Genomic DNA, 115,343 nt, shown 5'->3' with positions numbered 1-115,343 from the left:
CATCAAACGGCTTGCTGGTAAGCTATTATTTGCAGGATATATTCGTACTTTTGAGTTAAATGGTATTGGTTGATTGACTTGCTTTTTTGTTTGTACTGGTTTAGCTGTGACTGTCTGCACTAGCAATAAATTAGTGGTGTTAGCAAATAGAAAAGCAGATAATGAAGTTATTGTAAAAATATTAACTTTAGTGCAAATGCGCTTCATAATGCTCAGAATTTTAACAACTTCCTACCACTTTAGGCGATCGCCTCCGTGAGTGTTTGCATCATCGTGCCAGAAACTCTATTGTGTCAAAGTTTCAAGTTTAGCCAGTATTATTAAGCCTTCCTCTCGGTTGCCAGTTGCGGCCATTGGTTTAAATCTGATATATTCCCAGTCAAAAAACTCAAAAGCGATCGCTAGTAGATAAATATCTGCAATATCCAGCCAAAGAACCCAGGATAATGAATCATAATTAATCTCTATAGCTTTGAGTTATCAGCCATCAGCCACCAGTTACCAGCCGGAAGCTGAGATGCCGAATAATCAAGGCTTTTGATTCAACTTAACGAATTGACTATGAATTCTGAACAAATCAAAAATTCTCTAAATATTTCGCCAGCGATACGTGTAGGAGTACTGGGTTTTGGCGGACTCGGACAAGCAGCCGCTAAGGTAGTTGCTGGCAAACGAGAAATGATTTTAGTCGCAGCAGCAGATCAAAAAGGCTACGCTTATGCTGATGACGGTTTAAATACCCAAGAATCCATTGCAACCTATCAGTCCCAAGGTTCGGTGGGTTATTTAGAGCCAATTGGTACATTAACAAATCAAAGTATTCAGGATTTAATCGAAATAGCTGAAGTAGATGGGTATTTTCTGGCTTTACCCAACCTGCCAAATGACTTTATTCCCAATGTCGCCAAGGAATTTATCAAATCTGGTTGGCGTGGGGTACTAGTGGATGCAATCAAACGCACCACTGCTGTAGAACAACTCCTAGCGATGAAAGAGGAACTGCAAGCCGCCGGGATTACTTATATGACAGGATGCGGTGCTACCCCTGGACTATTAACAGCAGCAGCAGCTTTGGCCGCCCAAAGCTATGCCGAAATTCATCAAGTTGAAATTACCTTTGGGGTGGGAATTGCTAACTGGGAAGCTTACCGCGCCACTGTTCGGGAAGACATCGGCCACATGCCTGGTTACACAGTAGAAGCTGCTAGGGCGATGACTGATGCAGAAGTAGAAGCACTACTAGATAAAACTAATGGCGTGCTGACCTTGAAAAATATGGAACACGCTGATGATGTGATGTTAGAAGTAGCCGGGATAGTAGGGCGCGATCGCGTTACAGTTGGTGGTGTAGTCGATACCCGCAATCCCAAAAAGCCTCTCAGCACCAATGTAAAGGTAACAGGACGTACCTTTGAAGGAAAGATTTCTACCCATACATTTACTCTCGGAGATGAAACCAGCATGGCAGCCAATGTCTGCGGCCCTGCCTTCGGCTATCTCAAAGCGGGCAGACAATTGCACCAACGCGGCATCTATGGAATATTCACTGCTGCCGAAATTATGCCCCAATTTGTTAGATAAATAGGGAATGGGGCAGGGGAAAAGGTACAAACCTTGCCCCATCCATGTGGGCAAAAGCCCCCTCCTCTTTTTCTCCCTTGATTGAGAGCAACTCCCCTTGTGACGTGGTTTTTCTCCCATCCTCCCTGCTTTTTTACTTTCTAAGTTCGCTTGATATAATCAATGGAGGTAAAATTTTCAATAGTATACATATTCTTTAGAATTATTCATTTATCTTTTTCTACCATGATTAGTCAAACCTTTATACAACTTAGAATTTGAAGTGCATATCGCTTATTAAAAACAAATGCAGATAGTAAGTATCATGAACTTTATGAAAATTTTTCATAATGAATCTGATGAAAAATAATCCATTTAGGCTGATACCAGCCTCTCACTTAATTTTGATTAAGGATGATAAAATATTACTTATTAGACGTTTTAATACAGGATATCAAGATGGTAACTATAGTGTTGTTGCCGGTTTAGTAGATGGAAATGAAACTTTTGTGCAGGCTGTAGTCAGAGAAGCAAAAGAAGAAGTGGGAATAGATTTAAATATACAAGACTTGGAAGTAGTTCATATTATTCATCGCAAAGATTCTGGGGAAGAATGGATTGATGCTTTTATTTTGGCAAAGAAATGGAAATACGAACCTGAAAATATGGAACCTCAAAAATGTGACGATTTGGGTTGGTTTGAATTTGAAGCTCTTCCCAAGAATATAGTTCAATACGTAAAGCAAGCAATTGAAAATATAAAAAAAGGAATCTTTTATAGCGAGTATGGCTGGTAATTTACACTAGAGGTAGTCAAAATTAGTTGGTAGACTGCAAAATTTTGTATATATGACCACTACGGTACACTGGCAGGAACGAGTTGGTAATCAAAGAGATTGGATTTGGCGTGGCTGGCAAACCCGCTACACTTACATTCGCCCTAGCCAAAGTCACCACCATACAACACCGCTAATTCTGTTACATGGCTTTGGCGCTTCCATTGGTCATTGGCGACATAATTTAGAGGTGTTGAGTGAGCATCACACAGTTTACGCCATAGATATGTTGGGTTTTGGCGCTTCTGAAAAAGCCGCAGCTAATTACAGCATCGAACTCTGGGTTGAACAGGTTTACGATTTCTGGAAAACATTTATCCGTCAACCAGCAATATTAATAGGCAATTCCAACGGTTCACTGATTTCGATGGCCGCCGCCGCCGCCCACCCGGATATGGTGCTGGGTATGGTAATGATGAGTTTACCCGACCCGTCATTAGAACAAGAAGCAATTCCTCCTATGCTGCGCCCACTCGTCACAGCAATTAAAAATGTTGTTGCTTCGCCGTTGATTCTTAAACCTGTATTTAACTTCGTGCGCCGTCCTGGGGTGCTGCGTCGCTGGGCACGTCTCGCCTACGCTAACCCAGAGGCGATTACCGATGAACTGATCGAGATTTTAGCAGGGCCTCCCCAAGACCGGGGTTCTGCGAGGGCGTTTAGTGCTTTGTTCAAAGCTGCGATCGGAATTAATTTTAGTCCTAGTGTCAAGACAGTATTACCAACCTTAACAATTCCGATGCTTTTGATTTGGGGACAAAAAGACCGATTTGTGCCGCCAGCCCTAGCTAGCCAATTTGCCCAATATAACGAGAAGTTGGAACTGCTAAATCTGGAAGACGTAGGGCATTGTCCCCATGATGAATGTCCAGAACAAGTTAACCAAGCGATTTTAGATTGGATTGAGAGATGGGTTGGCGTAGCCTCTCGTAGAGAAGCCCGCCGCAGGCATCGCCATTAGTTGTTCCCTAAATATTTTATGCAATGGGGGTGCGATCGCATTAGCAGTAATTAGCCAATCGTCGCTTGGTTAGTGTCAACATCTGTAGCACCATTTACAGAACGCGCCACAGAAACCATTTTGTTGAGAATTTCTTGACTGGGGACTTTACCTTTCAACACTACAGTGCTACCTGTCTGAGCCACCCAAAGGGTATTAACATCGTCGAGTTGGGGGTCTTGATCGAATGCCAACGCCACCCGCTTTGCTAAACCACTTTGGTCATATTCTCCGCTCAAACCCAGCCGTTCTGGGGGTATCGGTTGCGTAGCAGTAGCAACATTAGCACTAGGCGCTTGCTGTACAGCCTGTGGAGCCGGATTTACTTCCGCATTTTCAGGTTTTTCCATTCCAAACAATCTTTTTAACCAACCCATAAAACTTTTCTCCTATTACCGACTTATCAAATCTGAGTATAAAAGTTTTACAAAAATGCCGCATCTGCCAATAAAAAGATATTCATTCAATGAAATTACTTCTTGCGGTATGATTTCTAGACAATTTCTCGATTGAGAATGCAACGAGTGCAACGCTTAAGTTTACAATAGGAGGTCGCACTGTAAATTTAGTGCGGTAGTAGGTCTAGCATTGCCCTTAGCTAGTATCTGCGTTACTCAATTCCTGCTCTAGCCTCTGTTGGCGAAGATGAAACATACCCTTTCAGTTCTCGTAGAAGATGAGGCGGGTGTTCTTTCCCGCATATCTAGTTTATTTGCGCGTCGCGGCTTTAATATTGAAAGCCTTGCTGTTGGTCCTGCTGAACAAGGAGGAGTCTCCCGAATTACAATGGTTGTCCCTGGTGACGATCGCGTGATCGAGCAACTCACCAAGCAACTATACAAGTTAGTCAATGTCCTGAAAGTCCAGGATATTACCGAAACTCCTTGTGTCGAGCGGGAATTGATGCTTTTGAAGGTGAATGCTAGTACCAGCAATCGCTCAGAAGTGATCGAACTGTCTCAGATTTTCCGGGCGCGAGTCGTGGATGTGGCGGAAGATTCTCTCACCTTAGAAGTTGTGGGAGATCCAGGTAAACTCGTAGCGATCGTGCAAGTATTACAAAAATTTGGTTTGAAAGAAATCGCCCGCACTGGCAAAATTGCCCTAACTCGTGAATCAGGCGTGAATACCGAGTTACTCAAATCTTTGGAAGCAAAGGTTTAGTTGCAAATTTAAATTAAGACTCAGAAATACTCAACCGCAGCAGAAGTCATAGTGGCAATTGTTACTATGACTTCTGCTTAGGGACTAGCTAGCAAAAAAACAAATATCCAACTAACCTTCAATTTTGGCGTTCCCGCTTCTCCTGTCGGAGACGCTACGCAAACGGGTTGCCGTAGGCATCGCTTCTTCTGGTGATGCGCTACCATAAATGACATACATTATCCCTGACAGATATTCATCTATCATCGTGACATTGGCGTAAATCAACCGTTGAATGGGAGGAAAACTGAGATTTTTTAAACAAAATTTGGCAAAATTGTAATAACATAAAATTAAATCTTAGTATATTGCTCGTCCATTTTTTACTCCTCAGAAGCACTTTTCGGATAGGTTATCCACCTTTAAAGTATTAAAAGTCTAGGAGTAAACGACTGAATTTACTGTTGTATTTTTTTAGTTAAAACTGCCGGAAATTAAATTCTATATACCTTATTTAATGCTGTATAAATCTAATGCATCCTCTTGGCACAGTACTCCGCAGTCGTTATAAAATTATTCATCCCTTGGGAAGCGGTGGATTTGGCGAGACATATTTAGCAGAAGATTTGGATATACCTACAACTCCCAAGCCTAAATGTGTTGTCAAACACCTGAAGCCGCAAAACCAGAATGAAGCACTTCTAAAGATTGCTAAAGGTTTATTTAACCGGGAAGCTGAAACTTTATATCGCTTAGACAACATTCACAACCAAGTTCCCAAACTATTCGCCCATTTTGAAGAAAACGGCGAATTTTACCTAGTACAAGAATTTATTGATGGGCATGACTTAAGCAAAGAAATAATAGCAGGTCAGCCTTGGGGTGAAGCAGAAGTAAAAAAACTGCTCACGGATGTTTTAGAAGTTTTAGTATTTATCCATCAACAAAGTATTATTCATCGTGATATTAAGCCACAGAATATCATGCGTCGTCATCAAGACGGAAAGATTGTGCTGATTGATTTTGGAGCAGTGAAAGAAATTAAATGCTTGGAGACGAATACTCAAGGTCTAGTCACATCAAGCATCCTGATTGGTACAAATGGCTATATGCCAAATGAACAAGCTAATGGCAAGCCGAAACTATCTAGCGATGTGTATGCAGTAGGTATGCTAGGAATTCAAGCACTGACAGGCGTACCGCCTCAAAAGTTACCCGAAGATCCCGCAACAGGTGAAATAATTTGGCGCGATCGGGTGAATGTCAGCGACAGATTTGCCGAGGTGTTAACAAATATGGTGCGTTCTCACTTTAGCCAGCGTTACCAAACAGCAGCAGAAGCGTTGCAAGCACTTACTCAATCACCACCATCACCAAAACCAAAGTCAGATCGTCGGCGATCGGCATCTAATCGGAAAGTTATGGTAATAGGCGGAGGAGTTTTATTTGGATCTATCATGTCTTTGTATGTGGTATCTAGATATTTTGCTCAATCACCAACTCCTCCAAATCCACAAACACTTACTCCACAACCGCAAGCAGTTACTCCGAAACCGCTTTCTACAATCAAAAAATTCTCTCAGCTACCTTGCGATAGCGATCAACAGCTATCCTCCCCCCCCGCAGCTACAGGCAAAGCAACCTGGGAAACTAACGTCTATAAATATTACGGGCAGATCGATCCAAAAACTAAAGAAGCCAACGGTAGAGGGTTGATGGCTTTTAAGCAGAATAATTTTCAATACTATGGAGACTTTAAGAATAATAAACGTAGTGGTTGTGGGAGATTATCATATCCGGCAGAAAGTAATATTAACTATTATTTAGGGCAGTTTAAAAATGATCAGTTGCAAGGACTGGGATATTTAAAATTGAGAAACGGAAACGAATATAGAGGAAACTTTGCTAATAATAAATGTCAAGGAGAAGGAGTATATATATTTACAGATAAAACTGAGAAAGATGGACTCTGGCGTGAAGATAAGTTAGAAGGAAGCGATAATTTGTCATGTAAGGAGCCTTCAGCATCTAAGATGCCAACTATCAGCTTTTTCAGCCTAAAACCCTCTTAACAGTTTTCAGCTTATTTACTTAGGTAACAGTCTTCTTATCAATTGGACTTTTATGCGTTAATGACGGATTTAAATTCCTTATATCGAATTGCCTTTAAATATAGTAAATTTAGTAGGCACTTTACTATTAATTTTCCACAAAAGTGGCAAAATATCTTAAAATATTAAGAAAAACTTAAGTTTGTTTTCATTTATGCTAATTAAATACATTTAGTGGTTTATACTTAGTTTATTAACAATATTTTGATAAATTAAATATTTATACTAAATATCCATAAACACGTACTTATGCGTATTTTGTAACTATAATGGCAAACTATAGGCTTAATACAATGGCAAACTATAGGCTTAATACCGTTATTTAGGAAGTATTAATTAAGTACGATTTTGCAGAAAATTAGGATTTATGAATGAATTTTAGGTTGTATACATTACACAAGAAAGGTGTTTTATGAAGATAAAACTTATACTTTATACTTGTTGTTTACTTATTTCTACAAGTTTAGGTGTTCTTCCAATACAACAAATACTAGGGCAAGAAGCATCGCCACCATCTCCTGAACCAAACACTGTACCAGCTTCTCCAACAGAACCATCTCCTACACCAACTGCTGTACCAGTTCCCACAACAACACCAGATACTATACCAACTTCTTCAAAATTCTCCCAACTACCTTGCGCTAAAGATCAACAGCTATCCTCGCCCCCCCCAGCCACTAGCAAACCAACTTGGGAAACTAACGTCTATAAATATTATGGGCAGATAAATCCAAAAACGAAAGAAGCCAACGGTAGAGGATTGATGCTTTTTAAGCAGAATGAATTTCAATACTATGGAGACTTTAAGAATAATAAACGTAGTGGTTGTGGGAGATTATCATATCCGGCAGAAAGTAATATTAACTATTATTTAGGGCAGTTTAAAAATGATCAGTTGCAAGGACTGGGATATTTAAAATTGAGAAACGGAAACGAATATAGAGGAAACTTTGCTAATAATAAATGTCAAGGAGAAGGAGTATATATATTTACAGATAAAACTGAGAAAGATGGACTCTGGCGTGAAGATAAGTTAGAAGGAAGCGATAATTTGTCCTGTAAAGAGTTCAATCGCAATTATCGATAGTCTGCACATCAATCTGATTAATTGAGCTTGGCATTCCAGTGGCGTGCATCTGAAGTAAATTTATAAAGCAAAGGTTATTAAAGAAGATGAAAATTAGACTTTCTGCTACTGCTTTAGTTGTGTTCACAAGTTTGAGTTGTTTTCCAGCGCAACGATTACTGGCCCAAGAAGCACTTCCTGTTGCAGGGCCGGCAATAGCATCAAACAATAATAATAGTAATAATAATATTATTGTTGATGGATTACCTGCTGCGGGACCTGCGATACAACCAGAAAGCAGACGCTCTTCATCACGCTCAACAGTCATTAGTAGAGCAGAATCGAGAAGGTCATTAAGGCGTTCAACAGTTATTAGTAGAGAGCAACCTAGAAGGTCATCAAGGCGTTCAACAGCCATTAGTAGAGAGGAGTCTAGAAGGTCATCGAGGCGTTCAACAGCCATTAGTAGACCAGAATCTAGACCACGAGTTAGACCAGTAACGGACACACCACAGAGACAAACTCCTTCAAGAAGGAGAATAAAACAACCGACTACACCAGTTCAAAAAGCACCTTCAGTCTCTCCCAATTTCCCAATAAGACTATGGTAAAAGTATAGATTTATAAAGGGCAAAATGGAAAGCCAAAAATTAGAATTTAGGAATTAAGCCTGCTGATTCTTTAATTTTGGCTTGTTGAGGGAAAGCATGTTTTAAGGTAGTAATGAACTCAGGTAGCCTTATATGCCGCATTTTTTTTTGAAATTGGTATAATTTATTAAAGTTGATTAAAAAAGTGATTATTTTAACTTAAATTGCTAGCTTCGCTCCAAGCTGAATAGTTTATGCAAAACAAGATAATCAAGAATAACCCGGAACTTTGTACTGGTTTAAGTATTGGTTTTGGTGCAATTGCGTTGTTGTTCTGGCTGCAATCACAGCATACTGCTAGGGTGAGTATTGAGAAACGCACAGATTCCCAAAAAACAATTGAGAAGCCAGCATCTCCTATAGTCAAGCCAACTGTTCCCCCAGTTTCTAAACAACACATCCATCTAGTACTTAAACGAAGTATGCGGAAGCTGTATATGTACAAAGGAGACAGTTTACAAGCTAGCTACCCAGTCGCGGTCGGTAAACCAGGGTGGGAAACGCCAATAGGAAAGTTCAAAGTTATTGAGATGTTGAAAAATCCAGATTGGACACATCCTAAAACTGGAAAATTAGTTCTTCCAGGTGCAAATAATCCCTTGGGAGAACGCTGGATTGCATTTTGGAATGTTGGCAGAGAATACATCGGATTTCATGGTACTCCTGATAAAACATCTGTCGGGAAAGCAGCTTCTCATGGTTGCGTTCGGATGTATAACGAGAATGTCCGCGAATTGTATGAAATGGTCAAACTTGGTACACCTGTTTTAGTAGAACCTTAATCTGGGTTTACTCTATACAAATGTACTAAAAATCTCCAATGCTGAATAATTGGCTTACCTTTCAACGTGGGCGTAGAAGCTTAACGGCTTGTCGTTAGACATCGCTCTTTTGTCAAGATTTAGGTAACAGCAATGGAGGAACGAACCGCATAGTTTATAATTTATGTACAACTTTATGTACATAAACTAATGTTGCCTTACAAAATCACATCCCCAACCGATGCGAGAAATGACTTTTTTAAGTTATTAGAACTGGTGGTAGAAAATCATCAGGTGTATATGATCAACCGTCGTGATGGTGAAAATGTAGCCTTGATTGCTGAATCAGATTTAGTGAGTTTACTTGAGACGGTTTATCTTTTGCGATCGCCTGCTAATGCGCGTCGTTTATTGGATGCAATAGAAGAGTCAAAAACAGGAAAAATCCAATCTCAAACGCTAGCAGAACTTCAGCAGGAGTTGGGGATTGAGCAAGAAGAAAAAGAAAGCTGAACCTATTGAAATTAAACCAGTTATTGTTAATCGTAGTCCTGGTTTTAGTTCTCAATTTAAAGAAGATTTAGCTTGGTGGTTTAAGCAAGATTCTCAGAAAGCATCGAAAATATTAGATTTGGTTACAGCTGTAATGCAAGACCCGTTTGAGGGGATTGGTAAACCAGAACCATTAAAATATATGGATGCAGATATTTGGTCGCGGCGAATTGATTTAGAACATCGGCTTGTATATCGGGTGGGAAAAACTCAGATTGATTTTCTCGCTTGTCGGTATCACTACGAATAATTGACTTACTTTTCAACCTGAGCGATCGCTTCTTCTGGCGAGAGATTACCATAGATTACAGACAAAATTCCTGGCAAGTATTCATCCATCATCGTGATGTTAGGCGTAAACCACTCGTTGAATGAGTGCTGAACTGAGGCGATCGCCTTCTATCTTAATACTTGTTTTGTATTTCAAAGAACTGGTTAAAGTTTTTTCGTTTCAATCCCTCTTTGAGTTTTTTATCTCCTGTCCACAATAAGCCCTTTAATTCCAATGTTAGTGCTACGTGGGGAGTATCACTTTCATCAATATCCTGACATAAAGCGTAGGCTGTTACCCGATTGTTGGGGGAAATTAAATCTTCTTTATAGAGAGTAATTCATTTTAGCAGTATTTGGTAAATTCGCACTATTTCATCTTCTGATAGTTGGCTGAGTTTAACTAACTTCTCTTTGCGCTTAAATAGTTCTACCAAAACTTGCTCGCACACGAGGAAACGGTAATCTGAGCCGAGGAGTATCTCAGCAAAACTAGATTGGCTATTGAGCAATCCTGAGAACAATATATTGGTATCAACAATAATCGGCTGTTGTATGAACACTACCGACTACCCTACAAATTTATGCTTAATTTTTAACCACGCATCTCGGTCTATTTCATCAGCTAGGGCCGTGGCTTGCTCTTCTGTTAGATGACTGCGCCTTCTAATTGTCTCTGACTCCAAATATTCTAAAAATTTGCTTAGGCTTTCTTAATCAAGAATGTTTTTATTAAATTTGATGATAATGTCTTGACCATCAAGCGTAATGTTATATATTGCCTTTTCCAGCATGATATTCTCCTATCTAAGCTTGCTCGCACTTTTGAAAGGTACTGGAATTATTATGACAGACTTAATTGTTGAATATTGCTCGTGATTTACTGGCTATCTACTTAAATAACTTACCTTTCAACGTCGGCGATCGCTTCTTCTGGCGAAAAATTACCATAAATTACAGACAAAATTCCTGGTAAGTATTCATCCATCATCGTGACGTTAGCGTAAACCACCCGTTGAATGAGTGCTGAACTGAGCCTGTCGCCTTCTACATCAATACTAGTTTTGTAGCTAATCTCCCCATCAGCAAAATCTAGCTCAAAATTGCCGATAATCATACCTGAATTAGCTTTAGTTATGAACTCTGCTACAGCCAGCCGCTTCTCTTCTGGTGCATTGACTGGACAAATTGAGTAAAAAACGAATTGATTTTGTTCACTTCTTGCTCTAGCGTAACAATTCCATTTGCCATTTTCACCCTGAAAAGCTATCTGTAAAGCTAGCTGTCCTGGAAGTTGTACAAACAGCCAATTATCAGCTTGGAAGAAATTAATTATTGCTTCAAAAATATTACTATCTGTAGGAGATGGCAGAAAATTTGCCTCTATTTTTGGTGTTATGTCATCTAAGTTAATCTCAGCTAACTCTGTCAAAAATTTATCGATCCCTTCCAACATTTTGGCAGATGCTTTCTGAGTTTTTACAGATAAATTAGCCTCAGTCCAATCTTTAAAAAAACTGACAATACCTTCAGCAATTCCTTCACTGGAAACGTTTGTTTGAGCAATATTTTCTGGGCTAATATAAGACCAAAGAGTACGATAGCCGATTTCGCCAGATTCTTGTTGCTGTTTAACAGATAAACTCAACCAACTTTCGGTGAAGAGGATTTGGTTATCGGGTTCTTCTTGACTTAAATTCAGGATATATTTTGCCGTTTCATCAATGTTGACAGCGTGTTCTGCTAGTAGTGATAATAAATCGGGTTTCAGGCTGGTTTCGATAGTAATGTCTGGTTCGCTGAGGAATTTACCAGATGATAGGGGGTTACGCGCATCTGCTTTGAGATTGAATAAAGCAGCAGTATCGATGCGTTGGTAGAGTTGTGGGTTGACTTGGAACGTGAGGCGACACTCGATGAGTTCGTTGTCTTGTGTGGTGAGAGTGAGTGCGATCGCGCGAACGGTTAAAGGAGATTGGGAGGAGTCGTGTAGGGTTAGTTCAGTGTTTATTTGATGATTTTCTGTTTTGGCAGTCATGCAGAGTTAGTCATTTAATAATTTTATTCCTTATTCAACCTTTGAAAATCCGATCCATCAAAGTCTGCAAAAAGCTGAGGCATAATTTTTCTAAAGTTTCTTTCTTCAGTTGTAATCGGAGTATCAGGGTTAACATCCTTAGGCCCAGCAATAGCTAGATGCCAATACCAAAAACCACGTGATTTTAGTAACAGTTCCAAATATCCCTCAAAATCTACACCTAGCGGCCTCATTTTTTCGCCACGATAATAATAATAGACTTCAGGGTTATCTGAGCCATTTAAATAAAGCGCTGCACAAGCGTTGCCAATGAAAAAATCTATAGGATGTAAAGGCTTACACGGATCATCTTCACCAAAATAAATAATATTTTTCCAATCCTTAAATACTTCCTGAACAGGCAACAAATCAATATATCCAGCCGCTAATCCTCCTCCAGAAATTTCTGGTTGCTCCGCTCTTTCCCAGAAAATGTTAATACCATTTGCCTTGCTATAAAAATCAATCATCGCTGGAGTAAGCTTGAACTTGATTTGGGCTGCATTTAGTTCTTCTTCTGTTGCCGGAGGATTAAATTCGCAACTATCAATGTCGATATTAATAGCTTGGTTATTTTTCAGATCATCTACCATTAAATGAAATTTCTGTACGATATTTTGGTTTTTCATTTTATTTCTATTTTTTACCTGACAGTTCTAGTTCTTTTTCAATCTCACTAAGTTTTTGTTTCTTAGTAGATGAAAATTCTAATTTTTTACTATCAGTAGAGGATGATGGTTCTACTTCTTCCATCTCACCACGTTTTCGTTTCTTAGTAGATGAAACTTCTACTTTTGTCGGATCAAATAATGGGTCTTTTATTGTGTCTTTTTCACTAAATTCATCCTTATTAATCTCATTTTTTGTATCCTTTCTCTTCTCTCCTAATTCCGAATGAATAGTTGTTTTGATAGCACCTTTAAAAGATTTTTTCCCATCAACATCAAGTTGAGCTGCTTCACAAACAAAATCAGCATTAATCACTCCATTTGCCAGATCAACCTTCTCATTAGCAACTTCAACTTTGTAATAAACCCAATACCCCTGACTATTAACCCAATCCTTAACTTTATTTTCAACTTGTCGTACGTGTTTACTGTTTGCATCAGCAGTTATAGGATAAAGATTTTGTGCACTTCCTGGGCCACCAAGGTTATCGTTTAACAAGTGTCCTTTTATATACTTTTCGTGATTACCTGAACGAGGATTAGTTTGTAACTTCTTCATTAGCAGATTCAGTGCGCCCCCTGGAGGACTTCCTTGTGGATGATTTGGGCCTAACTTGGTAGCTTCCATTTTTTTACCAACCAAGTATTTGCTATCAATATAACCTGTTTCAAAAGTAACCTCTTGCTTAAATTTATTACTATGTGTTGTATCTCCTGCGTTAAGTATTAAATCGGAGCCAGAAAGATCAATAATTGCTCTGGGATTAACTTCCATGATTACACTAGCCGAGGGCGTGCCTAGTTTTTCCCACTCAAGCTTATTAAGTCCAAAATCTTTTTTAATAGCAGGAAAATGTTGTTCGACTTGTTTTGTACTTTCAGATTTGGAAATAATTCCCTGTAATTTTCTCCGAGCTGCTTTTAAATCCTTCTTTTTCACCTCATGAGTTCGTTTATCTTGTGATGTATTCTCCTTACTGTTCTGAGTTTCCTTTCCTTTCTCCTTATCCTTGCCAAACTCAAACTTATCATTGACTTTATCGTTTGCCTTCCCATACTTATCTTTTCCTGCTCCCTCCTTATCTTTAAACCTGTTTCGTTCAGCTGCGTCCTTGTTTGTGTTCTCTTGTTTTGTACCTTCCCGCTTTTGATTGGTCGAATCCTTATCAGCTTTATTCTTCTTGTGTTTATCTTTCTTATCGAACTTTTTCTCAATACCCGCGACAAGCTTAACTTCCTTCTCAATCACCCAGAGAAGTGCTTTCTCAAAAGGTCTACGCACCTTGGCGATAATGGCTTGAACCTTCTGGCTGATGCCACCCAAGCCCAAGAGACTGGCTAAAAAGCTGATTACCACTGGTAGCGCCTTGGCTAAAGCATCTTCTATCCCCTTCGCCGCCGCTTCTATGGAACCGTTAGCGATCGCAACTATTGCATCAATAATGGCATTAATCAACTCTGCAATTTGGCTAGCACGTTCAATAAAGAACATGACTATCTCGTAAATCGCCTGGCACGCTTTGATGAATGCTGAAGCTGGATTAAACAGGCTGAGAATCCACGTCACCCCTGCCTCAATCACATTCTGGATCACAAAGTCCTTGAGAGGGTCTAGCACCAGCGCCCTCAGATCACCAATCTGATCCTGGACGAACTGCCACAGACCAGCCACACCTTCGGCGGCTATAATTTGGTATATCTCGGAGCGTTCTTCCAAAAGCTCGGCTTTGCGCCTGCCAAATTTTTTCACTGCCTGTTTTCGGATACCTTCATACCCCAGCCCCAGCACTTCCATTACCAAGCCAAAGATGCCTTTCATGTCAAAGCTCTCTGGCATCGTCACACCAGCTTCTGCCAAAGTACCTGTCAGCCAGCCTATCAGTCCTTGCTGGAGATGCTTGCCGATATTTTTCACAAAGTTCTGAAAACCTTGTTTGATTCCCTGAACTACATTCTTTAAGAAACCAATCGGATCTTGGAGAATTTTCGGGATGATGCTAGCGGCTTTTGCTAAAACCTGTAGCAGCAGTTTTCCTAGTTCAATAATCGTCTTAACTACTCCCACAACGAAGTCGATCGCCTTCTGCACCAATCCCTTATTTTCTTCCTTCATTTGATTGATGCGATCGTCAACAGCTTTGAGGTTGTCCTGATACTTTTGTGCCAGGGTATCAATTAGCTCATTTTCTTTATCGCTGACGCTCTGCTGCAACTCTTCAAATTTGCCCTGAATCTCTGTTGCTGCCTGTTGACCGACCCCTTTGAGGTCTTCAGGTAATTGGTTGACATATTTCTCAATCTTCTGTTTACCCTTGGCAATTTCTGCTTTTGCCTGTGTCAACCCTTTACTAATAACCGTAACAACCTTATCGATGACAGCATCCATTTTATTGATGTACAGCTGTCGTCCTTCTTCATAGAAGGCGTTGACCTCTGAGGGCATACCGAACAATTTATCTATTAACCATTTTCCAGGCCCCCAAAAGCCGCTATATCGATCATCTTTATATTTCTTCATCCGCTGGTCAACGTAATCCTCAAAGGCTTTCTTAGCCTCAGCCGCACCAGCATCGAACTCTTGCTGAACTTTAGAGTCTAGGTCGCCAAGAGTTTTCTCAACTTGGACTTTGGTATCTTCGTAAATCTTATTAATATCACTAGCGACCTTAACCCGTGCCTGCTCGTCTTTACTCTTGGCTCCTACCTGCTGCTCTCCAACCTGACCTAGCTGTTGGGTGCGTACACCATGCATATCCTGGAGATTCTGTTGTGCCGTGCCTAGAGCAGCAGCTTGAGCATTTTTTACCAGGTCTTGCTCTTGCTGGCGATACTTTGGAGGGGCTTGTGCTGCATTAGTTTGAGCTTCTTCCTTAGCTTTGAGCGCCCCTTGGAATTCTGGTTCGTTAGAGTTCGCTAACTGCTCTTCGGTGACATTTGCCTCACTCATTTGCTGGTCAAGCTTTTTGCTGTCTTCTTGCAGTGGAGCTTCAACTTCACTTTGCCCCTTCGGCTTTGGTGCTGCTTTTTCGGCACCGATATCTGATGCAGGCGCTCCAGGGTCATTTACTGACAGTGGTGTCACTTTTTTCGACTCAATTCCACTGGTGTCAGGCGTTTCTTTTGCTTTTTCTTCCAGAGGTTCTTGAGAAGCTTTCTGCTCTTCATCAACTTTGCCGCTCAAATCGCCCTTAACTGAGTCAAGTTTGTTGTTATTTTTAAAGTTGTCCGCCTCTTCCAAGTTCTTGGGAGCTACATCGGCAATTCGCTCCATGAGTTTGGCTTTGAAACCGGCTGCATCAAATTGTGGAGTTTCAGTCTGCTCCATTTCACCAACTTGATTGGCTTGCGCTTTGCTGTCTACTTCGTTGCCAGGAGGTACAGCAGCAGATTGGGCTTCTTGAGCTTTGTTTTTAGCTGGTTCGTGTTTCTTCTGCTTTGCTGCGACCTCTTTCGTTGTGCCGACTACTGCTTGGAAGCCTGGGTCATCGTTTGCAGAAGCAGGAGCCTTTTCTCCACCTGCTTCTGCTCCAGGTAAGCCTGCTGCCACTGAGCCTTTTCCGTCTGGAGTCTGTTGCCCTTGTTGAGGATTAGCCTTCGGATCTGCTTGCTTTAACTGTCCTTGCTTATCTGCCTCACCTTGTTGCTGAGGATTATTTTTGTTCTGGTTTGCTGATGGATTTCCAGAAGTGCCTGCCGCCCCACCACCCCCGTCTGCTGGAGGTGAAGCTGCTGCCACGCCCTTATTTACCGGAGTCTGACGTTGCCCTTCTCGGTTTTGCACATCAGCTTTCAGGGTGGCTTGCTCTACCTGTCCCTGATTATCTCGCTCAGGTTGCTGTTGCGGATTCTCTCGGCGCTGAATTGGCTGCTCGATAGAAGGAGAAGTTAAGAAGGCTTTAGCCTGTATCTTATTGTTTTTTACCCCTTGGTCAGGAATAGATTTACGTTGAACTGCACCACCATTTTGTTGGACAACGTGAGTCAACTCATGGGCAAGCAATTCCTTTCCTCCATGACTTCCTGGAGAATATTCTCCTTGACGGAAGAAAATATCCTGTCCGGTGGTGAAAGCACGAGCTTGAACGGATTGGTTTAGCTGATCAGAGCGGCTATCTGTGTGGATTTTCACACCACCAAAATCAGCCCCAAATGCTTGCTCCATTGGTTGCTTGATATCATCTGCAAGCGGCTGCCCATTTCCACGTGCTTGTTGGATAGAAGTTTCTAACTCAGATGTTGCTGCTGTTCTCCCTTTGCCCTGACGCTGCACCAAAGGCGTAATGGAACCCGCCAGGGATTTCATTTGTAATTGGTCTTCTTCCTCTGGTAATGCCTCCCGACCTACGCTCATCCTCTGCATCACCAAATTGGCGACACTATCAGCCTCCTGCTCATAAATGTCTCCAGGCTGATTAACTGTCAGTTTTGTTTGTGGACGCCGCAGTGATATTCGACTAATGTCATGTCCAAGCGGTTTGGTCGGGGATTTTACCTCAGTCACTGTTTGGGATGAAGTACCAAGCGACTTCATTTGCAATTCTTCTTCCTCTGGTAGTTCCTCCCGTTGCAGCGACGGAGTTTCTCCCAAAGATTTCATTTGTACTTCTTTTTCTTCTTCTAGCAGTTCCTCGCGCTGAATACTACCCTCTGGTTTCATTTGCAATTCATCTTCATCAGGTAATTCTTCTCGCTGAAGTTGCTCACTCTGTGGCTGATGAATTCTTTGCATCACCTGACGCGCCGTTTGGTCAGCTTCTTGCTCGTACTTATCTCCAGACTCCCCAATCGTCAGTTTTGCCTGAATTGCTGTTGGTGTATCTGGTCTTCTGACTGGAATATTGGCAAAGTTATGACCAAATCGAGTTGCTTTTTCCAGCCGAGAATTCAACGATCGCTCCATCTTGGCTTGCAATACAGTCAGCCGTTCTTGTCCCTCTGGCGTAATCGTCCGATGCTTGGCTTGTAATTCCAATTCAGTTACTTCCATCTTTTCTTCTGCAAAAGCTTCATTCTCTACGTCCGTTTGTGCCACGGGCGTAAAAGATGCTTTTTGAGTTTGGCCACCAAACGGTCTATAGGCCAATTGAGAAGTTTGTTCTGGTGCTTGGGAATTAGAAAAGCTGGATGAGGGACTTTTGAGGGATTTCATCGGTTTTGATTGCAACTATATGATTAGTTTTGATTATCATTTACCCAAAATTGCAATTATCAAGATAATTTTAGAACGTTAATCAATTAGAAAGAATTAAGATGTGTTGCTCCTGAAGATAAGTACTGGCTTGTAAAAAGTCTCATATCGGATAAAGGAGAACACGCAGCCGTGTTCCCCTAGCCAAGAGGAAAAGTATCCTTGAATCTGGCTTCTGATATTAGTACTTTCTTAAGTTGACAATGTTTTTATGCAAAACTGACTCCTAGTGTATAAGAAAAATCAGGATTAGAACTGCTACCAGAGAAAGTTCCGCCATCTTCAGGCAAGATAACCCTTCAGGGCTGACGAATGTATTGTTTGTAATTTATCCAGTATTTTTCCGCTCATAGAAAAGTGAAGCTGTCACTATCAAGCGCGAGACCCACTACCCCCTGCACAATACCGATGATCTCATCTTGCTCTGCTCCAGGTTTGTCTAAAAATATTCGTGTGTTGCTTCCAACAACTTGCAAGCGGTAATCTTGTGAAAATCCGTTGAGTTCAATTCGGTCTTGGCTAGAGTTGAAGTCAGTAATAAAAGCCAAGTCTCCAAAACCAGGATTCGTAGTATTGTTATCGTCGTAGAAAACATTTACAGCGTCCCCCAGGATAAATCTATCTACCCCAGCCCCGCCAGTCAAGTTATCAATTTCCTCTAATCCGGGTGGAAGCGGACTACCAGGAAAAGTACCGATGAGGATATCATTTCCAGATCCCCCATTGAGTATTTCATTGCCCGGCCCGCCTTGTAGGCTATCATTGCCGTCCTCACCATTGAGGATATCATCGCCATTACTACCGTCTAACGTATCATCGCCTACTCTTGCATTTAAAGTGTTATTAGAAGTATTACCAAAAAGTAAATTGTTAAGACTGTTACCTATCGCGATCAGGTTGCCACCTTCCCTCAGCCTTAGGTTCTCCAGATTGGCTCCTAGTGTGTAATTGACAGAAGACCGGACGGTATCTATGCCTGAATTCGCAGCCTCTGTAATGGTATCAAGATTAATGTCAACAAAGTAACTATCGTCACCGACTCCTCCATTCAAAGTGTCAATACCTAAACCGCCGTCAAGTGTATCATTGCCATTATTACCGGATAATCGGTTATTTTGGTTATCGCCAACAATGCTGTCATTTGCATTTGTGCCGATGACATTATCAAAGTTGACTGCGTTAAATGACAATCTTCCTAAACCAGGAACGTTATTGGCAGCTAAACTTTGGGTTTGCAGATTAGCGGTGACAGATACCCCAGGTAAAGATTGGGATGCATCGATGGTGTTGTTGGCAACATTAGGATTAGCAATAACCTTTTCCACTTTAAATAGTAGGTCTTTTCCCAATCCTCCAGCTTTTTGGATGGTTCCAATACCTGATAAGGTAATGGTTTGATCTATTTGACTGTAGTCTGCGGTATCAATGCCATCTCCACCATCCATGTTGTCGTTACCCTGACTGCCTTCGAAGGTGTCACTGCCTGCACCACCTTTTAAAGTGTTGTTTCCTGTACCCCCATCAAGTGTATCATTGCCATCTCCACCGCTGAGACTGTCGTTTGCAGTCCCACCTGCGAGGGAATCGTTACCAGCCAAGCCATTCAATATATCGTTACCGGAGGTACTATTGGCGTTACCACCACTAGCCCAACCAACTATAGTGTCATTTCCCGAACTCCCATTTATCGTGTCAGGATTTGTAGTACCGAAAGCCATATTATCTCTCCTAAATTTCTCACTAAATATGTAAGTTCAGCATCAATCAAAGAACTATTTCTCAGTTCAATGTAGATTACTTGTAATTTGCGTAATTTCATGTTAAAAAACATTAACTATTTAAGAAAATGCTTCGCTACCGTAACCAAACAATATTGATTATTATTTCTGTACTCATTGTTGTACCGATGGGATTTTTGTTTAAGTATTATTATGGGCCTGCCCATCACTGGTTTAATGACTACGGAGCAGCGGTATTTTACGAAATATTTTGGTGCCTGTTCGCATTTTTATTTTTCAGAAGTCGCGCAGCAGTAATCCAAATTCCTATATGGGTTTTTGTCATCACCTGTATACTAGAATTCTTGCAACTTTGGCATCCGCCGCTATTAGAGCAAATTCGCGCCACCTTGATAGGTAAATTGTTACTTGGTACGACCTTTGTGTGGTGGGATTTTCCTCATTATGTATTGGGTTCTGTTTTAGGCTGGTTGTGGCTGCGACAATTACACAAAATAGGTTATGCAAAAAAAAGTCAAGGTTAAACCTAATTCAAAACACCAAAAAATTGAAGAAAAACCTGATGGTAGTCTGACTGTTTATTTAAAATCGCCTCCAGTTGATGGTAAGGCTAATGAAGAGTTAATTAAACTACTAGCAGATAAATTTGATGTACCCAAGTCTCATATCAGAATTAAGTTAGGTTTGTCCTCTCGGCAAAAGCTAATGGAAATTGATAAGGATACCTAACTGCTGCTTAATAATACCTTTTTTGAATACTTTGCTGCCTTCTGAATATGAGCTATACTCCACCCAGTACATTCTCTACTAGAGACAATAAACGAGAGATAAATACTTGCAAAATCTAATTTTTATGCTTGTGTAATACTGATATACCTTGGTTGAGTTTTTACTCTTTCTATCCAACCTTGGATAGCAGGATATTGTGTTAAATCAAACCCACCTTCATCAGCTACATGGGTATAAGCGAACAATGCGATATCAGCAATCGTGTAACGCTCTCCTACAAAAAAATCTTGAGAAGTTAAGTGTTTATCCATCAAGCTAAGTGCTGCATAGCCTGGTTCACGTTTTTGTTTGATAGCTTCACTATATTCTTCAGTTTTACCTAAAATAGAAATCCACAATCTTGATGTAGCAATAAAAGGCTCATGGCTATATTGTTCAAAACATAACCATTGCAGTACCTGCGCTCGTAAAAAGCGGTCATAAGGTAAAAACTCTGTACCTTCACTCAGATAAACCAATATGGCATTTGATTCTGCCAAATATTTCCCTGGCTCGATTTCTAGAACAGGTATCTTACCGTTAGGATTTTTACTTAAAAATTCTGGTGTTCGAGTCTCGCCTTTCAAGATGTTAAGCTCTATCCTCTCAAAAGGTATACCTAGCTGTGTCAATAAAAGACGTATCTTATAACCATGACCAGAAGGTAAAAAATCGTACAGATGCAGTAGTTCCATGTTAAAATACAGTTAGGAATATGTTGAGAAGTGAAGGTTCAAAATACAATATTTTACCAAAAGATTTTCCCAAAACCGGATATTTTTTTTGTATTTAGTATCTGAACGTACTACAGGAAATTATTCGAGAAAATAAAAAAAAATATTAATTTATTTCTAGATTGAGATGTTTAATTTAGTTAATGGTCGAAAATAAAACTATGTGTGGAAGATTTACTCTAAACCAGTCGGCAGAAGGATTGTCTGAAATTTTCCATGTCGAGTCAGTTCCCGATTTGGCAGCGGAATATAACATTGCGCCTACGCAAATGGTGGCGACAGTGTTGCAAAATCCCGAAAGCGAAAAGCGGGAATTTAAGCAGTTGCATTGGGGATTAATTCCGTCATGGGCGAAAGATGCAGGAATGGGGGCAAAGCTGATTAATGCTAGGGCAGAAACTGTTGCCGAAAAACCCGCTTTTCGTTCGGCTTTTAAGCACAGGCGCTGTTTAGTGTTAGCTGATGGCTTTTATGAGTGGCAACGCCAACAAGGTAAGAAGCAGCCATTTTATTTTCGTCTCCAAGATGGGCAGCCCTTCGGTTTTGCAGGTTTGTGGGAGAGATGGCGTTCGCCTGATAACGAAGAAATAATTTCTTGTACAATTTTGACAACGGCAGCTAACGAATTACTCCAACCCATCCATGAGCGGATGCCATTAATTTTGGAGCCACAAGATTACGATTTATGGCTAGATTCCCAAGTGCAAACAGCCCAAACCCTACAGCAGCTATTGCGTCCTTATCCAGCGCCAGCAATGATTGCATATCCAGTTAGCACCTTGGTAAACAACTCTCGACATAATAGTTCAGAATGTATCGTACCCCTCAGTGAGAAGAACGCCCCCGCAAATCAGTTAAATTAACTATTGAGTGAACTAGGAAATTGGGGAGATGAGGGAGCAGGGGAGCAGGGGAGCAGGGAGGAAGTTGCAGTAGGTCTTTCCCCTGTGCCTGTGTGCCACTCTGCCACTCTGCCTCTTGTGCCCCCATGCCCAATGCCCAATACCCAGAGAGAAATATGCCAAGAACACAAAAAAACGATAATTTTATTGACAAATCCTTTACTGTAATGGCGGATATCATTCTGAAGATTCTGCCAACCAACAAAAAAGCTAAAGAAGCGTTTGTTTATTATCGAGATGGTATGTCAGCCCAAGCGGAAGGGGAATATGCTGAGGCATTGGAATACTATGAAGAAGCTCTAACACTAGAGGAAGATACCAACGATCGCGGCTATATTTTCTACAATATGGGGCTAATCTATGCCAGCAATGGCGACCACAACAAAGCTTTAGAACTGTATCACAAGGGAATTGAGTTAAATCCACGTATGCCCCAGGCCTTGAACAACATCGCGGTGATTTATCACTATCAAGGCGAAAAAGAAAAAGAAGCTGGAAATAACGAGGCTGGCGAAGCACTTTTTGACCAAGCAGCAGACTATTGGATTCGAGCTATTCGCATGGCCCCTAATAACTATGTCGAAGCTCAAAACTGGTTGAAAACCACTGGGCGATCGCAAATTGACGTATTCTTTTAGTCATTAGTCATTAGTTCTTTGTCATTTGCTAAGGACTAATGACCAATGACCAATGACCAATACTTCAACTACGCTTAGTACAAGTGACAAATGACAATTAATTTATGATTGACCAAGAACAAGTTCACAAAGTAGCTAATCTTGCTCGTTTAGAATTGACTCCAGAAGAAGAGAAACAATTTACTACCCAGTTGGGAAGTATTCTGGACTATATTGAACAATTAAATGAACTTGATGTCAGTAATGTGCTGCCAACAACACGCGCAATTGATGTCAGTAACATCACACGAGAGGATGAATTACAACCCTATCCCGACCGGGAAAGTATTCTCAACAGTGCGCCTGAACAGGAAGGCGAATTTTTTAAAGTACCAAAAATCCTCAATGCTGAATAGTCAAACAATTTGGAATTTTAGATTTGCAATTTTAGATTGACAATAGCGCAGCGTAAAGCCTTCTCTTTTCCCAAAGGGAGAAGCTACGCGTAGCTTGTTTCCATAAAGGTTACGAGAGGCTTGTCTGCGACACTTGCAGGAGTACGCCAAGGTATGGCAAGTTTTAGAGATGCTATCGCGTAGCTTGCTTCTCCGTAGGAGTAAGCTTAGAGGATGTTTGAAAAGTGTTTGACTATGATTTTAATTGCGTTGTTACCCCCCTTAATCCCCCCTTATAAAGGGGGGAAACCGGAAAATCTAGTTCCCTCCCCTTTATAAGGGGAGGGTTAGGGTGGGGTAAAATCTTGGGTTTTTCTGCTATTTCAGACTTGTGTGTACACCATAGCCTTTATAAGGGGAGGGTTAGGGTGGGGTAAAAAATATTTGATACACCAATCACGACTTTTCAAACATCCTCTTAGAGCAAGCCCTAACAACGTATACTCAGATTTGTTTTACAAGGGGCGGGGAAGCAAAACATACATAAGTTATGTTGAACATTTGTTTAAATTATTGGCAACTATTAAAACACTTGCTTGTACCGCCAAAGTATGTTTTATGTCTAAATCTGTAATCACCGTTACCGTCAAATTGTTCGCTGCTTATCAAGAAGCCTTTAAAGTTTCGGAATTAGTACTGGAATTTCCTAATAGTATGCCAGTCAAAGCAGTATGCGATCGCCTCATAGCTGAACACCCTGAACTCTCACAATGGCGCGATATAACCCGTTTTGGGATTAATTTGATATTTGTCGAACCAGATACCTTACTACAAGATGGGGATGAGGTTGTGTTGATTCCACCAGTCAGCGGTGGCTAGGAAAATAGTTAGGAGTTAGGAGTGAGAAATTAAAGATTCAAAACTCCTAACTTATAACTATTCAAAGAGAATTGGTCTTAGCAGTTAGCTTTATTAAGTTATCTAACTCTTGCTGCATCTGACTAACAACTAATTCATAACATTCATCGACATAATGGCGATCGCTAGCTGCTTCACGGCCGTAGCGTTCAAATATAATTGGTAGACAAACCCGCGTATATATGGGCACTGGCAATGGAATATTGGGTAATGGCCCAATTGCTAATCCCCAAGGCAGTCCGAGATAGATTGGAAAAACTTCTGGGTCGATACCTAATAGCCAAGGCATTCCCCATTCGTGGAGTTGCCGCGCAACTTTGTAGCAGTCAGCGATAACGATGAGTGTATCGTGAGCGCCCCAAGAAATCACAGGCACAATCGGCACATTTTCCCGTAACGCTAACTTGATAAATCCTTGTCGCCCCGCCAAGCAGATTTTGTTACGTAAATAATGCGGTCGGAAGACATCTTCGGCTCCACCGGGATAAACTAGCACACTTGCTCCAGAGCGTAAGGCAGTGTAAGCCATTTTTGGATGGGCGATGATTGCTCCAGCCTTGGCAACCAGTTGCGCTAGTGGCGGGCTAGCTTGCCAAACCTTGGGATGCATCAAACCATAAATGGGTTTCTCTACACCAAATCTTCGGAACCAGTCGTACATCATCATTGTCATATCCGGGGCTGCGAGTCCCCCATTGTGCGAACCGACAAATAGGACTTTTTGTTGGGGTGGAATATTATCCCAGCCACTAGTTTGAACTCGGAAATAGTAGTGATACAAAAAGCCAAACAGGGGCATCAGAGATTCTATGAACTTTGGATCTCGCTCATCCAAAGACCAACCGAGTTTTTTGTTTAATAAATGTTGCTTTTTTGACATCGAGGCATTCTAACAGCATTGGCAAAGTTCAAACAATCCCTGGTCTAGATATAACTCAATACGGTTGGGTTAAAGCTAAAACTCTGTATTAAAGTCAACGTAGATGCGTAGTAGTAAATAGACCACGCGTTAGGGGCGCAAGGCCTTGCGCCCTTACGACAGGTGTGGTTCAAATACATGAAAACTGCTGTAATTGCGCTACTAAGTCTCTAAATTACTTTCCACTCACATTTCTATTGCCACATCGCAGCGATTAATTTGGTGATGTTTATGGAGTAGTTGCTGATTTTGAACGCTGCTGTTGGTAAAAACCGACAACTTTTTGAAGATATGTAGCAGTAAATCCGCTGTTGCAGCCTGTATAGCTGCCAGTCATCCACCAGCAACCGACGCCACGCACAGCAGCAGTTTCATTATTATTAGTGGCGATAAATTGCTTGTTAAACTCACGGCGCGTGATGCAGGATACAACTTGGCGTGCCGTTGCGGGGCTATTTTCAAACTGTGTTGGTGTTAGTTCTTTTTTAAGACAATGTTTCGACCAGCCTTTGAGGGTTTCTGGTTTAACTTGCCATTCCATATAGTTTCCCAGCGAGTGGGAACCCCTAGATTGTAATACTGAGTGGCAATTAAAGATAGTAATATCATGCCCTCTTAGCGTCCATAAGTGAAAATTCTACATAATCTACAAACGACTTGGCATAGACTAGCATTTCTTGGGCGTTCTAGTAGAACAGACTAAACAGGAAATTTACAATATCTTGTTAGAGAAATAAGTGGGGTAGTCCATGAAAAAATTCCTACAGCGTATTAAAGCATTACTCAAACGTATCCTCAAGAGGCCTGCATCCAATTCTCAGCAACCATTGCCTCTAATAAATACTCGATCAGAAACTTCTATTCCAACTGTTTCTCCCCGATGGGAATCTGGTTTGGTGCTTGTGTGTTCGCAATGTGCAAACGAGCAGTTAAGCTCAACCGCTTCCGAAGATTTAGAGAATTGGTTAAAATCTCGTTTAAAGTTTGAGGGATTATGGGGTGATTTTCGGGTAGTTAGCACCAGTTGTTTAGGAGTTTGTCCCCAGATGAGCATTACCGTAGTTATTGTAAGTCATGGAAGTCACGGAAATAGCCCATGCTTAATTGTAAATCCTCGAAGCGATCGCGAACTTCTGTATTCATATATCAAACAGCATAAAAGCTAACTGCAAAGGGTTGCTAAAGTTTAAAGTTATTGGATTCAGAACTATATTTTATCTCGCACTATATTTTGAACGAGTGCCAACCAAAAAAAAGGATGAATATTTTTCACCCCTTTTTCCAGGTCATCAGGGAGGTAAAGAATACTTATCCAACCCGTATTATTATCATTCCGATCTAAATAATTATTCTTTTAAACGAGGTATATTTGGTCTTACAAAAGTAGGTGAGGAATTAGCATTTCGAGCATTAGTGCTTGAAGACGTAGTTGGGGAGCTAAGATTCAGGAAATCGATGAGTTTAAGGGTACGATTACGAATTTTCCAGCGTCCATTTCTGTTGACAACTTTATCTTCATAAGTGCCATTAGCGACATCAATGCTGGTTTCCGAGCGTTTGTGAGTCGCATGGAGGTAAGAAGTCATCCTTGCTTGATTATTTTGAACTGAGATGTTTATTGTACCCATCAAGTGTTGAGTAGCTGTATAACCATTTCCTTGAAATACTGAATAGACAAAATCTGCCCAAGAATCTGTCCCATAATTTGTTTGAGTTGCACCATCAGGAAAAATGGCAGTGAGAACTGCATCTTGAGTAAAACAATCTCGATAAATATTCTTTCCTTCTTGGATATCTCCTCTACCAATAGCGTCAGTTCCCAAAGCGTAACAGGATGTTAATTTTTGAATTTCTAGTTCCGCACTAGGTTGAGCTGCACTTGCTAGTTCAAACTTACCTCCAACAAACAGCACAAGAGTGACTGCAAGCACAATCAAAGTTATACGATTTAACAGGAACGAAATAGTTTTTGAGACTATTCCCCTATTTTCTCTTCTTTTTTCCACAAGATGACTCCCTTAATTATTTACAACTTTTGCATCTTGTACTTTACTACAAACTAAAGTTTGGGCTAAAATTATTAGCCCATCAAAACTGTCTAATATGCTTGTAGATTTCACTAGTAATTGACTTTTATATCTGCTAGAAAATCTTTTTTCTAGTAAATGATAAACCTAGTACATACAAGAGTTGATGTATATAATTAGTTATAACAGTTAATTATTAAGTTACAAGTGCTAATTTTGACTAATTTTGTGTTGATTTGATTAAGTAATCAAGTCACTACTTACATACAAAACTTACGCAACCATCAACATTGAGGAACAGTAAATTTCTCGAAAATTCACTTTATCAAAATTGCCAATGCAGATATAAACTAATTTAACCAAGAATACCGCAAACCGCCCGCACCCATGCCGAAAAACCCAACACATACCTCTATTAACACTAATTGCATTGATAATCGAATGTGAGGTGCTCTTTTGGGCACCTCACAACCTATACTTAGAGTGATAGTAGAGCGCTAATCACAATTAAACGACCACAAAGTTGTTTTCGGTTAGTGTCACATTGCCCAAAAGTTGTGCAAACTTTACCTGAGTAAATTCACCCACACTGCCATCTGCATCAAAGTACAATGCACCTGTAATATTGTCATAGATAAATCGTTGATTACTTGTCGTTGCAGATGTTCCGATTGTAAACTGATTAGCTGAGGATAACCCGCCATTAAAACCAGCAGCCGATACCTGAATTAGGTCATTGGTGGCGTTGAAGTCATAAATAGTATCAACACTTCCATTGTAACTATTGAAAACAAAGGTATCAGTACCAATTCCTCCATAGAGACTATCATTACCCTCGCCACCTGTGAGGATATCATTGCCATCATCCCCAGAGAGTAGGTTATTGCCTGAATAGACAGCAGCACTCAAGCTATCATTACCTGCACCGCCAATAATCGTATCATTGCCACCATTGCCAGAGAGCGTATCGTTGCCATTGCTCCCCACAATATTGTCATCGTACTCTGTACCTGAGATATATAATCGTTCGATATTCTTGTAGCTAACGCTATTCGTGCCCGCCGTCATTAAGCCAATGTTAGTACTGGCATTGAATGCCGTTGTGATTCCCTTTGTAGCATAAAAATAGACGGACAATAAATCGTCACCCTTACCCCCATCTATCGTATCATTGCCACTGTTACTATAATTGGAATTATCATTGTTCCCGGAGAGCGTATCGTTGCCATCGTTCCCCACAATGTTGTCATCGTACTCTGTACCTGAGATATATAATCGTTCGATATTCTTGTAGCTAACGCTATTCGTGCCCGCCGTAATTGAGCCAATGTTAGTAGTGGCATTGAATGTGGTTCTGATTCCTCCACTAGCAAACCTGTAATTGGCGGACAACAAATCGTCACCGTTACCGCCATCTATCGTATCTTTGCCACCATTGCCCGTGGAGAGCGTATCGTTGCCATCGTTCCCCACAATAAAATCATCGTACTGTGTACCTGAGATATTTAATCGTTCGATATTCTTGTAACTAATGCTATTCGTGCCTGCCGTAATTGAGCCAATGTTAGTAGTGGCATTGAATGTTGTTGCGATCGCCCCTGTAGCATAATAGGTGTAATCGACGGACAACAAATCGTCACCCTTACCCCCATCCATCGTATCTTTACCACCATCCCCCGTGGAGAGCGTATCGTTGCCATCGTTCCCCACAATAAAATCACCGTACTTTGTACCTGAGATATTTAATTGTTCGATATTCTTGTAGCTAACGCTATTCGTGCCCGCCGTAATTGAGCCAATGTTAGTAGTGGCATTGAATGTCGTTGTGATTCCTCCGGTAGCATAATAGTTAAAAATGACGGACAACACATCGTTACCCTTACCCCCATCTACCGTTTGTGTAATTAAATCAGAGGCGGCAGAAGGTTCGGATAAGAAGTTTAGATAGAAGGAATCATTACCATCGCCCCCAGAGAGTAGGTTATCGCCTGTCGAACCGCTAGCATCCAAGGTATCATTACCAGCGCCTCCGTTAAGGGTGTTATTGCCTAAGGAGCGATAGTCGTAGTAGAAGTCGCTAGCTCGATTCTCATAGCCAGAGATGTCAAGAAAATCATTGCCATCGCCCCCAGAGAGCAGGTTATCGCCTCTTGAACCGCCAGCACGCAAGGTATCGTCACCAGCGCCACCGTTGAGGGTGTTATTACCAGATGAGACAGAGTTGGTGGAAGAGGAGAAGTACGGGTTGCTACCTCCATACAGATAGCCAGAGATGTCAAGAGAATCATTGCCATCGCCCCCAGAGAGCAGGTTATCGCCTTTTGAACCACTAGCACTCAAGGTATCGTTCCCTGCACCACCATTGAGGGTATTATTACCTAAAAAGAGAAGGTCATCTTTTTGTGGGCCGTAGAACGAGCCGGACTCATACTGGTAGCCAGAGGCAAAGAGAAAATCATTGCCATCGCCCCCAGAGAGCAAATTATCGCCTAGTAAAGAGTCAACGTTCAAGGTATCATTACCAGCACCACCGTTGAGAGTATTATTGCCCGCACTACCCCTCAAAAGGTCGTTGCCACTCTTGCCATCAATAATGTCATCACCCCCCTGACCATTGATGACATCATCTGAGTTGTCAAAGCCGTTAACATTATTGTCGAGGTCATTAAGAAAAGTAACAGTGTTCTTGTTGAAGATAGTGCTTTGAGTGGAGTTGGCATTGAAGACATCAAAGCTGTCTGTGATGGTAGTTTGCCCATTAAACAAAATATTGCCTAAGTCTACAGCGGCTCCTGTAGATTTGCTCAAGTTTTGCAGGTTTTCCAGGGCAAAGTTTTCCAGGATGAGTTTGTTAGGACTAAACACCCCAGAAAAGCTGATTTCCAGATTGTTGCCATTCTGGATCAACAGTAGATTTTTGGCAGTTAAGCCTGCACCTTGAAATGTTAGGGTGTCCACTTTGGCAATGACTGCTGCTGTCGGGTTTGTTCCTTTTCCTACGCCACCGAAATCAGTGATATTATTATTGTTGTAGGAAAAGGAGGTGTAAACAAATTTATCCTTGCCACCGCCACCTATGAAGATATCCTTGCCATCGCCATCTGTGAGGATATCATCGCCATTACCACCCTTAAGGGTATTATTACCAAAAGCGCCAGAGGCAACAAGAGAATCATTGCCATCGCCCCCAGAAAGCAGGTTATCAGCTGATGAATTGCTAGCATTCAAAGTATCGTCACCTACACCACCGTTGAGGGTGTTTTTGTCACGTTGTTCCTGGAAGTAGTCGGGAGAGGATTTAGAGACAGAGAGAGAATCATTGCCATCGCCCCCATTCAGTAACTTATTGCCTGATGAATCGCTAGCACTCAAGGTATCGTCACCAGCACCACCAATAAGAGTATCATTTCCTGCACCACTTCTCAAAAGGTCGTTACCTGCTTTACCATTGATCGTGTCCGCGCTGTCGCTGCCCATTAGAGTATCATTACCGTTGGTTCCAATGATATTTGCCATAATTTTTACCTACCTAAATCGATTTGTTCAGTAACTTAACTTCAGTTATCAAGTTGATATTTATGCAGTTTTCAGGCACAATAAATTACCAAAAATTGATGTTTTCGGCATCCTTTATATGTTATATTTGAGCAAAAGTAATATTTCTTGAAGAGTTACACCCACTATTGCAATACTTCTGAGTATCACTTATTTGAATTTCTCAAACTATCTAAGTCTTAAGCACTGTACAAATTAATTAGAGTGTAAATTAATGAAAATTAATTGTTTCAGGCTTTTTTAATCATCCTTATTCAGTAAAAATCACTCTTCAAAGTATCAAAAATGTCGGATTAAATGCCTAAAATACATCCATCATATTTATTTTTTGCCAGTGCCTAAATCCTATTAGAAGAAAAATAGTCAGCAGTTGACTCTTGATTGGTAAAAAGATTTTGATGCCCTCCTAGTGGGCTATTATCCGTGGGTGTCTAACTTGAAAATAGAATATCTCAAAAACCTAAAATAACTACATAGTCAATATCTTACTTAGATGTCTATGCTTAAATACTCATCTTTGCATAATCTTTACATTATTGGTTGAGAAATGTATACACAAGTACTTCTTCTTGTGTTTAGGCAATCAGGATTTACGCAACTAGCACAGTCAAGGAAAAATAGAACAAAAATACTACTATGGATAAGTAAGCTTCTTTGAAAAGTGATGAATCTGAGGCTATAACTATCAAAAGTTACTTATTTTCCCAAAATGGGAATAGAAATTATAAATTGTGTCCCTTCTCCCAAAACTGATTCACAAGTCAAATTTCCGCCATGATTTTCAACTATAATTTGCCGACTAATAGATAGTCCTAATCCCGTACCTTTTCCTACGCATTTAGTAGTAAATAAATTTTCAAAAATGCGTTTTTTAACTGCTTCAAGCATTCCTTGAGCATTATCTTGAATCTTAATTACTACCTTTTCATTATCTACTTGTAGATGAGTTTCAATAGTAATAACATTAGGGTACTTTTCTTGAATTTCTAAAAAATCACGACCGATATTTGCTTCTTCTAAAGCATCAATTGCATTTGCAATAATATTCATAAACACTTGATTCAATTGTCCCAAATAGCATTTTACTGATGGTATATCTGCATAATTCTTAATAATTCTAATTGCTGGACGATTATGATCGGCTTTCAAACGATGTTGTAAAATCATCAAAGTACTATCAATACCTTCATGGATATTAGCTAACACCTTAGAGGTAGTATCAGCTCGGGAAAAAGTACGAAGAGATGTACTAATATTACGAATGCGCTGTGTCCCTACTGTCATCCCATCAATCATTTTTGGTAAATCTTTTAGCAGAAAATCTATATCTATCTCTTCGGCTTTTTCTTCAATTTCAGTGCCAGGATTGGGGAATTTTTCTCGGTACAGTTGCAGATAGTCTATTAAATCTTTAACAATATCTTTTGCTTGGGCAATACTACCTGTGATAAAACCAATAGGGTTATTTATTTCGTGTGCTACACCTGCGACTAAATTACCCAGAGAAGACATTTTTTCACTTTGGATAAGTTGTAGTTGCGCCTCTTGTAAATCTTTTATCGATTGTTCTAATTCTTTAGATTTTTCTTGTGCCCTTGTATACAAGCTAGCATTTTCTATTGCAATAGCCATTTGAGAAACTAAAACTTTTAATACCTCTACCCTTTCTAGAACAAAAGCCCCTGATGATAACTGGTTTTCTAAATAAATAATACCAGTTAGCTGTGATTGATACATAATGGGCAAACAAAAGATTGATTTTGTTTGAGATTTTTGGATATAAATATCAAAATTAAAAGGCTCTGTAGCCATTGCATCATTTAATACAATATATTGCTGGGTCCGGAGAACGTAATTAATCACAGATAGCGGTAAATCTTGATAGGTTTCAACAGGAATAGAACGTAAAATCGTCACCACATCGTCTGTAGCATTCCCAGAAGCTTCAATATACAGGTGATTATCTTTAAGTAGAAGTAGTGCTGCTTTTTGGGCGGCAGCATTTTCTAGTAAAATTTGGATCAGCTTACCCAATAAATTTTCTAAAACAATTTCATTAGTAATCGCTTGTGAAAACTTGATGAATGCATTAAAATCTAGAAAATCGCTCAAGCTGCTATTGGTAGTAGTGTTAGTAATAATATGAGTTGTATCAATTTTTGAACTAGTGTTTTCTATGGTAGTAGTTTGTCCTACTAGAAAAACATACTTTGATTCTAAGTGTTTAACTTTAGCGATCGCACCCCAACGAATATAGGCATAATAGGCTTTAGTTATATAAGTTTGATGAATTAATTCTTTACCTAAAGATTGATAGAATTTTCCAGCTAACTCATAGGCTAAAGCTTCTTCTTGGAGAAAACCGTTTGCTTGAGATTTGGCAATCGAGTTTTCATAATAGTCCATTGCTTCTAGCTTTTGACCCAAAACTTGATACCGTTCTGCCTCGACGAGATAAAATCTGTGTAAGTGATTTGTGGGAGCATGAGTAGCCCAAAGTTCCATCTTTTGCTGATTAGCTTGGACTTTTTCTAGAATAGCTTGCTTCTCAGAGTCTTTAGCAGTATGATATATTGCCAAGTGAGCTAAAGAATCGTAGAAATAAAACACTGGGACAACAAACAACCCTGTAACACCACCTAAAGAGTTTTCTGCGATCGCAGCATTTTCTACAGCTTTAAAATACTCCCCAAATATATAAGAGAGCATTAGTTTATTCACAAATAAATGGTTAATTGTGTAAAGGTCATTTACTTGCTGATGAATTGGCAGCATACTTTCCTCGTCGTAGGCTTCTCCAATTAAACAATCCACATTTTCAAAACTTCTTTTCAAGTTCAGCACTGTTTGCAAATACACTGAGTTCCAAGTGAAAGCTACTTGTTGGTTGATTTTTTTCAGCGAATCACAATAAGCTATCAGTTCTTTTTCTAGAACCCAAAGTTCCTTACCTAGCCAAAATGAATGATAGGGATAAATATAACCACAATAACCAGCATATTCTAAATCTCCAGTTTCCAGACCACTAGAATATCCTGACATTGATGATGTTAATGTCTCTCTAATATGGTCTTTCCAATGCATAACATGGGCACTAACAACCGTCAAAATCTTAGCCTTAAGCTCTTCAGCATTAAATTGTGACACCAGACGTGAAGCTAATTTCCCAAATTCATAGCCAGAATCAATTTCTCCTTGAATTCCACAAAGAAGTAATGCATAAAGACTATAACCGTAGGCAGATACAGCCGTATTGCCGTACATTAGAGACAAATTGACCATTTTACAGGCAATAATTGGCATCATTACAGGAGCAGTTTGAAAAGCCGCGGGGAGAACTCCCATTAAGATCCTCATGGCTGCAATCTTGTTAGGATCGGTCATTAATGGTAAATTAATTAAATTCGCAATGGCTTTCCCTTTTAAAGAAACAGCAATTTCATCCATCCCCTGTTGAATATCAGTTGATGTTGGTTCATCTGGAAAACTTATTCCTAATAATTGCAGAATTGATACTGCTATTTGAATGGCTTCCAGTTGTTTGCTTTGAATTATAGAAGCGATAATCTGTACTTCATAAACTTTCACTTTATCTAAAAGAATTTTTGCTTCTTGCTGCACCACCTCAGCCCATTTTTGCATTTGCTCAAAATCACCACCCAGATAGGCTACCTCTGCGGCTCCTTCATATAAACCGATGGTTAAGGTATATTCAGTTTGCCAAGCGTCTATATTTAAAAGTTCTATTCCATTTGTGAAATATTTAAGAGCAGCTTCGTAAGCTGTAGAAGCTTTAGCTTTTCGCCCAGCAATTAAATTTAATCGTGCCAATTCAGTTTTTTCAGATTGATCTATCAGGTTAACAATACCTACATTCAACTGATTGACAATATCAAAAATATTAGCTTCTATTTCCTCTTTAGGTATATTTTGGAGAAGCAATTGCCCAATTTTCAGGTGAGTAGATTTCTTCAGTTCTTCTGGAATCAACGAATATGCTGCTTGTTGTACTCTGTCATGTAAGAACTTGTAACCCACCCGTGAAGTGTCGAAATTTAAATTAACTGCTTCTTCTTGATTAAAAACTAAAGGGATGCGGTAAGCTTCACTTAAAGGTAGAATTAATCCTGCTTGCAAAGCTGAGTGTAAATCATTTGCTGTCAAAGAAGGTGATTTTTCATTGACTATTGATAAAATATCCAGACTAAATCTGTCGCCTACACAAGCTGCTAATTTTAAAACATCTTGGGTAAACTTTGGTAGTTTTTTAACTCGGCTGGCAACTAACTCAACTACATTCTTATCTGTAATTCCAATTGCTTGAATATCCTCTAGGCTCCATTGCCATTCAGCATTAACAAAATCAAATTTTAACAGTTTTTCTTGATGAAGTACCTGAATTAGTTGTGTTATGAAAAATGGGTTTCCACCTGTTTTGTTAAAAATTAGTTCAGCTAGTTTAATAATTTCTTTGTGAAAAGCTCCTGTTTCTTCATCCTGCTTAATATCTATTTTTTGAAGAGTTTCGGCAACTAGCTGAGTTACATTATCTAAATTTAAAGGTTGCAATATAATATTATTAACAACGGTGACACTATTTTTAATCTCTTCTATTTTTTGGATTAAAGGATGTGCTGAACTAACTTCATTATCTCTATATGCCCCAATAAATAAAAAGTATTTGCTATCAGTGTCAGTTATGAGTAGTTGAATTAGATTTAAAGTGGCTGAATCTGCCCATTGTAAATCATCTAAAAAGATGACTAATGGGTGTTCTTTTTGAGTAAAAACTTGAATAAATTCTTTAAAAATATGATTGAAGCGATTTTGTGATTCTGTTGCACCGATTTGGACAACTTCTGGCTGTGTACCGATGATTAATTCTACTTCTGGAATTACATCAGTAATAACTTTTCCATTTGTTCCTAAAGCTGATAAGATTTTATTACGCCATACTTCTATTTTTTCATTATTCTCGGTCAGCAAATACCGCATTAAATATGCAAAAGCTTGAATTAAAGAAGCATAAGGTATATTCCGTTTTAACTGGTCAAACTTACCAGAGATAAAGTACCCTTGTTTGCGAGTAATGGGTTTATTAACTTCGTTGACTAGAACTGATTTGCCAATTCCAGAATAACCAGAAACTAGCATCATTTCACTAGTTCCAGATGTAACTCTCTCAAATGCAGCTAAAATTTGATTAACTTGTTCTTCACGACCATATAATTTTTGAGGAATTAATAACTGGCTCAATATATCCAAACGACCTGGAACAAAATCAGTAATGATTCCCTTAGTTTCTAACTGCTTGAGACAAGATTTTAAATCTGCTAATAATCCTGTAGCACTTTGATATCTATCTTCCGCATTTTTTGCCATCAGCTTCATCACAATTTCAGAGATAGCTGTAGGAATTTGTGAATTTAGTGATTGCGGGTTTCTCGCTTGAACTGCAATGTGACTATAAACTACTTCTAGGGGGTCTTGGCTAACAAATGGTGTTTTATCAGTAAGCATTTCATATAAAGTTACACCAAGGGAATAAAAGTCAGTACGATAATCAAGAATACGATTCATTCTCCCAGTTTGTTCAGGAGACATATAGGCAAGTGTGCCTTCAACGCAGTTAGGGTTATTAAATTGGGGATTTTCGTTATTGAGACGGGAGGCTATACCAAAGTCAGCGAGTTTAACAATACCTGTCTGGGAGTTAATTATAATATTATTGGGTTTGATATCTTTATGAATAATCTGGTTATTATGCAAATAATCTAAAGCTTTAGTCAGTTGAATAGCAATTTTTAAATGGTTAACTAAGTCAAGTTTTTTTGTTTGTAAAAGTTGAGTTAAAGACTGACCACCAAAGTCTTCTAACAACAGCCCTACACGGTTTTCAAAAGTTTCTAGACTGAGAGCTTTAACTATATTGGGATGGTCTAAACCTTGCTGAATTTGATACTCATTTTTAAGGCGAGTAAAGGCTTCAAGAGTCGGATATTCATTTTTAAGCAGCTTGAGGATAACTCGCTGTTGCGTCTTTGGCATTTGTGCTTGATAAATAATTGTTTGGATTCCTTCGTAGAGAGTCGAGTTGATTTGGTATCCAGTGCGATTTGGCATTGATTTTTGCCTATAAAGTTATAAAATTAGCATCATCCCTGTTCTATCGTGAAAGGGGTTCTAGTTTAATTATTCCCAATACGTAGAAAATTATTAACATTGCGCTTCGGTATCCAAGAGTTGTAAATTAAAAAGTGATTATTTCCTGGTAACGGCAACTAGTGGCTAAAATCTGACTGTAACTTTTACGCCAACTGCAGATAAGGACACTTCTGTAAAAATCCAGATGCCTTATTATGTGCGTCTAAATTATAAGTATGCGTTGGCGTAGGTCGAATAATGCCACCAAATAAGTCATCCAACCCGTAGGGTGTGAAAAATTGCCATTGTCCTTGGGTATTTAGTCTAACTCCCACAGCGGTAGCGGTGTGCAGCCAATCTGCGATGCCATCCTCTGTACTAGTATAAGGTCTGCTGCCAAGACGCCAACGAGCAAAACTGGCTTGATTTTTTACATCAAACTCGTCATGAGGAAATTGTTCTGTGAGAGTTGCCTTTGCTGCTAGTTCTTGAGAACGGTTCCCCTCTATATCAAAGAATGCAATATCAAAATCTTTAATACCTAATCCACAGTCATTGCCAAAAATTGAAGACCAAATGGTGTTTCGGACTGCACCCCCTGCTAACCACCAGTTAGGTAGATTTAGTTGAGCGATCGCAGGTAATACTGTATTAATACGTGTATCAGCTAAAATCATTTGTAGGCGAGTGTTACTATTCATATCAAATTCTTGGGATTGTCAAGTAGAAGGTGAAAATATTATTATTTATACTTCATTAAACTTACGGTATTGATAGTCCTGTTGTGACACTTTGCAGGTCAATGTTTATCAGGATAACTTCTGTATTCATAGTATAAAGAAAACAGGTTACACAGAAGGTTAAATTGTGAATTTAGAATTTAGAATTTTTATTTATGGAAGATTTATTTGCGCGACTAGAACGCACACTTAATCCTGAACTGCCTTCCCTAACAGAGTCACAACAACAACTTCTACAAGAACTCAGTATTGATGAGAATCAACCCGGTACAATTCTGCATGACTTTCAAAGTCTGATAGATTTCTTACAACCAAATGGAGTAGAAGTTAGTAGTGTTAATAACCTTCTACCGCTAAAAGTCCTATCAGAAGTTAACTCTCAGTTAAGTCATCCAATTGAAACCAAACTCAAACGCCCCGTACAGAAATCGTACCCCTACATTAATGGACTATATCTGTTATTACGCAGTTCTGGAATAGCCCAAATTAGATCCCAAGGGAAGAAGCAGGTTTTAGTTTTAGACGCAGCAACTTTGCAATCATGGTCAAGCCTCAATTTAACAGAACGTTATTTCAACCTATTAGAAGCCTGGTTAATTTGGGGAAATAACGAAGTTTTGGGTGAACATCAAGATTCATTAGGGAATTTATTTAGATGTATTCAACTTTGGCCCCGCGTTCCAGATAAAGGGTTAAAATTTCCTAAATATGAAGATCAAAACAATATTAGTTATTACCCCGCTCTGCATAATGTTGCCCTGTTAGAGTTATTTGGCTTGTTATCTATCAAACATGGAAAACCACAAGAAGGCAAAGGGTGGCGAATTACTAGTTTACAACGCTTACCCTTTGGTGATGCTCTGTTGCAATTCCTCTTTCCATTAGGTATACGAGGAGAATTACAGGATGATGTGAATGTGAGTTTTGGAAAATTGCAGTTACATTTTCAACCATTCTTTCCCGAATGGGAGCATAATTTAATTGTTCCCAAGCAAGGCTTCACTGATGGTATTTATATTTTTAAAGTATCCCTTTTTAAGGCTTGGCGACGCATTGCCATATCAGCGAAAAAACCATTAAGCTGGTTAGCAGAGATAATTCTTGATGCTTTTGACTTCGATTACGATCACCTGTACGAGTTTAGTTATAAAGACCATTTTGGCCGCATTATAAAAATCGGTCATGCCTATATGGAAACACCCCCATTTGCAGACCAAGTGCAGATTGGTGATTTGTCTTTAGAACCAGGTGGTAAAATGACCTATCTTTATGATTTTGGTGACAACTGGAAATTTGATGTGCAGTTAGAAGCAATTAATCCACCTGATAACAAAATTAAGAAACCGAAAATTTTAGAAATTCACGGAAATGCACCTCAACAGTATTGGAGTGAGGATGATGAATTGGATGAAGATGAAGGATGAGGAGAATTTAGGAAAGTGTAGAGAATGAAAATTTCTCGTGATCTCATGTCTTGTGTTTATGTTTATTAAAACCCACTTTAAGTTTGAAATAGTTTTAGATACAATAAAACAATACAAATTATCAGGAGATAAAATCTATGAATCTTCCATATAGTGGAGGTTGTCAATGTGGACAGATTCGTTATGAAATTCATGCCCAACCGTTAACACTTTACTTATGTCACTGTAAAGAATGTCAAAAACAATCGTCTAGTGCCTTTGGCATGTCTCTTACAATATTACGAGACGCTGTTGTGATTGTTCAGGGAAAACCGAAAGCTTGGACTCGAAAAAGTGATAGTGGGCGTGAAGTAAATAACCTGTTCTGTGGCGACTGCGGAACGCGATTGTTCCATGAAAGGACTTACAATCCAAATACTATCAATGTCAAAGCTGGAACCTTAGATGATACAAGTTGGTTACGTCCAGTGGGTAACATTTGGACACGCAGTGCCCAGTCATGGGTGATAATTTCAGACCAATTGCTCAACTATGATGGTCAACCAGAGGATACGCAGGCTTTATGGGAAAAATGGAAACAACAACATCCATAAATTTATAACTCCTAATATTAGACATCATACGCCTGACACTTAAATTATCGAACTCATAACTGTGCCAAAAGATATAATGATAAATTTTCCCTGCTAAAGTGCTTTAATGAACATATTAAATTAGTTAAAACAGTAATAGTAAACTCAAATTATAAGTTCAGTTTGTGTATCATATATATTTTCACTTGTCTGCAAATCATTAATAAGGCTAACAGATTATTAATATTTCACATAAAAACTTACTGGACATTTGCAATCAAGTAATTTAAGTAAATTGGATAAGTAAGACGATTTTGGTTCACTTTTAACAGTTATTTCTAGACAAGCTTGATGAAAAACCATACACCGCAAGAATTGAACCCAGACCAAGAAATTGGGCGCTTAATTGATGAGGTCATGTCTTCATCTCTGACTGATGAACAGTACCGCAAAAAGATGCAGCGACGCAAAGAAGTGCAAGACAAGCGCATAGCAGAAGCTGTACCAGAAAAAGGGTTAATTATTGTAAATACTGGTAACGGTAAGGGTAAAACCACTGCGGCTTTGGGGATGGTATTACGATCGCTCGGTCATGGGTATAAAGTAGCGATCGTTCAATTCATCAAAGGTAGCTGGGAACCTTCCGAAAAAAGGGTTTTCAGCTATTGGGAAGACCAGATAGAATTTCACGCAATGGGCGAAGGCTTTACCTGGGAAACTCAAGACCGCGATCGCGATCTTGACAAAGCTAGCGCTGCATGGGAAAAATCATTAGAATACATCCGCAACCCAGACTTTCATCTAGTGTTGTTAGACGAAATCAATATCGCCCTCAAAATGTCTTACTTACCAATAGAAGACGTTTTAGCAGGTTTGGCACAAAAACCTGCTAACAAACACGTTATTCTCACAGGTAGAGGAGCGCCACCTGCTTTAATTGAGCGTGCTGATTTAGTAACTGAAATGACCCTAGTTAAGCACCCTTTCCGCGATCAAGGTGTGAAAGCACAACCGGGAATTGAGTATTAGATGAGAATTTAGAATTCAGAACTCAGAATTCAGAATTGTTAAAAAACCAGGTTTCCTACTCATCAGAGATCAGAAACCTGGTTTTTAATTCTCGGATATCATACCAATTTGAAAAAAGAATGCAACACATAGATAATACATCTCCCCAACCCTGGTCTTACTAAGGGGTGCGCGTCAGCGTGGTTGGGTTTATCTGTCGTAAACATTTTTTCAATTGGTATCAGATGTGGAAAAGCAGATTTCAAGTTGATGAGGTACAAAATTTTAGTTCTGAATTCTGAATTCTGCTGTAAGTTCCATTTGTTACTTCTTATTCCAAAGACTTAAAAATGCTTGAGAGATAGCTGGGGTAATCTGACTTTGTAAGTGATTTAATGCATCACGATGGTTTGCATTATTGTCATCATAATAAGTAAACAGATTTGTCAGCTTGACAATTTCTGGATTTTGATCGTTTGTCCCCCTCCATTTGTTAGTAACTTTGTGTAAAACGTCCTTGGGGAGATTTTGTTGTAAGTTATTTAACGCTGCGATGTAAGAAGGATTTTGAGGATTCTTTTTGAATTGTAAGCACAAATCTGTCAGCTTTACTTGTGTCTGAGGTTTAGGCTTATCTGTCAGACTAGATTGCTGTAGAATTTGACGCTGTTCAATAGTAGCAATACCATTTTCAGTTAAACCTTGAGATTTCTGAAATTTTTTGACTGCTGTATAAGTAGCTGGCCCATAAAAAGGTTTGTCTGGAGGAATTTCAGCATTGCTTGCAAAACCATGAAACTTCAATCTATTCTGAAGCCCTTTGACTGTATCTTCCATGACAGTTCGAGTCTCTGCATCAGCATTACCATTAACCGTAAGTTTTTGTGAATACTGTTTCTGAAACTTTTTAATCGCTTCTTCAGTAGGATCGTCTGTCAAAGAGTTGTTATTCCGCTTCCAAGGAGCAAATTTAGTCAGATCCGGCTTAGGATCAATCTCAGGAGCTAAATATCCCAATCCGATCAATATATGACGGATCACTTCAGGGCTACTAACGGCCATACTTTTTGGTTCCTTTGCGATTAAACTACCATTTAATGTATCTTGGTTTACAAAAATTAGGTAAGTAGAAATAAATAAATCTAACATTTCTTGTTTGCAAGGCGTTCCGAAAGTTAAGCGATGTATGACGACAAGCTGCAACTCGTTGAGACGTTCGACGTATGCGACTACACACAAGGAAAAAGAAAGGGGGGCGATCGCTTATTCTCAACTATTAATGATACTACGTGTTAATAGCACACACATGTGCGCCCCTACCGCTCTAGCCACTGCAAATTTATCAAAATTAACGTGGTGGAGTACTAGCTAACTGACTCTCTGGCATTGACAATATATAAAAACTACCAACAATTTCCGCAAAACTTCTGATTTATCTCTGGCAGTTCTGCAAAACATACATCGTCAGTAACATCAGTAACAATAGATATCTGGTGAAATTAAATCTGCGTTACCGAGAACTCTTGTAGAAACATAGCACTGCTACGTTTCTACATTTATATTCATAATATTTAACAAACCTGATTTCAGGAAAAGCATATCTCATCTTTGTAGCACCCTGTTAAGTGAAGTAGATATTTTGCCGGCATATTACAGGCGCTAACTACTGACTATTACTTATAGGAGTGTATGTACAAAACTTAAGAGACAGTCATGAATCCACTAAAACGCAGGCGCAAACGGGGTGTTATTCTTACACCTCAAGGGTTTGAGAAACTTCAAACAGCAAAATGTCAGGCACAAAGTTGGGAAAACCTAGATAAACGCTATACTTTAGAAGATTTAAGCGATCGCACTGGCTTAGATCCAGATACAGTGATGAAGGTATTTCATTGCCAAGTAGGAGTTGACAAACAAACTCTAAACACCTGTTTTAGGGCTTTTAATTTATTACTTGAACCAAGTGATTATCAACTACCTCGGACTGATGAAGTAATCAGTAATCAGCATTCAATCCAAAATTTAACTGATTGGGGCGAAGCACCCGATATCTCTGTATTCTTAGGACGCACAGCAGAACTAGCAACACTAAAAGACTGGATTCTCGAAGAACACTGCCGACTAGTGACTTTGTTAGGTATGGATGGTATGGGCAAAACCAGCTTAACAGTAAAGCTAGCAGAGCAAATTCAAGATAAGTTTGAGTTTGTAATTTGGCGCAGTCTCCGCAATGCTCCACCAGTTAAAGATATGCTAGCCGATTTAATTAAACTTTTATCTAAAGGGCAGGAAACTAATTTATCAAAAACTTTAGACGGCAGAATTTCACAGTTGATTAATTGTTTAAAAAATGCTCGCTGTTTATTGATCTTAGATAATCTAGAGGCAATTTTACAAAAGGCTTCAGGTAAATATGATATTGGATATTATCGTCAAGGTTATGAAGGTTATAGTGAACTTATCAGACGAGTGGCACAAACAGTTCATCAAAGCTCATTACTGCTTACAAGTCAGGAAACGCCGAGAGAAATTAGGCAACTGATAAAAGAAAAATTACCCGTTAAGTCATTGCAACTAAAAGGCTTGCAAATCCCAGAAATAGAAGAAATCTTTAAAAGCAAAGGTGCTTTTTGTGGTTCAAATGGTGATTTGCATCAACTCATTGAGAGCTATGCCGGTAATCCATTGGCATTAAATATAGCCTTTAACAAAATTGATAAGTTATTTGACGGTAATATTTCGGAGTTTTTAAACCAAAAAACATTAGTTTTTGGTGAGATTAGCCAGCTTTTAAAAGAGTATTTTAAACGCGTGTCAGATACAGAGAACATGATTATCGGGCGGTTAGCAAGTAATTCTCAGCCAGTTTCGCTTTCAGAACTGCGATCGCAAATATCACCTACTATAGCAACACCACAATTACTAAATGCTTTAGAATCTTTGCAAGAGCGGTCTTTAGTAGAAAAAAATACTTATCTTTTCTCTGTATCACCAATGATTAAAGAATATATAAATCATCAATTAATCCAAAACAAAATAAGCTCCAATATCAAACAGCGTCAGCATCCATCACAAAAACATCGCTCAATTACTACCAGAGAAAAAAGCAAACTCTCGTTTAATATTCCAGCGCTTCCCGTCGTGAAGCAGCAAGGTTAATTTATCAGCAGTAAACTCAAAATGTAACTGACGATTTTCAAATTCTGGCCAAGCAGCTTTAAAGTTCTGCTTTGTTAAATCCCGAAATGCAACCGTTAAATGGGGTGCAAAAGGGCGGGTTTTAGAAACCTTGTCAACAATTTGCAAGTTGCTTTCTGTATAAGCCATTAAATCAGCTTGCAAAGTTAAAAGCTCTTGACTTCTGACGACATTAATGTATATTACACGAGGTGCAAAGGCATCAAACCCTCTAAGTGTAATTGCTACTAGCTGTTGGCCACTGGCAAACTCCTTCAAGGATGCTTCTAACAGTGACAAGTTAGCATCTGCCCATTCAAAGGGCGGTTGCAGGGTAATATGAGGCGGAGACTTTAACGCGCCGCCACTAGCATAGCGATCGGCAAAATACTGCTTAATCTCGTTGGCGTAGTCTTGAATATCTTGCGGTGGTAGGAGGGCAACAAAAAAACGGCTCATTCAATTTGAGATTTTGGATTATGAAATCATTATTGCTGTTGAGTAGTGAACAGCAAACGCCCAAAAAATATTACAGATATATTACAGATATAGGGGTGCGTTAGGCTAAAGTCATAGCGCATTTCACTCAAGATTTATTGTATTCAGTACTCTGAATCAGCAGTGGGTACTTTACGTAGACTGTCGGTTGTAACTGGAGTTAAGAAGCCAATGCCGTGGTTTGTAAAAATTGAAGAGGGGAAAGTCGATAAACCTACCTTTGACCAATATGTACCTGCCCACAAAGCCTACATTCGGGAATTAATTACTAAAGGACACAAAGCGCGAACAGGCTATTGGGTGGATCAAAGAGGCGGGATGTTGCTGTTTGAGGCAGCCTCAAAGGAGGAAGCGGAAGCGATTGTAGCTGATGACCCCTTGGTGAAACACGGCTGCGTCAACCATCAGCTTTATGAATGGCGAATTGTTATGGAATAACACACACTTACTGAATTTTAATGTTATGCTTATGGAAGACCTGGATCTATGCGATCGCAACACCCAAATCTTGTCAGAACCGGAAGGTAGCAGCAACACGGGAGGCTTGTGGTAGGCGTAGTCTCCGGGTCGCCCTATTTTTAGGAGCGGTCAGAAACCATGCCTGGTTTTGGAGATATTGTTCAAAAAGCTTTTTACCTCGGTGTTGGATTAGCTTCTTACGCAGGTGAGAAAGCAGGGGGAAAATTAGCCGAAGTGCGATCGCAAGTCCAAAAACTGGCAGATGAAATGGTGGCAAAGGGCGAAATGAACACAGAAGAAGCTCGCCGCTTCGTTGAAGATATGATGAAGCAAGCCCAACAAGCCCAACCATCTGGTGAAACCTCACCAGAAGCGTCCCCTTCTCAACCTCGCCGCATTGAAATTTTAGAGGAAGATGAAGAGCCAACGGTCAAAGAGGCTTCAAATGATGAGAATGTAGATAAATTACGCCAAGAAGTGCTAAACCTGCAAGACGAGTTAAAACGATTGCAACGCGATCAATAAAAAGCATTCTTTAAGCGAAATATTCAGTAATAAGTGGCATTTTGACATGACACTTCGGATAAAAACTTGATAAGATACATTGCCTAGTGTGTATCTTAGTGCTTCAAGCTAGATAACACCAAGCGTCCTGTTTATAGCCTGCAAAGGTGTCAAGTTTATGGAACAGTGGCAAAAAGATTTAGTAGAAATTGTCGAAGCAGTGGCTGATGAAGTAGAGCGCTTCTTCCTGGGAATGAGTGAAGTGGTTGACGCATTTTTTGAACTAACGGAAGAAGTCACGGAGCAAGTACACAATAATATTGTTACTGAAGTCGATCATTATCTACAAGATTTAGCTGAACCGATATTTGAAGCTTACTGGGAACTGGAAGACATAGTAGCAGATGTCGATCAGGGTTTTCCTTATTCAGTTGAACCCACATCTGAAAAAAATGCTGCCTGTATCGGTTGTAGTCATTACCACGGTCAAGTTTATGGTGGTAATTTATTAGTTTGTGCTATGCATCCCCACGGTTGTGAAGATGAGAATTGTCCAGACTGGGAGAAGGAAGAGTATTGAGCGGGAGTTAGGAATTAGGAGTTAAGAGTTAACAAGCTACAAAATTACTAAAAGGACGTAAAGATAAGTAGAATAACTAATGAAAAATGACAAATGACAAATGACAAATGACAAACCAAGAAATGAAGTATGGCGAACGCGACATTGCAGAAGGTAAACTAATTACCTTTCCCAATCCGCGTGTGGGGAGGCGATATGACATTAACATTAGTTTGCCGGAATTTACTTGTAAATGTCCGTTTTCCGGTTATCCTGACTTTGCGACAATTTATGTTAGCTATGTGCCTGATGAACGGGTAGTGGAATTGAAGGCGCTCAAACTTTATATTAATAGTTACCGCGATCGCTATATTTCCCACGAAGAATCTGCCAATCAAATTTTAGATGATTTTGTGGCTGCTTGCGATCCGTTGGAAGTCACGGTGAAAGCAGATTTCACGCCTCGCGGTAATGTACATACTGTAGTTGAAGTGCGTCACCAAAAGTAACATTATTGCTGATGAGCGCAGATGGTATTAATCGGCTTCATTCAGCAATTTTCTTCACGGCAGATTGCACTTGAAGCACAACTTTTTTTGATAAAGGAATATACCCAAGTTCCAAACTAGATTTTTGTCCGTCAATCACAGCCCAATTCACAAAGTTTTTCAATGCTTGAGCTTTGAGTCGGTTTGGATATTGGTGATAAGTTAAAAGCCAGCTGTAAGTGACAATGGGATAAGACTCGGCACCTGTAGGATCAGTGATGAAAGCAATCAAGTTATCACCTGGTAATTTCACGGCTTCTAAAGTTTGTGCTACAGATGCTGGTGTCGGTGTAATATAATTACCAGATTTATTTTCTAAAGCAGCCACAGGAAGCTTATTTTGTTTGGCGTAAATGTATTCTACATAGCCAATAGCTCCTGGTATCTGTTGAATCAGGGCGGTAACACCTTCGTTACCCTTTCCACCAATTCCTACTCGCCATGCTACAGATTTACCAGCCCCAACTTTGCTTTTCCATTCTGGACTGATGGTGCTTAGGTGTTGCGTTAAGACGCTTGTAGTTCCACTACCATCAGTTCGGTGTACAAGCTGAATCGGTAAATCGGGCAAACTTACCTCTGGATTAGCTGTGGCTATTCTAGGATGATTCCAATTCGTAATTTTTCCCAGAAAGATATCTACGTAAACTTGGCGTGGTAGCCTGAGAGTTGGTGGCACATTCACTTGAGGCGACTGCTGTGAAACTGGTGTGAGGTTATAAGCCAGCACAATAGAACCGGCAGTTATTGGCAAAGCGATTACTCCCCGTTTTATCTTGGCTGCTTGTTCACTTGTAATTCCCACATCACTAGCTGCAAAATCTACAGTACCGTCGATGAGCTGTTGTACTCCAGCACTGCTTCCTATAGCTTGATAGTTAATTTCTATATTGGGATTTTGCTGGTTGTAATCTGAAAGCCAGCGCTCATACAAAGGTGCAGGAAAACTTGCCCCAGTACCAACAAGGGAAACACGCTTTATGTTTTTTTGCTCGGCAGCGCAAGAAGCAATACTCAACAAGATAGCGATTAAAGGTAGAAGGCAAACCCGCCGCTGAGATTGAAGTTTGGCAGACATAGAAATTTTTTGTTCCAATTTTTAATAAATACCTCTAGTAATTTCAATTTGTAGGCGTGTGAGCGTGATTAATTGTAAATAACTTTGAAACGCAGAGGGACGCGGAGGTGAACGCAAAGGTACGCAAAGTAATCCTCTGCGTACTTCTGCGAGTTGCTTTGCGCGACGGCAGTCGCTACAACGGGGGGAATCCCCGCAACGCGCTGCCTCCCTTGTGTGTTTAAACTTCAATCGCTGCCTCTTTTTCCTCACCTTTTGGCTGTGAACTTAGCCGATCTAAAATCTCTAAAACTTCTTGTTCAAAGGCAACTTGGGCGCGATTAGTTTTGCCACCGACATACAAGCGATCGCCTTTTTGCAATGCCCATATTTGCGAGTGGGAGAAGTAACTCATTACTACACCCAGCATGAGCAAGCCAAACCCTGTATAAACAATTGGGATGCCTGGATCGGCTTTAATTTGTAAGCCGGTGCTACCAATGACATCCAAAATTTTCAGCTTCACACCATTAACTTCGGTGAACATCCCCGCGCGAACTGTATCAACAAGTTTGCCAGTGGCATCATAAATTAATACCATCCCTTGCAAGTCTTTCGCCAAAAGGGAGACACCTTCACTCAAATCCGGTTTGGTAGGAACCCAGGTTCCCCAAATGCGTCCGTTACCGTTGGTGTTCAATTGTGCCATTGGTAGCTGAAAAATCGGGCTGTTGTTAAATTGGACGCGAACACCTGCAATTCCCCAATCAGTTTGATAGAAAGTTATGCCATGATACCGCAGAGGCTCGTTGACAAAAATCTTTTTATGGTCAATTTCCTCCCCCTGCTTATTCAAGACAGACATATCCGAATAAAATTGATCAATGCCGCCAGATGGTGTGTAGTCAATCCAAAAACGATTGACGCGCACAGACCAATCTTTCGGGATTTGGGCGGCTAAAGGGCCAGCATCGACAATATTTGTCACTTGAAATGTATCGCCACTAGCAACCATTTCCTGAGCCAAAAACCCAGTCATCGCCCCCCAAATTCCCCCTAGCAAAATACCGACGATGCCAATATGAACGATAATTGGGCCGATCCGTCCAACTATTCCTTTACGGGCATAAAGGAGATTTTCTTTTTCTCGATCTGGAAAAATTTTATAGCGGTGTTTTTGTAAGATTTCGCTGAGGGAATTTAGGGAACCAGTATCTAGTTCTGCACTTAAAGCTAATTTTTGAAATTGTCGTGGTTCTTCGTAATATTTCCAGCGCTGGGCAGCTTTTAAGGCAGGCAACTGACGGGTAAATGAACAAGCAGTTAAGCTAGTACCAAATAAAATGAGTAATGCCAAAAACCACCAAGTACGATATACATGGTCTAACCCAACTACCTGAATTACCTTCCAAGTTAAGAAACCAAATAAAGCTGGATGTTCTGGGTAGTTGGCTTGGTAAAATGCGGGTGACTGACCTTGCTCAATTACAGTACCAGTGGAGCTAAAGATCGCAATCAATAGCAGTAGTGCGATCGCTAGCCGTAAGTTAGTCAGTACGGGCAAAAGCTCTTGGCGTAAGAACTGCCCAGGTACTGCCCACCATTTTATTTCTTTGGACGCTGAATCTTCTGAAGTCATTAGGTGTAAAATCTAACAAAAGTATTGATATTAAAAACTGCCAAGGGGAATCCGAGAAATTAAGGAAAATACACCGAATCCTACCAATAGTGCCCCACTAACTGGGTTAATCCAACCAGACCAGCGACGCAATTCTAGTAACTTTTTAATTGAAGCTGTAAAAGTACCCGCCAAAATCAATGGTGCTACATAACCGGCTGTGTAAGAAAGTAGCAAAACAGCCCCTAAAATTAAGTCTTGTGTATTGGCAATCCAACCCAACAAACTAGCTAAAACAGGTGTGCTACAAGGGGATGCGACTAAGCCGAAAGTCAACCCTAGTAAATAAGAACGCAATCCTGCTGGCAAATCTGGCGATATCCAATTGGTTTCACCCAAGGATGGAAATTGCAGAGGTAGTGCTTCTAATAAGTTCAGCCCCATGAGAATGGCGATAATGCTGACGATAATCGGCAAACCAATTCCCACTTGACCGTAGACTTTTCCGACAAAACCTGCTATTATCCCCATCCCTGCCAATGTAGTTGCTAATCCTAAAGCAAACCAAGTTGATTGGGCAGCTGCTTGCAAGCGGCTTTTGGCTTCATAACCACCGATGTAACCAATAGTAATGGGTAGCATCGAAAGCATACAGGGTGTGAGACTGGTGAGCAAACCAGCGGCAAAGATAATACCAACGCTTATCACGCTAAGGTGTGTCAGTTGGTTAGAAACAAGGCTGTTGGCAAATTGTTCTAGTTGGTAAACTTGGGTTTGCAGGTTATCAAGCATGGGGAGTTTATGAGCGGGAAATGCTTACTCTGCTTGAATTTTAGCTTATTTTTCGTTTGGGAGTTAGCAGAACGTAAATTATCCAAACTGAATATCATCTAAATTTCATCTGCCCAAGGAAATGTATCTAAAATACAATTAGGCTCGAACTATAGAAGAAGCACGGCTGGAGTATTTGGCATGATGATTGCATTACCCGGATTTCAAATTGTCAGTTTGTTAAAAGCAGGGGTAAAAGCAGTCATATACCGTGGAATTAGGGTTAAAGATCAGCGTCCGGTAATTATCAAAGGGCTACGTCTAGAACAGTGTACACCCAATAATATTGAACAACTCAAACATGAGTATGCGATCGCTCAAAGGTTAAACACCCCAGCCGTAGTTAAAGCTTACGCCTTAGAGATGCATCAGGGAATCCCTTATTTAATTATGGAGGATTTTCAGGGGCGATCGCTTGACCAGTTACTAGGCCAATTTCAACAGCCTGTGCCGTTTCTGAAAATTGCCATTGAAATCACTAGTAAACTTGCACAAATTCATACTTATCATATTGTCCACAAGGATATTAAGCCGCAAAATATCTTAATTAACCTCGAAACTAATCAGGTCAAAATTGCCGATTTTGGAATTGCTACCTTCATTCCATACCAGCAGCAAATAGTTAGCAGTTTCAGTGAAATTGAAGGCAGTCTACCATATTTGTCACCTGAGCAAACTGCGCGGATGAATCGAGGAATTGACCATCGCAGCGATTTGTATTCTCTGGGAATCACCTTTTATGAGATGCTAACAGGTCAGCTACCATTTCAAGGTAAAGACCCCTTAGAGTGGGTGCATTGTCATATTGCCAAATCTCCACCATCCCCGAATAAGTTAAAGTCTGATATTCCTCAAATGCTCTGTGACATCATCATCAAATTGTTGTCGAAGGTTGCAGAACAGAGATATCAGAGCGCTTTAGGTTTGCAATTCGATCTGGAACAATGCTTAAAACAATTGGAGACAACTGGACAAATTCAATCCTTTGTTTTGGGTGAACAAGATATCTCAGAGCGTTTTCAAATTCCTCAAAAATTGTATGGGCGAGAAGCAGAGATTGCCAAGCTTTTACAAGCATTTGAACGAGTTGTTAGTCAAGGTAAACCAGAACTGGTTTTAATTTCTGGCTATGCTGGGGTTGGTAAATCTTCTTTGGTGAAAGAGATTCACAAACCCATTGTTAGAGAACGTGGGGTTTTTATCTTTGGTAAATTTGATCAGTACAAACGAGATATTCCTTATTCCACTATTGTTCAAGCTTTTCAAACACTCGCTCGACAAATTTTAACGCACCCTGAAGATCAACTTGCTACCTGGAAAAAGCGAATACAAGCAGCATTAGGAAACAATGGTAGATTGATCGCAGATGTAATTCCCGAAGTTGAATTAATTGTTGGAGAACAGCCTCCTATACCAGAGTTGGGGCCTGCCGAATCTCAAAACCGATTTAATTTGGTGTTTCAGAATTTTATCAGCGTCTTTGCTCAAAAAGAGCATCCTCTCACTGTTTTTTTAGATGATATGCAGTGGGCAGACAGCGCTACTTTAAATTTAATTCAAACCGTCATTACTGGGTCTAGTATCCAATATCTCTGCTTCATTTTGGTCTTTCGAGATAACGAAGTAGATGTTGTGCATCCCTTTAGTTTGATGATGGAGAAGGTTTGCCAGTATGGAGCAAGAATAACCGAAATTATCCTTACCCCATTGAGTATTGTTTATGTAAATCAGTTGATTGCTGATACCTTGCATAGTTCAGTAGAACAAGTAGAACCTCTTGCTCAATTGATTATCCAAAAAACTGACGGCAATCCTTTTTTTGTCAATGAATTTCTGAAAACACTGTATCAAGAAAATCTGCTGATTTTTGACCGCCAATATCGTATTTGGCGATGGAATTTAACTCAGATTGAAGCTCAAGGGATTACAGATAATATTGTTAGTCTGATGATTGAGCGGCTGCAAAAACTGCCAGCCGCAACTCAACAGGTGCTTAAGTTAGCTTCTTGTATTGGTAATCGTTTTGATTTAGAAATTTTAGCGATCGTTGGTGAACAATCTATTGAGAAAACAACGAATGCGCTTGTTGATGCAATTTTAAGAGGATTAATTATACCCATATCAGATGAAACTACTCAGAAAAACTATCGTTTCTATCATGACCGAGTTCAGCAAGCTGCATACTCCTTAATTGCTGATGAATCAAAGTCAGCAGTTCACCTGGCAATTGGACGACTTTTGCTGAAAAATGCTAATTTTGAACAAGTAAACGAGCAAATATTTGATTTAGTCAATCAACTCAATTTCGCTGTGGATCTAATTATTGAACAGACAGAAAAAGATGAATTGCTACGGTTGAATTTAATCGCTGCTAAGAAATCAAAAGCTTCTACAGCCTACGCTCCTGCTAAAAAATTTTTTAGCGTTGCCATGAATCTTTTAGCTGAAAATGCCTGGATTGAACAATATGAACAAACATTTACGCTATTCAGAGAATTAGCTGAGTGTGAATTTTTAACAGGTAATTTAGTACAAACAGAAAAATTATTTGAATTGCTATTTATAAAAGCAGCGTCTTCTATCGATAAATCTAATATTTATATGCTGCAAATCAGACTCTATCAAGTTGCAGGAAGGTATGAAGAGGCGCTGACATTGGGATTAGAAGCTTTAAAACTTTTCGGGGTGACATTCCCTGATACAAATGAGGAAGTGCAAGCTGCGATCGCAATTGAAACAAACCAGATATTAACCAATTTAGGTAATAGACAAGTCTCTGATTTAATTAATGCTATATTAATCCAAGATCCAAATATTAAAACAGTCATTAGTTTGTTGACCGCTTTGGGGCCACCTACTTATCTCGGTAGACCCGATGTTTTTCCCTTAGTCGTACTTAAAGCAGTTAACTACTCACTCAAGTTTGGTAATACAGAAGATTCATGTTTTGCCTACAGCATGTATGCCATGTTGTTGGTTTCTATCTTCAATGATATTCCTACAGGTTACGCATTCTCTGAGATGACAATTCAATTAAATGAAAAGTTACATGACTTGAAACTTAGAGGAGTTGTTCTGCACATTCATGGAAGTCATATTAACCTTTGGTGTAACCATATTTTGAACGATATTCCATTTTTAGAGCGGGGATTTATTGGCTGTGTAGAAGCTGGTGATGTGACGATGGCTAACTACAATGGTTATCAAAGCTCGTGGCAAATTATCCAGTTAGGTTTTCCACTTGCAGAAACATACAAATCTCTAGAAAAATATACTGCATTCGCCCGCCAGTCTAAACATGAGACTGTCTATCAGACAATCAAACTACAGCAGATGCTACTGATGAATCTGCGTGGACTGACTCATCACAATCTGACTCTAAGTAATGATGAATTTGATGAAGCATCAGCTTTGTCTATTATTACAGATGCAGGTTTTGTCAGTGGGATTATTTTTTATCATATTATTAAATTAATTATATTTTTTACTTATGGAAAATATACAGAGGCATTTAACTCTGCATTAAAATTGTCTAATTTCCCAGTTAAAACACTAGCATCACTAATTGAAACAGATTATATCTTATATTACTCACTGACTCTCACGGCTCTTTATCCAACAGTATCTGAGCAAGAGCAAAAACAGTTTTTGCAAACCTTAAAATTCCATCAGCAGCAATTGCAATACTGGGCTAACCACTGCCCTGCAAACTTCTTACACAAGTCTCAATTAGTAGCTGCTGAAATAGCTCGCATTGAAAATCGAGATTTAGATGCAATGCGCTTGTATGAGCAATCAATTGCTTCAGCCCGTGAGCAAGGATTTGTGCAATATGAAGCTTTGGCTAATGAGCTATGCGCTAAATTTTATGTAGAACGGAAGTTTGAATTAATTGCCAAAACCTACTTGCAAGAAGCTAAAAATGCTTATGTACGCTGGGAGGCATTTGCTAAAGTTAAACACCTTGAAGAATCCTATCCTCAGCTATTGCCACAACAACAGCTTATCTCTAATGGAACGTTTTTCAGCACAGGTGAACAGTTAGACTTTTTATCGGTCGTTAAAGCGTCTCAAACCATATCTAGTGAGATTGTGTTTTCGCGGTTGTTGAAGACTTTAATGCAGATTGTTGTTGAGCAAGCAGGAGCAGAAATTGGTTATTTATTGCTTGAAGATGAGCAAAACTTAATGATCGAAGTAGAAGCTAAATTTAATCTCCAAGCAGAAAAGCTCAATGTTTATAGACCTGTATTAGAGGGTGAAATTTCACAGGTTATTCCGCAATCAATACTGAATTATGTTCAGCGAACTCAAGAAACAGTGATTTTGCAGGATGCCACTGAGCAAAATCTGTTTTCCAAAGACGAGTATATAATCCGAAAACAACCTAAATCTGTACTTTGTTTACCGATCGCGCTTCAGTCAAAATTAATTGGTATTTTATATTTAGAAAATAATCTTTTTTCCAGCGCCTTTACAAAGGACAAGCTTTCTATATTGGAAATATTGACAGTTCAAATTGCTATTTCTTTAGAAAATGCTCGTCTTTATCAAGGTCTAGAAAATAGTCAAGAAAAACTCAATCTGGCGTTGAAAGCTGCCCAAATCGGTGTTTGGAGTTGGGATATTGCCAGCGATCGCTTTGAATTGGATGAGCAGATTTATCAATTATTTGGGTTGACACCTGAAACTTTTGCTGGCACTTCCGAAGCAATTTTAGCTCGTCTGCATCCAAACGATCAAGGATTGCTGGCTCAATCATTGAATCGAGCAATTAACGAAGGCGTGGAGCATGATTTAGAATATCGAATTATTCAAGATGACGGTAGTATTCGTTACGCAGCCTGTCGGGGAAAAGCCTTTTTCAATGAAGCAGGTAAAGCCACACACATGAGTGGTGTTGTGCTTGATGTCACCGATGTCTACGACGAGCTTCGCTTACGCAAACAATCTGAGGCTGAACGTATTCAACTGATTCAAGAGCAAACCGCGCGCCTGGAAGCAGAAGCCAATCAACAACGAGCCGGGTTTTTAGCTCAAGTCAGTGCAACACTCGCCTCCTCCCTCGATTACGAAAGTACGCTAGCAAGTGTAGCCAACCTGGTTGTGCCTTACTTTGCCGATTGGTGCGGCGTTGATCTGTTGCAAGACAACCAATCAATTAATCGGGTAGCAGTTGCTCACCGCGATCCACAGAAAGTGAGACTAGGCTGGGAACTTTATCAACGTTATCCCAGAAATTTGGATGCACAGGAAGGCGTGCCTAAAGTTTTGCGTACTGGACAAGCTGAAATGATAACTGAAATTTCAGATGCATTGCTAGCAAGAGCCATCCCAGATCCAGAACATCTGCGTATTATACGTGAGCTTGGTTTAAAATCTTGTATAATTTTGCCATTAATGGCACGTGGAAGAATTTTTGGTGCTATTTCCTTTGTAAATGCTGAATCAGAACGTCGTTACAGCATGGCTGACTTGTCACTGGCGGAGAATATTGCTCATCGGGCGGCGATCGCTATTGATAATGCTCGCCTTTACCAAGAAGCGCAGCAAGCACAAAAAACAGCAGAACGAGCATTAGAGCGCATTGCCCGTCTTCAATCCATCACAGCTGCTCTTTCAGAATCGCTGACACCAGCCCAAGTATCTGATGTGATTGTCGAGCAGAGTATGGCTGCCTTGGGAGCCAGTTCTGCTCTTGTCGCCTTGGTGAATGAAAGTAAAACTGAACTGGAAATTGTGCGGGCGGTTGGCTATAACCAAGATTCGGTAGACACTTGGCGGCATTTTTCCATTGATTTACCTTCTCCCTTAACAGAAGCTGTGCGGACTGGGCAACCTATTTGGGCTGAATCAACAAAAAATCGGATCGCTCGTTACCCTCATTTAGCTGAAGCTTACTCCAAATACGACTTTGAAGCCTGGATTTCTATTCCATTAATGGTAGAAGGTTCGGCAGTTGGAGGTATAACTTTAGGATTTGCCCAGCCTCAACAATTGAGTGGAGAAGATCAAGCGTTTATCTTGGCTGTTGCTCAACAATGCGCCCAAGCGATCGCTCGTGCCCATCTTTACGAAGCCGAACTAACCGCACGAAGCGCTGCTGAATCAGCAAACCGCATCAAAGATGAATTTCTTGCTGTCTTATCTCATGAACTGAGAACCCCACTCAACCCGATTCTCGGTTGGGCAAAACTGATGCGAAGCCGCAAGCTCGATCAAGCAACAAGCGATCGCGCCCTAGAAACCATTGAGCGTAATGCCAAGTTACAAACCCAATTAATTGAAGATTTGCTCGATGTTTCCCGCATCCTTCAGGGTAAACTTAACCTCGACTTTGACCGGATTAATTTGGTATCAGTCATTGAAGCTGCGATCGAGACAGTGCGTTTATCGGCGGAGGCTAAATCTATCCAAATTCAGACAAGTCTTAAATCTGGTGTCGGGGACGTTTTAGGCGATGCCAATCGATTGCAACAAGTCATTTGGAATATTCTTTCTAATGCCATTAAGTTTACTTCTACTGGGGGACAGGTAAAAATTAAATTAGAGCAAGTTAGCTCACAGGTACAAATTTGTGTAACTGACACAGGAAAAGGGATTGCACCTGAGTTTTTACCTTATGTCTTTGATTATTTCCGTCAAGCAGATGGGGCGACAACTCGAAAATTTGGCGGTTTAGGTTTAGGATTAGCGATCGTCCGCCATCTCGTAGAACTTCACGGGGGAACTGTGCAAGCAGAAAGTCTGGGCGAAGGACAAGGAGCAATTTTCACCGTCAGACTTCCATGCTTACAGGATGAAAACAAAGGAATTAAGGATGCAAAAGCTAACTTTTCACTGGTGGCGGCTCAGTCTTCACCATTGTCTGGCTTAGAGATTCTGATGGTGGATGATGATGCAGATATGCGAGAATTTTTGCCCTTCATGCTGGAGCAATATGGTGCAACTGTTACCGTTGTCGCTTCAGGCATTGAAGCTTTAACTGCATTGAGTCAATCCCAGCCAAATCTAATTATCAGCGATATCGGGATGCCCGAAATGGATGGCTATATGCTGATGCGACAGGTGAGGAGCCTGGAACCAGAGCAAGGAGGGACAATTCCTGCGATCGCTTTAACTGCTTACGCTAGTGAGATAGATCATCAGCAAGCGATCGCTGCCGGATTTCAACAGCATATTTCCAAACCCGTAGATCCAGAGGAATTAGTGAAAGCGATCGCATCATTAACGATATAGCCAAACACGCAACAGCGACAGCAATTGTTCGGTATCTACGGGTTTAGTAATGTAGTCTGATGCGCCGGCTTCAATACACTTCTCGCGATCGCCTTGCATGGCTTTAGCGGTCAGTGCAATAATCGGCAAAGATTTAAATTGCTCGTTTTGGCGGATCGTGCGTGTTGTTTCGTAACCATCCATTTCTGGCATCATTACGTCCATCAAAACAACATCAATATCTGGTGTATTTTCTAACATAGCAATTCCCTCTCTGCCATTCTCAGCATATAAAACCTGGATTTGATAACGCTCCAGCATACTGGTAAGGGCGAAGATATTCCGCATATCGTCGTCTACAATTAGCGCTTTTTTGCCAGTCAGTAAGTAGTCTTGTGAATGCAGTTGTTCGAGTATTTGTCGTTTTGGTGCAGGTAAATTTGCTTGGACTCGGTGTAAAAATAATGCTGTTTCATCAAGCAGACGTTCGGGCGATCGCACATCTTTAATGATGATTGTTTCGGCAATTCGTCTGAGTTCTGTTTCTTGAGCTTTGCTAATTTCTCTACCTGTGTAGACAATAATTGGTAAAGTTTTACCGTGAGGTAAAAGCTTTATCTGCTCGATCAGTTCAAACCCGGTCATGTCGGGTAGCCCTAAATCGAGGACAAGGCAATCAAAATGCTGGGTGCGAATAGCTTCTAGAGCAGATGCACCGTCAGCCACAGCAGTAGTTGAAACATCGCTGTTACCAATCAACTCAACAATACTCAGCCGTTGAGTGTCGTCGTCTTCGACTACCAATAAATTTTTCACTTGGCGCTCAACAAAACCTTTAATTTTGGTCAACGCCTCGGATATTGTCTCGCTGGTTAAGGGTTTTTGGAGATATGCGATCGCACCTAGTTGTAAACCGCGCTGTTTTCCTTCTTCAACAGTCATGATATGTACGGGAATGTGACGGGTATTTGGGTCATGTTTGAGACGATCCAATACCGTCCAACCATCCATTTCTGGCAATCGGATATCTAGCAAAATGGCTGAAGGTAGGAATTGCTGCGCTAGCATCAAACCTGTACTACCGGTTTGGGCTGCTATCACCTTAAATCCTTGTTGTTGCGCCATATCTAGAAGGATACGCGCAAAATTAACGTCATCTTCGACAATTAGTAACACGCGATCGCCTCTTTCTATAGTCGTGCGATCGTCATTTATGAGTGCTGAGTGCTGAGTGCTGAGTGCTGAGTGAGGACTTGTACTGAGCGAAGCCGAAGTAGTGGGGAGGAAGGAGTAGGGAGTGGGGAGTGTCGATCTAAACTCAGCACTCAGCACTCGTGACTCAGCACTCAACGCTCGTGACTCAGCACTCAATTGTGGTAAGTAGAATGTGAAGGTGCTACCTTCACCGGGTTGACTGATGAGTTTAATTTCGCCGCCGAATAGACGGGCAATTTCGCGGCTAATTGATAAGCCTAATCCGGTACCGCCGTATCTGCGACTGGTAGAGCCATCGGCTTGCTGGAATGCTTCAAAAATCACTTTCTGTTTTTCGGGGGCAATGCCAATGCCTGTATCGCTGACTGAGAAAGCAATCACCAGCTGGGCACGATTTAAGGTTTCGTTGTCGTTGCTCCACCCTAGCTTGGCCACCGCAATCCGTAAGCGTACCTCCCCATGCTCTGTAAATTTAAAAGCGTTGGAGAGCAGATTTTTCAATACCTGTTGGATACGTTTGACATCTGTATAAATACTGTGTGGTAATTCGGGAGTAAATTCAATTGCGAAACCAAGTCCTTTGCTCTGAGCGATTTGTCGGAAGGTGCGCTCAATCTGTTCGCCCAACTCTGCCAATGGCATTTGAGTCATGTCAATGGACATGGTTCCAGATTCAATTTTCGCGAGATCCAGAATGTCATTGATTAACGCCAACAAGTCAGTACCGGCTGAGTAAATTGTCTGGCTGTATTCGACTTGCTTGGCAGTGAGGTTGCGCTCGATATTATCTGTCAACAATTTCGCCAAAATCAACAAGCTATTTAGCGGTGTCCGCAGTTCATGGGACATATTGGCGAGGAATTCTGATTTGTATTTTGAGGAGAGGGCAAGTTGTTCAGCTTTGTCTTCTAAAGAGAGCCTTGCTTGTTCAATTTCCCGATTTTTGCGCTCGACTTCTTTCTTCTGCATCGCCAACAACTCTGCCTTTTCTTCTAATTCGGCGTTGGTTTGTTGCAGTTCCTCTTGCTGTCCTTTGAGTAAATCTTCAGAGGTTTTGAGTGATTGGGCTTGTTGTTCTAAGCGCTTGTTGGTTTCGCGGAGTTCGCTTTGCTGGGTTTGAAGTTCTTCAGCCAAAGATTGCGACTGCTTGAGCAATTCTTCAGTTCGCATCGATGCTGCGATCGTGTTGAGGACGATCGCGATACTTTCGGTAAGCTGATCGAAGAATGTCAGATGAATTTCGCTAAAGCGGCGGAAGGATGCTAATTCAATCACTGCTGTCACCTGTCCTTCAAAGAGTACAGGTAACACCACGGCATTCAGGGGCGTAGCTTCTCCTAACCCAGAAGCAATTTTGACATAATCATTTGGTACATCCGTCAACAGAATTCGCTCTTTTTCTAAAGCGCATTGTCCCACCAAACCTTCACCCAAGTGGAAGCGGTTAGCTAGATGTCTGCGTTCGCGGTAAGCATAGCTACTAATTAGTTTCAAATACGGTGTATTTTCCAAGGAGTCCATCAGGAAGAATACGCCGTGTTGCGCTCCTACCAAAGGTGCTAGTTCTGAGAGAATTAGTTTAGATACAGTTTCCAAGTCTCGCTGCCCTTGGAGCATTCGGGTAAACTTAGCTAAGTTAGTTTTCAACCAGTCTTGTTCGGTATTTTTCTGCGTTGTTTCCCGCAGATTGGCAATCATCTGGTTGATGTTGTCTTTGAGTATCGCTACTTCCCCTAGTGCTTCGACGGCAATTGAACGAGTTAAATCACCCTTAGTTACAGCTGTAGCAACTTCTGCGATCGCTCGCAACTGAGTTGTCAGTGTAGCAGCAAGTTCATTTACATTATCCGTCAAATCTTTCCAAGTTCCAGCCGCGCCAGGGACTCTCGCTTGTCCGCCTAACTTCCCTTCAATTCCCACTTCCCGCGCTACTGTAGTTACCTGATTGGCAAATGTTGCTAGAGTATCAATCATCTCGTTGATTGTCTCTGCCAAGGTTTCAATTTCTCCCTTAGCATCTAGCATTAGTTTCCGTTTCAAGTCACCGTTAGCAACTGCTGTTACAACTCTGGCAATACCGCGCACTTGTGCCGTTAAGTTACCCGCCATCGAGTTAACGTTATCTGTTAAATCTTTCCAAGTCCCTGCAACACCTTGGACTTGAGCTTGTCCGCCTAACTTTCCTTCAGTTCCCACTTCCCGCGCCACCCGTGTTACTTCACTGGCAAAGGAACTAAGTTGATCCACCATTGTGTTGGTGGTGTTCTTCAAGTCCAAAATTTCGCCTTTGGCATCGACGGTAATTTTTTTAGATAAGTCGCCATTAGCTACCGCCTTGGTAACTTCCGCGATGTTACGAACTTGTCCGGTAAGGTTTCCCGCCATCGAGTTAACGTTGTCTGTTAAATCTTTCCAAGTACCTGCAACTCCTCTGACGTAAGCTTGCACGCCTAATTTACCTTCGGTTCCTACCTCACGGGCAACCCTGGTAACTTCTGATGCAAAAGAATTTAGCTGATCCACCATTGTATTAATGGTGTTTTTGAGTTCCTGAATTTCACCTTTCACATCGACGGTGATTTTCTTGGATAAGTCACCGTTAGCTACTGCCGTGGTAACTTCGGCAATGTTCCGCACTTGCGCCGTCAAACTTCCCGCCATGAAGTTCACACTTTCGGTGAGATCCTTCCAAGTACCTGCGACTCCCTTAACTTCTGCTTGTACGCCCAATTTACCCTCAGTTCCCACCTCCCGCGCCACGCGCGTCACTTCACTTGCAAAGGAGTTGAGTTGATCCACCATTGTATTGATGGTGTTCTTCAACTCTAAAATTTCACCTTTGACATCAACGGAGATTTTCTTCGAGAGGTCGCCATTTGCCACTGCCGTAGTCACTGTAGCAATGTTTCGCACCTGTGCCGTTAAGCTTCCCGCCATGAAGTTTACGCTATCAGTTAAATCTTTCCAAGTTCCAGCTACACCGCGCACATCTGCTTGTACACCCAGCTTACCCTCGCTTCCCACCTCACGGGCGACTCGCGTTACTTCCGATGCAAAGGAGTTGAGTTGATCCACCATTATATTGATGGTATTCTTGAGTTCGAGAATTTCGCCTTTGACGGCAACAGTAATTTTCTTAGATAAGTCACCATTGGCGATCGCAGTTGTCACTTCGGCAATGTTCCGCACCTGTGCCGTCAAGCTTCCCGCCATGAAGTTTACGCTGTCGGTTAAATCTTTCCAAGTACCAGCAACGTCTTTCACTTCTGCTTGTACACCCAATTTACCTTCAGTTCCCACCTCACGGGCAACCCTTGTTACTTCCGATGCAAAGGAACTAAGTTGATCCACCATTGTATTAATGGTATTTTTCAACTCCAGAATTTCACCTTTAACATCAACAGTGATTTTCTTGGATAAGTCGCCTGTTGCAACCGCCGTAGTTACTTCGGCAATATTCCGTACTTGTGCTGTCAAGCTTCCCGCCATGAAGTTCACGCTGTCGGTTAAATCTTTCCACGTACCCGCCACGCCGCGCACTTCTGCTTGCACGCCCAGTTTCCCTTCACTTCCCACCTCACGGGCAACCCTTGTTACTTCTGATGCAAAAGAATTGAGTTGATCCACCATTGTGTTGATGGTGTTTTTAAGTTCCAGAATTTCGCCTTTGACATCAACGGTGATTTTCTTGGATAAGTCGCCTGTTGCAACTGCCGTAGTTACTTCGGCAATATTCCGCACCTGTGCCGTTAAACTTCCCGCCATGAAGTTTACGCTGTCAGTTAAATCTTTCCAAGTGCCAGCCACGCCGCGCACATCGGCTTGCACACCCAGTTTACCTTCACTGCCCACCTCACGAGCAACCCTTGTCACTTCACTTGCAAAGGAACTGAGTTGATCTACCATTATATTGATGGTATTCTTCAGTTCAAAAATTTCACCTCTAACATCGACGGTGATTTTTTTAGATAGATCACCATTTGCGATCGCAGTGGCAACTTCGGCAATATTTCGCACCTGTCCGGTGAGATTACCCGCCATTAAGTTAACGTTATCAGTTAAATCTTTCCAAGTCCCCGCTACTCCTCGGACTTCTGCTTGTACGCCTAACTTCCCTTCAGTTCCCACCTCACGCGCCACCCGCGTCACTTCCGATGCAAAGGAATTAAGCTGATCCACCATTGTATTAATGGTATTTTTCAACTCTAGAATTTCACCTTTCACATCGACAGTGATTTTCTTAGATAAGTCGCCATTTGCTACCGCCGTTGTCACTTCGGCAATATTCCGCACCTGTGCCGTCAAGCTTCCCGCCATGAAATTCACACTATCGGTCAGGTCTTTCCACGTACCTGCTACCCCGCGAACTTCTGCTTGACCGCCTAATTTTCCTTCTGCACCCACCTCACGCGCAACCCTTGTTACTTCCGATGCAAAAGAATTAAGCTGATCCACCATGATGTTGACGGTGTTTTTCAACTCTAAAATTTCGCCTTTTACATCAACAGTGATTTTCTTGGATAAGTCGCCATTCGCTACGGCCGTTGTCACTTCCGCAATGTTACGGACTTGAGCAGTTAAATTTCCTGCCATCAAGTTAACGTTGTCAGTTAAATCCTTCCAAGTACCTGCTACACCTTTAACTTCTGCTTGAACGCCCAACTTTCCTTCAGTTCCCACCTCACGCGCAACTCGCGTTACTTCCGATGCAAAGGAATTTAGTTGATCCACCATCGTGTTGACGGTGTTTTTCAACTCCAGAATTTCGCCTTTGACATTTACAGTGATTTTTTTAGATAAGTCACCATTTGCGATCGCAGTAGCAACTTCGGCAATGTTGCGAACTTGTCCGGTGAGATTACCCGCCATCAAGTTAACGTTATCAGTCAAATCTTTCCAAGTGCCAGCCACACCTTGCACTTCGGCTTGAACGCCCAACTTCCCTTCAGTTCCCACCTCACGGGCAACCCTTGTTACTTCCGATGCAAAGGAACCAAGCCGATCTACCATCGTGTTGACGATATTAGCAGTTTGGAGAAACTCACCTTGCAGGGGTCTGCCTTCAATTTCTGTGGCGATCGTTTGTGATAAGTCACCATTAGCGACCGACCGAATTACGCGAGTAGTTTCAGCTGTTGGTTGAACTAAATCTGTAATTAGAGTATTGACAGAATTAACACAATCTGACCAAGAACCTTGAACATCTCCGAGAGAGGCACGTTCGACAATTTTTCCTTCTTTGCCAACAACGTTACCAATCCGTTGTAGTTCCGCCGCCATCCGCTCATTCTGGTAAATAATATCATTGAGCGTATCAGCTATTTTCCCTGCCACACCAGTATGATCTATGGGCATCCGAGCAGAGAAGTCACCCTGTTTAACAGCATTCAGCGTTTTTAGTAGCTGATTTAAATCTAGATTGTCGCTGTCTCTAGTTAACTGTTCGGTTGCCATAGCCGTATCCTTAATCTTGAATCTTGAAGAATTTTTTGTATTTTTTGCACCCCGTACTTATTTAGAGTACTTTTAGCCAATGCGTATCACAATAGAGAGCAGGGAATAGAAAGTGGATCAAACTACTTTTTATGGGTGCGAGTGTAAGCAGTCAAGAAAGACTGCTAGCTAAATGGTATTGCCGTCGATATATCTGGCATACCACTTAGCTAATGATAGCTAGTTGGCCTATGTTATGCAGCATTAATTGTCGGCGATGCCTAACTTGGGCTAGTAAGCGATCGCACAGTAGAACACACGATGACAATTAACATTAACGTGAATTCGATTGCTCATATAATATCTACCCAATTTGCTCAATCAAAAAACCTCTCCCTGGTTTTACTACGCAAAACCGTCCCTCTCCGACTCGGCTACGGTGTATACACAAGTCTGAAATAGTTGATTAACCAAGGTTTTACCCCACCCTAACCCTCCCCGTATGTATTGGGGAGGGAACAAGATTTTCCGGTTTCCCCCCTTGGAAAGCAGGGCTGTTTCATTCCCTAAAACAGGTAAAATTGCAAGTGTTGAGGGGATAAAAAATATGGGTGCTTCTCTGATTGAACATCTGGGACAAGTTGTTGGCGAAGCCTCTCGAAGAGAAGACTTCAGAACGACTGATGGTCGAAGACATCGACTTTGGTTGGTGTTGCTATTTGTAATAATGGGCACTATGAGTGGATATGTTGGGTATCGGGCATGGGGGGATTTTGTCAAGCGGCATCGTCGGGTACTAATAGAGATGTTTGGCATTCAAAAACATGGTGTACCTTCATAGTCAACTATCAGGCATGTAGTAATGGGAGTAGATTTTGAGAAACTTGTTGCAATATTCAATCAATGGGCATACCAATACGTTGATTTAGAAGCATCTGATTGGTGTGGAATTGATGGTAAAAGCATTAAAGGAACATTCATCAACCACGAAAAATCATGTCAGAACTTTGTCAGCATAGTCTCAGTCTTTGCAAGTAAAAGAGGACTAGTTTTAGGCATGGAAAAATTTGAAAATAAACAGGAGAGCGAAATTGTAATTGTGCAAAATTTAATTGCAGCATTGGATCTCAAAGATGCTGTATTCAGCTTTGATTCTTTACATTGCCAAAAAAAACTTGCAAGTTTTTTATAGACAGTGGTTAACGATTACGTAATTGCTGTTAAAGGAAATCAGCCAAAACTTCATCGTCATATCCAAAGCGTTGCTGCTAAAACAAAGCCAACAAGTCGTTATATCGCCACTGAAAAAACAAGGGATAGACTGACAAAGCAAACTGTAGAAGTTTTTCATGATTTGAATGGAATAGACCCAAAATGGATTGGGATTAAGTCTTTAATTCAGGTTGAAAGAGTTGGAACAAGAGGGGGTAAACAATATCATGATCTTGCTTGCTACATCAGTAGTCTCATTTGCACAGCCCAAGAATTTGCTCAGGGTATTCGCGGTCATTGGGGTATAGAAAATCAACATCCGAAAGGGTTAAGGATGTAGTTTTGAATTAAGATCGTTCTACTATATAGCCGTAGTCACACAGATTAGGACAGTGTTGATTGCTCAAAGTCTTGAAAAAACTGGATTTTTACTCAGCACTCAGCACTCAGAACTCAGAACTCAGCACTTAGCTATACATCTGGGTAATGCCCCAGCTAATCTCTCTGTTTTACGAGCGATGCCTTCGGCAAAGCTTCGCTAACGCAATTAATATACTCCGTCGAAATGGTCATATTTCCATCACAACTGCCCATAGATTTCTCTCTAATGATATTGACAAACTCTTTGCCCTTATAAAATGAAACAGCCCTGCCTTCCAAGGGAGGATTAAGGGGGGTAATTCAATTTGTGTGTGCATCGGTAGCCCCGCAGGCGCAAAGGGTTGGGGGAGGGGTTCTTTTATTATGGGTAATTTGGCGGATACGATCTCAATCAAGGTTATATTATTTGACCTTCCGACCGAACAAGCGTTAGGAAATAGCTAATTTAATCGGCGCATTTATTGATTAGGTGTGTGAAGGCATCAATCAGGCGATCGCTTTCCATTGGTACAATGTCCTGTCCATGCATCACATTTTGAGTAATATGAAAATGCACCAATGCTCCTAAGAGAATTCTCGCTGTTGCCTCTGGATCGGGTATCTTTAATTCTGGAGCCGCTAAGTAGTGAGTAAGAGTTTCCGCTACTGGCTTAATCATCGCCCGAACGCAAATTTGAGCTAACTCTGGAAAACGTCCAGATTCTCCGATTAGTACTCGCATAAATGCACTATGTTCTTTGTCGTTAAGCATCTGCTCTAATGCTTTGGTTGCTACCTGATGCAGTATGACGGCTGGTTCTCCCTCAATAGGTTCTGTGCCAAAAATGGAGCTGTTCTTTTTGCTAGCCAGTTGCTCTAACAGTACTTTAAACAGTCCTTCTTTATCTTGAAAGTGGCTGTAGACTGTCGCTTTAGAAACACCTGCTGCTACTGCTACCCGATCCATACTTGTGCCAGCATAGCCATGCTGAAGGAATTCTTGCATTGCCCCTTGCAGAATTTGCTCCACTTTATCAACGGAATTGTCCCGATCAACTTCGTCAGCTTTGATGCGTACCATTTATTAATCATCCTTTCTTATAAACAATATTAATAGATGCTGCAAAATGCCCCAGTACAAAATGGCAAAAATAAATATGCCCTTTGTTGAAGGGGGCATACTTCTCTACGAGAGGCTGCACTTCTCTACGAGACGCTGCGCGTAGCTTGCTTCCCCGGAGGGGTACGACTACGCTCTGTTACCACGCCAAGGACTGCGCTCAGTACAAGGGGGGCAGGAATAGCATTTCACTGCATAATGCCTTTGCAAATTGATTGGCAAGTTTAGTTGTGTCCTATTGACTAAACTAGTCCGTTTAGTTTAGCATGAATTGAACTGGACAGTTTAGTACAGGTTGCTACTGGTGGTAAGGGGGAATAAGATGAGGGAAAACAGGAATTCAGAGGGTTTAAGGTCTTCTCAGAATCTTTTGCGATCGCCACTTCTACTTACAATACTTGCATCTCTAGCAATAGGTGGAATCAGTGTTTATGCGGTCATGAAGCTTCAGGCTACAGCTAATGAAAAGCAGAAAGCACCAGTAGTAGTTCAGCCTGTAGTAAAAACAGTAACAGCATTAGGGCGGTTAGAACCAAAGGGAGAAATAATAAAACTGTCAGCGCCTTCTTCTAATGAAGGAAATCGGGTAGAGCAACTATTGGTGAAAGAAGGCGATCGCGTCAAAGCTGGGCAGATAATTGCGATTATGGACAACCGCGATCGCCTACAAGCTAATTTAGGTGAAGCACAAAAACAAGTTCAAGTTGCCAAATCCCGCTTTAACCAGGTAAAAGCTGGAGCCAAACAGGGAGAAATTGGAGCGCGTCAAGCAAGCGTGAATCGTCTGCAAGTAGAACTAGAAGGAAACATCAAAACTCAGCAAGCCACAACTAATCGTATAGAAGCAGAACTCCTTGGGCAACAACGGAGCTTGCAAGCAACAGTGGCTCGTGTAGCAGCCGAGAGGCGTAATGCCCAAGCTGACGTGCAGCGCTACGAGACTTTATATAGAGCAGGAGCAATTTCTAGCCAGGAAGTTGATAACAGACGCTTAAGCGCCGAAACTTCCACTCAAGCGTTAATTGAAAGCCAAGCCACTCAGACAAGAACTGTCACAACCCTACAACAGCAGCTTAACGAAGCAAAGGCCAACCAGGAACAAACTCTCGCCAGCTTACAACAGCAGATTAACGAAGCAAAAGCTAACTTGAATCAAACTGCTGAAGTTCGCCCAACAGATATAGCAAATGCACAAGCAGAAATAGACAGCGCTCAAGCCACGGTGGAGAAAATTAAAGCAGAACTGGCGCAGGCATACGTTGTGGCTCCTAAAGCCGGTCGAATTTTGGAGATTAATACGCGAGCCGGCGAAACTGTTGGCGATGAAGGAATTGTGGCTTTAGGTCAAACCGACCAGATGTATGCAGTGGTAGAAGTCTATCAAAGTGATATCAAGAAAGTGCGTCCGGGACAGGATGTGCAGGTTAGTAGTGATTCTCTACGCAATGAATTAGAGGGAAGAGTGGATTGGATTGGTATGCAGGTAAAGCGGCAAAATCTAATTAACGCTGATCCCTCTAGCAATATTGATGCCAGAGTAGTGGAAGTCCATGTGCAACTGAATAAACTATCTAGCCAAAATGCTTCTAGCTTAACTAATTTGCAAGTCAAGGCGGTAATTGAACTGTGATTGGATTTATCCAGCAACTGCGGCGGCGAACACCTTTAGGATGGCTGCAACTGAGTCATGAAAAAGGTCGTCTTTTGGTGGCATTGTCAGGTATTGCCTTTGCCGATGTTCTAATGTTCATGCAGCTAGGGTTTCAGAATGCCCTGTTTGAAAGTAACACAATGCTGCATCGGAGTATGCAGGCTGATATGTTTGTCATCAGCCCCCAAGCACGTAACCTAGCATATATGTCTAGCTTTACGCGGCGGCGGTTGTATCAAGTAATGGATGTACCAGGTGTAAAGTCGGCAGAAGCAATGTATGTCAACATTGTTGATTGGAAAAATCCCCAAACACATCAGAAAACGACAATATTAGTTATGGGGTTCAATCCCGATCGGCAAATGTTGAACTTAGCGGATGTGAATCGCCAGATAGATGCTATTAAGTTACCAGATACCGTTCTGTTTGATCGCGCCTCTAGAGGAGATTATAATGATGCGATCGCCAAAATTGAACAAGGTAAAACTGTCACAACCGAAATAGAACGGCGGACAATTACCGTTAGCGGTTTATTTTCAGTCGGGGCTTCCTTCATAGCCGATGGTACTTTGATTACCAGCGACCAGAACTTTCTGCGACTATTTCCCAGACAAGAAGCAAGCAGTGTCAGTCTCGGTTTAGTGCAGCTGCAACCAGGCTATGACCCAAAACAGATGAAAGCAGCTTTAGAATCTCATTTAGATGATGATGTCAAAGTTTTAACCAAAGCAGAATTTCTCGAATTTGAAATAAATTACTGGAAAACAAATACGGCGATCGGGTTTATCTTCAGCCTGGGTGTAGCAATGGGGTTTTTGGTGGGCGTGATTATTGTCTATCAAGTTCTTTCTACAGATGTGAATTCCCACATGAAAGAATACGCCACTTTTAAAGCAATGGGATACAACAATCTCTACTTATTAGGTGTGGTGTTTGAAGAGGCGATAATTTTGGCAATTTTGGGCTTTATCCCAGGAGTGATCGCACCTTTAGGACTTTATCATTTAACTCGTAATGCCACCAATTTGCCAGTTTACATGACCGTAGCACGGGCCTTGACGGTATTAACACTGACTATGATTATGTGTATAATTTCTGGTGCGATCGCCACCCGTAAATTACAATCGGCTGACCCCGCAGATATGTTTTAAATTTGTCATTTGTTATTTGTCATTTGCAAAGGACAAATGACAAATGACAATCATCACAAGTAATCTAGCTATTTATGAGTAGTCAACCTGTAATCTCTGTTAAAAATCTCGACCACTATTTTGGTCATGGTCAACTTCGCAAGCAAGTTCTTTTTGATATCAACCTGGATATTAACGCTGGCGAAATTATTATTATGACTGGGCCTTCTGGTTCTGGGAAAACTACACTTCTCACCTTAGTCGGTGGCTTGCGTTCTGCTCAATCCGGCAGTTTGCAAATATTGGAACAAGAACTGTGTGGCGCTAACAAAAGACAACTTACTCAAGCGCGACGCAGTAACGGTTATATTTTCCAAGCGCACAATCTGCACGGTAGCCTGACAGCACTTCAGAACGTCAGAATGGGCTTGGAAGTGCATAATAATATTTCCCCGGCAGAAATGAAAAGCCGATCGGCCGAAATGTTAGAGGAGGTAGGATTAGGAAATCGCCTGAATTATTATCCTGATGATTTATCTGGGGGACAAAAACAAAGAGTTGCGATCGCTCGTGCATTGGTTGGTCGTCCTAAAATTGTTTTAGCAGACGAACCCACCGCCGCCCTTGACAGCAAATCGGGGCGAGATGTGGTCAACCTCATGCAAGAACTAGCTAAAGAACAAGACTGTACCATTCTTTTGGTTACTCATGACAACCGCATTCTAGATATTGCTGATCGCATCGTCTATATGGAAGATGGCAAGTTAGTAAATGACCATGCTGTTGTTGCAGCAAATTAAACTGCTATGTCTTGCAATACATATCTAAGAAAATTAAATATGCGTTAGCCAGAATATTTGTGGAGACTTAGCAGTGCTACGTCTATACATCATTTTTTGAAAATTTATAATAAGTTTACAATTGTCAATTTTAAATTAACTACTCATTCTCGCATCACAACGAGAAAATTTAAATATTATTTAGCTTTTGAAAGCTGCGGATAAAATATTACAGCGGTTCTCAGTTGAGTGAGGTACAAGAACCCCACCCCCAACCCCCTCCCCGCAAGCGAGGAGGGGAATATGATGTACCTCATGTGATTAGTAAACGCTATATACTTTTTAAATGGAAATAATTCTAAGGTTTAGATAGATAGAATTATATACCCATAAAATTTTTTAGATTTACTATTATAGACATAATCTACTTTTTACAAAAAGTTACTCATCAAAATTTGACTTGATTAGAATTGTTCATAAATTTCATAAAAAACACTTATTTTATTTACTTAATTTTATTCGGATTGTTGGCGCTGTTACAACCCGTATTTTTGAAACCGTTTACTATACCTGAGTGCTTTCATAAACCAAAGGTAAGTTACTAGGAAAATCAACTTTTTAATCAATAGAAGGATTTGTTGTTCTTCTATCCACGTAAATGACCTTATCTAAGTAAGATGTCAAAAAAATACAATTTTTTTATGGAATTTTAAGTGATAAATCAACAATAACTGACTCAAGAAGTAGTAATTAGCAAACAAGTACGGAGAAAAGCCGAATCTGTTCTTTTTTCTGCGCCACTAGTTAAGAGGTAATCTATGGTGCGAAACTCAAAGCTAGGGTACAGAACGTTCCCTAAGTCTATTCTGCGTCCATCCGTTGCTATAGGTATAACTATATCTTTATTGGTTGGCGGAATAAGTTTTTATATAGTAAAACGCTGGCAAAATTATGCAAATTCAGAGTTACAAGTACCAGCAACACAATTACCACAGTTAAAAACGGTAACAGCTTTAGGGCGACTCGAACCACAGGGAAAGGTAATTAAACTCTCTGCTGCGGTGTCTGCGGAAGGAAGTCGGGTAGAAAAGTTGTTGGTAAAGGAGGGGGATAGGGTAAAAGCAGGACAAACGATCGCAATTTTAAACAGCCGCGATCGCCTCCAAGCAGCATTCAAAGAAGCACAAGAACAGGTAAAAGTAGCCCAGGCAAACCTAAACCGCACCCAAGCAGGTGCTAAACGCGGTGAAATCGCCGCCCAAAAAGCTGCGATCGCTCGTCTAGAAGCCGAACGGCAAGGTGATATTAATGCCCAAGCCGCGGCAATTGAGCGATTCCAAGCCGAAGTGCGTAACGCCCAAGCAGAAGACGAACGCTATCAGCAACTATATCAACAAGGCGCAATTTCCGCCTCTCAACGGGATAGTAAGCGTTTAAACTTGGAAACCGCCCAAAAAAGCTTGCAAGAAGCCCAGGCACAGTTAAATCGTACCCAATCAACAAGTCAGCAACAAGTTAAACAAGCCACAGCAACACTTGATGAAATCGCTGAAGTGCGTGGAGTGGATGTAGAAACTGCTAAAGCAGAAGTCGATCGTGCTGTAGCAGCCATGAATCTGGCAAAAGTTAATCTCAATCAGGCTGTAGTGCGATCGCCCCAAAATGGACAGGTATTTGAGATCCATACGCATCCTGGAGAATTAGTATCAAATGATGGCATTGCAGATATTGGACAAACCAGCCAGATGTATGTCATCGCCGAAGTCTACGAAAGCGATATCGGCAAAGTGAATTCAGGGCAGCAAGTGCGAATCTTTGGTGATTACCTCCCGATTGAATTGCAGGGAATCGTAGATCGCAAAGGCTTGCAAGTGCGACGACAGAATGTCATTAACACAGATCCCGTCAGCAATATCGACAACAGAGTAGTAGAAGTCTACATCCGACTAGATGAAACTTCTAGCCAAAAAGCCGCCAATTTAACCAATATGCAAGTTAAGGCAGTAATTAAATTGTGAAATTTGTCATTAGTCATTAGTCATTAGTCATTAGTCATTAGTCAGTAGTTATTCTCCTCTGCTCCCCTGCTCCCCTGCCTCCCCTGCCCCCCACTCCCCACTCCCCACTTCTTATGATGGGATTGATCAAACAACTGCGACGGCGAACCCCTCTAGGATGGCTGCAACTGAATCATGAAAAAAGCCGTCTTTTAGTGGCATTATCAGGCATTGCCTTTGCGGATCTTCTGATGTTCATGCAGCTAGGTTTTCAGACTGCGCTGTATGACAGTAACACCAGACTACATCGCAGTTTGCAAGCAGACATTGTTTTAACCAGTCCCCAAGCCCGTAACTTGCCAAGCTTGTCTACATTTTCTCGGCGGCGACTTTACCAAGCAATGGATATACCAGGGGTGAAGTTGGCCCAAGCAATGTATTTTAACAACACAATCTGGAAGAATCCCCAAACACACCGGGAAACAGGGGTGTTAGTTATCGGCTTTAACCCAGACAAGCCAGCTTTTGATTTACCAGATGTTAACCAGCAATTGCAAGCGATCAAAATGCCGGATAGGGTGTTGTTCGATCGTGGTGCAAGAGGAGATTATCAAAAAGCGATCGCTCAAATTGACCAAGGTAAAACCCTGACTACTGAAATAGAAAGGCGCACAATTACCATTAGTGGCTTATTCCAAGTCGGGGCTTCCTTTGGCTTTGATGGCAACCTGATTACCAGCGATCAAAATTTTTTGCGGCTATTTTCTGGGCGGCAGTCCAGCAGTGTCAGTCTAGGTTTGATTCTTCTGAAACCAGGCTATGAACCGAAAAAAGTAGCAGCAATGCTCAAAGCCTACCTCAGAGATGATGTCAGAGTATTAACCCACGCCGAATTTATTGAATTTGAGAATAACTTTTGGAGAACAAATTCTCCAATTGGGTTTATTTTCAGTCTAGGTGTATCAATGGGATTTGTGGTAGGCGTGATCATCGTCTATCAAGTCCTCTCTAACGATGTTAATGCCCATGTTCGAGAATACGCCACCTTTAAAGCAATGGGATATCGCAATTACTACCTGCTAGGTGTGGTGCTTGAAGAATCGTTGATCTTGGCAGCATTGGGCTTCTTTCCCGGATTAGGAGTGTCCTTAGTGCTTTATCAACTGACTCGCAGTGCTACAAATTTGCCCATGTACATGACCGCGATTCGGGCATTGCAGGTATTAGTACTGACCATCATTATGTGTACAATTTCCGGTGCGATCGCCACCCGCAAACTCCAAGCCACCGATCCCGCTGATATGTTTTAAATTTGTCATTCGTCATTGGTCATTGGTCATTTGCAAAGGACAAAGGACAAATGACCAATGACGCTCGTCACGAGTAATTGATCTATTTATGACTAGTCAATCCATCATTTCCATCCAGAATCTTGACCATCACTTTGGTCACGGCTCGCTCCGCAAGCAAGTTTTATGTAATATCAACTTAGAGATTAATGCTGGTGAAATTGTTATCATGACTGGGCCTTCTGGTTCTGGAAAGACTACCTTGCTGACCTTAGTGGGTGGGTTGCGTTCTGCCCAATCTGGTAGTTTGCGAATGTTGGGAAGAGAACTTTGTGGTGCGAGCGCTGAACAACTAGTGCAATCGCGACGCCGTAATGGTTATATTTTCCAAGGACATAACTTGCATGGTAGTTTGACGGCACTCCAAAACGTCAAAATGGCTTTAGAATTACACAAACATCTTGGGTTAAAAAAAATGCGAGCTAGGTCAGCCCAAATGTTAGAGCAAGTAGGATTAGGAAATCATTTGCATTATTACCCTGATAAACTGTCTGGAGGACAAAAACAAAGAGTAGCGATCGCTCGTGCTTTAGTCAGTCATCCTCAAATAATCCTTGCAGATGAACCCACCGCCGCCCTTGACAGTCAATCGGGACGAGATGTAGTCAATCTCATGCAAAAACTCGCAAAAGAACAAGGTTGTACCATCTTGATGGTGACTCATGACAATCGCATCCTAGACATTGCCGATCGCATAGTGCAGATGGAAGATGGCATACTCAAGCCAAAAGTCATACTATCAGCCTAAACTTAATTAGCGTATTCCCTGATTCAGAGTTGATTTATAAAGTAAATCTGACGTGTGGCCTGGCAAACTCACATTTATTCCCTCAATATCATAGTTTTTTGGCGACTAAACCGCTATTCGTCAGTAAATTTTAAAATAATATTTTTGAATGGTATGTATATAGTTTAATTTATCTTCACTGACTTACTTACCTAGTTTAAGTAATTTCCCCATACCAATTTCAACCTAACAATGTGATATTAGTGTCCAGTTGAAAAAGTGTCCAGTTGATTCCAAGATTTCCTTCAAGTATTATTTATGTAATCACAGTTAAATTTTATGCTCATTGCCAATGTCATACACCTTGGTTATTAGAGTTAAAACCAATTTCCTAAAATTACAGATAAAATGATTTGCCCTTGCAATCCATAAGTACCTGGAGAATTTCCGAAAATTTATGGTTGTCAACAACATTGGCTTTCAACAGGAAACACTAGCGATAATAAGCTAATCTATTTTCCAATACAAGCAAGGGTTTTTTGTAGTTTTATGATTCTTGAGAATAGCGCTAGTAGTTCAAACAAAAATTTGCTCGGTTTTAATGTCAAAACTTTGACAGCCAATTGCCTTGCAATAAATGTGTTAAAAGGAATATTTGCTGTTCTCCCCATCGCCTTGGCATTGCCTGTAGATGCTTTGCAAGTAAAAGTGACTCCAACTAATCCTAAATTAGGGGATACACTCTCGGTGGAGATTAATCTAGATAATCCAGAGAACGGTACAAATCCAACAGTAGCTAGTGGTAAGAATACATACTCAGCCTTTGAAATTGCGCCTAATCGGTATCGGGCTTTTGTTCCCACAACTCCATTAGAAAAAGCTGGAACCAGAACACTTCGGGTTGCAGGGGATGGTCAAGTGCAAAACTTGGCAGTGAATGTGCTTAATCGCAAATTCCCCGTACAACGCATTACTTTGCCACCTGGTAAAGCTGGAGTGGATGCCACAGAGTATGAACTTAAGCGGGTGGCAGCTTTGAAGGCACTACAAACACCAGAAAAGTTTTGGAATGGAGTATTCTTAAAGCCAAATGCAGGGCGGATGAGTACAACCTATGGTGTGCGTCGCTACTATAATGGTACATTTGCAAAAGACTACTATCATCGTGGTCTTGACTACGCTGGTGCTGCCGGTTCATCGGTAATTTCCCCAGCCGCTGGGCGAGTTGCTTTGGTAGGTAGGGTATCCCAAGGGTTTCGGGTACACGGTAACGTAGTTGGCATTGACCACGGTCAAGGAGTAACCAGTATTTTCATGCACCTGAGTCGTATTAACGTTAAAGAAGGTGATTTTGTGAAAGCTGGTCAACTAATTGGTGCAGTAGGTTCAACAGGTGCTTCTACGGGACCGCACTTGCACTGGGGTCTGTATGTCAACGGACAATCTGTTGATCCAACACCTTGGCGAACTAAGGTTGTTAACTAGTAGAGGCAGAATTGATCGTGTCTTTGCATAATTTGTGTATTTTTTGCTGAGAATTAGGCAAAATAAATTGGATTGATACCGTCCCTACCAAGCTTTGCCAACATAAATGATGATAAGCGTTATGAGTATCGAAAAAATTGTAGAACAAGCTCTCCAGGATGGTTATTTGACACCAGCAATGGAAGCGGAAGTCGGTAGAATCTGTGATAACGCCTCGGAACTCTCAATTGAAGAGTATATGGCGTTGGATCGGCTGATGGGTGCGCTATTGACTGGTGAGGTAGTGGCGGTACCTCGCAAACAATTCATTAACGTTATGGAAGAATTGGTGCTGACAGAAGCGATCGCACGAGTCGCAGAAATTGAAGCCACCAGCGAAAGTTCTTTAGATGTCGGAGATATTGCCGCTTACGCTCTCAATCGGCTACCGCCCTTGTATGCTACCACAGAAGAGGGTGCTAACTTCCAGCGCCAAACAGCTCAGGCACAACTGCAAGACTTAATTTCTCAACAAATAAGTGAGGCGATTAACCGTTATCTCGATCGACCCAATTTCTTTCCAGAACGTCAAGCCTTGGGCAAAAATACTGGCAATGAGGTTGTGCGCCAAGTTAGTGCTTTACTTCAAACATACGCACCTAACTTTGAGCAAAAATTATAATTTGAAGAGTCATTAGTCATTAGTTATTAGTTTTAGACAAAGAACAAAGGACAAAAGACTAATGACTCTTAACTAATTAATCACGTACTAAAATTGTTGTCCCTAAACTCACTTGCTCATATAACAATCGAACATCAGAATTACGCATTCTTAAGCAGCCGTGGGATACAGCCGTTCCTACCAGGTCAACTTCCGGCGTGCCATGAAAGCCAATTTCATTCCGTCCATCTGACCAAAAACCAATCCATCTGTCTCCCAAGGGACTATCCGTACCAGCTTCAAATACTTTACCTGTAATCGGGTGACGCCAGATTGGATAGTGTCGCATGTGGATCACTTGAAAAGAACCTGTAGGCGTTTCCCAACCTTTCTTACCGACAGCAATCGGGTAGCTAGCTATCACCTCATCTCCTGCGTATACATAAGTACGGCGATCGCTTAAATCAACCACTACTTGCGTCTTGGCATTTGCCAGCCTACTAGATGGTACTTGTTGGGCTGAAGCCTTAGACCACAAACCTTTTGGCCAACTATCTGCAACTGGATTTTGTCTTTCTACTTGCGCCACCAGCCGCGTCTGAGTTGGGAGGTCGTTTGCTTTAGCTACATTATTCTTAATAATTTGGGGCTTAGTTTGAAGCTTAATGGTAGAAGGCTTGAGTTTAGAAGCCTTACGAATACTTGCTTTCGCTAGATTTTTCTTAATTATTTGCGACTTCTTAATGGTAGAAGGCTTGAGTGTAGAAGCCCTACGAGTAGTTGTTTTAACTAAATTCTTCTTAATTATTTTTGATTTAGTTTTAGGTTTAATAGCAGAGGACTTTGGTGTAAACGTCCTCTGGGCAGTCGAGCCTTGGGTAGCTTCGTCAGCTGGCACAGATCCACCCAGCGCAATTTCCCCCAAACTCACTTGGGAAAGATTCTTATAGACTCCCTCTGACCGGCTTCCCTTAAAATTGGTTCGGGTAGAATCTCGCCGCATCGAAGTAGATGCAGACTTCTCATACTGCCGTTCCGCCGTACTAATGCGCCAATGGACAGCTAAGGATAAAAATGCTGTGCCAAAACAAAGCAGCATTACCATACGCCCTATAGATTCGTTTCTTACCATTGCCTTCGCCTATTGTTTATCCCTGACATATCCAGCCGAGCAATTGGATGAGTTCATCATCCGATTATCAAAAATTTATCAATACTTATCATTTCCGCTGTAAATCTGCCAACACCTCTGGGCAAACTAAGACTATGCAAATTGTCCCAGCGGCAAAATTCCAAGTGAGCAACCTCATTCCTCAAAAGTTCTGAGCGTCGTAAGCCTCTCCTCGGACTTTTTGGTGGAACTCTTGAAATGTAGCAATCAATCATTAATGGTGTAGGTGGATGAAAAACCATGTTTGAAAAACTATTGCTAGCGGTAACAATTACATTTTCCCTCAATTTATTTTTTCAAGTTCGCGTACCAGAGCAACATAACTCTAGTGCTGCCTTCGAGCCACAACCAGAACAATCAGCAACTATTCTGGTAACGAAATCAAAAAATTAAATCACCATCTTAGCAACCACAGCAACCTAACTTCCAGAAATTATTACCCGAATTTTAAAGGTATCAAGAAGTTAGAATTACAAAATTTTATCTTCATTTTATAGCTAAATTTAATTATCTCGATCAAGCGTATATACCCAGTTGCTAAAAGTACTAAAACGTGCATTATATTGCGTTTTTGTTAGTCGATAGGTCTTAGGCAACTATGGGAGCAGTATAAGGAAAAGTGGCTCTGCTTATTGCTATAAATGTATCCAAAATTGTCTGCTTCAGTGTTCCAGTCATAAATCCGTCACCTGAGCATGGAACTTCTGTACCATTAGCAGGTCTAATAGATAGGGATGATTTAGAGCCAGTACGATCTATGAGTCAATCGATTACTGTATCCTGGTCAACTGTTGATGCAAAGTATCCAGAAGCATCAGTGCAAGTTGACAAACTCCCTAACCACGATTTAATTTTGCGCTGTCAAGCCGGACTGCGGCCAGATCGTGCTGCTTTTGCAGAACTATTACGCCGCTATCAAAGTCAAGTTGATCGAGTTCTATACCACCTGGCTCCAGATTGGCCTGACAGAGCCGATTTGGCTCAAGAAGTTTGGATTCGAGTGTATCGGAATATTAACCGATTACAAGAGCCTGCTAAATTTCGGGGGTGGTTAAGCCGCATTGCCACCAACTTGTTTTACGACGAGTTACGTAAACGCAAGCGGGTTATGAGTCCTTTGTCACTGGATGCTCCCCGTTCCTTAGAGGACGGCGAGATGGATTGGGAAATCGCTGGCGATACCCCAGGTCCTGAGGAAGAACTGACAACTAGAGAATTTTACGAGCAATTGCGGGAAGCGATCGCGGATTTACCAGAAGTTTTTCGTACTACCATTGTCCTCAGAGAAATCGAAGGCATGGCTTATGAAGAAATTGCCGAAATCACTGGAGTTTCTCTAGGAACTGTGAAGTCCAGAATAGCCAGGGCTAGATCGAGGCTGCAAGCCCACTTGCAGAATTATCTAGACTCCTAATTTTCCTAATTTACGGTATCTTGCCTCTGCCCAATGGCAGAATTTAAGCATAGATTAAAAATTACTAGAAAGACGTAGATTGTTTCTGCCTTTAAGAAGAAAATTGGCTAATTTACCCAAAATTCCCGCCCAGTTTACCCGTGTATGAATTGGTAATAATGTTAAGATGACTACTGATTCTCAGTTTTACGACCGTTCTCCTTTGCAACTTCCTCAAGATTTGTCAGATGGAATGGCCAAGCATACCAATGAATCAACGGGTCTTATGGATATGGTGAAGCGCGATCGCTTCGAGTTATTGAGTGCTTACCTCGATGGTGAAGTCACAGCCACCGAACGCAGGCAAGTAGAAGAATGGCTGGCAAATGATGCCTCAGTTCAATGTTTGTATGCCCGGCTGTTAAAGCTGCGCCAAGGTTTGCGGACGCTCCCAGTGCCAGCAACCCAACAGTCGCCAGAAGAAACAGTTCAGCAAGTATTGACACGTTTGCGCCGTCGCTCCCGTTTAAACTGGATAGCGGCAGGTGCAGCTGTCGCTGCTTGTGCGATCGGTGCAATATCTGGCTTAGTAGGTGGTGGTTCGATGGTGCCGCAACTGGCGCAACGACCACAAAGAGAACCTATACAAACCTCCTCAGCGTCTATAGTTCCCCCTTCGCCGCTGATGGTGGGACTAAATAACCCGGTAATTGAAATTCCGAAAGCAGCAGTAGCCTCTCCAGAAAATTCAATTTATCAGGTTCAGCCGCAACGACACGACCCCAAACAGGACATAAACTAATCGTAAAGTTTAAAGTTTACAGTTGATAACTGTAGTTTGGGGCTAAACCACAGCCGCTCCACCAGCCGCTAGGTTGGAGGAAGCCTCCTAATGCCCGACTTGCTCTAAAGTCATTAAATAAACCCAAGCCCAACTATAAGAGAGCGACTGTGGCTCATAAACCTCGATAATTTGTCGATTATAGAGGTTTTCTGGTATTTTTCTATTTGGCTGGTAATCTTCCAGCACATCTAGCTCATTTAAAATCTTAGGGTTGGAAAAAGAGAGTAAATATCCGTAAACTTGGCTATTCCCTAGCGTCATAGCTGGGTAGCCCATTGGCAGGGCAAACAATTTGCCTTGTACAAAAGCTGTTTTGACATCAACGACTTTGCTAGCACAGTATCTTTTATAGTTAGCTTCACCTGGTTTGAGCGTGCCGTAGACAAAAACCTGCACTAAATCAGAAAATTTTATATTTGATTTAACCATCACCTATTTTAACCATCTAAATTTCTTTTCCTACCACAGGACTGAGTATTGTAAATGCGTGGTGTGAGCATAGTGAAAAAGTGAGTAAGTCTCATTACAGAGACACAAGAATAATTTAGAGAAGAATATCGTAAGTTTCACCAATAATCCCCGCCTCACATCATACTCATAAGAGTTAAGTATAATAAGTAGCTAATTAGTATAAGTTATTTGGGCAACTTAAGAGAGTAGTTAGATCCACTCTTAAGCCTTCTCATGATCATTTCTAGCCCACAGGAAGCACAGATACAGATTAGATTTTTTGAGGATATTTACAAATCCAAAATAGAAAAACTTCCATTTCTGCGAGATGTCGATATAGATCATGGTAGGAAAGTACTCAATACAGAAGCGGAATGCGACAAGTATATTGGTCTGTACGGCGGACACCACTTTCACAAGCTCTACGCAGCGTTTCCTTCAACAAACTTTCAGTACACGGAAGGTAAAAGCATAGAAATTATCGACTGGGGATGTGGACAGGCGCTTGCAACCTGCGTTTTAATCGACTATCTCATTGAAAAATGCATCAGCCCTAAAATAGAATCAATTACACTCATAGAGCCATCTTCGATTGCACTGGAGCGCGGCGACAGCTTTGTTCGCCAAATGTTACAATCTGCTTTCTCTAATAACTCTCTAATCAAAAGAGTCAACAAATGTATAGATAACTTAAATTCTAGTGACTTTGTTTCAAGTTCTAGCAATATTAAGATTCATCTATTTTCAAACATACTAGATGTTGAAGCTTTCGATTTAAACAAGCTGTATCACCTAATAATCAATTGCTTTGAAAGATTTAATCGTATTATCTGTACAAGCCCGTATTACAATACAAAGAACTACAGAATAGATACTTTTTATAACCTATTTAACGAGTATCCTATAGTTAAAAGATCCTTTTATTCAGGCGAAGCAATTTACAAAGAGGTTTTTTATAATAAAACTAGAAGATTTGAAATTAGCAAAATACAAAGGTATGAAAGGCAGTTCACTATAAAACTTTGAGGATTTTATGAAAAATAGACCAGCTAGTAATGCAATTCAGGGAGACTTATTTTCCGGGTTTGACTCCGTTGTAGATAAGTCAATTGAGAGTAGGGATAAAGAAGTTTTATCTATGCCAGATGCAGAGGTTACTTTCTATCGAAATTTTTTTAATCAGCAAGATAGCGATGAGCTTTTTCAAACTTTGCTTAACGAAATACAATGGCGACAAGACAAGATGAAAATTTATGGCAAGGAAGTAAACTTACCAAGAAAAACAGCTTGGTATGGAGATAGAAATATGTCATATAAATTCTCAGGGATTCATCTTGATCCAGAACCTTGGATACCTACACTCTTACAAGTAAAAGAAAAAGTTGACAAGATTGCAAAAGTTAAGTTTAACAGCGTTTTACTGAATCTTTACCGAGATGGAAAGGATGGAATTTCTTGGCATACAGATGCTGAACCAGAGCTAGGGAACAATCCAGTAATTGGTTCTGTTAGCTTTGGCGGAGCAAGAAGGTTTATGTTTAGGCATAAACACAATCAGGATTTAAAAGCCGAAATTGAGTTAATACATGGTAGCTTCCTTCTGATGGCAGGTGCAACACAGCATTTTTGGCAGCATCAAATCCCCAAAACATCGAAGCAGGTTCAACCAAGAATCAATTTAACTTTCCGGGTAATTAATAGTTAAACAATTAAGTGTAAGTGCTACTTTCCTTTTTTCTCATCCAGTGCTTTCTGGATAGCCCCTCTACAGAATTGTGCTGGATTATCTTGTTTCTGTATCTCTTCCTTGATTTCCTTTGTAGCTTTAAAAATGGTATTCGCTCTAATAGTTAAGTGATTAAGTGCTACTTTCCTTTTTTCTCATCCAGTGCTTTCTGAATCGCTTCTCTACAGAATTCAGCAGGATCATCTTGTGTTTTCACCTCTTGCTTCATCTTTTCAGTAGCACGGAAACTAATAGTAGTCGTTAATGGTTCCTCTCTGTCTGTGGTGAAATTTTTTAAATTTTCTGGACTACCCTTAGGATTAGGCATTGTTGAGAGATGTAAATATAGCTTGAACTGCGTGCAAACGAGCAATTAGAGTTTTAAATCGGTGGTGTTCTCACCTGACAAATGGTTCACCACCGATACCACTTTTGAGAAATGGTAATTCTATGTTTACACGTTCAGAACTCGAAATAAAGACTGTTCCTGAATTACAGGATTTATGCCGTCGATACGGTATTCGCCCTACAGGGAGTGCAGCGTACAAAGCAAGCTATATCACTTCTTTAATGGCATTCCCGATTTTAGCGATTCAACAGATGGAAGTAGGGAGAGGGTTAAAGTCACCTTCTCTTGCTTCTATCCAGATTTTTGGTTCAGCGATAGATGAAATGGGTACACCTACTAATGAGCAAATAGCGCTGATTAGAATCACACTGGAAGGTAGGCGAATGAGTTACCCAGATAGATTTGAGCAAGAAAGCTTGCTGAACTTACATCTGGCTAAGATGAGGCTTGAACAGGTGATAGCACTGGTGAGTCAGTAGTCCACACTTACAGCATTCTTAACACACTCCTCAGCAATGGGGAGTTTTTTATAAAACTTCCCGATAGGCAAATAAAGACTGTCCCTGATAGCCTAAGAACTTTAGCGATATAAGATAGATAGGAATAGAAATACAGGAGATTTATAAATTTATTTTATAATTTAATTTTCAAAATTACTAGACATAAAAATCATTTAGTAGTTTATATGTACTAAAAACAGCTAAATACTTAGGATTAGTAGAAATAAAGCGTAATAGGCATGAAACCATTGGAAATACCAAATTCAGTTGATTCCCGATACAATCCCGCAGCAATTGAGGAAAAATGGCAAAAAACATGGGTAGAACTTGGCTTAGATAAAACACCGACAGTTAGCAACAAGCCAAAATTTTACGCTCTTTCCATGTTCCCTTATCCATCGGGCAGCCTACACATGGGTCACGTCCGTAATTATACGATTACCGATGTGATTGCCCGCCTCAAGCGAATGCAAGGGTATCGAGTAATACACCCAATGGGTTGGGATGCCTTTGGCTTGCCAGCAGAAAACGCCGCCATTGACCGTGGTGTACCGCCAGCAAAGTGGACTTATCAGAATATGGCGCAGATGCGGCAACAATTGCAGCGTCTTGGTTTATCCATTGATTGGGAATGCGAACTTGCTACCTGTTCACCAGATTATTACAAGTGGACACAATGGATTTTCTTGCAGTTTTTGCAAGCCGGGTTAGCTTATCAAAAAGAAGCAGCAGTAAACTGGGACCCAATTGATCAAACTGTACTGGCAAATGAGCAAGTTGATAACGAAGGACGTTCTTGGCGGAGTGGGGCAATAGTTGAGCGCAAATTATTACGCCAGTGGTTTTTCAAGATTACCGACTATGCCGAAGAATTACTCAATGACTTGCATCAATTGACAGGTTGGCCGGAACGCGTCAAATCGATGCAGGCAAACTGGATTGGCAAATCTACAGGCGCTTACTTAGAATTTCCCATCATTGGGATAGATGAAAAAATCGGCGTGTACACCACACGTCCAGATACAGTTTATGGTGTCAGCTACCTGGTGTTAGCACCAGAACATCCCTTAACAAAGCGCGTTACCACAAAAGAACAACAAGCAGTGGTAGAAGCCTTTATTAAAGAGGTTTCTAATCAAAGTGAGTTGGAACGTACCGCTGAAGATAAACCGAAGCGGGGTATCCCCACAGGTGGTAAGGCAATTAACCCATTTACAGGGGAAGAAGTGCCGATTTGGATTGCTGACTATGTACTGTATGAGTATGGTACTGGAGCAGTGATGGGTGTACCAGCACACGATGTCCGGGATTTTAAGTTTGCCAAAAATTACGATTTGCCAGTTGATTTTGTCATCGTTTCCCCGGATGATGTTGCAGGTTTTGACTTAACTCCAACATCAGAGATAGATGAAGTCACACAACTCATCCAAATTGAATATAACCAGGCATACACTGAACCAGGAATTTTAATTAATTCTGGGGCTTTTACTGGTATGGCTTCCATAGATGCGAAACAAGCAATAATTGAATACGCCCAACAACAAGGTTTTGGTAAAGTGCGGGTGCAATATCGCTTGCGGGATTGGTTGATTTCGCGGCAGCGTTACTGGGGCGCACCGATACCTGTAATTCACTGTCCCAACTGTGGGATAGTGCCAGTGCCTGATAAAGATTTGCCAGTAGAGTTGCCAAAAAAGGTGGAATTTACTGGACGTGGTGGTTCACCTTTGACTCAGTTGGAAAGCTGGGTAAATGTACCTTGTCCGACTTGTGGTACTCCAGCAAAACGGGAAACTGACACGATGGATACTTTTATTGATTCCTCGTGGTATTTCTTGCGCTTTCCTGACGCGAAGAATGAACAAAAAGTTTTCGATTCTAGTAAAATAAACGACTGGATGCCAGTTGATCAATATGTGGGTGGAATTGAACACGCGATTTTACATTTGTTATATTCGCGGTTCTTTACTAAAGTTCTGCGGGACAGAGGGTTGTTAAATTTTGATGAACCTTTCCAACGCCTGTTAACTCAAGGTATGGTGCAGGGTTTAACATATCTAAATCCTAATAAGGGTGGTAAAGATAAATGGATTCCTTCTAATCTGGTAAATTCAGCCGACCCGCGCGACCCCCAGACAGGTGAAGCGTTGCAACGTCTCTATGCCACCATGTCTAAATCAAAGGGCAACGGTGTAGCGCCAGAAGATGTAATTTCCAAATACGGTGTAGATACAGCGCGGATGTTCATCTTGTTCAAAGCGCCGCCAGAAAAAGATTTGGAATGGGATGAAGCCGATGTGGAAGGACAATTCCGCTTTTTAAATCGGGTTTGGCGTTTGGTGACAGATTATATTGCTGCTGGGGTATCACATAAAAAACCTCAATCTGATTTAACTAAGGCAGAAAAGGAATTGCGGCGGGCGATTCACACGGCGATTCAAGCGGTGACAGAAGACGTTGAAGACGAATATCAATTCAACACAGCTATTTCAGAATTGATGAAGTTGAGTAATGCCTTAACTGATGCTGACGGCAAAAATTCACCAATTTATGCAGAAGGTATTTGCACTTTGGTGGTTTTACTAGCACCATTTGCACCACACATTGCTGATGAATTGTGGCATTTATTGGGTGAAAGTGATTCAGTTCATACTCAAACTTGGCCATCATTTGACCCAGCTGCTTTAGTAGCTGATGAAATCACTTTAGTGATTCAAGTTATGGGTAAAACTCGCGGCTCGATTCAAGTACCAGCACAAGCAGATAAAGCAGCGTTGGAGAAATATGCTCGTGAATCAGAAATTGCCCAGCGTTACATCGAAGGCAAAGAGATTAAAAAGGTAATTGTGGTGGCTGGAAAGTTGGTGAATTTTGTAGTTAGCTAAGTACAGCTTTGCGTAAAATCGTGGCGAATTGAGGGTTGAAATTTAAACGCAGATGCGCTTCTCTACGAGACGCTACGCGAACGCCTTCCCGCAAGGAATTCGCTACGAATTAATGAAATGTTATACTTAGCAATTGATAAAATTGTAAATTTAGCCTGACAAAACATCAGAGGATTTACATCCGTGACACTCAAAGAGTTAGAACAACAACTTCTTGCCCTCAGTCCTGATGAAAAATTGCAGGCTATACAGTTACTTGCTCAAAGTCTCGGCAACAATTGGCAAGGAATTGAAAAAACTCCTAGAGTTTGTGGTGGAGAGGCTCGCATTGCTAAAACTCGTATTTCCGTTTGGGTACTTGTGGAAGCTCGTGGTCTTGGATATAGTGATGCTGACCTTTTGACGAGCTATCCAACTATTACAGCTACAGATTTAGCTAATGCTTGGGTATATGCAGAAGCTCATCCCGATGAAATCGAATTGGCAATTGAGCGTAATGAGGTAGCCTAATCAATGGCACGGTTTTACGCAGATGAGCAGTTTCCCTTTCCAGTTGTGGAATTATTACGCGATTTGGGGCATGATGTTTTGACAGTTCAAGAAGCAGAAAATGCAGACCAAGGTATACCTGATGAGGAAGTGCTAGCATTTGCCATAAGTCAAGAACGCTCAATATTAACTATCAACAGAGTTGATTTTATCCGTTTGCATCGTCGTGATTCTAACCACTTCGGTATTTTTGTTTGCACGAATAATCGTAATTGGCAACAATTTGCAGCACGGATAGATGAGGCTGTGGCAAAAGAAGAACCTTTGCAAGGAAAACTAATTCGTGTGGTACGTCCAGTAACTTAAAAAGGTTTTGATGGTACGCACAAATGCTAGAGTCATCAGGTATATGTTGCAACAATTTTTATAACAGTAGGTTCCTTCTCTGGTATATGTGTATTTAAAAACATTTTTAATTATTGCCCAGAGAGTTGGACTGTTTTATTTATACACAAAAAAGCGCTTGAGAGTTTTGCTCACTCAAGCGCTTTTCCGTAAAAGCTTATACCAACTCACTCGTTTGATGCAACATTTGAAATCTGCAACACTCCCTCAGGAGGGAGTATTACGAGGATAACTTGTGACAAACATGTGGTGAAATGGTATCACTCCTTGCACTAACTAAGAATATCTCTTTTGTCAGAATACCGGGGATCTAGTGAGTGACACTTTATGAACTGAACACTAGTTAAAAACGACTCACAGTGAATAGTAACTAAGGAGACTAAGCACGATTGTAGCAATTTTGTAAGTATAGTATAAAAACTTATAGTTTATTACTACCCGCCGTCGATATTGCTTACTACTAAGTGCAGTATCAAAAAGTGCAGCAATTAGTAGCATAGATATCTCAACTTCTGCATCAAATTAGTCGCTATCAAATAACCTAGAAAAGGCTTGGATATTGGTATCAAAGCGATTTTGACTCAAATAAATTATAAACGAAGGTATTGTTTAGAGAATGGCAACCCAAGAACAAATCTTTGACCCAAATAGATTGAAAAGTTTGGGTTGGGTATCTTTTATCTCTTAGCAAACGCTAACATCCAAGTCTTCTGTATAGTGTAGGGAGTTACTTCTTTCATGGAAGCAAAACACAACTTTTTCAGCGACAATTACCGCGATGTTCAAAACGATTTCGTGTTTTTCTATAAAAACAACTGAGGTGGATTATGGGTAGATTTTAAGAATTTATCGTACCTGTGCCTCATCTAGATAGATGTTTCATCCTTAGCTAAAATAGCCGTTGGCCTACGAGCAGACACCTTAACCTGGCGTCTAGGTGTGTGGTAAGATTGCCTGGAACAGAGGTTTTATCTGAGTTGGAGTCTGGTATAAATTGCAAAGGTCAAGCTGACCGATCGTTAACTCCCACAATACTTTTCCTATAAATTTGGAAAATATACAACAATGCTGGTGACAATCTGAGTGGAATTTGTAGATGAATATCTAGGATTTGCTATCAGACTTAACCGACTTCCCACAATTTTGACTTTTATTTGACTTTTAGGATAGAAACATGAACGATAAGCTGATGCTGATGATTCCAGGCCCTACACCGGTGCCAGAAGCTGCCTTACTGGCATTAGCCAAGCATCCGATTGGGCATCGTACTAGTGAATTTAGCAACATATTGGCAGAGGTGACAGAAAACCTCAAGTGGCTGCACCAAACTCAAAGTGATGTGCTGACGCTGAATGTCAGTGGTACGGGTGCTGTAGAAGCCGGAATAATTAATTTTCTCTCTCCAGGCGATCGCATTTTAGTTGGTTCTAATGGTAAATTTGGCGAACGCTGGGTAGAAGTCGGTCAAGCCTACGGTTTGAATGTAGAAGAAGTTAAGGTGGAATGGGGAAAACCCTTAGACCCCGCAGTATTTGCCGAAAAACTTCAAGCAGATACCCAAAAGCAAATCAAAGCTGTAATCATTACCCATAGCGAAACCTCGACGGGTGTGTTGAATGACCTAGAAACAATCAACCGCCACGTTAAAGAACACGGTGAAGCTTTAATTATCGTTGATGCCGTTACTAGCTTGGGTGCATTCAATCTACCCGTGGATGCTTGGGGCTTGGATATCGTCGCCTCTGGTTCCCAAAAAGGTTATATGATTCCGCCGGGATTGGGTTTTGTTTCTGTCAGTGCCAAAGCTTGGGAAGCTTACAAAACTGCGAAGCTACCAAAATATTATTTGGATTTAGGCAAATATCGCAAAGCCACAGCCAAAAATACAACTCCATTTACTCCGCCTGTGAACTTGATCGTAGCGTTACACACCACGTTGCGAATCATGAAAGAGGAAGGCTTGGAATCAATCTTTGCTCGACACGAACGCCTGAAGAATGCTACCCGCGCCGCGATTAAAGGGTTAAATTTACCCCTGTTTGCAGCAGATAGTTCTGCTAGTCCGGCGATTACGGCTGTCGCACCACAGGGGATTCAACCGGATAAGATTCGGTCATTAATGAAAAAACGCTTTGATATTGCCCTCGCTGGTGGTCAAGACCATTTAAGCAACAAAATTTTCCGTATTGGTCACTTGGGTTTTGTGAGCGATCGCGATATCCTTAGCTGTATAGCATCCTTAGAAGTTACCCTTACAGAACTTGGCTACGAAGACTTCACCCCTGGTTCTGGTATAGCAGCAGCAGTTAAAGTGTTTAGTCAGTCCTGAGTAATAATCAAAAGAGCGAGTTAAATTATCAACTCGCTCTTTTAATTTGTATATAGAGTAGAAACCTTTGCATAAGGTAGAGTTGATGTGACATACTTCAATTCTCCTAAATGACACCAAGTTGCCCTAGATAGTATTATTTGCTTTGAAGAAAGTCGCACTGTATCTTTGACACCAAACAAGACTAACTTTGGCAACTTAGTATCATACCAAATTGGCATAAATAGTATTGTTTGAGATTCTGCTAATATGCATTTGGTAGAAACTTTTAAGCCAAAGTCTAAAAACTACAATCCAAAATTGGTATAACCTACGCCGTCTCCAGCCAATCATAAATTTGTTCTAATTGCTCTAGAGTAATCAACCCATATTGCCAAAGAATCATTGCCAAAGGGCCTGGGTCTTGCTCCCGATGCCGAAGCGCCACTGCTAGTGATGCTGTGGAAATTGCCAAATCTTCTTGCAAAAAATGAATCAGTCGAGAATATTTTGATGGTGACATTTGTATCTCACCTCCTTGTGCAGAATGTATTGTCATATATCAGTTCACCATTACTCGGTAGACAGTAGCCAGTATTTCATCTGTCACTGTGCCGTTATCGGCCATACACCCAGCACAGTTTTTGTTAATCTGCCTTTAAGAGAGGCTTCCTATAGATGGTCTGAGAAATAAAATTCTCATACAAATCATCTGCTAGCTTATTAAGCAGTATTTTTACTTAATTAAATTGGCTTCATCTTATTTACTTTTGTGTTTTATTTAATTACACAGGTAGTAATAAAGATTCCATAGCCTATACTCTCTTATTGGCGACTATTTACACTTACGCCCAAGGGAATATTTTTGAGACTAAACCTGAATACTGCGATTTCAGGTTTGAGACAGTAGAATTTTACATTATTACCACAGTTTTTAAATAGTAGCGTTACAAATGCTGTTTGACCACATACAGTGACATTTTTTACAAAAAAAACATATATTTTGACCGTATAGGCTCTCAACCGAGTAATTACCCAAGTTTTTATCCCCGCAAAGTCACTAGAGTTTCAAAACTCAATTTTGAGAATATCGCCCACTTTCAACTTCAATTCGGCAGCTCTTCCAGAACGAAGTTCAATCACCTTATCAATTGGTGTATTGGGGCCATAAGTAGGACAAGGCTCACTTGCACAAGGAGGTGCAGCAACCTGAATATATTTAACTACGCCTTTATGTAGAAATACCATGTCCAAGGGTACAGGTACATTCTTCATCCAGAAACTGACTGGCCGTGCTGAAGAGAATCCAAACAGCATCCCCCGGTCATCTGGCAAAGCTGGTCGATACATCAACCCCATCGCTTGCTGTTGTGGCGTCTGCGCTACCTCTAATTGAATTGTTGTACCATTAGGCACAATAGCTTTAGCAGAAATTGGTAGTTTTTGACCTAAACTCTCTGGTGCTGGAGCTTCAGAGGCAGAGGTGGGGCTAGGAGATTTAGCTGTTGTTGGCACAGAACAACCCATCAGAAAAATACTCAGCACTATCGAGAGCAAACTTAGCCGACGAGTCATATAGCTTTTCGATTTTGTAATTTAGACTTCAATTTTACAGTGTTATAGCCCGAAAAACCCTTTGAGTGGTAGGCAGCAGCACCCAAAGAAAGCATTCCCAATCTGAAACTGGGAACGAGGTAAGGAGATAAGCAAACTCCCGCTACAGTATACTAGGATTCTCTTAAAACGTACCCTACGCCTCGCACTGTTTGAATCAGGCGCTTTTGACCTTCATCTTCGATTTTTAACCGCAAGTAACGGATGTACACTTCAATTACATTTGACTCACCCAAAAAGTCGTAACCCCAAACATTTTCGAGGATTTGTTCGCGGGTTAACACTTCACGGGGATGTTCCATTAAGAATTTTAATAGTTCAAATTCCTTCATTGTCAAGTCAATTGGTCGCCCGTTGTGTATGGCACGGCGAGTTGCTATGTCTAAAATTAAATCCCCAAAGCGTAATTGCTCCGTGGTATCCACATCGGGTTTTAAGTAGAGGCGAATCAACTTCAAAAAGTCTTCTGAGCGGTAAGGTTTGAGGATGTAATCATCCGCTCCAGCTTCTAGACAAGCTACACGATCGTCAACTGTATCCCTTGCCATTAAAATTAATACAGGCGATCGCATACCAGTGCTTCTCATATTTTTGCACAATGAGAGTCCTGATTCTCCTGCTAGCATCCGGTCTAAAACAATTAAAGCAGGTTGGCGATCGCGACAGTGTTGTAAACCACTCGTTGCATCATGAGCCAAAATTGATTCATAACCAGCTTCTTGCAAATCGCAAGAAAGCTGATTTGCAAGGCTCTCATCAGTTTCAATCACCAAAACACAAGGACTTTGAGCAACTGTCATAACAATTTGGGATATTGGATTTGGGATTGTAAAGATATTCTAGAGAAAATCTTTACATCAGTTATAAAGTGCAATTACGAGTTTTTAGTGATGTAGCAATTCTGATTTGACGCGCTGCTAAGGATGTTTTAGCACGTTCAGGTGTCAGCTATCGAATTCTCGGATGCAATCTTAATAACTAACTCCAAATTCAATCTCCATACCAGTAATTCTGGAAGGAAATCAGTAAGTTGGGGAGTAGGGAGTGGGAAGATGAGGGAGAAATCAATTCAAATTCAAAAACTTCTGCCTTCTGCCTTCTGCCTCCTGCCTCCTGCCCAATCCCTATGGCAATTCTACCGAAGTTGGTTTAGCGATATGTGGCAAACCCCAACCTAATTTTTCTCGCAAAATTCGGAAAAACTCAGGCGGTTGCAGGCGAATAAATCGGGCACTATATTGCGATCGCTCCATATATACTCGATCTTCTGGTAAGATATAGCACCCTCCATTACCATCTACTACCATTACCAGTCGAGGAATATTGACTGGGTAGATATTGACCGATTCAGTATCTGGAAATACTAATGCTCTAGAAGCTAGGGAATGGGGACAAATGGGTACTAGCTGTAAAACAGGTACACCAGGAGTTACCACTGGGCCACCAGCACTCAATGAGTAAGCTGTAGAACCAGTAGGCGTGGAAACAATCACACCATCTGCGGCAATGTCTACTGGCGCATGATGCCCTATGGCAATTTCAAAATGGCACATAGAGGTCAAAGGTTCCCGGTGTAGAACCATTTCATTCAAGCATAGGGCTTCCCATAGCACTGAATCATCCCGAAACACTTTGACATTGAGCATTGCTCGTTCTTCAATTTCATACTCACCTGCCATTGCCTGTTCTAGTGCTTGGGGCAATTGATTCAGGAAAGTTTCCGTCAAAAATCCCATGTGGCCGGTATTCACTGTTAGCAGTGGAATACCACAAGGGGCTACTTGACGAGACGCTGCCAGAACAGTGCCGTCTCCCCCTAATACCACTGCAAACTCCATATCTGAATCAAAACCAGGGGGTGTCAGACCGTCAATGGGAGTGTGGCACACAGGACTCTCCGGGTTAGGGTAGCCCAATATCCCACCGATACTCGATGTGATACATACATTCCAACCGGCTGCGGTTAGCTTGTCTTTCAACTCAATAGCGACACGGCCCGCTATCGGTTTAACGTCATTGTAGATAATGCCTGCTTTCGGCACACTCAAATATCCAAGTTTAGGCGATGCTCTGTATTATGTAATCGTTACACATTTTGGTCATGTAGTCATTAATCTAGAGTCAAAGATCCAGAGTCTAGGGTTTTACGACTAATGTCTGTTTCGTAATGACTATTGACTATTAGCTTTTGAAGACTGTTTAAAAGGAGTTTTTTTAGGTTTTTGCTTTTTATTTTTATTTTTCTGGTAGTCTACTTCTTTGAGTTTCTTCATGATTCGGCTGAAGTACTCTTGGAGATAACTTTCTAGGGTTGTGGTTTGTTGCGGATCTAAACCAAACACTGTGTAAACATCATCCATTGAAGCATTTAACTGTTTACCACTAGCCAATACTTCTGTAAAGGCTAGCCTGTCTGCTACGTTCCATCCCCACTGAAAGAATCGCATTATGCCCCGTACAGCACGTAGTAAGTTTATTGGCATCCGCGTTACTCTGGCATCTTTTCCAGATAAGCGTTCGCACAGGTTGATGATTTCTTCTGCACTCCATGCACGAGTACCGACTACAGGAAAAGCTTGGTTTTCCGTTTCTGGTACACTCAATGCTCGGACTGCAAACTTAGCAATGTCCTGAGTGTCCATATAGGCGATGGGAGAAGAATTACCTGTTACCCAAACTGGCTGTCCTTCCAGAATGGGAATCCCATACTGACCAATTAAACCTTGCATAAACCCAGCTAGCCGCAAGATGGTATAATTCAACCCTGACTCAGCCAAGAATAGTTCTGTACATCGCTTAATTTCCATGAGCGGCACTTCTGGGTATTTATCAGCATCTAAAATTGAAAAGAAGATAAAACGCTCGACACCCGCGGCTTTTGCTGCTTGAATCAATGCTACTTTGCCTTCCCAGTCCACTTGTTTGATACTGAGTGAATCTGTAGGGCGAGAGGTTGAGGCATCAATAACTTGGGTTACACCAACTAAAGCTTCCGCTAAAGTGTCGGGGTAACGCAAATTTCCGGGGACGACTTCTGCACCCCATTCTTTGAGAAAAGCTGCTTTTTTACTGCTGCGGACAAGACAGCGTACTTTATATCCCTCATCGATAGCACGACGAGCCACTTGTCTTCCTAAGGTGCCAGTGGCACCGACGATTAATAATGTCATGAGGGTTGTAATAAATTTTAATGTTTTATGAAAAGAATGTTATCAGAATAACCTATGCAAACAAAAGTTTACATCTTTTCTCAGAAAATCAATTTATTTGGATAGACTCATGGGAAAATAGCTGTCCGATTAACGGACAAGCTTTTTTCTCATGTTGATGAAAAGGGAGCAGGGAGTAGGGAATGGGGAGAATAATAACTCTTAACTCCTAACTCAGCACTCAGCACTCAGCACTCAATCAATTATTCTTCTGTGCCTTGAATTTTCAGTAACAACGCGCCCAAGCCCCAGCCTACGAAGATTAAACCGAAAGACAATAGAGCTGCATTCAAAATTTCGCCGCCCATTAGTGTGATTCTCCTTATGCAAATTGGTGTGTAAACTAGGTCTAGCAGAAGCTTTTCAACACTTGCTAGGATTAGACCTGTGTAAACAATTTTAAACTAGTTTAGCAGGTAATCCCTACTTGCTTGGGAGGCAATCCCTAGTATTAAGGAGAGATGGGTAAATTGGAAAATTCTGATAATAATAATTATGAAGAATTTTTATGTATCAAAATAATCAAGGTGGTTTAATAAATTTTGTGAAAGAGAATCGTCCGCGTTTGGCACTGACGCTGGGAGATCCGGCGGGGATTGGGCCGGAGGTGATTTTGAAAGCTTTAGCCGAGCCAGAAATTCGTAAAAAATATGACGTTACAGTAGTGGGTAACGGAGATTTGCTGGCACAGATTTATTACAAACTGAATTTAACTGAGAATTTAGTAGCTTTGGCAAATCCAGATGAGTTGTTAGTCAGCGATGTACAGTTGGATAGAAAAATTAAAGATCAAATTATTTCAGGAATAGGTAATGCAGCCAGTGGTGCGGCTAGTTTTGCGTATATGGAATATGTGATCGCTCAAACACTGGCTGGTAAATTTGATGGTATTGTCACGGGGCCAATCGCTAAATCTGCTTGGAAAGCCGCAGGATATAATTATCCAGGGCAAACGGAACTTTTGGCACAAAAATCAGGTGTTGACCGTTTTGGGATGTTATTTGTAGCGCGATCGCCTCATACTAATTGGACACTCCGCGCCTTACTTGCAACCACACATATTCCCCTACGTCAAGTAGCCGATGTGTTGACACCGCAGTTGTTGACACAAAAACTGGATTTGTTAGTGGAGTGTTTAGAGAAAGATTTTGGTATATATAAGGGGAGAATTGCGATCGCCGGGTTGAATCCTCATAGTGGCGAACAGGGACAACTTGGACATGAAGAACAGGATTGGTTAATTCCCTGGTTGGAGCAAGAGCGACAAAACCGACCACAATTGCAACTAGATGGGCCGATACCGCCAGATACAATGTGGGTTAAACCTGGTCAAGCTTGGTATGGAAATTCTTTAGTACAAAATCCCGCTGATGGCTACTTGGCACTTTACCACGACCAAGGCTTAATTCCTGTGAAGCTGATGGCATTTGATCGGGCAGTTAATACTTCTATAGGTCTTCCTTTCGTTCGCACTTCACCCGACCACGGAACAGCGTTTGATATTGCGGGTAAAGGAATTGCTGATGCTACGAGTATGAAAGCAGCAATACATTTAGCGGCTGAGTTAGTTAGTCAAAGATTGGCTAAAAAAAATAATGAATAGTTTTTAAGTACAGCTTTGCTTAAAATCGTCAAGGCAAGGCCAAATCAGTTCCCAACATGGTTCAAAGTATTTCTTTTTTATCTCAGTGTTGTTTGCACCTCTGTAGTAGTTTTAAAAACTAGTATTATCGTCGGGCGCTTCAAACTTGTAACCATAGCCTCGCACAGTTTTAATAAACTCCGGTATACTGGGGTCGACTTCCATCTTTTTGCGAAGTTGACCAATATGCACATCAACTACGCGGCCATCTCCTATGTAGTCGCAACCCCAGATTTTTTGGATTAGCTGTGGACGACTCCAAGCCTGATTAGGATGACTTGCCAAAAAATGTAAGATATTAAATTCCAGCGCTGTTAAGGCAAGAGTTTTATCGTTAAGTGTTACCTCGCGGGCCTCTGGATTAATTACTAGCTGCTTAAAAACGATACGTTGTGTTGGGGAGGGATTGATGTAGCGTATCCGCCTCAAAAGAGCTTCTACTCTAACTTCAACTTCTGCAAGACTAAATGGTTTAGTCATGAAATCATCAGCACCTGCGCTTAAGATTTTAATTTTATCAGCCTCGTCAGTCCTACTAGTCAGTATTAGCACTAAAACATTAGTACGACTCTGCATTTCTTGGCAAAGGTTATAACCAGTAACATCCGGCAAATTCCAATCTAGAATTACTAAAGCTGGGTTGAATTGCTCAAACAAGGATAAGGCAGTCCTACCATCTGCTGCCGACTCTATTTGATATTTCCGGCTTAAAAAACGATAGACGAGATTTCGGACACCGAAGTCGTCATCAACGATCAGAATTTTGGGAGTAGTAGCAGTAACCATAACCATAATGCTGTCTGTTGTAGATTGGGCGATTTGCTGTTGTGCCAGCTTAACTTTACGTGTTTTTGTTGAGTACCATCGCTACTGTAGTACTTGTGTACATTTGATTTTCCATGAAGCCGATCGCAACCTCAGCCATCATCATGCCGATAAAATTTATAATTATGGCATTATTTTTGCATAATTTTGAATTTGTATTGTATAATTTTAAATTTTTACATTTGGAATAGGTGTAATTAAAAACCATCTCCGTAATCGCAAACAGTCAAAAGACACATCCAGAAGCGACGGCAATTGCTACAAGTTTAAAAGAATAACGCACTCCCTGATTCATTAAGTCTCTATAAAGGCTCACAAACTAACTTATCAGCCAATCTAGATTCTCAACTCCTACTTACTCGACTGTAATATAACCAATAAGTATGATCTCTTGAAGAAGGTCTACGAAAATCTACCCTAGTGCATTTACATGTAGTTGCTCTCTTAAGCATATACTATACTACAAGTTTCAACCTGAGCTATGACAAGCCCAGAACTGAAAGCATCGCCAGAAGGTATATAGGGCGTCGAAACCAGTTTTAACAGACAAAAGCAACAGCAAAAAGAATTGCTCTAGCAATATACTATGATGTCAATAAATTGCTGGGAGCTTGTTTAAATAGTACTGCTGACAGCAGAATTCAGGAGTAAAACACCCTTTATATTTGGGTAACAGATTTAGCTTGTGTACCTCACAAACTTCTAATCTACTGTATATAAATCTACAAGTTTGGCAGGAAATTGAGGAGATATTATTATTAGCGATCGCTGATATTGAAAAGGTATCAATTACTATATTTATAGCTAAATACTTTTAATTTTAAACTAATATTTTTCTCACTTTTTGAGTAATTTAGTAAAATTAAAAATGTTTAAATTATTGAAATAGCTGAAACCAAAACTTAAATATATTCAATTATATTCATTAAAAAAGTTGTTTGTTCATAGTCTCAAATGGCGTTATTTACAATTGATTAATTGGTATAAATTTTCGGATAGCTCCATCTACCATAGGAGATAGTTTGAGAATATTCATACCAGAGAAAGAGCAATTAAATATCTTCAATTCGCTAAATTGCTATTAGTATCGTGAGTAAGGGAAAATTATGGTTAATAATTTAGTAGGCGGCATCATTCCCCCACAACCACCAATAGAATCACAAACTGATGCTCATACCCTCAAGAGTCGTCTGGAATGGGGTGAGCCGGCTTTTACAATCCTTGATGTGCGCGATCGCCAGACCTTCAACGAAGGTCACATTTTGGGAGCAATGCCAATGCCAGCAGATGAATTGGTAGCGCGTGCAGTACCTTCTTTGGATAAGAGCCGTGATATTTACATTTACGGTGCCAACGATCAAGAAACTGCCCAAGCCGCACAACAACTGCGTTCTAATGGATTTGAGCATGTCTCCCAACTCAAAGGTGGTCTTGCCGCATGGAAGGCGATCGGTGGGCCAACAGAAGGAATTATTGAATCAAAAACTCCCCCAGGCGCAGATGACTACAATGTTGTAGATCGGCTAAAAAACCACCAAGAAAATCTGCAAAAGGGCGGTACTAGCGCCACGGAATCTATTAAACAGGGAGCAAGTAACCTTAAGGAAGGCATTCAAGAAGGAGCCAGTAACCTTAAAGAAGGTATTCAAGAGCAAGCAAGCAACCTCAAAGAAGGCATTCAAGAGGGAGCAAGTAACCTCAAAGAAGGCATTCAAGAGGGAGCAAGTAACATCAAGGAAGCTGCTAGTGAATCTAAAACTCCTGGAGACAGCAATGATTCCAATGTTGGCTCTTAGGCAAAAATACAGCAGAATTCAGAATTCAGGAGCGGAGCCGGAGATGCTCCGCCTCCGGTCAGAATCCAGAAGTAAAACAGACTTTATACATACCTGGTTTTGAGACGAATCTTTGTGTACAACACTTTCCTTGAAATCTGCTGTAACTTAGTATGAGGGTTTGTAGTAAGCACTTTAGTGCTTGGAAAATAACGACTTTAGTCCTTACTACGAACTTGCTTACCTATCAATTTCAGCTTGACGTATCACTAGTTGGGATTGACGAACAATAAAAATTTTTTGTCACAATTCCCCACTCCCTACTTCTCATTCCTATTCGATTAGTGTTCAAATATATCCTTGAATTGCAATAAATCTAAGGAAACTATCGTTGGTAGAAACTCAAAACATTCTTGAGCAATTAGCCAACGTTCTTCTCGTTTGAGCATTTGTATTAGCTTCTGCTGCACGCTAAGTAAATAGCGCACATCATTGGCAGCATAACTTAGTTGAGCTTCAGATAAGCTAACGGCGTTACCCCAATCAGAACTTTGAGAGCTTTTATCTAGTTCCACTTGTTCTAACTCTTGCACTACATCTTTGAGTCCGTGGCGATTTGTGTAAGTACGGGCTAATTTACTGGCAATTTTGGTGCAAAAAATTGGCCCTACCTGAATCCCCAGATTGGCTTGCAAAGTGGCCAAGTCAAATCGAGCAAAGTGAAACACTTTTACAACATTGACTGCTTCCAAGAGTTTTTTTAAATTGGGGGCGTCAGCTTGTCCTTTGGCTATACGGATTGCAGTCACTTTCCCTTCTGGATTGCACAGCTGGACGAGACACAAGCGATCGCGCAGCGGCAATAATCCCATCGTTTCTGTATCAACTGCGATCGCTGTAGATTCTAAATACTGGTTAAGGGCTGCGTCACTGAGATCGCGATCGCTTACCTGAAAATCTGGTAATGTCATCAATTGTTAAAAAATAATAGCAGTGTCCAGTAGAAAAAAGTCTTGTCAGACACTACATTATTATTGTGCAAAAAAATCAAAAATTAAATCTACCTAGCCCGAAAAAACAGTTGTGTTAGGTAGACTTCGCCTTGATTATTAGTAGCAACGCCAATTCCAGTCAGGTTGTAATTCCCTTTAAGGTTCTTTAGGTGTCCAGGACTTTTGATCCAGCCACTAACAGCTTCCTCGACGGGGTTGCTATATCCCCGGTTAAAAGCTACATTTTCCGCTGCACTGTTGTAGCGAATAGGGATAGCTTTAACTCGCCCTTCAAATCCCTGATGGCTAAATGGGGTTTTGCCTTTAGCCATATTTTGACTATGAATTCTAGCCTGTCGAGTCAAATTTGTATTTAAAGTCAACTTTGGCAGTCCTTTAGAAACCCGATATCGATTAATTTGGTCAAATACTGATTTTTCTAGCTCAGTAGTTTTAAAAGTAGGAGTCGATATTGCAGCCTGACTAGAAAAAAGCGACAACAGCTTATTACGGGTGGATGTATTCGTAGAAGTATGATTTGGTATCGGAGCAGTCGTTAATCCACTAGCAAGGACAAGCGCACTTAAAGCGATGCCAAAAGCAGTTTGTCGGAACATGGAGAATTGCGTAATGTGTAGAGATATAAGACTTCTACTCTACCTTATTGTTCCGAAGATATATACCACAATACTATTAAGTAATGATGAATTTCGGCAATTTGGCTACATCCTTTACAAGTAACACAAACAATCATGTCCAATTATCACTACTTTAATCGATCGGCTTCATGAAAATCACGGTTAATTTTGCTAATAATTTCAGATTTTCATGAATTATCAAGCAAAAGCTTTACTAACAGGTTAAAGTCTGGGGAATTTGAGAAAAAACCTCAACTTTACCAAATTTAACGCTGTGTGCAATTTTTACTCAAACCTAATCTCCTTGCCTAATAATAAGGAATGGGTAGAATTCAAAGCCTTTCTCTATTTGCAGCAGAGAGCAATGGAAGTGAGGTCAGAATATTAAGTTGCACATCGCGTCAAACCTATGAGCGAATGAATATTTGTGTGAAGTAGATTGCGCCTTGACTGTTTTTGGCGACACCAATCCCCGTCAAATTATAATTACCTCTGATATTGGCAAGATGCCCTGGACTTTTGAGCCAGCCTTGAACAGCCATTGTGGCAGGATCGCTATATCCCTGGTTGTAAGCAACATTTTCAGCACCTCCTCTGTAAGAAACACCGGTTGCATTAAGACGTTGTGAAAATCCATTATGTCCAAAGGGAACAGTACCATTAGCCATGTTCTTACTATGAATCCTGGCTTGATTATCGATGGCAGAATTACGAGTCAGCGCTGGTAGCCCTTGGGAAACTCTGTAGTTATTGATTTGGTTAAAAATTGACTGTTCTATAGCAGCAGTGTCCATGCTATTTGCTGCAACTTGATTAGTGTTATTCGATACATTAGAAGGTACTGGCGTACAAGCTGGATTTGTTCCAGAAGTAGCGATCGCTCCACTACTGAGAGCAATAGTGCCTAAAGCAACGCTGTAAACTATTTGTTTGATCATTTGTTGGTAGTAAAGTTTTAGACAATGTAACCAACGATTATCAATGTGACAAATTGCTTATAGGTCTAAATAGCTTTATTTGTGGGCTTTTTTGCTCAAAAACTCCTATCAAACGTTTAAATACACGATTTGACGCAAAAATACTTCTGTTTAATCAATAGTTATCTTCTACCATTAGTATGATTCTTTTTATCCCAGATTCCGTATTTAGACTGTACTATAGTGTAATTACTAGAATTTTTTAAATTTATCAGTTCTAGATGATGCTTATTCATCTTCATAAATTCAGCTATTTTACTGTACTTAAGTATATTAAATAGCTTTTTTATATCAGAAAAGCAGTAAAAACCGATTGTAATAGTTGAAGATGCAGAATGTCGGATAAAAAATGGCTGGATTTATTCAGCCAAATTTCTACGTAATTTAAACTAGGCTTATTTAAGTGGTTCTAACTCTTCCTGTATCACACGCAACACCCGTGCAATATATTCTGCACGCCACTGTTCCCGTTCCTTGCTTACTTTCACATCCGGCTCGTAAGCTTCAATCTCACTAGTCGATAAAATACCTTTCACCTCTAGCAACCGTTCAATGGTGTCTAGCCGCTCATGCAGGACGGACACCTCACCAGTCAAGGCCATGACGATCGTTAACAATTTATCAGTTTGCGAATTTTCTAAGTAAACAGGTCGTTTACCCTTGGCTATTTTTGTCATCCTGATACCAATTCTCCAAAAATATGACTAGACATACAAAACGAGGAAAGCCAGATAAAATCTGACTTTCTCAATTACGAATTACTTTCTTCGTAGCAGGCCATAGCCGATTACGAACTTGTACTGAGCGTAGCCGAAGTATTACGAAACTTTCTCTGCTTACTTAGTTGCAGCAACGAGAAACCAAGTGCCTTGGGTGGCTGAGTTACGATTTTTAACCAGGCCATTAGTTTCTTTTGCTCTCCATGCCCCATTTGGGACAAATTTCTCGAATGTCTTATCTGCTGAAAAACCAGCCTCAGTAACTAGCGGCACCAAATCTAAATCGCGTACAGCACTCCAAAAGGGTTCGTTGTTGTTAACGGTTTCCCCATCAGACATAAACTGTGTATAAAGATCCATGTGATGATACAGGGGTGCTTCCAGATGAATCATCATGCCACCAGGAGCTAGTAGACGATAAGACTCTTGCATAACTTTACGCACAGATGACGGGGGGATTTCATGTAGCAAAATGTGAGAAACCACTAAGTCAAATGATTCATCGGGGAAGTTAGTATGTTCAGCATTTTGCTGAGAGAAGTGTACCCGTTTTCCCAAGGCTTCGGCTCTTGCATGAGCATAACGCAGGATAGATGCACCTATATCGATGGCATGCACTTCTGCATCTGGGAAACCATCGACATAAGGTAATGTGCTATTGCCAATAGAACATCCCATATCGAGGATTTTTCTCGGTCTAAAGTTGGGAAACTCTGCTAAAAGGTAGTTTTGGACTATAGATAGCCCCATATCATCGTTGAGAGGCCCCAACCAACCTAGCCCATAAACGTAAGCGCCGCGATCATAAGTTGCACCAGCTGCGACATCATCAGCAGTGAATTCACTGTGATATCCTCCGGGCATACAGTGAATGTCTACAGCCTTTTGATAAGCAGGTATTTGAAAATTTGGGTCGAGGGTTAAAGTACCCAGTTCACCACCTTTATCTTTGGCACGCTCAATCAACTCTGGCAGTTGTCTGTCAACGTTGGCATTTACAGCATCCCATAACATTTCCTGGCTGATGCGCTTCAGGGCATTAGTCCAGCGATAATAGGGTTGGTGCTGCATTACTTCCCGAATTTCATAACGATTCTGGGGAGGACGCTGATGTTCTTGTTCAAACTTCGGCTTCGCTAGTTTTTCATAAACTTCCTTATTACCAGGAAGGATATTCCTGAAAATGTGCATTCTCATAGTTTGCACAAAGTTTTGGCGTGCCAACTCGTCATGAGTGGGTTGCGGTAACATTGGGTGTTGGAATTGTTGATCCATTATTGTTTTTTCCCAGATATTTTATGTAGATTTACCCTGGATACAATAACTTGGCTACCGTTTGTACATCTTTGTCACCACGTCCAGAGCAGTTAATTACAATCCGAGGACTGTCGGTTAGTTGAGGACAGAGGGTTTCGAGGTAAGCGATCGCATGGGCTGTTTCCAATGCTGGGATAATCCCCTCCAATTTCGACAATCGCTGGAATGCCGCCAAAGCTTCTGCATCCGTCACACTATAGTATTCAGCGCGACCAGTATCTTTTAAATAGCTATGTTCTGGGCCCACACCGGGATAATCTAACCCCGCACTAATTGAGTGTGCCTCAATGATTTGCCCATCTTCATCTTGCAGTAGGTAGCTCATGGCTCCGTGCAATACACCAATCCGTCCTTTTGTCAAGGTTGCGGCGTGTTTTTCGGTATTGACACCTTCCCCGGCTGCCTCAATCCCAATGAAGCGTATAGAAGACTCATTTATAAACTCATAGAATAGTCCCATCGCATTGGAACCACCACCGACACAAGCCAAGAGAATATCAGGTAATCCACCCCACTTTTCCATTGCTTGGGCGCGGGTTTCTTCGCCGATTACTGCATGGAAATCACGTACCATCATTGGGTAAGGATGAGGCCCTGCTACCGAACCCAGGATGTAGTGAGTAGTTTCCACATTTGTCACCCAATCACGGATTGCTTCCGAAGTAGCATCCTTCAAAGTTCCGGTTCCCGCCTCTACCGGACGCACTTCTGCCCCCATCAGCCGCATTCTAAAAACATTCAAAGCTTGGCGTTCCATGTCCTGAACGCCCATATAAATTACGCATTCCAGCCCAAAACGCGCACAAACTGTGGCTGTAGCAACTCCATGTTGTCCGGCACCCGTTTCAGCAATAATCCGCTGTTTACCCATGCGTTTCGCCAACAATACCTGACCAAGGGCATTATTGATTTTGTGAGCGCCAGTATGATTTAAATCTTCACGTTTTAAGTAAATTTGTGGCCCGGTACCATCGGGTCGGGCATAATGAGCAGTCAGGCGTTCAGCAAAATACAATGGTGTCGCACGTCCTACATAGTCCCGTAACAACTGCTGTAGTTCTGCTTGAAAACCAGGGTCATTGCGATATTGCTGATAAGCTGTTTCTAATTCAGCTAGGGCAGGCATGAGCGTTTCAGGTACATACTTACCGCCAAAGCGTCCGAAGCGGCCTAGCGTATCTGGAACCTGAGCAGTTGAACTTGGAGATAGGGGAGTGGTAGTCACAGGCTGTTTTTGATGACGGGACTGACTTAATTATTATAGAAAAGTCTGAAGCATATCTGGGGAATGGGGAGGAAGTAGGGGGCAGCACTTCGGCTACGCTCTGTTACCGAGGGGCAGAGGAGCAGAGGTGCAGGGGGGCAGAGGGGAATAATAAATAACAATATATTTGCCTTGAAGAGAAAACAGGGCTTATGCAAACTAATAGTTAAAACCCTGATTTTTAAGTAGGGGCAATTTATGAATTGCCCCTGAGTGCGTGTGCCTAAGTTCTATAGAAAATGGGGCTTGGAGATTAGGTTTCGCGTTAGCAGCTTATTAACCTAATGCGGACTTTAAATCACTTTCCGCTTGTGCTAACGCATCTGGTAATTTACTTGCATCGCGTCCGCCGGCTTGGGCTAAGTTCGGCCTTCCGCCGCCACCTCCGCCGCAGATTTTAGCGATCGCACCCACAAATTTACCAGCTTGCAAACCTTTTTTGTTCACTTCTGAACTAAAAGCTGCAACTATACTAACTTTCCCAACTTCCGGAACAGAACCCAGTACCACCGCACCGTTACCGATTTTTTGCAACAAGCGTTCGGCTGCGGTTTTCAATGATTCTGGATCGACATCTTCTAATTGGGCGACAATAATTTTATGATCGCCTACGCTTTCTGCTGTTTGTAGCAAGCTGTCTGATTTAGCGATCGCTAACTGTACCTTTAAGGTTTCTAATTCCTTCTGGCTATTTCTCAGTTCGCTTTGCAGACTTGTGATTCTGTCTGGTAATTCTTCGGGTTTAACTTTAAAGCGATCGCTCAAATCTTTAACTACTTTATCGCGCAGATTGAGATAATCGAGTATTGCTGGTCCCGAAACACCTTCAATCCGCCGCACCCCAGAAGCTACGCCAGCTTCCGAGATAATCTTGAAGACGCCAATTTCAGCAGTATTACTTACGTGAGTTCCACCGCATAGTTCCATTGATACGCTAGGGAAGTCAATCACGCGCACTTCCTCACCGTATTTTTCGCCAAACATGGCAACAGCACCCCTAGCTTTTGCCTCAGCTAAAGGTAATACTTCTACCTTTGCAGCATGAGCCTCAGCAATCCAACTGTTCACCTGTTCCTCAACTTGTTGAACTTCCTCTGCTGTCAACGCACGGGGACAGTTGAAGTCAAAGCGCAACCTATCAAAGGAAACTAGAGAACCTGCTTGAGATATGCCTTCATCAACAATTTTTTTCAATGCCGCTTGCAATAGGTGCGTTGCGGTATGGTTAGCTTGGGCGCGACGGCGACAAGCCGGATCGATTTGGGCGGTGACGCGATCGCCTACGCGCAGTGTACCGCGTTCGATGCGTCCGAAGTGAACAAAGAAATCAGATTCTTTCTTCACGTCTTCTACGCGAACAACGATACCATCACCGGAGATATAACCGCGATCGCCGATTTGTCCCCCAGATTCAGCATAAAATGGCGTTTTGTCAAGGACAATTTGCACTTCTGTTCCCGCTTCTGCTTCCTCTTGGGAAACACCTTCTACCAAAATCGCTTCGACTTTTGCAGTCGCTGCAGGTTGGGTATATCCGATAAATTCCGTAGCGTGGATGTGTTCTGCTAATTTGTCGAGAGAACCTTGCACAGTTAAATCGATGGTTTCATGTGCTGCTTTGGCACGTTCCACCTGCTTTTGCATTTCGGCATCAAATCCAGCTTCATCGACTGTGAGATTATTTTCTTCAGCAACTTCTTGAGTAAGTTCGAGGGGAAATCCGTATGTATCGTAAAGGGTAAATGCACTCTCACCGCTAATTTGAGTTTCCCCTCGCTGTTTCACCTCTTGGATGATTTCTTCTAGGAGTTTTTCGCCTCTATCCAGAGTTCTGAGGAAATTCGATTCTTCCCGTTGCAACTCAGCTTTAATTGCTGCTTCTCGCTGACGCACATTAGGGTAAGCTGATTCCGAAAGAGCGATCGCAGTTTCGGCAACTTGGGTAGTAAATTCGCCAGAAATCCCAATTAATCGCCCATGACGCACTACCCGCCGAATTAATCGCCGCAGCACATAACCCCGTCCCACGTTGGAAGCGCGAATTTCATCGGCGATCATGTGGACAACAGAACGAATGTGATCGCCAATCACTTTTAGAGAAACTTTGGTTTTTTCATCACTGCTGTGGTAATCAATGCCAGCAATTTGCGCTGCTGTTTGGATAATTGGAAAAATCAGGTCAGTTTCGTAGTTATTGGGTACTTTTTGGAGGATTTGCGCTATTCTCTCCAAACCCATGCCGGTGTCGATGTTCTTGTTTTGCAGTGGCGTTAAATTCCCAGACGCATCCCGGTTATATTGCATGAAGACGAGGTTGTAAAACTCAATGAACCGGGAATCGTCTTCTAAATCTATATTTTCGTCACCGCGTTCTGGGTGGAAGTCGTAATAAATTTCTGAACAAGGGCCACAAGGGCCAGTAGGGCCAGATGCCCAAAAGTTATCATCTTCGCCCAAGCGTTTAATTCTCGCTATCGGCACACCGATTTGATCGCGCCAAATTCCAAAGGCTTCATCATCATCTTTAAAAACGCTGACGACGAGATTTTGTGGGGAAATGCCAAAGACTTGTGTGGAGATTTCCCAACCCCAAGCGATCGCTTGTTCTTTAAAATAATCACCAAAGCTGAAATTGCCCAGCATCTCAAAAAACGTCTGATGCCGTTTGGTGCGTCCGACATTTTCGATATCGTTGGTGCGGATACACTTTTGTGAAGTCGTAGCCCGTTTAAATTCTGGTGTGCGCTGCCCTAAGAATATTGGCTTAAATGGTAGCATCCCCGCGATCGTCAGCAGCACGGTTGGATCTTCTGGCACGAGGGAGGCACTTGGGAGAATTTGGTGTTCCCGTTGGGCAAAGAAGTCGAGAAATATGTTGCGAATTTCGTTACCGCTTAGGTACTGGGGATTTGAAGACATAGGTGTTTTTAACTTTAGACTTTAGAATTTCGACTTGGGCGTAGCGGCACTAAGTAGGTGTATTTTCATAAATAGCTTTATATATTCTTGCATTTTGTTTAATATTACTGCCAGCGAATTCTGTAAGTGAGTGACATATATGCAGTTACTAGGATGCTATTAAGCTAATGCCTGACCTTGGCAAGATGCACATAAGCGTAGCCCCTCGTAGACATCGTATTCAGCTGCTTAAGATTAATCATTAAGAAATACTTTAAAATTCCCATACTGAGGTAGCAAATGGCACTAAAACTGAAAGTATCAAATATTCCTTTTGGGGGATGCATAGAAATAATTACTTAGTATAGGCACGTTATGGAACCTAAAGCCAAAGTGGATGTAGATGTTAACGCTAAAACTGTCACGGTAGAGTCGGAAGCTTCTGAGGAGTCAATCAAACAAGTAATTGTTGCTGCTGGTCACGCTATAGAAGGTTATTGATCTGATTCCAGCTTTTCACAGAAGTTTAGATTTTAATATCTCAGGCGACGCAAACAAAATTTTTTATATTTTTTCCGCCCGTAGAAGGGCTGAATCGAAATAATTTTCCCCAAGTAGGGGCAGGTTTTGACATCAAGTTTTTATTTAGCTTTGTTTTCCCGATTTATGATGTTGCAGTAAATAAAAAAGATGTGAATTAAGTAAATAGACAAATACAGATAAAGTGTAGGCAGAAATATTTTATTTTGACTGTCAACGCATTGTTTGATTTTGGTTCATTCTCAGTTAAATTATAAATTTTCACCCGACAATATCTGTCTTTATTTAGAGGGACTATTAGCTCCAAAGAGCTACTGTACATCGCAGTAGGTAGTCATTGCTGTGTATTTTTATATGCAGTTTAAATACTTTCTTAATATTTGGTAAAGGCCTAGTTATTAAAGGAAAAGGCTAAAAAACTTTATGGGAAATGACATTTTTCATTACATAATAAAATTTGGGATTTAATAATTCAATGAAAAATTTTTATATTTTCTTTGTTTTTCTATTTGAGAATAAATTTATCTGCTTGCTGCAATGGTTATTACAAACTATTTATTTCGGTAATTTCATCAGGGAAATAGTACTTAAGAAACTACAGCAAGAGTTTTTATCCATTAAATAATATTCAGTGTTTTTACTGTTTTAAAAATAAACTGTAAAGAAGACATTAGTTGTTATAAATGAATATTTTCGAAACGGTAGTAGTAGATTAGTAACAAATATAAATTCTGAAAATGAGATTTAATTTGGAAATGTACTGTTTAATCGATGCTCAAAAAACAAGATGTCAAAAAATATAATTTAGCCGGAAGCATCATATTTAGTATTAGACGACAAGAGTAGTAGTTACCCAAGTGAATTTCTTTAAAACTTAAATAGGATAAAAAATAAAGCAATGAATATTTCTATTCTGATCTTTGGAAAAAATAATTTTATCGCTACACTTCCAGATCAGATCCGTTATGCGACTGCTTTTAGTATAGAAGTTATGGACAATTTGGATCAAGCAGTATCGCGGATTAAAACAACACCCCCCGATATAATCTTGGTGCAAGCTAGCCTGGATAGCAGTATGGAACTCTGCGGTTGGTTGAAAGAACAGACAAAACTATCGTGGATATACTGTATTCTCTTCGAGGATCGTTCTCAACAGTTGAATGATAGAAATAAGGGTTGGCACAGGGAATTAGAGATGAGTGCTGCGGCCCTAAAGCAAGGAGCCGATGCATATATTTGGCATCTTATTGAAGAAAAAACAGACTATAGCTTGGCAGAGTTGACTGCCAATCATGGATTAATACTTGCTCAATTGACAGTTGGTTTGCGGAAAGCACAAAAATACCGAGATTTGATTCGGACAAATGATATGTTATCTGCGATCGCCTTAGCAGATTCGTTGACAGAATTAAATAATCGTCGTGCTTTAGAATGGGACTTGCCCAGACAAATTCAAAGAGCCAGGGCCCAAAAAACTTCCCTGAGTTTGATTATTCTGGATGTAGATCATTTCAAAAAAGTTAACGATACTCATGGGCATTTAGTAGGCGATCGCATTTTGCAAGTATTATGTCAGCGCTTGCGCCACAATCTGCGCTGTCAAGATACAGCATTCCGCTATGGTGGCGAAGAATTTGTAATTCTTCTGGCTAACACTACCGATGAGGAAGCATTATTAGTAGCCCGTCGTCTCAATCGCGTAGTCAGCGACGAACCATTTGCACTCAACAATAAACTGACAATTAATGTCACCATTAGTTTGGGTACAGCCTCTCTGCAAGCTGAGGATGATGAGAAAGGAGAAAGTCTGCTGTATCGTGCCGATCAATGTCTATTACAGGCTAAAAATTCTGGGCGTAATCGGGTGATTAACTCCAGCTACCTATCTCATCATGGCTCACATTTGAAAGTTGTTTCTTCGTGAAAGTTAGGAGCGTCTAAGAGGATGTTTGAAAAGTTTTGAGGGGTCAAATTTTATGCTAATCGCCTCACCATGATCCGGATCATGGCAAGGTAAATAAACGTCTCCGATGTTTCCGGTAGAAGTTCATAATCTCTAAGCAATCGGCGACACCCCATCAGCCAGCCGAAAGTGCGCTCCACCACCCATCGCTTTTTGAGCAAGACAAAGCCCTTAGTTTGCTCTGGTCGCAGCACCACCTGCACAATCCAACGGCAAGTGTCCATCACCCACATCATAAAGGCTGGACCATCAAAGCCGCCATCAGTCCAAATGGTCGTCAAGCGAGAAACCTTATTGCCCATTTCTTTGACGCGCTTGAGCACTTGTTTACCACCTGACCGCTCTGGCACATTGGCGGCGGTGACCAACACCTGCAGCACTAATCCCAACGTATCAACGGTCATAAACCGCTTGCGTCCTTTAATTTTTTTGCCTGTATCAAAGCCCACTTCCTGACTCACCATCGCTGCACTTTTGACACTTTGACTATCAATGATGGCTTCTGACGGACTTGGATGGCGTTCTTCTTCGATTCTCGTCCATTCTCGCAGATTATCATGAATCTTCATCCAAGTTCCATCCCTGCGCCAGTTACGAAAGTACGTATATACAGTTTGCCAAGCAGGAAAGTCCTCTGGTAGCGATCGCCATCGCACCCCTTCTAGCAGAATGTAAAAAATCGCGTTCAGGACTGACCAAATATCGACTTCACGCTTACGACCACCTTTTTTTGCTTCTGGAAGCATCTCACAGAGAAATTGATATTGGGTATAGGTCAAATTACTGGGGTATGCTTTACTCATGCTACTCTCTCAATGCTGTGTTCTTTCTATTCACAGCTTATACTGAGAGAGCTTTTTTACACCCTGACCTACTTTTCAAACACCCTCTAAGGCTTGGATCAAAATTTGGGTAGCTTCGTCCTATATTTGGGAATTGAGCTATGTTTTGGCACTTCTTATTAAATCCTTGAATAAATCTTTCCCCTGCGTTGATATTGCGAACCAGAAAATAATCCAAAATTTCATCTAAATCTTGGCTTGCTTCTTTGGCAATAAAATATTCCATTATCCTTGAGTCTCACGCGCTTTGCGTAATTTTTCTGAGAGTCGCGCCATCACCACTTCACCATCTATTACGTCTCCACGTTCAATAGAAGCAAGCCCAACAGCTATTTTTTTATGGGTTTCTTCTTCCCATTCCTGATAACCCTTCTCCCATTCTTCCAGCAGTTTCAATGCTTTAGCAATCACATCTTCAGCATTTTCATATCTACCTGTAGCAATTCGGGTTTGTATAAATTGCTCGTATTCCGCTTTAAGTTGGATGTTCATAATTGTTATTTCTAGTTAGTTAAAAGCATTTCCCAAACTATGCTCTAAAATTTATCTAAATTCATTAAAGCCTTAACTTATGCTTCTTACCGAACTCATACCGCTAGTTAAAGAATTATCCCACACTGATAAACTCTTACTAATACATTTCCTGGCAGCCGAATTGTTGAAGGAATCAAGTTTAGTTCCATTGGATGCTGAGGACAAAGTAGCAAGTCTTGGCTTATATGATTCTTTTGAAGCTGCTGCTGTTTTAGCGAAGGCACTGGCAGAAGAAAAAGCGGCAACACATGGTTGATAAAGTTAGATTTGCATTTACTGAGGTAAATCCAGAACTCGGTGCATTAAGTACGCTGCCTTATCTACCGCTAGTTCTCACTTATGAAAATCGTTCGGTAAATGTATCAGGTTTACTAGATACTGGTTCTACTGTCAACGTATTGCCCTACGAAATCGGGTTAAGGCTGGGAGCAGTTTGGGAACGTCAAAGACTCTCTGTTCCATTAGCTGGTAATCTGGCTAGATTTGAGGCAAGGGCATTGGTGTTGATGGCGAATGTTGAGCAATTTCCGACAGTAGAGCTAGCTTTTGCTTGGACAAGAGATAGAAACGCCCCATTGATTTTAGGACACATGAATTTCTTTTTAGCGTTTGATGTGTGCTTCTATCGTTCTGAATTAGCGTTTGAAATTAGCCCTAAAATAAGCCTGATGGAAATAGTGAAACCCAACATTATATTAGGTTAACGCTGGGTTTCACTGCATTCAACTACCTTGATTAGGCGGTATTGCTTCCGGTGGCATTTCTGCTGGGGGAGCGAGTACCGCATCCGGCGCAATTTCTTCTACAGGAATCGGTTGCTTATCCTCAATTTCAAAATCTGGTTGCGCTGCTTCCACCAGTTCAGGAGATGGGGGATGTGGTGGAATCGCTTCTGGTACACTCTCAGTTTTTGCTTCGGTTTCGGTAATAACTGTCTCCTCTGCTGGTGGTTCTGGTATGACAATAGTTTTGTCAATAATCTCAACAGCAGGTTTCTCTGATATTACAGAGATAATATCTTCAGGTTTGGGGGTTGTGGGTGTCTTTTTACTCACAGTCTGTTGCACTTTGTCTTTTGCGCCACTGAAGGTACTACCAAGACCTTTTTGCAACTGGCCCAGCCGTTCCTGAAGGGACAACTTATTCACCTGTTCTTGAATGCCAGTTTTTACCGTCTCAGCACTGGGTACTTGGGTTTGTTGTGCCTGTGGAGTCAATTGCCGACGTAATGATAGAGTTTGCCAGCCAAACCAGACCAAAAGAGCCACACTAGCCACATGACCGAGCAACAAACCCCCAATAATACGTGGCGCAAACACCCATAAGACTAAAGCGTAGAATAATCCTACGCCACTCCAGATAAAGTCATTCTTGCGGTGGATTTCTGGGAAAAAGAAAGCTGCTATGTAAATGGCTAAACTACCAAGACCCACTACCAAAGCTAGGACAAATGCCAGCATTATTTGGTTACTCCTTACTGCGTCCTTTGATTATTTCAATTTTGCAAATTTTGCCAGTCAATTGTTGATTTAGATACAATTTAAAATCAATTATCCCTGTTAGTTGTGGATTTTTGTCATTTATTCAAGTCTTAAGGTCTTCTTTAGGGGAGAACGGAAAATATCGGACTACCCTTAAAGTAAAAGGATCTGCAAGAGTTAGCCAGAAATTTTTTATGACACTACAAAGCTTTGGTGTGATTGGATTAGCCGTTATGGGTGAGAACATCGCTCTCAACGTGGAGCGCAATGGCTTCCCAATTGCAGTTTACAACCGCTCCCGAGAAAAAACGGATGCGTTTATGGCGCAGCGTGCGCCAGGACGGAACGTCAAAGCCGCCTTTACTCTAGAAGAATTCGTTGCCTTATTGGAACGTCCCCGCAAAATTCTAGTGATGGTGCAAGCTGGTAAGCCAGTAGATGCGGTGATTTCTCAACTTAAACCTTTGCTAGATGAAGGCGATATCATTATCGACGGTGGCAACTCTTGGTTTGAAGATACGGAACGACGCACTCAAGAATTAGAACCGGCTGGACTTCGGTTTATCGGGATGGGTGTTAGCGGTGGTGAAGAAGGTGCGCTAAATGGCCCTTCACTCATGCCAGGAGGTACAGAAAGCTCCTATGAGTATCTATCGCCAATTTTTAATAAAATTGCTGCCCAAGTTGACGATGGTCCTTGCGTAACTTATTGCGGCCCTGGTGGCGCCGGTCACTACGTCAAAATGGTACACAACGGCATTGAGTACGGCGATATGCAGCTGATTGCTGAAGCCTACGACTTGCTGAAAAATGTTGCTGGACTAGACCATAATCAGCTACACGAAGTTTTTACCGAATGGAACACTACCGACGAACTCAATTCGTTTTTGATTGAAATTACGGCAAAGATTTTCCCCTACATTGACCCAGAAACAAATCTACCCTTAGTCGATTTGATTGTTGATGCCGCAGGGCAAAAGGGAACCGGACGCTGGACAGTGCAAACTGCAATGGATTTGGGTGTTGCTGTACCAACAATCATTGCGGCGGTGAACGCCCGGATCATGTCTTCTTTCAAAAAAGAACGGGTAGCAGCATCCAAGATACTTACAGGCCCTTCTGGCAAGTATGAGGGGGATACCAAAGCCTTTATCAACATGGTGCGGGATGCCCTCTATTGCTCGAAAATCTGTTCTTACGCTCAGGGCATGGCACTGCTAGCTACAGCTTCAAAAACCTATAATTTTAACTTGAATTTAGGTGAAATGGCGCGGATTTGGAAGGGTGGCTGTATTATTCGTGCTGGATTTTTGAATAAGATTAAGAAGGCATTTAACGAAAATCCAGCGCCACCCAACCTGCTATTAGCCCCGGAATTCAAGCAGACGATTCTCGACAGACAAACAGCTTGGCGCGAAGTGTTGGCAACAGCAGCAAAACTGGGAATTCCAGTGCCAGCATTCAGTGCGTCATTAGATTATTTTGACAGCTATCGACGCGATCGCTTGCCCCAAAACCTCACTCAAGCCCAACGCGACTACTTCGGAGCGCACACCTACGAGCGACTTGATAAGCCCGGAGCTTTCCACACCGAATGGACGCCGATTTCTGAAGCATCAGTGCAAACTTCTACACCAAGAGATCTGCAAACTTCAGAACCAACTACACCTACAACACCTACAACTTCTCCAAAAGTTTAGAGAGTTTTAGTTTGTAAATTTGAAAGTGGCTCTTTGAGAGTCACTTTTTTTGTCAATCACTGTTAATTGTTAATTATTCATTGTTAAGCTAATACCTCTTTGAAGTATTGAGGGCCAATTTTCAATATGTGTGATGTAATAGAGGCTTTTGATATTTGGTTTTATCATTGATTTTGTGTATTATTCTTTCCAAGATATTTGGCTTTTAATTCTTCTAATTCTTCATCTATTTTGCTTTTACTAGAAGGCTGAGGTGTGGCGTTTTGTGGCTGTATTTTATTTGGTTGAGGTTTGTTGTTACCCATAAATTGGGTTTTCATTTCTTCTAATTCCCGATCGAGTTCACTAGGAGATTTCGATACAAAATTGGGTGGAGAATTGAGTGGTGATTGAGGGATGGGTTTTGGTGTAACCGCTGGCTTTGATGCTGCTGGCGAGTATTTATTTAAGTCTTTGAGAACTTCTTCTACAGTTTGATAACGCCGAATTGGAATACTTTCTAGCATCTTGTTGAGAATGCGACTCAAATGATTGCTGACGGGAGTTTGCAAGTATTGCTGCCATACCCAAGTATCGTTGTTAGTATCATAAGAATCGAAGGGCGATCGCACTGTTAATAAATTAATACAAGTCGCACCCAAACTATAAATATCGCTGGCGAAAATAGCTTTACCTCTCATTTGTTCAGGGGCAACATATTCTGGACTACCAATACTAGTACCAGTTTTATTTAAGGCAGCACCAGTGGTAGATTTAGCAGCCCCAAAATCTACTAATACTAGTTTGCGATCGCTTTCGCGTAAAATAATATTTTCTGGCTTAATATCGCGGTGAATTACGTGTCTAGCATGACAAAATTGTAAAACTGACAATAAATCGTTTAATAGTTGCCAAATTTGCGTTTCACTAAAAGCACCTTTATGTGCTAATTCCTGGGCTAAGTTTTCCCCGTCGATAAATTCTTGTACAAGATACTGCCGATTTTCTTGGGTAAAATATGCCAGTAATTCGGGAATCTGCGGATGTTTGCCCAATTCATCTAACTGCACCGCTTCTTGGTTAAATAACTCTACAGCTTTTGCCAGAGTGCTAGTGCCTTGAGATTGGGGATAAAATTGCTTAATTACGCAGCGTGGTTTTGAGGGTTTATCCTCATCCACAGCTAAGAAGGTTTTGCCAAAACCACCTTGTCCGATTGGTTTGACAGCACGGTAACGTTCTTTGAGGAGTAACTTGGTACCACAAGTCCGGCAAAAATTGACATCATCAGGATTTTCAGGCTTGGGACAATGGGGATTAAGGCAGTAGCTCATACAGGCGATCGCTCTTATATCTCTATATTTTCCCCTGTCCCAGGCAAAAGGGTGTAATCAATAAATTTTGGATTTGTGTCACGCAGAAGGGGTAAAAGCGGGTGAAAGAACGATTAACTAAAAGAATATGAATCATAGTACACTATCCCACTTTTGTCACTCTCCGAAAACAAAAATCAAATGGAAAGTGCAAGGGTTTTGAAACTCTAGAGATTATAGCCTTGCACTTTTTTGGTAGAAAAGCTTCAACCCCTTATCTGGACTAGATTACACTTTTATTCAGCAAGCCCTACTTAATTCTGATTACTGAATCGGTGTTCTAGGGGGTAAAAGCACAATATCAGGTTCTCTCTGTGCCGCCGTTGAAGTCGGCTGTACCTGCAATCTGCCAGTCTTGATCAGCCACCTGGGTAATCAAGTTGTTGCTTTGCACAGAGAAGCCATTTATTTCCCAGATGGTATTCTGCCCGGTTGCCTTGTTGCGCCAGACGATATCAGATTTGCCGTCGCCGTTGAAGTCGGCTGTACCTGCAATCTGCCAGTCTTGATCAGCCACCTGGGTAATCAAGTTGTTGCTTTGCACAGAGAAGCCATTTATTTCCCAGATGGTATTCTGCCCGGTTGCCTTGTTGCGCCAGACGATATCAGATTTGCCGTCGCCGTTGAAGT

At 41.1% G+C, this 115,343-nt stretch carries 93 protein-coding genes, 1 other RNA gene and 7 pseudogenes (1 of these 101 running past the window's edge); 55 read left to right on the top strand and 46 right to left on the bottom strand.

Going from position 1 to position 115,343, the window contains the following annotated elements; all coding sequences use genetic code 11:
• A protein-coding gene (locus RMY16_RS06505; RefSeq protein ID WP_322735675.1) for a hypothetical protein crosses the window boundary here: on the bottom strand, positions 1 to 207 show its beginning. 291 nt of this gene lie to the left of the window's left edge; 207 of the gene's 498 nt are visible here — the first part of the coding sequence; the start codon lies at positions 205 to 207; its stop codon lies beyond the left edge, outside the window.
• A gap of 354 nt (positions 208 to 561) precedes the next feature.
• On the opposite strand from RMY16_RS06505, the gene bioU reads away from it, so the two are divergent.
• From bioU to RMY16_RS06490, 3 genes are all read left to right on the top strand, one after another.
• The gene (gene bioU, locus RMY16_RS06500) at positions 562 to 1,581 is read left to right on the top strand and encodes a (S)-8-amino-7-oxononanoate synthase BioU (protein ID WP_322663220.1); all 1,020 of its coding nucleotides are present in this window, start codon (positions 562 to 564) and stop codon (positions 1,579 to 1,581) included.
• 338 nt (positions 1,582 to 1,919) lie between these two features.
• On the top strand, positions 1,920 to 2,357 hold the full coding sequence (locus tag RMY16_RS06495) for an NUDIX hydrolase (protein WP_322735673.1): 438 nt from the start codon (positions 1,920 to 1,922) through the stop codon (positions 2,355 to 2,357).
• Positions 2,358 to 2,409: 52 nt separating this feature from the next.
• Complete coding sequence (locus tag RMY16_RS06490; RefSeq protein WP_322735671.1) at positions 2,410 to 3,357, top strand: alpha/beta fold hydrolase; 948 nt, start codon at positions 2,410 to 2,412, stop codon at positions 3,355 to 3,357.
• Between the two features lie 50 nt (positions 3,358 to 3,407).
• Here the strand turns inward: RMY16_RS06490 and RMY16_RS06485 are convergent, their stop codons facing one another.
• On the bottom strand, positions 3,408 to 3,773 hold the full coding sequence (locus tag RMY16_RS06485) for a BON domain-containing protein (RefSeq protein WP_322663224.1): 366 nt from the start codon (positions 3,771 to 3,773) through the stop codon (positions 3,408 to 3,410).
• A gap of 268 nt (positions 3,774 to 4,041) precedes the next feature.
• Here RMY16_RS06485 and ilvN point away from each other — a divergent pair, with 268 nt between their 5' ends.
• The 3 genes from ilvN (at position 4,042) to RMY16_RS06470 (ending at position 7,737) form a co-directional block, all read left to right on the top strand.
• Positions 4,042 to 4,560, top strand: a complete 519-nt coding sequence (gene ilvN / locus RMY16_RS06480) for an acetolactate synthase small subunit (RefSeq protein WP_322663226.1) — start codon at positions 4,042 to 4,044, stop codon at positions 4,558 to 4,560.
• A gap of 512 nt (positions 4,561 to 5,072) precedes the next feature.
• The gene (locus tag RMY16_RS06475; RefSeq protein ID WP_322735669.1) at positions 5,073 to 6,611 is read left to right on the top strand and encodes a protein kinase domain-containing protein; all 1,539 of its coding nucleotides are present in this window, start codon (positions 5,073 to 5,075) and stop codon (positions 6,609 to 6,611) included.
• Between the two features lie 451 nt (positions 6,612 to 7,062).
• Entirely contained in the window at positions 7,063 to 7,737 is a 675-nt protein-coding gene (locus tag RMY16_RS06470; RefSeq protein WP_322735667.1) for a hypothetical protein, read from the top strand.
• Here RMY16_RS06470 and RMY16_RS06465 read toward each other — a convergent pair.
• The gene (locus tag RMY16_RS06465) at positions 7,718 to 8,224 is read right to left on the bottom strand and encodes a hypothetical protein (RefSeq protein ID WP_322735665.1); all 507 of its coding nucleotides are present in this window, start codon (positions 8,222 to 8,224) and stop codon (positions 7,718 to 7,720) included. The two genes, RMY16_RS06470 and RMY16_RS06465, sit on opposite strands and share 20 nt — an antisense overlap.
• A 336-nt stretch (positions 8,225 to 8,560) precedes the next feature.
• On the opposite strand from RMY16_RS06465, the gene RMY16_RS06460 reads away from it, so the two are divergent.
• The 3 genes from RMY16_RS06460 to RMY16_RS06450 all read left to right on the top strand — a co-directional run bounded on the left by RMY16_RS06460 (position 8,561) and on the right by RMY16_RS06450 (position 9,929).
• On the top strand, positions 8,561 to 9,148 hold the full coding sequence (locus RMY16_RS06460; protein ID WP_322735663.1) for a L,D-transpeptidase: 588 nt from the start codon (positions 8,561 to 8,563) through the stop codon (positions 9,146 to 9,148).
• Between the two features lie 189 nt (positions 9,149 to 9,337).
• Positions 9,338 to 9,640, top strand: a complete 303-nt coding sequence (locus RMY16_RS06455; RefSeq protein WP_322645489.1) for a type II toxin-antitoxin system Phd/YefM family antitoxin — start codon at positions 9,338 to 9,340, stop codon at positions 9,638 to 9,640.
• Positions 9,615 to 9,929 carry a Txe/YoeB family addiction module toxin gene (locus RMY16_RS06450; protein ID WP_322735662.1) on the top strand — a complete coding sequence of 105 codons (315 nt, stop codon included), beginning with the start codon at positions 9,615 to 9,617 and terminating at the stop codon, positions 9,927 to 9,929. Before RMY16_RS06455 ends, RMY16_RS06450 begins: the two co-directional genes overlap by 26 nt.
• A 154-nt stretch (positions 9,930 to 10,083) precedes the next feature.
• On the opposite strand, the pseudogene RMY16_RS06445 reads toward RMY16_RS06450, so the two are convergent.
• The 5 genes and pseudogenes from RMY16_RS06445 to RMY16_RS06425 all read right to left on the bottom strand — a co-directional run bounded on the left by RMY16_RS06445 (position 10,084) and on the right by RMY16_RS06425 (position 19,600).
• Positions 10,084 to 10,512 (bottom strand): annotated as a pseudogene (locus RMY16_RS06445) (PIN domain-containing protein).
• A 341-nt stretch (positions 10,513 to 10,853) separates the two neighbouring features.
• Positions 10,854 to 11,987: a YbjN domain-containing protein gene (locus RMY16_RS06440; protein ID WP_322735661.1), complete on the bottom strand. Its 1,134-nt coding sequence runs from the start codon at positions 11,985 to 11,987 to the stop codon at positions 10,854 to 10,856.
• Between the two features lie 23 nt (positions 11,988 to 12,010).
• Positions 12,011 to 12,655, bottom strand: a complete 645-nt coding sequence (locus RMY16_RS06435; protein ID WP_322735660.1) for an SMI1/KNR4 family protein — start codon at positions 12,653 to 12,655, stop codon at positions 12,011 to 12,013.
• Between the two features lie 7 nt (positions 12,656 to 12,662).
• Positions 12,663 to 17,843 (bottom strand): eCIS core domain-containing protein, encoded by a 5,181-nt coding sequence (locus RMY16_RS06430; RefSeq protein ID WP_322735659.1) that lies wholly within the window; start codon positions 17,841 to 17,843, stop codon positions 12,663 to 12,665.
• 386 nt (positions 17,844 to 18,229) lie between these two features.
• A complete protein-coding gene (locus RMY16_RS06425) occupies positions 18,230 to 19,600 on the bottom strand; it encodes a calcium-binding protein (RefSeq protein WP_322735657.1) in 1,371 nt (456 codons plus the stop codon).
• 128 nt (positions 19,601 to 19,728) lie between these two features.
• Between RMY16_RS06425 and RMY16_RS06420 the strand changes: the two genes are divergently transcribed.
• Both RMY16_RS06420 and RMY16_RS06415 read left to right on the top strand, forming a co-directional pair.
• Entirely contained in the window at positions 19,729 to 20,145 is a 417-nt protein-coding gene (locus RMY16_RS06420; RefSeq protein WP_322735656.1) for a DUF2809 domain-containing protein, read from the top strand.
• Complete coding sequence (locus RMY16_RS06415; RefSeq protein ID WP_322735654.1) at positions 20,123 to 20,350, top strand: DUF167 domain-containing protein; 228 nt, start codon at positions 20,123 to 20,125, stop codon at positions 20,348 to 20,350. The genes RMY16_RS06420 and RMY16_RS06415 overlap by 23 nt, the downstream gene beginning before the upstream one ends.
• 122 nt (positions 20,351 to 20,472) lie before the next feature.
• Here the strand turns inward: RMY16_RS06415 and RMY16_RS06410 are convergent, their stop codons facing one another.
• Positions 20,473 to 21,084, bottom strand: a complete 612-nt coding sequence (locus RMY16_RS06410) for a glutathione S-transferase family protein (protein WP_322735652.1) — start codon at positions 21,082 to 21,084, stop codon at positions 20,473 to 20,475.
• A 200-nt stretch (positions 21,085 to 21,284) separates the two neighbouring features.
• On the opposite strand from RMY16_RS06410, the gene RMY16_RS06405 reads away from it, so the two are divergent.
• The 4 genes from RMY16_RS06405 (at position 21,285) to RMY16_RS06390 (ending at position 23,916) form a co-directional block, all read left to right on the top strand.
• Entirely contained in the window at positions 21,285 to 21,986 is a 702-nt protein-coding gene (locus RMY16_RS06405; RefSeq protein WP_322735724.1) for an SOS response-associated peptidase, read from the top strand.
• A 155-nt stretch (positions 21,987 to 22,141) separates the two neighbouring features.
• Positions 22,142 to 22,663, top strand: coding sequence for a photosystem I assembly protein Ycf3 (locus RMY16_RS06400; protein ID WP_322735650.1), 522 nt, complete (start codon positions 22,142 to 22,144; stop codon positions 22,661 to 22,663).
• Positions 22,664 to 22,767: 104 nt separating this feature from the next.
• Positions 22,768 to 23,058, top strand: a complete 291-nt coding sequence (gene gatC / locus RMY16_RS06395) for an Asp-tRNA(Asn)/Glu-tRNA(Gln) amidotransferase subunit GatC (RefSeq protein ID WP_289797570.1) — start codon at positions 22,768 to 22,770, stop codon at positions 23,056 to 23,058.
• A gap of 597 nt (positions 23,059 to 23,655) precedes the next feature.
• On the top strand, positions 23,656 to 23,916 hold the full coding sequence (locus tag RMY16_RS06390; protein ID WP_322735648.1) for a MoaD/ThiS family protein: 261 nt from the start codon (positions 23,656 to 23,658) through the stop codon (positions 23,914 to 23,916).
• A 61-nt stretch (positions 23,917 to 23,977) separates the two neighbouring features.
• Here RMY16_RS06390 and RMY16_RS06385 read toward each other — a convergent pair whose 3' ends face one another.
• Positions 23,978 to 24,835 carry a lysophospholipid acyltransferase family protein gene (locus RMY16_RS06385; RefSeq protein ID WP_322735647.1) on the bottom strand — a complete coding sequence of 286 codons (858 nt, stop codon included), beginning with the start codon at positions 24,833 to 24,835 and terminating at the stop codon, positions 23,978 to 23,980.
• A 268-nt stretch (positions 24,836 to 25,103) separates the two neighbouring features.
• Positions 25,104 to 25,424, bottom strand: a pseudogene (locus tag RMY16_RS06380) (hypothetical protein); the annotation flags it as partial.
• Positions 25,425 to 25,623: 199 nt separating this feature from the next.
• Between RMY16_RS06380 and RMY16_RS06375 the strand changes: the two are divergent.
• On the top strand, positions 25,624 to 26,040 hold the full coding sequence (locus RMY16_RS06375) for a (2Fe-2S) ferredoxin domain-containing protein (RefSeq protein WP_322735645.1): 417 nt from the start codon (positions 25,624 to 25,626) through the stop codon (positions 26,038 to 26,040).
• A gap of 180 nt (positions 26,041 to 26,220) precedes the next feature.
• Here RMY16_RS06375 and RMY16_RS06370 read toward each other — a convergent pair whose 3' ends face one another.
• The 4 genes from RMY16_RS06370 to RMY16_RS06355 form a co-directional block, all read right to left on the bottom strand.
• Positions 26,221 to 26,805, bottom strand: a complete 585-nt coding sequence (locus RMY16_RS06370) for a nuclear transport factor 2 family protein (RefSeq protein WP_322735644.1) — start codon at positions 26,803 to 26,805, stop codon at positions 26,221 to 26,223.
• Positions 26,806 to 27,408: 603 nt separating this feature from the next.
• Positions 27,409 to 30,417: a calcium-binding protein gene (locus RMY16_RS06365; protein WP_322735643.1), complete on the bottom strand. Its 3,009-nt coding sequence runs from the start codon at positions 30,415 to 30,417 to the stop codon at positions 27,409 to 27,411.
• Positions 30,418 to 31,152: 735 nt separating this feature from the next.
• Entirely contained in the window at positions 31,153 to 36,579 is a 5,427-nt protein-coding gene (locus RMY16_RS06360; RefSeq protein WP_322735642.1) for an AAA family ATPase, read from the bottom strand.
• Positions 36,580 to 36,764: 185 nt separating this feature from the next.
• Positions 36,765 to 37,301 carry a nucleotidyltransferase family protein gene (locus RMY16_RS06355; protein WP_322735641.1) on the bottom strand — a complete coding sequence of 179 codons (537 nt, stop codon included), beginning with the start codon at positions 37,299 to 37,301 and terminating at the stop codon, positions 36,765 to 36,767.
• 194 nt (positions 37,302 to 37,495) lie between these two features.
• Here RMY16_RS06355 and RMY16_RS06350 point away from each other — a divergent pair, with 194 nt between their 5' ends.
• From RMY16_RS06350 to cobO, 3 genes are all read left to right on the top strand, one after another.
• Positions 37,496 to 38,764 (top strand): plasmid pRiA4b ORF-3 family protein, encoded by a 1,269-nt coding sequence (locus tag RMY16_RS06350; protein WP_322735640.1) that lies wholly within the window; start codon positions 37,496 to 37,498, stop codon positions 38,762 to 38,764.
• Positions 38,765 to 38,901: 137 nt separating this feature from the next.
• Complete coding sequence (locus RMY16_RS06345; protein ID WP_322735639.1) at positions 38,902 to 39,357, top strand: GFA family protein; 456 nt, start codon at positions 38,902 to 38,904, stop codon at positions 39,355 to 39,357.
• Positions 39,358 to 39,687: 330 nt separating this feature from the next.
• Positions 39,688 to 40,365: a cob(I)yrinic acid a,c-diamide adenosyltransferase gene (gene cobO / locus RMY16_RS06340; RefSeq protein ID WP_322668092.1), complete on the top strand. Its 678-nt coding sequence runs from the start codon at positions 39,688 to 39,690 to the stop codon at positions 40,363 to 40,365.
• A gap of 303 nt (positions 40,366 to 40,668) precedes the next feature.
• Here the strand turns inward: cobO and RMY16_RS06335 are convergent, their stop codons facing one another.
• Positions 40,669 to 41,406, bottom strand: coding sequence for a peptidoglycan-binding domain-containing protein (locus RMY16_RS06335; protein WP_322735638.1), 738 nt, complete (start codon positions 41,404 to 41,406; stop codon positions 40,669 to 40,671).
• Positions 41,407 to 42,057: 651 nt separating this feature from the next.
• Between RMY16_RS06335 and RMY16_RS06330 the strand changes: the two genes are divergently transcribed.
• Positions 42,058 to 43,503: an NACHT domain-containing protein gene (locus tag RMY16_RS06330; RefSeq protein ID WP_322735636.1), complete on the top strand. Its 1,446-nt coding sequence runs from the start codon at positions 42,058 to 42,060 to the stop codon at positions 43,501 to 43,503.
• Here RMY16_RS06330 and RMY16_RS06325 read toward each other — a convergent pair.
• Positions 43,429 to 43,980 carry a 2'-5' RNA ligase family protein gene (locus tag RMY16_RS06325; protein WP_322735635.1) on the bottom strand — a complete coding sequence of 184 codons (552 nt, stop codon included), beginning with the start codon at positions 43,978 to 43,980 and terminating at the stop codon, positions 43,429 to 43,431. The genes RMY16_RS06330 and RMY16_RS06325 overlap by 75 nt on opposite strands.
• 210 nt (positions 43,981 to 44,190) lie before the next feature.
• Between RMY16_RS06325 and RMY16_RS06320 the strand changes: the two genes are divergently transcribed.
• The 5 genes from RMY16_RS06320 to queF all read left to right on the top strand — a co-directional run bounded on the left by RMY16_RS06320 (position 44,191) and on the right by queF (position 46,050).
• Positions 44,191 to 44,457: a YciI family protein gene (locus tag RMY16_RS06320; protein ID WP_322735634.1), complete on the top strand. Its 267-nt coding sequence runs from the start codon at positions 44,191 to 44,193 to the stop codon at positions 44,455 to 44,457.
• 37 nt (positions 44,458 to 44,494) lie between these two features.
• Positions 44,495 to 44,591: signal recognition particle sRNA small type (ffs, locus tag RMY16_RS06315), an RNA gene on the top strand.
• Positions 44,592 to 44,616: 25 nt separating this feature from the next.
• Entirely contained in the window at positions 44,617 to 45,003 is a 387-nt protein-coding gene (locus tag RMY16_RS06310; protein ID WP_322668087.1) for a phasin family protein, read from the top strand.
• A 157-nt stretch (positions 45,004 to 45,160) separates the two neighbouring features.
• The gene (locus RMY16_RS06305; RefSeq protein WP_322735632.1) at positions 45,161 to 45,562 is read left to right on the top strand and encodes a hypothetical protein; all 402 of its coding nucleotides are present in this window, start codon (positions 45,161 to 45,163) and stop codon (positions 45,560 to 45,562) included.
• Positions 45,563 to 45,669: 107 nt separating this feature from the next.
• Entirely contained in the window at positions 45,670 to 46,050 is a 381-nt protein-coding gene (queF, locus tag RMY16_RS06300) for a preQ(1) synthase (RefSeq protein ID WP_322668085.1), read from the top strand.
• Positions 46,051 to 46,087: 37 nt separating this feature from the next.
• Here queF and pstS read toward each other — a convergent pair whose 3' ends face one another.
• From pstS to RMY16_RS06285, 3 genes are all read right to left on the bottom strand, one after another.
• Positions 46,088 to 47,167, bottom strand: a complete 1,080-nt coding sequence (gene pstS, locus RMY16_RS06295; protein ID WP_322735630.1) for a phosphate ABC transporter substrate-binding protein PstS — start codon at positions 47,165 to 47,167, stop codon at positions 46,088 to 46,090.
• Between the two features lie 220 nt (positions 47,168 to 47,387).
• Positions 47,388 to 48,785, bottom strand: coding sequence for a cytochrome c biogenesis protein (locus RMY16_RS06290; RefSeq protein WP_322735628.1), 1,398 nt, complete (start codon positions 48,783 to 48,785; stop codon positions 47,388 to 47,390).
• 30 nt (positions 48,786 to 48,815) lie between these two features.
• Positions 48,816 to 49,556, bottom strand: a complete 741-nt coding sequence (locus RMY16_RS06285; protein ID WP_322735626.1) for a cytochrome c biogenesis protein CcdA — start codon at positions 49,554 to 49,556, stop codon at positions 48,816 to 48,818.
• Between the two features lie 180 nt (positions 49,557 to 49,736).
• On the opposite strand from RMY16_RS06285, the gene RMY16_RS06280 reads away from it, so the two are divergent.
• Complete coding sequence (locus RMY16_RS06280; RefSeq protein WP_322735625.1) at positions 49,737 to 56,834, top strand: AAA family ATPase; 7,098 nt, start codon at positions 49,737 to 49,739, stop codon at positions 56,832 to 56,834.
• On the opposite strand, the gene RMY16_RS06275 is transcribed toward RMY16_RS06280, so the two are convergent.
• Positions 56,823 to 63,482 (bottom strand): HAMP domain-containing protein, encoded by a 6,660-nt coding sequence (locus RMY16_RS06275; protein WP_322735624.1) that lies wholly within the window; start codon positions 63,480 to 63,482, stop codon positions 56,823 to 56,825. The two genes, RMY16_RS06280 and RMY16_RS06275, sit on opposite strands and share 12 nt — an antisense overlap.
• A 586-nt stretch (positions 63,483 to 64,068) precedes the next feature.
• Between RMY16_RS06275 and RMY16_RS06270 the strand changes: the two genes are divergently transcribed.
• From RMY16_RS06270 to RMY16_RS06260, 3 genes and pseudogenes are all read left to right on the top strand, one after another.
• Positions 64,069 to 64,302 (top strand): transposase family protein, encoded by a 234-nt coding sequence (locus RMY16_RS06270; protein ID WP_322735623.1) that lies wholly within the window; start codon positions 64,069 to 64,071, stop codon positions 64,300 to 64,302.
• 6 nt (positions 64,303 to 64,308) lie between these two features.
• Positions 64,309 to 65,013: pseudogene (locus tag RMY16_RS06265) on the top strand (ISAs1 family transposase).
• 52 nt (positions 65,014 to 65,065) lie between these two features.
• A complete protein-coding gene (locus RMY16_RS06260) occupies positions 65,066 to 65,215 on the top strand; it encodes a hypothetical protein (RefSeq protein WP_322735622.1) in 150 nt (49 codons plus the stop codon).
• A gap of 284 nt (positions 65,216 to 65,499) precedes the next feature.
• Here the strand turns inward: RMY16_RS06260 and RMY16_RS06255 are convergent, their stop codons facing one another.
• Entirely contained in the window at positions 65,500 to 66,114 is a 615-nt protein-coding gene (locus tag RMY16_RS06255) for a TetR/AcrR family transcriptional regulator (RefSeq protein WP_322735620.1), read from the bottom strand.
• Between the two features lie 361 nt (positions 66,115 to 66,475).
• Here RMY16_RS06255 and RMY16_RS06250 point away from each other — a divergent pair, with 361 nt between their 5' ends.
• The 8 genes from RMY16_RS06250 to RMY16_RS06215 all read left to right on the top strand — a co-directional run bounded on the left by RMY16_RS06250 (position 66,476) and on the right by RMY16_RS06215 (position 75,932).
• Positions 66,476 to 67,783, top strand: coding sequence for an HlyD family efflux transporter periplasmic adaptor subunit (locus tag RMY16_RS06250; RefSeq protein ID WP_322735619.1), 1,308 nt, complete (start codon positions 66,476 to 66,478; stop codon positions 67,781 to 67,783).
• Complete coding sequence (devC, locus tag RMY16_RS06245; protein WP_322735618.1) at positions 67,780 to 68,955, top strand: ABC transporter permease DevC; 1,176 nt, start codon at positions 67,780 to 67,782, stop codon at positions 68,953 to 68,955. The genes RMY16_RS06250 and devC (RMY16_RS06245) overlap by 4 nt, the downstream gene beginning before the upstream one ends.
• 74 nt (positions 68,956 to 69,029) lie before the next feature.
• Entirely contained in the window at positions 69,030 to 69,734 is a 705-nt protein-coding gene (locus RMY16_RS06240; protein ID WP_322663390.1) for a DevA family ABC transporter ATP-binding protein, read from the top strand.
• An 800-nt stretch (positions 69,735 to 70,534) separates the two neighbouring features.
• Positions 70,535 to 71,731, top strand: a complete 1,197-nt coding sequence (locus RMY16_RS06235) for an ABC exporter membrane fusion protein (protein ID WP_416211652.1) — start codon at positions 70,535 to 70,537, stop codon at positions 71,729 to 71,731.
• Between the two features lie 116 nt (positions 71,732 to 71,847).
• Positions 71,848 to 73,020 (top strand): ABC transporter permease DevC, encoded by a 1,173-nt coding sequence (devC, locus tag RMY16_RS06230; RefSeq protein WP_322735723.1) that lies wholly within the window; start codon positions 71,848 to 71,850, stop codon positions 73,018 to 73,020.
• An 88-nt stretch (positions 73,021 to 73,108) separates the two neighbouring features.
• Positions 73,109 to 73,807, top strand: a complete 699-nt coding sequence (locus RMY16_RS06225; RefSeq protein WP_322735616.1) for a DevA family ABC transporter ATP-binding protein — start codon at positions 73,109 to 73,111, stop codon at positions 73,805 to 73,807.
• A gap of 528 nt (positions 73,808 to 74,335) precedes the next feature.
• Positions 74,336 to 75,271, top strand: a complete 936-nt coding sequence (locus RMY16_RS06220; RefSeq protein ID WP_322735615.1) for a M23 family metallopeptidase — start codon at positions 74,336 to 74,338, stop codon at positions 75,269 to 75,271.
• A gap of 121 nt (positions 75,272 to 75,392) precedes the next feature.
• On the top strand, positions 75,393 to 75,932 hold the full coding sequence (locus tag RMY16_RS06215; RefSeq protein ID WP_190909652.1) for a late competence development ComFB family protein: 540 nt from the start codon (positions 75,393 to 75,395) through the stop codon (positions 75,930 to 75,932).
• Between the two features lie 76 nt (positions 75,933 to 76,008).
• Here the strand turns inward: RMY16_RS06215 and RMY16_RS32985 are convergent, their stop codons facing one another.
• The gene (locus tag RMY16_RS32985; RefSeq protein ID WP_416211651.1) at positions 76,009 to 76,656 is read right to left on the bottom strand and encodes a L,D-transpeptidase; all 648 of its coding nucleotides are present in this window, start codon (positions 76,654 to 76,656) and stop codon (positions 76,009 to 76,011) included.
• 666 nt (positions 76,657 to 77,322) lie between these two features.
• Between RMY16_RS32985 and RMY16_RS06205 the strand changes: the two genes are divergently transcribed.
• The 3 genes from RMY16_RS06205 (at position 77,323) to RMY16_RS06195 (ending at position 79,277) form a co-directional block, all read left to right on the top strand.
• Complete coding sequence (locus RMY16_RS06205) at positions 77,323 to 77,475, top strand: hypothetical protein (protein WP_322735614.1); 153 nt, start codon at positions 77,323 to 77,325, stop codon at positions 77,473 to 77,475.
• 364 nt (positions 77,476 to 77,839) lie between these two features.
• Complete coding sequence (locus tag RMY16_RS06200) at positions 77,840 to 78,496, top strand: sigma-70 family RNA polymerase sigma factor (protein WP_094352725.1); 657 nt, start codon at positions 77,840 to 77,842, stop codon at positions 78,494 to 78,496.
• A 166-nt stretch (positions 78,497 to 78,662) separates the two neighbouring features.
• A complete protein-coding gene (locus tag RMY16_RS06195) occupies positions 78,663 to 79,277 on the top strand; it encodes an anti-sigma factor family protein (RefSeq protein WP_322663377.1) in 615 nt (204 codons plus the stop codon).
• A 16-nt stretch (positions 79,278 to 79,293) separates the two neighbouring features.
• Here RMY16_RS06195 and RMY16_RS06190 read toward each other — a convergent pair.
• Positions 79,294 to 79,748: pseudogene (locus RMY16_RS06190) on the bottom strand (gamma-glutamylcyclotransferase family protein).
• A gap of 255 nt (positions 79,749 to 80,003) precedes the next feature.
• Between RMY16_RS06190 and RMY16_RS06185 the strand changes: the two are divergent.
• Both RMY16_RS06185 and RMY16_RS06180 read left to right on the top strand, forming a co-directional pair.
• Positions 80,004 to 80,795 (top strand): hypothetical protein, encoded by a 792-nt coding sequence (locus tag RMY16_RS06185; RefSeq protein WP_322735613.1) that lies wholly within the window; start codon positions 80,004 to 80,006, stop codon positions 80,793 to 80,795.
• A 7-nt stretch (positions 80,796 to 80,802) separates the two neighbouring features.
• Positions 80,803 to 81,474: an alpha-ketoglutarate-dependent dioxygenase AlkB gene (locus RMY16_RS06180; RefSeq protein ID WP_322735612.1), complete on the top strand. Its 672-nt coding sequence runs from the start codon at positions 80,803 to 80,805 to the stop codon at positions 81,472 to 81,474.
• 160 nt (positions 81,475 to 81,634) lie between these two features.
• Here RMY16_RS06180 and RMY16_RS06175 read toward each other — a convergent pair whose 3' ends face one another.
• Positions 81,635 to 81,823 carry a hypothetical protein gene (locus tag RMY16_RS06175; protein ID WP_322735610.1) on the bottom strand — a complete coding sequence of 63 codons (189 nt, stop codon included), beginning with the start codon at positions 81,821 to 81,823 and terminating at the stop codon, positions 81,635 to 81,637.
• A 122-nt stretch (positions 81,824 to 81,945) separates the two neighbouring features.
• Here RMY16_RS06175 and RMY16_RS06170 point away from each other — a divergent pair, with 122 nt between their 5' ends.
• From RMY16_RS06170 to RMY16_RS06150, 5 genes are all read left to right on the top strand, one after another.
• On the top strand, positions 81,946 to 82,323 hold the full coding sequence (locus RMY16_RS06170; protein WP_322735609.1) for a hypothetical protein: 378 nt from the start codon (positions 81,946 to 81,948) through the stop codon (positions 82,321 to 82,323).
• A gap of 260 nt (positions 82,324 to 82,583) precedes the next feature.
• Positions 82,584 to 85,229, top strand: a complete 2,646-nt coding sequence (gene leuS / locus RMY16_RS06165) for a leucine--tRNA ligase (protein WP_322735608.1) — start codon at positions 82,584 to 82,586, stop codon at positions 85,227 to 85,229.
• Positions 85,230 to 85,412: 183 nt separating this feature from the next.
• The gene (locus tag RMY16_RS06160) at positions 85,413 to 85,739 is read left to right on the top strand and encodes a DUF433 domain-containing protein (protein ID WP_322735607.1); all 327 of its coding nucleotides are present in this window, start codon (positions 85,413 to 85,415) and stop codon (positions 85,737 to 85,739) included.
• 3 nt (positions 85,740 to 85,742) lie between these two features.
• Positions 85,743 to 86,084, top strand: coding sequence for a DUF5615 family PIN-like protein (locus RMY16_RS06155; RefSeq protein ID WP_322735605.1), 342 nt, complete (start codon positions 85,743 to 85,745; stop codon positions 86,082 to 86,084).
• A gap of 1,213 nt (positions 86,085 to 87,297) precedes the next feature.
• Positions 87,298 to 88,452 carry an alanine--glyoxylate aminotransferase family protein gene (locus RMY16_RS06150; protein WP_322735604.1) on the top strand — a complete coding sequence of 385 codons (1,155 nt, stop codon included), beginning with the start codon at positions 87,298 to 87,300 and terminating at the stop codon, positions 88,450 to 88,452.
• Between the two features lie 41 nt (positions 88,453 to 88,493).
• On the opposite strand, the gene RMY16_RS06145 is transcribed toward RMY16_RS06150, so the two are convergent.
• The 7 genes from RMY16_RS06145 to RMY16_RS06115 all read right to left on the bottom strand — a co-directional run bounded on the left by RMY16_RS06145 (position 88,494) and on the right by RMY16_RS06115 (position 93,562).
• Positions 88,494 to 88,673 (bottom strand): hypothetical protein, encoded by a 180-nt coding sequence (locus RMY16_RS06145; RefSeq protein ID WP_322735603.1) that lies wholly within the window; start codon positions 88,671 to 88,673, stop codon positions 88,494 to 88,496.
• 89 nt (positions 88,674 to 88,762) lie between these two features.
• The gene (locus RMY16_RS06140; protein ID WP_012410503.1) at positions 88,763 to 88,990 is read right to left on the bottom strand and encodes a DUF2949 domain-containing protein; all 228 of its coding nucleotides are present in this window, start codon (positions 88,988 to 88,990) and stop codon (positions 88,763 to 88,765) included.
• A 509-nt stretch (positions 88,991 to 89,499) separates the two neighbouring features.
• On the bottom strand, positions 89,500 to 90,006 hold the full coding sequence (locus RMY16_RS06135) for a DUF192 domain-containing protein (protein ID WP_322663368.1): 507 nt from the start codon (positions 90,004 to 90,006) through the stop codon (positions 89,500 to 89,502).
• Positions 90,007 to 90,158: 152 nt separating this feature from the next.
• Entirely contained in the window at positions 90,159 to 90,845 is a 687-nt protein-coding gene (gene nblR, locus RMY16_RS06130) for a response regulator transcription factor NblR (protein WP_099103317.1), read from the bottom strand.
• A 324-nt stretch (positions 90,846 to 91,169) separates the two neighbouring features.
• Complete coding sequence (locus RMY16_RS06125; protein ID WP_094352564.1) at positions 91,170 to 92,087, bottom strand: NAD(+) kinase; 918 nt, start codon at positions 92,085 to 92,087, stop codon at positions 91,170 to 91,172.
• 129 nt (positions 92,088 to 92,216) lie between these two features.
• Positions 92,217 to 93,215 (bottom strand): SDR family oxidoreductase, encoded by a 999-nt coding sequence (locus tag RMY16_RS06120; RefSeq protein ID WP_322735602.1) that lies wholly within the window; start codon positions 93,213 to 93,215, stop codon positions 92,217 to 92,219.
• Positions 93,216 to 93,457: 242 nt separating this feature from the next.
• The gene (locus tag RMY16_RS06115; protein WP_094344256.1) at positions 93,458 to 93,562 is read right to left on the bottom strand and encodes a PetM family cytochrome b6-f complex subunit 7; all 105 of its coding nucleotides are present in this window, start codon (positions 93,560 to 93,562) and stop codon (positions 93,458 to 93,460) included.
• Between the two features lie 200 nt (positions 93,563 to 93,762).
• On the opposite strand from RMY16_RS06115, the gene pdxA reads away from it, so the two are divergent.
• Positions 93,763 to 94,857, top strand: a complete 1,095-nt coding sequence (pdxA, locus tag RMY16_RS06110; RefSeq protein WP_322735601.1) for a 4-hydroxythreonine-4-phosphate dehydrogenase PdxA — start codon at positions 93,763 to 93,765, stop codon at positions 94,855 to 94,857.
• Positions 94,858 to 94,968: 111 nt separating this feature from the next.
• Here pdxA and RMY16_RS06105 read toward each other — a convergent pair whose 3' ends face one another.
• Positions 94,969 to 95,688, bottom strand: a complete 720-nt coding sequence (locus RMY16_RS06105; protein WP_322735600.1) for a response regulator transcription factor — start codon at positions 95,686 to 95,688, stop codon at positions 94,969 to 94,971.
• Between the two features lies 1 nt (position 95,689).
• Between RMY16_RS06105 and RMY16_RS06100 the strand changes: the two genes are divergently transcribed.
• Both RMY16_RS06100 and RMY16_RS06095 read left to right on the top strand, forming a co-directional pair.
• Entirely contained in the window at positions 95,690 to 95,866 is a 177-nt protein-coding gene (locus RMY16_RS06100; protein ID WP_322735599.1) for a hypothetical protein, read from the top strand.
• A 961-nt stretch (positions 95,867 to 96,827) separates the two neighbouring features.
• A pseudogene (locus RMY16_RS06095) lies at positions 96,828 to 97,274 on the top strand (rhodanese-like domain-containing protein); the annotation flags it as partial.
• A gap of 563 nt (positions 97,275 to 97,837) precedes the next feature.
• Here the strand turns inward: RMY16_RS06095 and RMY16_RS06090 are convergent.
• The 7 genes from RMY16_RS06090 to alaS all read right to left on the bottom strand — a co-directional run bounded on the left by RMY16_RS06090 (position 97,838) and on the right by alaS (position 106,322).
• Positions 97,838 to 98,467 (bottom strand): ribonuclease D, encoded by a 630-nt coding sequence (locus RMY16_RS06090; protein ID WP_322735598.1) that lies wholly within the window; start codon positions 98,465 to 98,467, stop codon positions 97,838 to 97,840.
• Positions 98,468 to 98,556: 89 nt separating this feature from the next.
• A complete protein-coding gene (locus RMY16_RS06085) occupies positions 98,557 to 99,105 on the bottom strand; it encodes a CAP domain-containing protein (RefSeq protein WP_322663354.1) in 549 nt (182 codons plus the stop codon).
• Between the two features lie 428 nt (positions 99,106 to 99,533).
• The gene (locus RMY16_RS06080) at positions 99,534 to 100,064 is read right to left on the bottom strand and encodes a CAP domain-containing protein (RefSeq protein WP_322735597.1); all 531 of its coding nucleotides are present in this window, start codon (positions 100,062 to 100,064) and stop codon (positions 99,534 to 99,536) included.
• A 434-nt stretch (positions 100,065 to 100,498) separates the two neighbouring features.
• On the bottom strand, positions 100,499 to 100,780 hold the full coding sequence (locus RMY16_RS06075; RefSeq protein WP_322735596.1) for a hypothetical protein: 282 nt from the start codon (positions 100,778 to 100,780) through the stop codon (positions 100,499 to 100,501).
• A gap of 159 nt (positions 100,781 to 100,939) precedes the next feature.
• Positions 100,940 to 102,097: a class I SAM-dependent methyltransferase gene (locus RMY16_RS06070; RefSeq protein WP_322735595.1), complete on the bottom strand. Its 1,158-nt coding sequence runs from the start codon at positions 102,095 to 102,097 to the stop codon at positions 100,940 to 100,942.
• A 31-nt stretch (positions 102,098 to 102,128) separates the two neighbouring features.
• A complete protein-coding gene (gene trpB, locus RMY16_RS06065; protein ID WP_322663346.1) occupies positions 102,129 to 103,364 on the bottom strand; it encodes a tryptophan synthase subunit beta in 1,236 nt (411 codons plus the stop codon).
• Positions 103,365 to 103,679: 315 nt separating this feature from the next.
• Positions 103,680 to 106,322, bottom strand: coding sequence for an alanine--tRNA ligase (gene alaS, locus RMY16_RS06060; protein ID WP_322735594.1), 2,643 nt, complete (start codon positions 106,320 to 106,322; stop codon positions 103,680 to 103,682).
• Between the two features lie 279 nt (positions 106,323 to 106,601).
• On the opposite strand from alaS, the pseudogene RMY16_RS06055 reads away from it, so the two are divergent.
• Both RMY16_RS06055 and RMY16_RS06050 read left to right on the top strand, forming a co-directional pair.
• Positions 106,602 to 106,802 (top strand): annotated as a pseudogene (locus RMY16_RS06055) (copper chaperone).
• A 937-nt stretch (positions 106,803 to 107,739) separates the two neighbouring features.
• Positions 107,740 to 108,765, top strand: a complete 1,026-nt coding sequence (locus RMY16_RS06050; RefSeq protein WP_322735593.1) for a diguanylate cyclase — start codon at positions 107,740 to 107,742, stop codon at positions 108,763 to 108,765.
• Positions 108,766 to 108,815: 50 nt separating this feature from the next.
• Here the strand turns inward: RMY16_RS06050 and RMY16_RS06045 are convergent, their stop codons facing one another.
• The 3 genes from RMY16_RS06045 to RMY16_RS06035 are packed head-to-tail and all read right to left on the bottom strand — an operon-like array spanning position 108,816 to position 110,138.
• Positions 108,816 to 109,607: an IS5 family transposase gene (locus RMY16_RS06045; RefSeq protein WP_322735592.1), complete on the bottom strand. Its 792-nt coding sequence runs from the start codon at positions 109,605 to 109,607 to the stop codon at positions 108,816 to 108,818.
• 37 nt (positions 109,608 to 109,644) lie between these two features.
• Positions 109,645 to 109,872 carry a type II toxin-antitoxin system RelE/ParE family toxin gene (locus tag RMY16_RS06040; protein ID WP_322735591.1) on the bottom strand — a complete coding sequence of 76 codons (228 nt, stop codon included), beginning with the start codon at positions 109,870 to 109,872 and terminating at the stop codon, positions 109,645 to 109,647.
• Complete coding sequence (locus RMY16_RS06035) at positions 109,872 to 110,138, bottom strand: type II toxin-antitoxin system ParD family antitoxin (protein WP_118161967.1); 267 nt, start codon at positions 110,136 to 110,138, stop codon at positions 109,872 to 109,874. The genes RMY16_RS06040 and RMY16_RS06035 overlap by 1 nt, the downstream gene beginning before the upstream one ends.
• Before the next feature lie 79 nt (positions 110,139 to 110,217).
• Here RMY16_RS06035 and RMY16_RS06030 point away from each other — a divergent pair, with 79 nt between their 5' ends.
• Positions 110,218 to 110,436, top strand: a complete 219-nt coding sequence (locus tag RMY16_RS06030; protein ID WP_069067808.1) for a hypothetical protein — start codon at positions 110,218 to 110,220, stop codon at positions 110,434 to 110,436.
• Complete coding sequence (locus RMY16_RS06025) at positions 110,429 to 110,884, top strand: hypothetical protein (protein ID WP_322735590.1); 456 nt, start codon at positions 110,429 to 110,431, stop codon at positions 110,882 to 110,884. Before RMY16_RS06030 ends, RMY16_RS06025 begins: the two co-directional genes overlap by 8 nt.
• 18 nt (positions 110,885 to 110,902) lie before the next feature.
• On the opposite strand, the gene RMY16_RS06020 is transcribed toward RMY16_RS06025, so the two are convergent.
• Positions 110,903 to 111,640 carry a Ycf66 family protein gene (locus RMY16_RS06020; protein WP_322735589.1) on the bottom strand — a complete coding sequence of 246 codons (738 nt, stop codon included), beginning with the start codon at positions 111,638 to 111,640 and terminating at the stop codon, positions 110,903 to 110,905.
• Positions 111,641 to 111,855: 215 nt separating this feature from the next.
• Between RMY16_RS06020 and gndA the strand changes: the two are divergent.
• Positions 111,856 to 113,277, top strand: a pseudogene (gene gndA, locus RMY16_RS06015) (NADP-dependent phosphogluconate dehydrogenase); the annotation flags it as partial.
• A gap of 248 nt (positions 113,278 to 113,525) precedes the next feature.
• On the opposite strand, the gene RMY16_RS06010 reads toward gndA, so the two are convergent.
• Both RMY16_RS06010 and RMY16_RS06005 read right to left on the bottom strand, forming a co-directional pair.
• A complete protein-coding gene (locus tag RMY16_RS06010) occupies positions 113,526 to 114,674 on the bottom strand; it encodes a protein kinase domain-containing protein (RefSeq protein WP_322735588.1) in 1,149 nt (382 codons plus the stop codon).
• 340 nt (positions 114,675 to 115,014) lie between these two features.
• On the bottom strand, positions 115,015 to 115,343 hold a 329-nt coding region (locus tag RMY16_RS06005), incomplete at its 5' end, for a VCBS repeat-containing protein (protein ID WP_322735587.1).

The sequence above is a fragment of the Nostoc sp. DedQUE12b genome (genome assembly GCF_034530835.1).
GTDB lineage: Bacteria > Cyanobacteriota > Cyanobacteriia > Cyanobacteriales > Nostocaceae > Nostoc.
This window is presented reverse-complemented; position numbering and strand designations above follow the sequence as displayed.

Excerpts from the sequence above, each read along its gene's own strand:
- bioU (WP_322663220.1), top strand. The coding sequence starts at position 562 with ATGAATTCTGAACAAATCAAAAATTCTCTAAATATTTCGCCAGCGATA.
- RMY16_RS06495 (WP_322735673.1), top strand. The coding sequence starts at position 1,920 with ATGAAAAATAATCCATTTAGGCTGATACCAGCCTCTCACTTAATTTTG.
- RMY16_RS06490 (WP_322735671.1), top strand. The coding sequence starts at position 2,410 with ATGACCACTACGGTACACTGGCAGGAACGAGTTGGTAATCAAAGAGAT.
- RMY16_RS06485 (WP_322663224.1), bottom strand. The coding sequence starts at position 3,773 with ATGGGTTGGTTAAAAAGATTGTTTGGAATGGAAAAACCTGAAAATGCG.
- ilvN (WP_322663226.1), top strand. The coding sequence starts at position 4,042 with ATGAAACATACCCTTTCAGTTCTCGTAGAAGATGAGGCGGGTGTTCTT.
- RMY16_RS06475 (WP_322735669.1), top strand. The coding sequence starts at position 5,073 with ATGCATCCTCTTGGCACAGTACTCCGCAGTCGTTATAAAATTATTCAT.
- RMY16_RS06470 (WP_322735667.1), top strand. The coding sequence starts at position 7,063 with ATGAAGATAAAACTTATACTTTATACTTGTTGTTTACTTATTTCTACA.
- RMY16_RS06460 (WP_322735663.1), top strand. The coding sequence starts at position 8,561 with ATGCAAAACAAGATAATCAAGAATAACCCGGAACTTTGTACTGGTTTA.
- RMY16_RS06455 (WP_322645489.1), top strand. The coding sequence starts at position 9,338 with ATGTTGCCTTACAAAATCACATCCCCAACCGATGCGAGAAATGACTTT.
- RMY16_RS06440 (WP_322735661.1), bottom strand. The coding sequence starts at position 11,987 with ATGACTGCCAAAACAGAAAATCATCAAATAAACACTGAACTAACCCTA.
- RMY16_RS06435 (WP_322735660.1), bottom strand. The coding sequence starts at position 12,655 with ATGAAAAACCAAAATATCGTACAGAAATTTCATTTAATGGTAGATGAT.
- RMY16_RS06430 (WP_322735659.1), bottom strand. The coding sequence starts at position 17,843 with ATGAAATCCCTCAAAAGTCCCTCATCCAGCTTTTCTAATTCCCAAGCA.
- RMY16_RS06425 (WP_322735657.1), bottom strand. The coding sequence starts at position 19,600 with ATGGCTTTCGGTACTACAAATCCTGACACGATAAATGGGAGTTCGGGA.
- RMY16_RS06420 (WP_322735656.1), top strand. The coding sequence starts at position 19,729 with ATGCTTCGCTACCGTAACCAAACAATATTGATTATTATTTCTGTACTC.
- RMY16_RS06415 (WP_322735654.1), top strand. The coding sequence starts at position 20,123 with ATGCAAAAAAAAGTCAAGGTTAAACCTAATTCAAAACACCAAAAAATT.
- RMY16_RS06410 (WP_322735652.1), bottom strand. The coding sequence starts at position 21,084 with ATGGAACTACTGCATCTGTACGATTTTTTACCTTCTGGTCATGGTTAT.
- RMY16_RS06405 (WP_322735724.1), top strand. The coding sequence starts at position 21,285 with ATGTGTGGAAGATTTACTCTAAACCAGTCGGCAGAAGGATTGTCTGAA.
- RMY16_RS06400 (WP_322735650.1), top strand. The coding sequence starts at position 22,142 with ATGCCAAGAACACAAAAAAACGATAATTTTATTGACAAATCCTTTACT.
- gatC (WP_289797570.1), top strand. The coding sequence starts at position 22,768 with ATGATTGACCAAGAACAAGTTCACAAAGTAGCTAATCTTGCTCGTTTA.
- RMY16_RS06390 (WP_322735648.1), top strand. The coding sequence starts at position 23,656 with ATGTCTAAATCTGTAATCACCGTTACCGTCAAATTGTTCGCTGCTTAT.
- RMY16_RS06385 (WP_322735647.1), bottom strand. The coding sequence starts at position 24,835 with ATGTCAAAAAAGCAACATTTATTAAACAAAAAACTCGGTTGGTCTTTG.
- RMY16_RS06375 (WP_322735645.1), top strand. The coding sequence starts at position 25,624 with ATGAAAAAATTCCTACAGCGTATTAAAGCATTACTCAAACGTATCCTC.
- RMY16_RS06365 (WP_322735643.1), bottom strand. The coding sequence starts at position 30,417 with ATGGCAAATATCATTGGAACCAACGGTAATGATACTCTAATGGGCAGC.
- RMY16_RS06360 (WP_322735642.1), bottom strand. The coding sequence starts at position 36,579 with ATGCCAAATCGCACTGGATACCAAATCAACTCGACTCTCTACGAAGGA.
- RMY16_RS06355 (WP_322735641.1), bottom strand. The coding sequence starts at position 37,301 with ATGAATAGTAACACTCGCCTACAAATGATTTTAGCTGATACACGTATT.
- RMY16_RS06350 (WP_322735640.1), top strand. The coding sequence starts at position 37,496 with ATGGAAGATTTATTTGCGCGACTAGAACGCACACTTAATCCTGAACTG.
- RMY16_RS06345 (WP_322735639.1), top strand. The coding sequence starts at position 38,902 with ATGAATCTTCCATATAGTGGAGGTTGTCAATGTGGACAGATTCGTTAT.
- cobO (WP_322668092.1), top strand. The coding sequence starts at position 39,688 with ATGAAAAACCATACACCGCAAGAATTGAACCCAGACCAAGAAATTGGG.
- RMY16_RS06335 (WP_322735638.1), bottom strand. The coding sequence starts at position 41,406 with ATGGCCGTTAGTAGCCCTGAAGTGATCCGTCATATATTGATCGGATTG.
- RMY16_RS06330 (WP_322735636.1), top strand. The coding sequence starts at position 42,058 with ATGAATCCACTAAAACGCAGGCGCAAACGGGGTGTTATTCTTACACCT.
- RMY16_RS06325 (WP_322735635.1), bottom strand. The coding sequence starts at position 43,980 with ATGAGCCGTTTTTTTGTTGCCCTCCTACCACCGCAAGATATTCAAGAC.
- RMY16_RS06320 (WP_322735634.1), top strand. The coding sequence starts at position 44,191 with ATGCCGTGGTTTGTAAAAATTGAAGAGGGGAAAGTCGATAAACCTACC.
- RMY16_RS06310 (WP_322668087.1), top strand. The coding sequence starts at position 44,617 with ATGCCTGGTTTTGGAGATATTGTTCAAAAAGCTTTTTACCTCGGTGTT.
- RMY16_RS06305 (WP_322735632.1), top strand. The coding sequence starts at position 45,161 with ATGGAACAGTGGCAAAAAGATTTAGTAGAAATTGTCGAAGCAGTGGCT.
- queF (WP_322668085.1), top strand. The coding sequence starts at position 45,670 with ATGACAAACCAAGAAATGAAGTATGGCGAACGCGACATTGCAGAAGGT.
- pstS (WP_322735630.1), bottom strand. The coding sequence starts at position 47,167 with ATGTCTGCCAAACTTCAATCTCAGCGGCGGGTTTGCCTTCTACCTTTA.
- RMY16_RS06290 (WP_322735628.1), bottom strand. The coding sequence starts at position 48,785 with ATGACTTCAGAAGATTCAGCGTCCAAAGAAATAAAATGGTGGGCAGTA.
- RMY16_RS06285 (WP_322735626.1), bottom strand. The coding sequence starts at position 49,556 with ATGCTTGATAACCTGCAAACCCAAGTTTACCAACTAGAACAATTTGCC.
- RMY16_RS06280 (WP_322735625.1), top strand. The coding sequence starts at position 49,737 with ATGATGATTGCATTACCCGGATTTCAAATTGTCAGTTTGTTAAAAGCA.
- RMY16_RS06275 (WP_322735624.1), bottom strand. The coding sequence starts at position 63,482 with ATGGCAACCGAACAGTTAACTAGAGACAGCGACAATCTAGATTTAAAT.
- RMY16_RS06270 (WP_322735623.1), top strand. The coding sequence starts at position 64,069 with ATGGGTGCTTCTCTGATTGAACATCTGGGACAAGTTGTTGGCGAAGCC.
- RMY16_RS06255 (WP_322735620.1), bottom strand. The coding sequence starts at position 66,114 with ATGGTACGCATCAAAGCTGACGAAGTTGATCGGGACAATTCCGTTGAT.
- RMY16_RS06250 (WP_322735619.1), top strand. The coding sequence starts at position 66,476 with ATGAGGGAAAACAGGAATTCAGAGGGTTTAAGGTCTTCTCAGAATCTT.
- RMY16_RS06240 (WP_322663390.1), top strand. The coding sequence starts at position 69,030 with ATGAGTAGTCAACCTGTAATCTCTGTTAAAAATCTCGACCACTATTTT.
- devC (WP_322735723.1), top strand. The coding sequence starts at position 71,848 with ATGGGATTGATCAAACAACTGCGACGGCGAACCCCTCTAGGATGGCTG.
- RMY16_RS06225 (WP_322735616.1), top strand. The coding sequence starts at position 73,109 with ATGACTAGTCAATCCATCATTTCCATCCAGAATCTTGACCATCACTTT.
- RMY16_RS06220 (WP_322735615.1), top strand. The coding sequence starts at position 74,336 with ATGATTCTTGAGAATAGCGCTAGTAGTTCAAACAAAAATTTGCTCGGT.
- RMY16_RS06215 (WP_190909652.1), top strand. The coding sequence starts at position 75,393 with ATGAGTATCGAAAAAATTGTAGAACAAGCTCTCCAGGATGGTTATTTG.
- RMY16_RS06205 (WP_322735614.1), top strand. The coding sequence starts at position 77,323 with ATGTTTGAAAAACTATTGCTAGCGGTAACAATTACATTTTCCCTCAAT.
- RMY16_RS06200 (WP_094352725.1), top strand. The coding sequence starts at position 77,840 with ATGAGTCAATCGATTACTGTATCCTGGTCAACTGTTGATGCAAAGTAT.
- RMY16_RS06195 (WP_322663377.1), top strand. The coding sequence starts at position 78,663 with ATGACTACTGATTCTCAGTTTTACGACCGTTCTCCTTTGCAACTTCCT.
- RMY16_RS06185 (WP_322735613.1), top strand. The coding sequence starts at position 80,004 with ATGATCATTTCTAGCCCACAGGAAGCACAGATACAGATTAGATTTTTT.
- RMY16_RS06180 (WP_322735612.1), top strand. The coding sequence starts at position 80,803 with ATGAAAAATAGACCAGCTAGTAATGCAATTCAGGGAGACTTATTTTCC.
- RMY16_RS06175 (WP_322735610.1), bottom strand. The coding sequence starts at position 81,823 with ATGCCTAATCCTAAGGGTAGTCCAGAAAATTTAAAAAATTTCACCACA.
- RMY16_RS06170 (WP_322735609.1), top strand. The coding sequence starts at position 81,946 with ATGTTTACACGTTCAGAACTCGAAATAAAGACTGTTCCTGAATTACAG.
- leuS (WP_322735608.1), top strand. The coding sequence starts at position 82,584 with ATGAAACCATTGGAAATACCAAATTCAGTTGATTCCCGATACAATCCC.
- RMY16_RS06155 (WP_322735605.1), top strand. The coding sequence starts at position 85,743 with ATGGCACGGTTTTACGCAGATGAGCAGTTTCCCTTTCCAGTTGTGGAA.
- RMY16_RS06150 (WP_322735604.1), top strand. The coding sequence starts at position 87,298 with ATGAACGATAAGCTGATGCTGATGATTCCAGGCCCTACACCGGTGCCA.
- RMY16_RS06145 (WP_322735603.1), bottom strand. The coding sequence starts at position 88,673 with ATGCCAATTTGGTATGATACTAAGTTGCCAAAGTTAGTCTTGTTTGGT.
- RMY16_RS06140 (WP_012410503.1), bottom strand. The coding sequence starts at position 88,990 with ATGACAATACATTCTGCACAAGGAGGTGAGATACAAATGTCACCATCA.
- RMY16_RS06135 (WP_322663368.1), bottom strand. The coding sequence starts at position 90,006 with ATGACTCGTCGGCTAAGTTTGCTCTCGATAGTGCTGAGTATTTTTCTG.
- nblR (WP_099103317.1), bottom strand. The coding sequence starts at position 90,845 with ATGACAGTTGCTCAAAGTCCTTGTGTTTTGGTGATTGAAACTGATGAG.
- RMY16_RS06120 (WP_322735602.1), bottom strand. The coding sequence starts at position 93,215 with ATGACATTATTAATCGTCGGTGCCACTGGCACCTTAGGAAGACAAGTG.
- RMY16_RS06115 (WP_094344256.1), bottom strand. The coding sequence starts at position 93,562 with ATGGGCGGCGAAATTTTGAATGCAGCTCTATTGTCTTTCGGTTTAATC.
- pdxA (WP_322735601.1), top strand. The coding sequence starts at position 93,763 with ATGTATCAAAATAATCAAGGTGGTTTAATAAATTTTGTGAAAGAGAAT.
- RMY16_RS06105 (WP_322735600.1), bottom strand. The coding sequence starts at position 95,688 with ATGGTTATGGTTACTGCTACTACTCCCAAAATTCTGATCGTTGATGAC.
- RMY16_RS06100 (WP_322735599.1), top strand. The coding sequence starts at position 95,690 with ATGCTGTCTGTTGTAGATTGGGCGATTTGCTGTTGTGCCAGCTTAACT.
- RMY16_RS06090 (WP_322735598.1), bottom strand. The coding sequence starts at position 98,467 with ATGACATTACCAGATTTTCAGGTAAGCGATCGCGATCTCAGTGACGCA.
- RMY16_RS06085 (WP_322663354.1), bottom strand. The coding sequence starts at position 99,105 with ATGTTCCGACAAACTGCTTTTGGCATCGCTTTAAGTGCGCTTGTCCTT.
- RMY16_RS06080 (WP_322735597.1), bottom strand. The coding sequence starts at position 100,064 with ATGATCAAACAAATAGTTTACAGCGTTGCTTTAGGCACTATTGCTCTC.
- RMY16_RS06075 (WP_322735596.1), bottom strand. The coding sequence starts at position 100,780 with ATGACAAAAATAGCCAAGGGTAAACGACCTGTTTACTTAGAAAATTCG.
- RMY16_RS06070 (WP_322735595.1), bottom strand. The coding sequence starts at position 102,097 with ATGGATCAACAATTCCAACACCCAATGTTACCGCAACCCACTCATGAC.
- alaS (WP_322735594.1), bottom strand. The coding sequence starts at position 106,322 with ATGTCTTCAAATCCCCAGTACCTAAGCGGTAACGAAATTCGCAACATA.
- RMY16_RS06050 (WP_322735593.1), top strand. The coding sequence starts at position 107,740 with ATGAATATTTCTATTCTGATCTTTGGAAAAAATAATTTTATCGCTACA.
- RMY16_RS06045 (WP_322735592.1), bottom strand. The coding sequence starts at position 109,607 with ATGAGTAAAGCATACCCCAGTAATTTGACCTATACCCAATATCAATTT.
- RMY16_RS06040 (WP_322735591.1), bottom strand. The coding sequence starts at position 109,872 with ATGGAATATTTTATTGCCAAAGAAGCAAGCCAAGATTTAGATGAAATT.
- RMY16_RS06035 (WP_118161967.1), bottom strand. The coding sequence starts at position 110,138 with ATGAACATCCAACTTAAAGCGGAATACGAGCAATTTATACAAACCCGA.
- RMY16_RS06030 (WP_069067808.1), top strand. The coding sequence starts at position 110,218 with ATGCTTCTTACCGAACTCATACCGCTAGTTAAAGAATTATCCCACACT.
- RMY16_RS06025 (WP_322735590.1), top strand. The coding sequence starts at position 110,429 with ATGGTTGATAAAGTTAGATTTGCATTTACTGAGGTAAATCCAGAACTC.
- RMY16_RS06020 (WP_322735589.1), bottom strand. The coding sequence starts at position 111,640 with ATGCTGGCATTTGTCCTAGCTTTGGTAGTGGGTCTTGGTAGTTTAGCC.
- RMY16_RS06010 (WP_322735588.1), bottom strand. The coding sequence starts at position 114,674 with ATGAGCTACTGCCTTAATCCCCATTGTCCCAAGCCTGAAAATCCTGAT.